Raw genomic sequence first — 107,855 nt, forward strand, 5'->3', positions numbered from 1 at the left:
CTGCTGTTGCTGCTGGGCGGCGCCGTGGACCCGGTGCCGGGGCTGCTGGCGCTGGGCGCCACGGTGGCCGGTGCGCTGACGGTGGCGCGCATCTGGCTCGGCAATCTGCGCAGCCTCGGCGCGGCGCTGCGCCAGGCGGTGGATGGAGAAGGCACGGTGCCGGAACTCGCCGGGCCGCTGCTGCTGCCGTCCGTGGAGGATGTGGCGGAAACCGCGCGCCGTGTCGCCCGCGCCCTGCAGGCCCGCACCGAACAGGTCTCCCGCCTGCGGCAATCGGACGCCGCGATCATCGAGATCCTGCCGGACCCGCTGGTGGTGCTGGATTCCGGCGGCGCCGCGCTGCGCGCCAATGCGGAGGCGCGGGCGCTGTTCGGTGCCGTGCCGGCCGGCGGCGGCGACCTGGCCGCGCTGCTGCGCCACCCTGCCCTGGCCGAGGCGGTCTCCGCCGCGCTGGGAACAGGCACCGCGCAGCGCGCCGACATCGCCCTGCCGGTGCCGGTGCAGCGCGAATTGCGCGTCCACGCCGTGCCGATGGACCCGCCACTGGCCGATGGCGGCCGCCTGCTGCTGCTGCTGTCCGACCGCACGCGGGACCGCGCGGTGGAACGGATGCGCGCCGATTTCGTCGCCAATGCCAGCCACGAGCTGCGCACCCCGCTCGCCAGCCTGATCGGCTTCATCGAGACGCTGCGTGGCCCGGCCGAGGATGACCGGGAGGCCAGCGCCCGCTTCCTCGGCATCATGGCGGAACAGGCGGACCGCATGCGGCGCCTGATCGACGACCTGCTCGGCCTGTCCCGCATCGAGATCACGGAGCACCAGCCGCCCACCGGCCGCGTCGACCTCGGCGCGCTGGTGGCGGCGGAGCTGGAGGCGCTGGAGCCGGTGCTGGCGGCACGCGGCGCCCGCGTCGCGGTGCAGGCGCCGGAGGGCCTGGTTGCCGCCCCCGCGGAGGCCGGGCAGCTCGCACAGGTGCTGCGCAACCTGCTGGAGAATGCGGCGCGCTACGGGCGGGAGGGTGGCACCATCCGGCTGACCCTGGCGCGGGCACAGGATGTGCCCGATTCGCGCTGGCCGGCGCGGCCCGGCGTGGTGCTGGCCGTCAGCGACGATGGCCCCGGCATCCCCCGCCAGCATCTGCCGCGGCTGACCGAGCGCTTCTACCGCGTCGATCGCGGGCGTGGCCGGAATGCGGGCGGCACCGGGCTCGGCCTCGCCATCGTCAAGCACATCGTCAACCGCCATCGCGGCCTGCTGCTGATCGAGAGCGAGGAGGGCGTCGGCTCGACCTTCCGGGTGTGGCTGCCCGCCGCCGAGTGAGGCCGGGGCCCGGCTGATTTTCGCGTTGCCGAGCGACCAACGGCGCCGGTCGGCGTTGGCTGGGCATCCCGCTGCACGACGGAGTCCCGCGTGATCACCCCCGCCCCCCTGTTCCAGTCCTTCTTCCTGGCCGGCTTCGAATGCTCGACCCATCGCAACATGTCGCGCCGGCGCCTCGACATGATCGCCTCCACCCGGCACGATCTGCTGGCGCTGGAGGATTACTGCCAGCTCGCCGAACACGGCATCCGCACCGCCCGCGACGGGCTGCGCTGGCACCTGATCGAGACCTCGCCGGGGCGCTACGACTGGAACTCGCTGCTGCCGATGCTGCGCGCGGCGGAAGCGACGCGGACGCAGGTGATGTGGGACCTCTGCCACTATGGCTGGCCGGACGACCTGGATGCGTTTTCGCCCGCCTTCGTCGACCGCTTCGCCCGCTTCTCCGCCGCCTTCGCCCGGCTGCATGTGGAGGAAACCGGGCGGGCGCCCTTCGCCTGCCCGATCAACGAGATGTCGTTCATCGCATTTTCGGGCGGCGACATGGCGCGGTCCTCGCCGCACGCGACCGGCCGGGGCATGGACCTCAAGCGCAACCTGATCCGCGCCGCGGCGGCGGCGACGCGGGCGGTGCGGGAGGTGGCGCCGGGCGCGCGCTTCGCGGCGATCGACCCGGTGATCCACATCGTCCCGCGCCACCCCGGCGAGGCCGCGGAGGTGCGCGCCCACAATGCCAGCCAGTGGCAGGCCTGGGACATGCTGGCGGGGCGGGAGGCGCCGGAGCTCGGCGGGGCGGAGGACCTGCTGGATGTGGTCGGCGTGAACTACTACTGGAACAACCAGTGGCTGAACCACGCCGAGCCGCTGAGCGTCTTCGACGCCGCCCGCTACCGCCCGTTCCGGGAATTGCTGGCCGAGACCGCCGCGCGCTACGCGCCGCGCCGCATCTTCGTGGCCGAGACCAGCATCGAGGGCGCGCCGCGCCCCACCTGGCTGCGCTACGTGACGGAGGAAGCCCTGGCGGCCTCCCAGCTCGGCGTGCAGGTCGAAGGGGTCTGCCTGTACCCGGTGATCTCCCACTTCGGCTGGGATGAGGACCGCTACTGCGAGAACGGGCTGTTCGAGCTGACCCCGTTGCATGGCCGCCGCCAGGTCTTCCGCCCGCTGGCCGAGGAATTGGCACGGCTGCAGGGCCAGGTGGCGGCCCGCGGCACCGGCGGCGGGCGGGCCGCCGCGGGCTGACGCGGCAGATGAATCGTGCCCTGCCACCCCGCCCACCCTTGACCCCGGGCCGCGACGTGGCATGTCGGGTCGGTGATGGACCTTGAAGCTCGAATCCCACCCGCCGCCCGCGCCGCCCCGAGCCGAAAGCGGCTTGCGGTCGTGCTGCTCAACCTGGGCGGGCCGGACGCGCCGGAGAGCATCCGCCCTTTCCTGGTCAATTTGTTCACCGACCCGGCGATCCTGCGGGTGCCGGGCTTCGTGCGGCCCTGGCTGGGCCGGCTGATCGCCTGGCGGCGCACCAAGCCGGCGACCGAGAACTACGCCATCCTCGGCGGCAAGTCGCCGCTGCTCGAGCTCACCATAGCCCAGGGCGAGGCGCTGGAGGCGGTGCTGAACGCGGAGGGCGAGGTGGAGGCGAAGTGCTTCACCGCCATGCGCTACTGGCACCCGATGAGCGAGGAGACCGCCGGCGCCGTGAAGGCCTGGGGCCCGGACGAGGTGCTGCTGCTGCCGCTGTATCCGCAATTCTCGACCACCACCACGGGCAGCAGCGCGCTGGCCTGGGACAAGGCGGCGAAGCGGGTGGGGCTGCGCGCGCCGACCACGACGCTGTGCTGCTTCCACTCCTTTCCGGACTTCTCCGCCGCCACCGCGGCACAGGTGCGCGGCGCCTGGGACAAGGCGCGGGCGGAACTCGACCCGGCCATTCCGCTGCGCATCCTGTTCAGCGCGCACGGCCTGCCGGAGACCATCGTCAAGGCCGGCGACCCCTACCAGTGGCAGGTCGAGCAGACGGTGGCGCGGGTGGTGGAGCGGCTGGACCTCCCCGGCCTCGACCATGTTGTCTGCTACCAGTCCCGCGTCACGCCCCAGAAGTGGATCAGCCCCTCCACCGAGGATGAGCTGGAGCGGGCCGGGCACGACAAGGTGGCGGTGCTGGTGGTGCCGATCGCCTTCACGTCGGAGCATTCGGAGACGCTGGTGGAGCTCGACGTGGAGTACCGGGAGGAGGCCGAGAAGCTCGGCGTGCCCGGCTATTTCCGGGCGCCGGCGCAGAATTCCGACCCCGGCTTCATCGCCGCCCTGGCCGGGCTGGTGCGGCATGCGCGCGGCACGGGCCGGCATTTGTGCTCCTTCGCCGGGCCGCGGCAATGTCCGCAGCAATTCGGCAACTGCTCCCATGTCATCCTGCGCGACGTGAATGCCGGCGCACGGGCCAAGGAGCCCGCGTGAAGCCGGTGATCCTCCGGCCCCGGGCCGTGCTGTTCGACTGCGACGGCGTGCTGGCGGACAGCGAGGCGCTGCACAACCGGATCATCGCGGAGGAAATCTCGGCCCTCGGCTGGCCCATGGACGCGGCGGAGGCGGAGCGCCGCTTCATCGGCCTGTCCTGGCGCAACATCGTGCCGCTGGTCGAGGCGCGGCTGGGGCCGGGCAGCGTGCCGGCGGATTTCGTGGAGGGCGTCATCGCCCGCGTGTTGCGCGCCCTGCATGAGCAGGTGGTGCCGGTGCCCGGCGCGCTGGACGCCGTGCGGGCGATCGTCGCGGCGGGCATCCCGGTGGCGGTGGCGAGCAATTCCTCCCGCCTCGAACTGACCACCAAGCTGCACGGCCTCGGGCTGACCGAGCTGTTCCGGGGCCGGACCTTCTCCTATGACGATGTCGCGGCGCCGAAGCCGGCGCCCGACATGTACCGCGCCGCCGCGGCGTCCTGCGGCGCCGACCCGGCGCGTTGCGTGGTGGTCGAGGACAGCGTCACCGGCAGCCGTGCGGGCGTGGCGGCAGGCTGCCGGGTGCTCGGCTTCGCCCATGCGACCGACCCGGCGACGCTGGCGGCGGTGGGCGCGCAGCCGTTCCACGACATGCGCGACCTGCCGGGGCTGCTCGGCCTGGCGGAGGTGGTGGCGTGACGGTGGAATTCCTGGCGCCGTTCTACCTGTGGACCAAGTCGCTGCACCTGATCTCGGTGATTGCCTGGATGGCGGGGCTGTTCTACCTGCCGCGGCTGTTCATCTACCACATGCAGGTGCCGGTGGCGGATGCGCGGTCCGAGCTGTTCAAGGTGATGGAACGGCGGCTGCTGAAGGCCATCATGAACCCGGCGATGATTGCCACCTGGGTGTTCGGCCTCCTGCTGGTGCTGACCCCGGGTGCGGTGGATTGGACCGCCGGGTGGTGGCACCTGAAGCTGACCGCGGTTCTGGTGATGAGCGGCTTCCACGGCATGCTGGGCGCCGCCCGCAAGCGCTTCGAGGCGGATGGGCGGCCGCGGACGGAGAAGGCCTGGCGCTGGCTGAACGAGGTGCCGACGCTGCTCATGATCGTGATCGTCGTGATGGTGATCGTGAAGCCGTTCTGACAGGGTTCGGCGCAAACCGGCTGGAAAGCGGGCGGACAACCGCCATATGACGATTGACGGCACCGACGCCTGCCCATAAAGTTGTGCGGTCGTTCCGACAGATGGCCAAGTGTCGCGTCCCGCGGCACGGTCGAAATCCTCCCTCAGTTCTCCTGGTCGCTGCAACCCAGCCCGTGCAACGGGATCGCGGCGCGGGACAGGCCATCGGGCCCGGTTGCCACTCTCACGGCAGCTTCCATGGCCGAGACCGAGACTCCAGGTCCGCCTGATCCCCTTCCTCGCGCACGACGGACGCGTCCGCACATGCATCTATCCGAACTCAAGGCCAAAGCCCCGGCCGACCTCCTCGCCTTCGCCGAATCGCTGCAGGTGGAAAACGCGTCGTCGCTGCGCAAGCAGGACATCATGTTCGCCATCCTGAAGACGTTGGCGGAGAACGAGCAGGCGATCTACGGCGACGGCACCCTCGAAATCCTGCCGGACGGCTTCGGCTTCCTGCGCAGCCCGCAGGCCAACTACCTGCCGGGTCCGGACGACATCTACGTCTCCCCGGCGCAGGTGCGGCGCTTCGGCCTGCGCACCGGCGACACGGTGGAAGGCCAGATCCGCGCGCCGAAGGATGGCGAGCGCTACTTCGCGCTGCTCAAGGTCGACACCATCAACTTCGAGCCGCCGGAGGCGCTCCGCCACCGGATCAACTTCGACAACCTGACCCCGCTGTATCCGACGCGGCGGCTGAAGATGGAAAACCCGGACGCCGAGGCGGTGGCGAAGGGTCCGACCAAGGACTACACGCACCGCATCATCGACCTGGTGGCCCCGATCGGCATGGGCCAGCGCGCCCTGGTCGTGGCGCCGCCGCGCACCGGCAAGACGGTGATGCTGCAGAACATCGCCAAGTCGATCACCGCCAACCACCCCGACGTCTTCCTGATCGTCCTGCTGATCGACGAACGGCCGGAAGAAGTCACCGACATGGCCCGCACCGTGCGCGGCGAGGTGGTTGCCTCCACCTTCGACGAGCCGGCGACGCGCCACGTGCAGGTGACGGAGATGGTGCTGGAGAAGGCCAAGCGCCTGGTCGAGCACAAGCGGGACGTGGTGATCCTGCTCGACAGCATCACGCGCCTGGGCCGCGCCTACAACTCCGTGGTGCCGTCCTCGGGCAAGGTGCTGACCGGCGGCGTGGACGCCAATGCCCTGCAGCGCCCGAAGCGCTTCTTCGGCGCGGCGCGCAACATCGAGGAAGGCGGCAGCCTGACCATCATCGCCACCGCGCTGATCGACACCGGCAGCCGCATGGACGAGGTGATCTTCGAGGAGTTCAAGGGCACCGGCAATTCCGAGCTCATCCTCGACCGCAAGCTGTCCGACAAGCGCACCTTCCCCGCGATCGACATCACCAAGTCCGGCACCCGCAAGGAGGAACTGCTGGTGGACCGCGCCACGCTGTCCAAGATGTGGGTCCTGCGGCGCATCCTGAACCCGATGGGGACGCAGGATTCCATGGAATTCCTGCTGGACAAGCTGAAGTACAGCAAGACCAACCAGGACTTCTTCGACGCCATGAATACCTGATCGCCACGGCGCGGGCGGCCAGGTGCCCCCGCGCCACCGGCCTTCGCGCCGGCCGGCTGGATCCCGCTGGATCGGACGGCCCGGGCGCACCCTGCCCCCCGACCCCCCGATCCGGACGCTGCCATGGATACCGAGACCTCCCCCTCCGCCCGCCTGATGCGCGCGGCGCTGTTCGCTGCCCGGGTGCATGCCGGGCATCGCCGCAAGGGCTCCGCCGCCGAGCCCTATGTGAACCATGTGCTGGAGGTGGCCGAGATCCTGGCGGCGCATGGCGCGCCGGAGGATGCAATCCTCGCCGGCCTGCTGCACGACACGGTCGAGGACAGCGACTCCGATCCGGAGCCGATCACGCACGCGCGGCTAGTGGCCGAATTTGGCGAGGCGGTGGCCGGGCTGGTGGCGGAGGCGACGGATGACAAGTCGCTGCCGAAGGAGGCGCGCAAGGCGCTTCAGGTGCGGCATGCACAGGGTAAGACCGCTGGCGCGAAGATGCTCAAGCTGGCCGACAAGATTTCGAACCTGCGCGCCATCTCGGCCAGCCCGCCGGCCAATTGGGACCATGCGCGGCGGGTGGAGTATGTCGGCTGGGCCGGGCGCGTGGCTTCCGGCTTGAAGGGCGCCAACCTGGCGCTGGATGCGTTGTTCGAGGCGACCTACCGCGAGGCGATGGCCCGGCTGGCGGCCGAGGCGTGAGCATGGCGCGCCCGGACATCCTGGCGGTGGAGCGCGCCACGCTGACCGCGGTGCCGGCGCCGGTGCTGGCCTTCGACGGCGGCTTCGTGGCGCGGCGGTTCCTGGGCGGCACCGGGCGCGCCAATGCGGCCTGCGGGCTGGACCCGCGACCGGACCCGGCGCTGGCGCAGCGGGTGGACCGGATCGAGGCCTTCTATGCCCGGGCGGGCCTTCCCTGCCGATTCCGATCCACCGCGCTGGACCCGGAGGGGCTGGAGGCGCTGCTGGCGGCAAGGGGCTACACGGCGCGGGACGAAAGCCAGGTGATCTGCGGGCGGCTGTCCGGCTTCGCCCGGCCTGACCCCGCGGCCGAAATGCTGGCGGGGCCGGAGCCACGCTGGCTCGCGGTGGTGGCGACCGCGGAGCATCAGTCCGAGGCGCGGCGGGCCGAGAAGGCGGGCATGGCCGGGCTGCTGGGCGTGCCGGCCGCCTGGGTCCTGCTGCATGAGGACGGGATGCCGGCCGCGAGCGCCTTCGTGACGGCGGATGGCAAGCTGGCCGGGCTGTTCGACCTGGCGGTGCGCCCGGAGTTCCGCCGGCGCGGCCTGGGCCAGCGGGTGATGGCGGCGGCCGGCGCCTGGGCGGCGGGCCAGGGTGCCCGCTGGGCCTATGCGCAGGTGTCCTGCACCAACCTGGCGTCGCTGGCGATGAATGCGCGGCTGGGGCTGACCGAACTGTATCGCTATCGCTACCTGATGCCGCGGTAGCAGGCGGCGCCGGTTGTCCCGGCGCCGTAGCGTGACCTCACGGGATCAGAACGGTGCTGCCTGTCGTCTTACGGGCTTCCAGGGCCGTGTGCGCCTCGGCCGCGTCCTTCAGCGCAAAGCTCTGGTTGACGCGGATCTTCACCGCGCCCTTGGCGACCACGTCGAACAACGCGGCGGCATGCGCTTCCAGATCCTCGCGCTTCGCGGTGTAGGTCGCGAGCGTAGGGCGCGTCAGGTACAGGGATCCCTTGGCGGCCAGGATGCCGATATCGGTGGTGACCGGGCCCGAGGCGTTGCCGTAGGACACCATCATCCCGTAGGGCGCCAGGCAATCGAGCGAGGTGGTGAAGCTGTCGCGGCCGACGCTGTCATAGACCACGGGCAGCATGGCGCCCCCGGTGATCTCCTTCACCCGTGCCGGCAGGGACTCCAGGCCGATGACGGTGTGGTCGGCGCCATGCGCCTTGGCCAGCGCCGCCTTTTCCTCCGTGCTGACGCAGCCGATGACGGTGCAGCCGAGGTGCTTGGCCCATTGCGTCATGATGAGGCCGACGCCGCCGGCCGCGGCATGCACCAGGATGGTCTGGCCGGGCTGGACCTTGTAGGTGCGGGTCAGCAGGAAGCCCGCCGTCATGCCCTGCAGCATCATGGCAGCCGCCTGTTCCGGGGCGATGGCATCCGGCACCTTCACCAGGCGGTCGGCCTTGATGGTGCGGGCCTCCGCATAGGCGCCGATCGGGGCGGTGGCGTAGGCGACGCGGTCGCCGGGGGCGACATGGGTGACACCCTCGCCCACGGCCTCCACCACGCCCGCGGCCTCCATCCCGATGGTCGCGGGCAGTGAGGGCGCCTTGTAGAGGCCGGTGCGGAAATAGACGTCGATGTAGTTCAGCCCGACGGCCTGGTGACGGACCAGGGCCTCGCCCGGTTTCGGCGATGGCAGCGGGATTTCCTCCCACACCATCTTCTCGGGGCCGCCATATTCGTGGACGCGGATGGCGTGGTTCATGGGGATGTGGTCCCTGGATCTTGGGGGAGGAAAAGGGCGGCGTGCCCGCGTTGCTCGATGCCGAGCAGGATGCGCTTTGTGCTGGCGCCGTCGCCACCGGAATAACCACCGATCCGGCCGCCGGAGGCGACGACCCGGTGGCAGGGAATGATGATAGGGATGGGGTTGCGACCATTGGCCTGCCCGATGGCACGAGCCGATGATTGGAGCAGCCGGGCCAGGTCGCCGTAGGAGCGGGTTTCCCCGGCCGGAATGTCACGCAACGCCGCCCAGACCCGCTGCTGGAAGGGCGAGCCGTGAGGGGCCAGCGGCAGGTCGAAGCCGGTGCGCAGGCCGTCGAAATAGTCCTGCAACTGCGTGGCCGCTTCCCGCAGCAGCGGCGTTTCCTCCTGGTCCCGGCCGCGACCCCAGTCGAGGGCCACGATCGCGCCGTCCTCGGCGGAGATGGTGAGGTCGCCAATCGGGGTGAGGCAGGAGAGTTGTGGCATGCGATCCGTCCGGGGGATCGCCATGCGCCACACTCTTCGGGGTGCCGTCAAGCCAGGTCTTGTCGGAGGGTGTCGCATCGGCCCTGGTCGGGGCCGGGATGCCTCGCTACATGCAGGGCAGTGCCTGGATGAGCGGAGGCTTGCTTGACCGATGCCGTAGCCGATCCGGCGGCTGATGCCGCCGATCCTCCGCCCTTTTTCCGGGCCCATGTCTTCGTCTGCTGCAACCGGCGGCCGGACGGGCACCGTCGCGGCTCCTGCGCCGCACGCGGCAGCGAGGCCTTGCGCGACTACATGAAGGCGCGGGCGAAGGAGCTTGGGCTGGCGGGCGTGCGCATCAACCAGGCCGGCTGCCTGGACCGTTGCGAGTTCGGGCCGGCCCTGGTGATCTACCCGGAGGGCGTCTGGTACAGCCCGAAGACGCGCGACGATGTGGACGAAATCCTCCGGGCGCATCTGGTCGATGGCGGCCGGGCGCGGCGCCTGATGCTGACGGAACGGGACGTGCCGCCGCCGAAGAGTTGAGGCGGACGTACTGTTTCACGTGAAACACCCGCGTCGCCAGGGCAGCCGATGTCATCCCTGATGGATACGGTCTTCGCGCGAGCATCCGGCGCAGGGCTGGCGGCCGTTGCGGTTCTAAGGCTCTCGGGACCGCGTACAGCCCAGGTGCTGACGCGGCTTGCGGGACGACTGCCGCAGCCGCGCTACGCCAGCCTGCGGCGCTTGCGCGCACCCGATGATGGGCAGGTGATGGACGAGGCGCTGGTGCTGTGGTTCCCGGGGCCCGGGAGCTACACCGGCGAGGATGCGGCGGAGCTTCACCTGCATGGCGGGCGGGCCGTGGTGGCCCGTGTCGAGGCGGCGCTGCTGGCGCTCGGGTGCAGGCCGGCGGAAGCGGGCGAGTTCACCCGGCGTGCCTTCCTGCATGGCCGCATTGACCTGACGCAGGCCGAGGCGGTGGCCGACCTGATCGAAGCCGAGACCGAAGCGCAGCGCCGCCAGGCCCTCCGCCAGGCGGGCGGCGCGTTGGCGAGTCTCTATGGCGGCTGGACCTCGCGACTGACCCGCATCCTGGCCCAGCAGGAAGCCGCCATCGAATTCGAGATGGACGACCTGCCCAGCGACCTGCCCGCCCGGGCGCGGGAGGCCGCGGAGCAGCTGCGGGCGGAGATCGCCGCGCATCTGGCTGATCAGGGGCGCGGTCAGCGCCTGCGGGACGGCGTTTCCATTGCCATCATCGGCGCGCCGAATGCCGGAAAATCCTCGCTGCTGAATGCGTTGGTCGAGCGGGATGCGGCCATCGTGTCGCCGACGCCCGGCACGACCCGCGACGTGGTGGAGTGCCGGCTGGAATTGGCAGGCGTCCCGGTCCTGCTGGCCGACACCGCCGGTCTTCGGACCACGCTTGACGCGGTCGAGCAGGAAGGGGTGCGGCGGGCGGCGCGACGCGCCGACGCGGCGGATATCGTGCTCGCGGCCTTTGCAGCCGATGCCGCGCCGGACGCGGAGACGCTCGCCCTGCTGGCGAACGCCGAGCACGCCGTGGTGGTGGGCACCAAGGCCGATCTGGCGCCGCCTCCCATCCTCCAGAACCACCTCGTCCTGCCAACCAGCGCCGTAACCGGTGCCGGGCTACAGGCGCTGCGCACGGCCCTTGAGGATCTGGTGCGTCGCCTGGCTTTCACAGCCGACGCACCGGCGCTGACCCGCGCCAGGCATCGCGCGGCGCTCGATCAGGCGCTGGCCCGACTGGATGAGGCGCGGGAGGCCGCGCTGCCGGAGGTTGTGGCGGAGGGCTATCGGGCAGCCCTCGCCGAGCTCGGGCGCCTCACCGGGCGTGTGGAGGTGGAACAGGTGCTGGATGCCGTGTTCCGGGACTTCTGCATCGGCAAGTAGAGGGCCTATACCGCACCCATGGCGATCAACGAGAGCTACGACGTGGTGGTGGTGGGCGGCGGCCACGCCGGGTGCGAGGCTGCGGCCGCCGCGGCCCGCTGCGGCGCGCGGACCCTGCTGCTGACCCATCGCCTCGACACGATCGGGGAGATGTCCTGCAACCCCGCCATCGGCGGCATCGGCAAGGGCCATCTGGTGCGGGAGGTCGACGCACTGGATGGGCTGATGGCACGCGCGGCCGATGCGGCGGCCATTCATGCCAAGGTGCTGAACCGCAGCAAGGGGCCCGCCGTGCGCGGGCCTCGCATCCAGGCGGACCGGCGTCTGTACCGCGAAGCCATGCAGGCCCTGCTGGCGGCGACACCCAACCTGACGCTGGCCGCGGAGTCGGCCGAGGATCTGGAGGTGGATGCGGCCGGCCGTGTCCGGGCTGTCCTCTGCGCCTCCGGCCGCCGCATCGCCTGTGGCGCCGTCGTGCTCACCACCGGCACCTTCCTGCGCGGCGAAATTCACCTGGGCGAGACCAGGCGTCCTGCCGGCCGCGCCGGAGAGGCGCCTTCGATTGGCCTCGCCCGCACGCTGGATCGCCTGGGCCTGCCGCTCGCCCGGCTGAAAACCGGGACGCCGCCCCGGTTGGACGGGCGCACCATCGACTGGGAGGCGCTCGAACCGCAGCCGGGTGACGACCCGCCGGAGCCGATGTCCTGGATGACGGAGCGCCTGGGCAACCCGCAGGTGCTGTGCCGCATCACCTGGACCACGCCGGCGACCCATGCGTTGATCCGCGCCAATCTCGACCGCACCGCGGTCTATGCCGGCCGAATCCAGGGTGTCGGTCCGCGCTATTGCCCGTCCATCGAGGACAAGGTCGTGCGCTTCGCGGACCGCGAACGCCACCAGGTGTTCCTGGAGCCGGAGGGGCTGGACGACGACACGGTCTATCCGAACGGCATCTCGACCAGCCTGCCGGAGGAGATTCAGGCGGCGCTGATCGCTTCCATCCCCGGTCTCGCCCGCGCGCGGATCCTGCGACCTGGCTATGCCATCGAGTATGACCATGTCGACCCGCGCGCCCTGCGCCGCACCCTGGAAGTCCGTGCGGCTCAGGGCTTGTTCCTGGCGGGCCAGATCAACGGCACGACGGGTTATGAGGAAGCGGCGGCACAAGGGCTGATGGCGGGGCTTAACGCAGCTCAGCGGGCCGGCGGCACTGAGCCCGACCGCGTGCCCGGACGCGGCGAGGCCTATATCGGCGTCATGCTCGACGACCTCGTAAGTCACGGGGTGACCGAGCCCTACCGCATGCTGACCGCACGCTCCGAACATCGGCTCAGTCTGCGGGCCGACAATGCGGGCCTCAGGCTGACGCAGCGCGGCCTTGCCTGGGGCTGCATCGGGTCGGCGCGCGCGGCACGGCAGGTGGACTTCGGCAACCAGGTTGCAGCCAGCCTCGCACGCGCCGCGACGGATGAGGCGACGCCCTACGCGCTGGCCGAGGCTGGCATCCCGATCCGCCAGGATGGGCGCCGGCGCACGGTGCTCGAAGTGCTGGCCCTGCCCGATGTCACGGCCAGCATGGCCGCCAAAGCGTTTCCATGGCTCGCTGACCTGGCACCGGCGGTGGCGACGCAGGTGGAGGCGGAAGCCTTCTACGCCCCGCACCTGCGGCGGCAGGATTCGGAGCGGCGGATGCTGGCGCGGGAGGATGGCGTCGCCGTGCCGGCGGATCTCGATTATCGTGGCGTTCCCGGGTTGTCCGCGGAGATGCAGCAACGGCTTGGCAGGGCGAACCCGGACAACCTCGGTAGCGCCAGCCGCGTGCCCGGCATAACGCCGGCTGCCGTGGCTGCCCTTGCCATCCACCTTCGACGCAGCCAGCCGGAGCCGGTATAGGTGTTTCACGTGAAACACCTCCCCCCCTCCACCGCCACAGCTTCGCCAGCGCGGCTCCAATTGGACGCGGCAGCCGAGGCGCGGCTGGAGGCCTATCTGGACCTGCTGCTGCGCTGGAACGGCCGGATCAACCTGGTCGCCAAGGCGCCTGTGGAGGTGCTGCGGCAGCGGCATGTCGCTGACTGCCTGCAACTTGCGCCGCTGCTGCCTGCCGAAGGCGTATTGGCCGATCTCGGATCAGGCGCGGGCCTGCCCGGCCTGGTCCTGGCGATGGTGACAGGGCTGGAGACGCATCTCGTCGAGGCCGATCGCCGCAAGGCGGCCTTCCTGGTCGAGGCCGTGGCGCGGCTGGCCCTGCCGAAAGTGAACGTACACGCCGAACGAATCGAGGATGTCCAACTGCCCCCCATCGACATCCTGACCGCGCGGGCCCTGGCGCCGCTGGCCAGCCTGCTGCCGCACGCGCAGCGCCTTCTGGCACCCGGCGGCACCGCCATATTCCCCAAGGGCCGCACTGCGGAGCAGGAATTGGCGGATGCCATGGCCAATTGGTCCTGCCGGGTCGAACGCTTTCCCAGCCAGACCGACCCTGCTTCCACCATCTTCCGCCTGTCCGGCATGCGTCATGTCCAGCCGCAAGCCTGACCGTCATCCCCGGGTGCTGGCCTTCGCCAACCAGAAGGGCGGCGTCGGCAAGACGACGACCGCCATCAACCTGGCGACCGCCCTCGCGACGGACCGCAAGGTGCTGCTGCTCGACCTGGACCCGCAGGGCAATGCCTCGACCGGGCTCGGCATCAGCCGGCAGGACCGCGCCGCCGGCAGCTATGCCCTGCTGGTGGAAGGTCGCCCGCTCGGCGAATTGCTGCGCCCCACGCAGATCCCCAACCTGTTCATCCTGCCCGCCGACCCGGACCTCGCCGGCGCCGAGATCGAACTGGTCGGACTCGAGGATCGCGAACGCCGTCTCACCCTTGCGCTGTCCGAGGCGCGGGAGGCCTTGGCCGATTTCGACTACGTCTTCTTCGACTGCCCCCCCTCGCTCGGCCTCATCACCCTCAATGCGCTGGTTGCGGCCGACGGCGTGCTGGTGCCCCTGCAGACCGAGTTTTTCGCGCTGGAGGGCATCAGCCAGATCACCCGCACCATCGAGCGGGTGCGGCGTTCGCTGAACCCCCGCCTGCGCCTGGACGGCATCGTGCTGACCATGATGGACCGCCGCAACAACCTCTCGGAACTCGTGGCCAGCGACGTCCGCGGCTTCTTCAAGGACAAGGTCTATGAAACCGCCATTCCCCGGAACGTCCGCGTGAGCGAGGCCCCCTCCCACGGCCTGCCCGTCCTGCTGTATGATTTCCGCTCGCCGGGCGCCCAGGCCTACGTCAAGCTGGCCGCCGAATTCCTGAAGCGGGAGCGTGCGCCGCAGCGCGCCACATGAGCAGCACCACCCGCAAACCCACCTCCCGCCTCGGCCGCGGCCTCTCGGCCCTGATCCCGGATGCGCCCGCCGCCAGCCTTTCGGAGGCGCTGCGCAGCCTGCCGATCGAGGCGCTGGAGCCCGGCCCGTTCCAGCCCCGCGGCGGCATGGATCGCACCGGCCTGGAGGAACTGGCCGCCTCGATCCGCGAGCACGGCATCCTGCAGCCGATCCTGGCCCGCCCGAAACAGGGCAGCCCTGGCAGCTACGAGATCATCGGCGGCGAGCGTCGCTGGCGTGCCGCCCAGGCCGCGCAACTGCATGAGGTGCCCGTCGTCATCCGCGACTTCGGCGACCGGGAGGCGATGGCCGCTGGCCTGGTCGAGAATCTCCAGCGCCAGGATTTGAACGCGCTGGAGGAAGCCGAGGGCTACAAGCGCCTGCTCGAGGAATTCGGCCTGACGCAGGAAAGCCTCGGCCAATCCGTCGGCAAAAGCCGCAGCCATGTCGCCAACACCCTCAGGCTGCTGGGCCTGCCCGCCCCGGTGCGGGACCTGCTGCGCGACGGCGCCCTCTCCGCCGGCCATGCCCGCGCCCTGATCGGCTCGCAGGATCCGGGCCGGCTCGCGGCCCAGGTCGTGGCGCGGGGGCTGAACGTGCGGCAGACGGAAGCGCTGGCCGCCGCCACGCCCAAGGCCTCCTCGCCTCCGCCCCGGCCGCAGGACCCGGAGACCCGCGCGCTGGAGCGGGACCTGACCGAGCGCCTCGGCCTCAAGGTCGCGGTGCGGCACCAGGCCCGGGGCGGCGAGGTCACGATCCGGTATCGCGATCTGGATCAACTGGATGGCCTGGTCCGGCTGCTGTCGGGCGGCGGCTGAAACCGGCTGGCGCGTCAGCGCCGGGCAAAGCCCGCGGCCTGCCGCGCCAGGGCAGCGATACTGGCCCGCGCCAGCGCCTCGTTCACGTCGCGGAACGCCGTCGTCTTGGTGCGGCGCTCGGCCTCCAGCAGCGCCGCCCCCTGCGCCTCCAGCGCCGGCAGCGGCCATAGCCGCAGGGCGCGGGAGAACGCCGACTGGTGCTTGAAGAACACCGGTGGCCGCAGCACCCCCGCATCGCCACCGGCGGCCGAGGCTTCCTGCAGGCGCTGCACATGCCGCAGCGCGGATCGTACCACCATCACGGCGTTGGCGCCCTCCGCGAAGGCTGCATCCAGCGCCTGGTCTGCCGCCGCCGCGTCGCCGGCCGTGGCCGCCATCAGCGCCACGTCCAGGTCCGCCGTCAGGCCCTCCGCCACGCAGGCGAGCGCCACCGCCTCGTCCACGCGCCCGCCCGGGCCGGCATGCAGCGCCAGCACCTCCACCGCCCGGCGCAGCAGCATCCGGTCCTCGCCAAGGCGCGCGGCCAGCCATTGCAGGACGGTCGGGTCCGCCTGCACGCCCTGTTCGCGCAGCAACCCGCCGATGGTCGCCGCCAGCGCCTCCGGCTTCTCCCGCCAGCAGGCGATGACCACGGCGGAAGGCGCCGCCTCGGCCAGGGCGCGCAGCTTGGAGCGGGCCGTGATCTCCCCCGCCTCCAGCACCACCAGGGCCTCGCTGTTGCTGGCCAGCACCTCCTGCAATGGCGCCGCATGCGCATCGGTCGCCTCGCGCAGCCGGACCACGCGGCGACCGCCGGTCATCGCCAGGGCCGCTGCCTCCCCGGCCAGGGCGCCACCGCGCGCGGCCTCATCGCGCGTCAGCTCCGCAAGCCTGAACGGGTCGGACAGGGCACCGCCCAGCACCGCACGCACCAGGGATTCCGCCCGTTCCCGCACCAGCCCCGGGTCATCCCCGTACAGAAGCACGGCGCGTGCGGAGCCCGGATTGCCCAGGAACGCCGCGACACGGGACGCTTCGAGCTTCGCCATTGCCGTTCCGCGGCACCGCTACCGGAAGCGCGTGCCGAGCCCCGGCGGCAGGCCGCGCGCCGCGGGGTCGACTGGCGTGAGATCGGCGCCAGGCAGAGGCACGACCGGCGGCGACGGGTCGGCCGGCGCCACCAGCCCCGTGTCGGGCTGCCGGAAGAAGATCGCCAGCCGCGTCACCGTCAGGTCCGCCAGCGTCTCCGCCAGGCGCTGCTCGGCGAATTCGCGGCTGCTGTCGGAGGCGAAGAACTGGCTCGGCGGGATGTTGTAGGCCTCGATGCTCCGCTCGACACCCGAGGCCAGCGTCACCGGCGGCGGCCCCGGCTGTGCCAGCAGCCAGTTCACCGTGCCGATGGTGCGGACGCGGGAGGACGTGCCGTCGCGCTGGATGCCAACGGCCTCCTGCTGCAGGACCGGCGCCACCCGCAACTGGTAGCGCACCTCGCCCGCACCCGGGCCGCCGACATCCTGGCCCATCCGCTGGTACAGGGCGCGGCGCAGCAACTGGCCGAAGCGCTCCTGCAGCACCTCCACCCGCACGCCCTGCAGCTGCGCCCGCACCGCCGGCGTTCCGGGCGGCGTGCCTCCGCTGCCATACAGCGGCCGGAAACCGCAGGCGCCAAGGCCCAAGGCTCCGGCCAGGAGGCCCGTCCGGGCGAGCAGCCCGCGACGCCCCAAAGGTTCAGACGACGAAATTGACCACCCGCCCCGGAACATGAATCCGCTTCTTCACCGGCTTGCCGCCCAGCGCACGCTGCACGTTCTCGTCGCCCTCGGCCAGGGCGAAGATGTCGGCCTCCGCCGCCTGCACCGGAACCTCGATGGTGGCGCGCAGCTTGCCGAGCACCTGCACCGCAAGCGTCATCGTCTCCGCCCGCACCAGGTCCGGCTCGGCCTCCGGCCAGGGCAGCTCCGCAACCAGTGCCGAGGCGCCCGGGTTGAGCAGCGCGTAAAGCTCCTCCGCCAGATGCGGCATCATGGGCGCGGACAGGCGCGCCAGCATCTCCAGCGCCTCCCGCCGCGCGGGGCCCATGCCCTCCGCGCCGGAAGCCGCCTCGGCCTCCCCGATCGCATTGGCGAATTCATGGATGCGCGCGACGGCGACGTTGAAGGCGAAGCTGTCCAGCGCTTCCGTCACCGCGACGATGCTGCGATGCGTCACCTGCCGCAGCTTCTTCGCCGCCCCCGTCGCCTGGCCCGGGGGTGCTCCGGCCGCGGGCAGCATCGGCAGCGCGTTCGCGGCCAGCCGGAAGACCCGCTGGGTGAAGCGGAAGGCGCCGGCGACGCCGGATTCCGTCCATTCCATGTCCCGCTCCGGCGGGTTGTCGGACAGGATGAACCAGCGCGCCGTATCCGCCCCATAGCGCCCGATGATCGCACCGGGATCGACGGTGTTGCGCTTCGACTTGGACATCGCCTCGACGCGCCCGATGGTCACCGGGGCGTTGCCGCCCTTCAGCGTGGCGCTGCGCGTGCCATCGGCGGCGAGTGAGAACTCCACCTCCTCAGGGTACAGCCAGCGGCCATCCGGGCCCTTGTAGCTTTCGTGCTGCACCATGCCCTGGGTGAACAGCCCGGCGAAGGGCTCAGCCACGGCCAGATGCCCGGTGGCCTGCATCGCGCGCGTGAAGAACCGGCTGTAGAGCAGGTGCAGGATCGCATGCTCGATGCCGCCGATATACTGGTCCACCGGCAGCCAGGCATTCACCGCGTCCTGCGTGACCGGCTCGGCCGCATGCGGTGAACAGAAGCGGGCAAAGTACCAGGAGCTGTCGACGAAGGTGTCGCAGGTATCGGTCTCCCGCCGCGCCGGCTTGCCGCAACTCGGGCAGGCCACGTGCTTCCAGGTCGGGTGGTGGTCCAGCGGGTTGCCGGGGCGGGAGAAGTCCACATCCTGCGGCAGTTCCACCGGAAGCTGGTCCGCCGGCACCGGCAGCGCGCCGCAATCGTCGCAATGGATGACCGGGATCGGGCAGCCCCAGTAGCGCTGGCGGGACACGCCCCAGTCGCGCAGGCGCCAGTTCACCACCCCGGTGCCCTGGCCGGCTTCCTCCAGCCGCGCGATCACCGCGCGCTTCGCCGCCGGCACTGGCAGCCCGTCCAGGAAGTCCGAGTTGAAGATGGTGCCGTCATCGGTATAGGCGGCATCACCCAGCGCGAAGCCGGCCGGGTCGGCCCCCGGCGGCAGCACCACCGGCTTGATGGTCAGCCCGTATTTGCGGGCGAATTCGAAATCCCGCTCGTCATGCCCGGGGCAGCCGAAGATCGCGCCGGTGCCGTATTCCATCAGCACGAAGTTGGCGATCCAGACCGGGAAGGTCTCGCCGGTGAAGGGATGCACCACGCGGAAGCCGGTGTCGAAGCCGCGCTTTTCCGCCTGTTCGATGGCGGCCTCGCTGGTGCCCATGCGGCGGCATTCGGCGACGAATTCGGCCGCGTCCGGGTTGGCGGCGGCTGCGGCGGCGGCCAGCGGGTGTTCCGCGGCAACCGCCAGGAAGCTCATGCCGAACAGCGTGTCCGGGCGGGTGGTAAACACCTTCGCCTCCACGATATCCGCCACTGGCTGCGCCATCCGGAAGCGCACCCGCGCGCCTTCGCTGCGGCCGATCCAGTTGGACTGCATCAGCTTCACGCGCTCGGGCCAGCGGTCCAGCCCACCCAGCGCCTCCAGCAGGTCCGGCGCGTATTTGGTGATGGCCAGGAACCACTGGGACAGCTTCTTCTTCTCGACCAGCGCGCCGGAGCGCCAGCCGCGGCCGTCGATCACCTGCTCGTTCGCCAGCACGGTCCCGTCCACCGGGTCCCAGTTCACCCAGCTTTCCTTGCGCTCGACCAGGCCGGCCTTCCAGAAATCCAGGAACAGCTTCTGCTGCTGGCCGTAGTAGCCCACGTCGCAGGTGGCGAATTCACGGGACCAGTCGAGCGACAGGCCCATGCGCTTCAGCTCGGTGCGCATGTTGGCGATGTTGTCGTAGGTCCATTGGCCGGGATGCACGCCACGCTCCCGCGCCGCATTCTCCGCCGGCAGGCCGAAGGCATCCCAGCCCATCGGGTGCAGCACCAGGTGGCCGCGGGCGCGCTTGTAGCGCGCCACCACGTCGCCCAGCGTGTAGTTGCGGACGTGCCCCATGTGGATCTTGCCGGAGGGGTAGGGAAACATCTCCAGCACGTAGTATTTCCGCGCCCCCGGCGGCGGCACGTCGGGCACGCTGAAGCAGCCGCGGCGGTCCCATTCGGCCTGCCAGCGTGGCTCGGCCGCGGCGAAGTCGTGCCGCGCCGGCTGGCTCTGGGCAGGGTCCTGGCCAGCGGGGTGGGCCGGGGAAATCTCGTTCATCGTGCTGCGGTGCATGGCCTGGGGTTGAGCCACAGGCATAATCCTCCCCGGCCCCCCTGGGAAGGGCGGCCCCTCAGCCGGAGGCGGCGCTTCAGCCGGAGGCGGCCCCTCAGCCGGAGGCGGCCCCTCAGCCGGAGGCGGCCACAGACTGCGCCCGCAGCTCCCGCGCCCGGTTCAGCACCTGGTCCTCGAGTTCCGCCGCGGTGCTGGCGGCGACCGGCACGTCGACCCAGGCATTGCCGCGCAGTTCCTGCCGGAACAGGGCGATGCGCACGCCGTCGGAGCGCAGCTGGCGGCCGAGCACATAGGCGGTGGCGCGGAAGCGCTCGCCCTGGCTGCCGGGCGGCGAATACCAGTCGGTGATCAGCACGCCGCCGAAGGGGTCGGCGGAGGACAGCGGCATGAAGGACAGCGTATCCAGCGACGCGCGCCACAGATAGGCATTGACGCCGATGCCGCCGCCATCCTGGCCGGCGCCGGGACGCTGCTGGCTTCGGTCCGTGCCGAAGATCAGGATGCCATCGGTGCCGCCGAGCCGCCCGCGCACCTGGTCGCGACGGCGGTCGGAGCTGTATTCATCGAGCCCCGGCGTCCGCACATTGTCGCCCAGCGAGCCGCAGCCGGCCAGCACGGTGCCCGTGAGGGCCACCATCATCCATTGCGTCAGGCGCATGCTCTCCATCCCGGCCCGGCGGGGCCCTTCCTGGCGCGATGTTTAGCGCCACGGCGCCGCCGCGCAAAGTGCGGGTCTGTAACGCGGGATAGCACCCTAAGAAAAAGGGGCGGCGGGTTTCCCCGCCGCCCCCTTCGTCGCGATGATCCTTGCGGGATCAGAAGGCCAGGCGCGTGCCCAGGATGAACACGTCGATGTCGCGGTTGCGGGTCACGATCGAGGTCGGGTTCTGGGCGTTGTTGGCGATGTTCTCGTCCGAGATGTTCGTGTAGTTCGCGAACGCCTCGAGGCCCGGCGCGATGGTGTAGACCGCACCGACGCCGATGGCGCGCTGCTCACGATCGGACAGGTTGTTGCCGTTGTCACGCTGGCCGAGCGAGTAGAAGGCGCCGACCGCGATCGCACCGGCGCGGTAGGTGGCGCCGAGCGTCCAGTTGGACGAGTTGCCCAGGCCATCGCGGATGCCGGCGCGGCCGAAGGAGGCGCCCGCGTACTTGCCCCACATGTAGTGGCCACCGACGGTGACGCCGAAGGCGGACAGGTTCAGGCCGGCCTGGTAGGCGTTCGGGTCCTGCAGCTGCACGGCAGCGCTGTGGCTGTCGGGCGCATTGCCGCGCATCGCGGAGAAGGCCGCGGCCACGCCGACGTTGCCGAAGCTGCCGCGGTAGCGGATGGCGCCGGACAGTTCGTTGCGGATCGAGCCGGCGTTCGGGTCGCGCTGCAGAACGGTGCTGGAACCGCCGACGAGGAAGTTCTCGCCCTCGTACTGGTTCGCCGCGTAGCTCACGCCGAAGTCGAAGCCGAAGAACTGCGGGGACAGGTAGATGATCTTGGTCGAGTCGCTGCCGTCGTTGATCGTCGACAGGATGTAGCGCGTGCCATCGGCGCCCGGCGCGATGAACTCGTCCCAGCCACCCGATTCGCCGAGGTTCGTGACGCCCGGGGCGGCGACCTTCAGCTGGTCGGCGGCGCTGTCCTGGTCACCGAACTGCAGGGTGCCGAGGGTCGGGGAGGAGATGAAGCCCCACATCTCGTCGGTGTCGATGGCGGTCGAGGACGTGTTGTTCGCGTCCATCTGCAGCTCGATCTCGGCGCCGTAGGACAGGCCATTGGCCGCCTTGCCGCGCACGATGATGCTGATTTCCATGTCGGAGCGGAAATCGAACTTGTCGCGGCTGACCGTCTCGTTCGGGCGGCCCGGGGCCGTCAGGGTGATGGCGCTGCTGTCGTTGTCGTCGTTGACGTAGCCGCCGGTGAACTCGAAGTAGCCGCCCACGCGAACCGTCGGAGCCGTCTGCGCCTGGGCGCCCGTCATGCCCAGCAGCGCGGCGCCAACCACCGCAGTGGTGCCCAGCAGAATCTTGCGCATATTCAAAAACCTCCTCCTGCACCGGGTGGCCCCCGGCATGCGACGACCCGCCTGCCCCCCTCGGCAGGACGCCGCTACCAGGTTCCCCCCTGGCAGCAGTCGAGCCCGGGCGGATAATGGTCCGGTGGTTACGCTCCGGGCAACCGGCCAAAGCCGAGCGTCGCGACTTCCTTGAGACAGTGTTGCGCGCGGGACACAACGCCGTGTGGGACGGGTCCCGGCTTGTGAGCCGCATGCGCGGGACGCGTATCAATTCTGAACCGGCCGTTCAGGCGCGCCGCGCCGCCCATTCAGGCGCGCCGCGCCGCCCATTCAGGCGCGCCGCGCCGCCCATTCAGGCGCGCCGCGCCGCCCATTCAGGCGCGCCGCGCCGCCCATTCAGGCGCGCCGCGCCGCCAGCCCGCCGATGGCGGCAAGACCCGCCGCCCGCCCGGCGCCACGCCATGTCAGGCGTCCCGCGGTGGCGGCCGTGACACCGCCGAGGGCCACGGCCGGCCGGCCCAGGCGCCGCGCCAGGGCCGACCAGCGCAGCGGGCCGAGGGCCGGCGCGCCCGGGTGGCTCGCCGTCGCGAAGGCCGGCGAGACGAAGCCGAGATCCGCCCGCAGCCGCCGCGCCCGCGCCACCGCCGCCCGCCCATGCACCGCCAGGGACAGCACGGCCCAGGGCGCGCCGCCCCGCCGCGCCGCCAGCCAGGCCAGCACCTGCGTCCCCACGGCCCGATCCGGCAGGTGCAGCCCGCAGCGCCAGCGCAGCGCCGCGCGCGCATCGCCGCCGACCAGCAGAAGCAGCCCGCGCCGCCGGGCCAGGGCCGCCAGCCGCGCCAGCACCGCGGGCGTGGCACCGCGCGCCAGCACGCCGGACCCGCGCGGCAGCCGGGCCGCCGCGGCGCAGGGGTCCGGCAGCCGCACCGGGTCCGAGACCAGCCACAGCCGCGCCCCGCGCGCCACCGGCCTCCGTTGCGGCAGCGGCACCGGCTTGAGCCGGCGGGACCATGCCTCTAGCGTCCGCGCCATGCCCCAGGATTTCCCCCATATCGCCAGCCAGCTCGGCCGCATCCGCGACAGGATCGCTGAGGCCTGCCTGCGCGCCAACCGCCCCCCCGAATCGGTCACCCTCGTCGCCGTGTCCAAGACCCATCCGGCGGAGGCCGTCCGGGCCGCGCTGGCCTGCGGCCAGGCCACCTTCGGCGAGAACCGGGTGCAGGAGGCCGAGCAGAAATTCACCGCCCTGCGCGCGGACCATCCGGACCTTCGCCTGCACCTGATCGGCGCCCTGCAGACCAACAAGGCGCGCGACGCCGTGCGGGTCGCCGACGTGATCGAGAGCCTGGACCGCCCGAAGCTGGCCACGGCGCTGCGCGATGCCATGGCCCGCGAGGGCCGCCAGCCCCGCCTGCTGGTCCAGGTCAATATCGGCGACGAGCCGCAGAAGGCCGGCGTCCCGACGGCGGAGGCCGATGCCTTCATCCGCCTCTGCCGCGAGGATCTTGGCCTGCCCATCGCCGGGCTGATGTGCATCCCGCCCGCCGAGGACGACCCGCGGCCGCATTTCGCCCGCCTGGCGGACCTCGCCGGCCGGCACGGCCTCGGCATCCTGTCCATGGGCATGAGCAACGACTTCGAGGCGGCGATCGCGGAAGGCGCAACGCACGTCCGCGTCGGCACCGCCATCTTCGGCGGCCGGCCCGCGCCGGCTTGACTGCCCCGATGGATGCCACGGTGGCCAGCAACCGCGCCAGCGGCACGGCGTTGATCACGCAGGCGGATGCGCCGAAACAACACCATATTCTGGACGAGTTGTTCGGCTTCACTGCCCTCGGCCCGGTTGCGCAGTTGTTGGCGCATCGGCCGCATGCAGCCGTGGCGGGAGAATCGATTTGGGCCGATACCTGGTGACCGGCGGGGCCGGCTACGTTGGCAGCCACACCGTGCTCGCCCTGCGTGATCGGGGCGAGGATGTCGTGGTGCTCGATGACCTCTCGAAGGGCCATCGCGCGGCGGTGCCGCAGGGCGTCGCGCTGGTGTCCGGGCGTTGCGACGACCGCGCCGTGCTGGCCGAGGCCTTCGCCCGCGGGCCCTTCGATGCCGTGCTGCATTTCGCCGCGCTGTCGCTGGTCGGCGACAGCATGCGCGAGCCGCTGCGCTACATGGCGGAGAACCTGAACACCCTGGCCGCCGTCGCCGATGCGACGGTGAAATCCGGCTGCCGGAAGCTGGTGATGTCCTCCACCGCCGCGCTGTTCGGCTTCCCCGAGCGCATCCCGATCGACGAGCAGCAGGGCCACGCGCCGGTCTCGCCCTACGGTGAAAGCAAGCTGATGTGCGAACAGGCGCTGGCCTGGGCCGAGCGCATCCACGGGCTACGCTACGCCTCGCTGCGCTACTTCAATGCCGCCGGCGCCGACCCCGAGGGCCGTGCCGGGGAGGATCACGACCCCGAGACCCACCTGCTGCCGCTGGCGATCGATGCCGCGCTGGGCAAGCGGCCGCCGCTGATGGTGTTCGGCACGGACTACCCGACGCCGGACGGCACCGGCGTGCGGGACTACGTGCATGTGACGGACCTGGCGGACGCCCATTTGCGCGTGCTGCCGCTGCTGGACACGCGGTCGGTGCGCTACAACCTCGGCAACGGCACCGGCTATTCGGTGCGGGAGGTCATGCAGGCGGTGGAGCGCGTCGGCGGTCGCCCGGTGCCGCATGAGCTGGGCCCGCGGCGCCAGGGCGACCCGGCCGTGCTGGTCGCCTCCTCCGCCCTGCTGCGCGCCGAGACCGGCTGGACGCCGCGCTTTCCAGCGCTGGACGACATCGTGCGCACCGCCTGGGACTGGCGGGTGGCGCATCCGCAGGGCTATGCCGGCGCGAAGGCGCTCGCGCCGGCATAGGCCGGCATTACGCCAGGTTCCCGGCCACCCAGTCCTTCAGCGCGCTGCGCGGCAGGGCGCCGACCTTGGTGTCCACCGGCTTGCCGTCCTTGAACAGGATCATCGTCGGGATGCCGCGCACCGCGTAGTCGTTCGGCGTCATCGGGTTGTCGTCGATGTTGACCTTGGCAATGGTCAGCTTGCCTTCGTATTCCTTGGCGATCTCGTCCAGGATCGGCGCGACCATCCGGCAGGGGCCACACCATTCCGCCCAGAAATCGACCAGGACGGGGCCGGAAGCCTCCAGCACATCCTGCTTGAAGCTGTCATCGGTGACAGCCTTGGTGAGTTCGCTCATCGCGGGTCTCCGGGCGCCGGCCGTGGGGGGCAGATGGAAGGGCCGGCGCAGTTGAAGGCAAGATCGTGGCGGTGCGGGTCCGGGTCAAGCAAGCCCTGTCTTCCGGTCCGTCATGCACGCGGCGCATGCAGGTCAAGAAGGTCTTCCGGAAGCGGCATGAGGCGCGCGCCGAAGGTCCAGACCAGGGCGCAGTCCACCCTCCGGCCCGGAAAGGCACCGGACAGCACGGCGCGGTAGGCCGCCATCTGCCGCAGATACAGCGCCGGCACGGCCGAGACCTCGGCCGGCGGCGGGCGGTTGGTCTTGTAGTCCAGCACCAGCACCCGGCCGGGCGTCACCAGCAGCCGGTCCACCTGGCCGCTGACCAGGCGGTCGCCAATGCGCCCGGCGATCGGCGCCTCCGCCAGGCTGCCCGGGCCGAAGGCGGCGGCGAAGGCCGGCGCGTCCAGCAGCGCCAGGATTTCCGCCAGCGTCTCCCGCTGTTCGTCCTCGGGCAGGTCATGCCCGCGCCGGGCGAGGAAGGCCCGCGCGGCGGCTTCCCGCGTGGCCGGCGGCCGGTCCGGCAGGTGTTGCAGCAGGGCGTGCACCAGCCGGCCGCGCCGGAAGCGGCGGCCGGTGGGATCGGACATGCCATGCGGGGCCGCGGCCGGCGCCTCGTTCTCGCCCGGCACGGCGGAGGGGGCGAGCGCATCCTCCGCGTGTTCCGCGGGCGCCGGGCGGCGCACCCAATCCGGCAGGTCCGCCGCGGCGGCGGGCGGCGAGTCGCGTCCATCGGGGCGCGGTGCGTCCTCCTGCGGCGTTTCCAGGCGGGCGAAGCTCGTGGTGGCGAAGCGGCAATCCGCCGGGGCGCCGAAGCCGCCGAATTCGCCTTCCTCGCAGCCGAGCCGGCCGAAGCCCTGGGCGATCAGGTCGTACCAGCAGGCCTCCGGCCAGTCCCGCGCCTTGGGACGCCTGCGCTGCCAGCCGCAGACCAGCAGGCGGTCCTCCGCGCGGGTCAGCGCGACATACAGCAGGCGATGTTCCTCGGCCGCCCGCGCCGCCTTCTCCTCGGCCAGCAGCGCGCTGTAGGCCGGGGCGTGGTGGTCCTTGTTCGGCGCCCAGAGCGGCAAGGGCGGGCCCTCCGCCGGCTGGTACCAGCGCACCTCCGCCCCGTCGCGGCCGGTGGCGACGGTGTCCGGCAGGATCACCACCGGCGCCTGCAACCCCTTGGCGCCGTGCACGGTCATGATGCGCACGGCGTCGCCGGCGCCTTCCTGGTCCCGCTTCACCTCCGCCCCGCCGCGGCGCAGCCAGGCGGTGAAGCCCTGCAGGCTGGGCGGGTGGCGGCGGCCATAGTCCAGCGCGGCGTTGAGGAACTCATCCACCGGGTCCGCCGCATCGGGCCCCAGCCGCGCCAGCAGTTTTTCCCGTCCCCTGTGTTCACCGAGGATTTCCGCGAACAGCGTGTGCGGCGGGGCGATGTCCGCGCGCGCCATCAGCCCGGCCAGCCAGTCCGCCGCGCGTCCTTCCTGCGTGTCCTGTCCGCGCGCCTCCGCCAGCCGGCCCCAGAGCGGCCCGCGGCGGTCGGCAGCCAGCGCCAGCAACTGGTCGTCATCCAGCCCGACCAGCGGCGATTTCAGCGCCGCCGCCAGTTGCAGGTCGTCCTCCGGCAGCAGTAGCGCGTCGGCCAGCGCCAGCAGGTCCTGCACCGCGATCTGTTCGACCAGGCGGATGCGGTCGGTGCCGCCCACCTTCACGCCGCGCGCCTTCAGCGCCCGCACCAGCCGCGGCAGCAGCCCGCCGGTGCGCTTGCGGACCAGCACCAGGATATCGCCCGCCCGCATCGGCCGGCCGCGCGCGGGCAGCATCTCCCCGTTGTCCAGCCAATGCGCGATGCGCGCCGCCAGCGCCTCCGCCAGCAGCGCATCGGCGCCGGTGGCGGCGGAGGGCGCCTCCGGCACCTCCCAGGGGGGCGGCGGCTCGGTCTCGGCGGCTTCCAGCATCGGCCACAGCTCGACGCAGCCCGCCTGCCCGACGCGGTCCGGCCGATGCCGCAGCACCTCACCCGGGCCCACCACGCCATCCCGCGCCGCCCCTTCGGCGAACACCGCATCGACCAGCGCCAGCACCGGCGCGGTGGAGCGGAAGGAGACCTGGAGCTGCACGTCGCGCAGCGTCTCCTCCAGCGCCGAGATGCGTTCGGCGAAATGCCCCTTCCAGCGGGTGAAGCCGGCGGCATCGGCGCCCTGGAAGCGGTAGATGGATTGCTTGACGTCGCCCACCGCGAAGATGGTGCGCGGCGCGGCGCCCTTCCGGTCGACGCCGGAGCCGGCGAAGAATTCCTCGGTCAGCGCGGCGGCGATGCCCCATTGCGCCGGGTTGCTGTCCTGCGCCTCGTCCAGCAGCACGTGGTCCAGGCCGCCATCCAGCTTGAACAGGACCCAGGCGCTGCCGGGGTCGCGCAGCACCTGCCGGGCGGACAGGATCAGGTCGTCATAGTCCAGCAGCCCGCGGGCGCGCTTGCGGGCGCGGTAGCCCTCCAGCACCGGGGCGCCCAGGCCGAGCAGGGCGCGGGTCGCAGCCAGCAGGCGGCTGGCGCGGCGGCTGCCTTCCACGCCGGCCACGCGCTCGCCCTCCTGCCGCAGGATCTCGGCGCATTCCGCCTGGCGCGGGCCGACATCCTTGGTCGCCATCCGCGCCCGTGGCGTGCCTTCCTGCGTCAGCAGGCAATCCGCCCATTCGCCCCAGCGCGCGGCGCGCTGCGCCGGCGCCAGTTCCAGCCAGGCCATCAGGCGGGCGCCGCGCGTCCGGTCATTGGCGTTGCGGCTGGCCTCCAGCAGCCGCGCCGCGACCACCGCCTGGTCATGCACGGAGTGCGCGCCGGCCAGCAGCAGCGAATCCTCCTGCGCGTCGTCCGGCAGATCGAGATGCCGGCCGATGGCCTGGCACAGCGCCGCCAGCGACCCGGTGCCGCGCAGCGCTTCCGACAGCCTTTCCCGGTCATGGTCCAGCGCGCGCACCAGCTTGGCGAAGGCATCCGGCGGCACCAGGCTGGCGAGCGCCTCCAGCGCCGTAGCCTGAGCCGGGCCGGACAGGACCGATTCGCGCGCCTCGGCCAGCAGCGCCACGGCATCGGCATCCTCGATGACCCCGAATTGCGGGGCGAGGCCGGCTTCCAGCGGGAAGGCGCGCAGCAGGGACTGGCAGAAGGCGTGGATGGTGCTGATCCGCATGCCCCCGGGATGGTCCAGCACCCGGCAGAACAGGTTTCGGGCCGCATCCAGGTCCCGCCTTTCCGGCACCCGCCCCAGCAGGGCCGAAAGCCGCGCCGCCAGCGCCGGTTCCGGCTCCACCGCCCAGCGGCCGAGGTCGCGCGCCAGCCGCGTCGCCATCTCGGCCGCCGCGGCCTTGGTGAAGGTCAGGCACAGGATGGAGCCCGGCCTTGTCCCGGGCGCCAGCAGCAGCCGCAGCACGCGGTCGGTCAGCACCTTGGTCTTGCCCGACCCGGCCGAGGCGCCGACCCAGGCGGAGGCCAGGGGGTCCGAGGCGCGGCCCTGCTCGTATTCCGCTTCCTGCCGCGGCGTGAGGATCAAGTTCATGCCTCATCCTCCTCCGCATCCGCCCATTCGGCGATGCGCGACAGGTGGTCGTAGTCGCTGCCCCGGGTCTTGCGGCCGGGATGCGGCCGGGCGGTGAAGGCGGCGTCGCCGAGCAGGAACCGGTCCACCAGCAGGCCGAGGCGATCCAGCGCCATCGAGGCCAGTTCGGAAACCTCCGCCGGCTCGGAGACCATGCCGCGCACCTCGCCCGCAGTCTCGCCGCCGGACAGCTTCCAGTAGGTCAGCGCCCGCACGGTCGCGGGCGGCACGCCGGCGAAGGCGCCGGCGGCGGCGATGGCGGCTTCCAGCGGCAATTGCGGGGCGCGGCCAACCCCCAGTTCGTCCGGGCGCGGCAGCGTGCCGGTCTTGTAGTCGAGGATCGCCAGCGTGCCGTCGCCCAGCCGGTCGATCCGGTCCGCCCGCGCCTTCAGCGTCACGGTCCCGCCCGGCCGCACCAGGTCGAGCCGGCCATCGGTTTCGGTGAAGCTCTGCGCGATCTGCCCGGTGGCCCGCATCTCGCCTTCCTGCGCCACCACGAAAGCACCGATGCGGGCGAGGCGTGGGCGCCAGAAGGCGGCCAGCGCGGGACGCGGCCCCTGTGCGGCCAGCGCCTCGGCGGCGGCCCGGCCCCAGGCCTCCAGCGCCGCGTCCTCCCCGGGCCAGCCGCCCGGAACGGCCGACAATTCGGCGATGAAGCCGGCCAGCGCGCCATGCACGATGATGCCGTAGTCCAGCGCCCCGACATCGGCATCCAGCGGGTCCAGGCGGCGCAGCTTCAGGATGCGCCTGGCGTGGAAGGCGTAGGGGTCGGCCAGCAGGTCGGCGACCTCGGTCACCGAGATCTCGCGCGGCCGCTGCGCGCGGGTCGGGCGCGGCGCCGGGCGGGCGACGGGCGTCACCCGGTCCGGCATGTCGAGCGCCGCCGCCATCCGCGCCGCGTCGCTGTCCGGCAGCGCCAGGCCCTGCCCGTTCAGGAAGGTCTCCAGCCGTGTCAGCCAGCGCGCCGGCACGGTGGGCGCTCCGCCCCGGCGGCTGGCGCGCGAGAATACGGCATCGGGGGCGGCGCACGCGAACAGGAAGAAGTCGGTGCAGACCCGGCCGATGCGCGCCTCGGGTTCCGGCAGGCCGAACTGTGCCCGCATCGGGCGGCTCATCCAGGGGCCGGGGTCGGTCGCCAGCGGCCACACCGTCTCGTCCAGCGCGCCGAGCACCACGCGGTCGAAGGACAGCAGCCGGGCTTCCAGCAGGCCGAGGATTTCGACCCGCGGATGCGCCGCCTCGTGCAGCCGCACCTGGCGCGTCACCACGCCGTCCAGGCTGGCCTCGAACAAGGCGGGCCAGGAGGCCGGGTCGATCGGCGGCATCAGGGCCATGGCCGGTGCGAGGTCCGCCATGTGGCTGGCCAGCACCTCGCCCTCGTCGGCCGCGTACAGCCGCAGGCCGCCGGGCTGGTCGGCGGTGGTGGCCAGCGCCTCGGCGGCGGCGAGATGCGCCGCCAGCAGGTCCGCCGGCGGGCAGGCGGCGCCGTGGCGGGTGCTGAAATCGCCGAGCGCCCCGGTCAGCGCCGAGGCCAGTGCCGCATGCAGGGCCAGCAGCACCGGCTTGCCCTCCGTCTCCGGCAGAGCCGCGATGGCGGCGGCGAGCCCGGCCAGCCCGCCCTGCGGCCGTGGCCCGCGCAGCACGCGGCGTTCCAGCAGCCGCACCGCCGCGAGAAACTCCGGCCGCGCCATGCCGGCCGCCGCCAGCGGATGCTTCGCCAGGGCCAGCAGCGGGACCGGCGCGAAATCCTCCGCCACGCAGCGCGCCAGCAGCCGCAGGAAGATGCCGGTGGGGGTCTGCGCCAGCGGCTGGCCGGCGCTGTCATCGGCCCGGATGCCATGCCGCACCAGCTCCGCCGAGACGCGGCGCGCCAGGTCGCGGTCCGGGGTGACGAGGGCGGCCCGCGCGCCGGGCTGTTCCAGCGCCTCCCGCAGCAGCAGCGCGATGGCCGCGGCTTCCGTCTGCGCATCCGGGGCGGCGAGCAGGCGCAGCCCTTCCAGCCCGGTCGCCCAGCGCGCGGCATCCGGCAGGGTCCACGGCGCCATGCCCTCCGGCGGCCGCAGCGACATTTCCAGCAATTCGGGTCGCGCCTTCGGCACGCCGCCGGGCGGCACGTGCTCGCAGCCGGGCCAGCGACCGACCTCGCGGAACTCCGCGCCCATGGCGTGCAGCAGGCGGCCCTGGCTGCAGAAGGGATGCGTCGGCGCGTCGCAGACCGCGGCCCAGATCTCCGCCAGCGCGGCGCGGTCCAGCCCGTGCAGCACCACCGCGCCCTGCGGCAGCCGCGCCACCACGCGCAGCAGTTCGACCGCCGCCGGGATGGTGCCACCGACGCCGATGCCGGCGGCCACCACCGGGTCCTCCGGCGGGTTGTCCTGCCAGGCCTTCGTCTGCTCCCGCAGCGCCAGCACCCGGCGCAGGCCGATATCGAGCATCCCCTGGTCTTCCAGCCAGCCGGCCCAGGCGGTGGCGACGCCGCGCAGGAAGGTGGTGGTGATCTGCCAGTGGGCGGCCTGCGATTCCGGCACCAGGGTTTCGAGCCGCCCGAGCCAGGTCTCCGCGAAATCCGCCGGCGAACCCGAAGCCAGCAGTTCCGTGTCCGGCTCCTCCAGCGCAATCTCGTCGAAGATCCGGGCGAGTTCGGCCGCCAGGCCCCAGGCCTGTTCCGGATTCGCCGGGCCGCCATGCCGCGGCGGCAGGCGCAGCACGAGGCTTGTCAGCACCGCCTGCCGGGTCAGCGCCGGCACCGCGGGCGGCAATTCCAGCAGCGTGGGCAGCGCCAGTTCGTCGGCATCCTCCGTCGACAGGCCGGCCAGCGCCCGCATCCGCGGCAGCAGCAGCGCGCGACCCTCCGCGGCGGTCAGGAAGGCGTCGCGCAGGCCGCGGGCGGAACGCCGCGTCGGCAGCAGGATGGTGGCGCGGGACAGGGCTTCCGGCGGCTGGTCGCGGAACTGCCGGAACACCCCGGATGCGAGGCATTCCAGGAAGGGAAGATGCGCCGGGATATCGTAGAGGTTCATGATGCGTTCGCAGGCTAGGGCGTGAGGGCGGCCTGGTCCAGGGCTCAGAACAGCGCCGTCAGCATCCCCGCCCGCAGCATGGTCTCCGCCCGGTCCAGGTCGCGCGGCGTGGACAGGTGGAACCACGCCCCGTCATGCACCAGGCCGTACAGCCGCCCGGCGGCAATGGCGCGGTCATAGACCAGGTTCAGGCTGAACGGTCCCTCGGGCGTGCCCTCGAAGAGCCCCGGCGCCAGCACCTGGACGCCGCCGAACAGATAGGGCGAGATCTCACGTTCCTTCAGCCGCCGCGCCCGGCCATGCGGGTCGAGCAGGAAGTCGCCGCGCCCGACCTCGCCATCCACCTGGCTGGTCCGCACCAGCAGCAGCAGGGCGTCCATCCGCGCCGGGTCGAAGGCGGCGGCCAGGCGTTGCAGCGCGGGCGTCGGGCCATCGAGCCAGAAGGCGTCGCCATTGACCACGGCGAAGGGGTCCTGGCCCAGATGCGGCAGCGCGGCCCTGACGCCGCCGCCTGTCTCCAGCAGCGTCTCCTCCCGCAGCACGACGCGCCCTGGCGCATCGTGCGCGGCCACCGCGGCCGCGACCTGGTCGGCGAACCAATGGGCGTTGATGACATGGTGCCGCACGCCGGCATCGCGCAGCCGGTCCAGCGCATGGTGCAACAGGGAACGCCCCTCCAGCGGCAGCAGCGGCTTCGGCGTCTCGTCCGTCAGCGGCCGCATCCGGGTGCCGAGGCCCGCGGCCAGCACCATGGCGTGGGTGAGCGGGATCATGGGGTCTCCGGGTTGCGGCGAAGGCTTGCCGGCACATGCGCATCGAGGAATTCGCGCAGCGGCGCCGTCGCCTCGTGCTCCAGCGCGCGGGCCAGCAGCGCCCAGCAGCGCGGGCCGTGTTGCAGGTAGTGCGGCTTGCCGTCCCGCCGCGCCAGCCGCACCCAGAGGCAGCCGACGCGCAGATGCCGCTGCGCCGCCATCGCCGCCATCGCGGCGCGATATGCCGCCGGGTCCAGCTCCGGCCGGAGGTCCAGGTAGCGCGCGATGCAGGCCTCCCGCACCGCCGGGTCCACGTCCCGCCGCGCATCCTCGACCAGCGAGACCAGGTCGTAGGCGGGGTGGCCGAGCGCCGCGTCCTGGAAATCCAGCAGCCCGACATCGGCCGGCGGCGCGCGGCCCGGCAGCGGCATCAGATTGGCCGGGAAGAAGTCGCGATGCACGAAGCCGGAGGCGGCGAAGGGCGCCAGCATGGCGTGGATCGCCTGGCCGAACCCGTCGCGCGCTGCCTCGGACGGCGGCTCGCCAAACGCGGCCGGCCACCACCACTCAAGAAAAGTCGCCGCCGCGGTATCGGCCATGCGGGCGGCACCCCAGGCGGGCAGGCCGGGCGGCGGCGGCACCGCATGCAGGCGCGCCAGCGCCGCGGTGGCGGCCAGGTAGTGCGGCGCCGGGTCCTCGCCGGCATCGAGTAGCTGCGCCGTGGTGCGCGCGCCGAAATCCTCGATGATCGCAAAGCCTTGGCGCGGGTCGGCGGCGAGGATCTCCGGTGCCGAAAGCCCCGCCGCGCGCAGATGCGCACCGATGCGGAGGAACGGCCCGAGATCCTCCTGCGGCGGCGGCGCATCCATCAGCAGCGCCGGGCGCGGCCCACCGACCAGCCGCGTGTAGCTGCGGAAGGAGGCATCGGCCGGCAGCGCCTGCCGCTCGGCGGTGGCGAAGCCGTGGTCGGCCAGGAAGGCCACCGCCTCCGCCCTCATGCCCCGAGTCCCTCCAGCCGTCCGGCCCAGCCGGTGAGGGTCGCGACGCGGGAGGTCTCCGTCGGGCCGGGGGCCAGCGCGAGGGTCAGCGCATCGGCCGGCCGCAACGTGCCGAGTCGGTCCGGCCATTCGACCAGCACGATGCCGTCCCGCGCCTCCTCCCACCCCAGCTCGTCCAGCCCCGCCGGGCCATCCAGGCGCCACAGGTCGAAGTGGAAGGCGGGGCCGGCGGGCAGGTCGTAGGACTGCACCAGGGTGAAGGTGGGCGACGGCACCTCCAGCGCCGGATCATGCGCGGCGGCGCGCAGGAAGGCGCGGCAGAAGCTGGACTTGCCGGCACCCAGCGGTCCCTCCAGCAGCAGCGCATCGCCGGGACGCGCGCGGGCGGCAAGGTGCGCGGCCAGCGCCGCCGTCGCGGCCTCGTCGGGCAAGGGGAGGATGAGGGTCATGCGCGGCGGCAATCTGCCCCCACGGTGCCGCATCGCACAAGCCGACCGCTTGATCCTGGCAGGCGCTTGGTCCAAGCAGCCGCCAACGGCGAAAGGACGCGGCATGTCGGCGGTTGTCGAGACGGATGTGGCGATCATCGGCGCGGGTCCGGTCGGGCTCTTCGCCGTGTTCGAATGCGGCATGCTGCGGATGAAGACCGTGGTGGTGGATGCGCTGGGCGAGATCGGCGGGCAGTGCAGCGCGCTGTATCCGGAAAAGCCGATCTTCGATATCCCGGCGCATCCCGAAATTGCCGGCGCCGACCTGATCTCCGCCCTGCACAAGCAGGCCGCCCCCTTCCACCCGCACCTGATGCTCGGCCGCCGCGTCGAGTCGCTGCGGCGGGAGGGCGAGAAGCTGGTGCTGGGCACCAGCGACGGCGACAGCATCACCTGCAAGGCCGTGATCCTGGCCGCCGGCGCCGGCGCCTTCGGCCCGAACCGCCCGCCGCTGGACCGCCTGCCGGAATTCGAGGCCAGCGGCGCCGTGCGCTACCTGGTCAGCCGGCGCGAGGAGTTTCGCGGCAAGCGCGTCGTCATCGCCGGTGGCGGCGACAGCGCCGTGGATTGGGCGCTCAGCCTGAAGCAGATCGCCGCCCATGTGACGGTGGTGCACCGCCGCGACAAGTTCCGCTGCGCCCCGGAAAGCGCCGCGCAGTTGAAGCGCGCCGCCGACCTTGGGGAACTGGAACTCGCCATCCCCTACCAGCTGCACGCGCTGGAAGGCACCGGTGGCGCGATGACCGGCGTGACCCTGGCGACGCTGAAGGGCGAGACGAAGACGGTGCCGGCGGACCACCTGCTGGCCTTCTTCGGCCTGTCGATGGAGTTGGGCCCGATCGCGGATTGGGGCCTGGGCCTGGACCGCAGCCACATCCAGGTGACGCCCGCCACCTGCGAGACCAACATCCCCGGCGTGCACGCCATCGGCGACATCGCGACCTATCCCGGCAAGCTGAAGCTGATCCTGCAGGGGTTTTCGGAGGCCGCGATGGCCGCGCATGCCATCCACCCGAGGGTCTTCCCGGGGGAGGCGCTGCACTTTGAATACTCCACCAGCAAGGGCCTGCCGGTTCCGGGCTGAACCCGGCAGCGCAACCGCAGGCCGCCACGCCGCGTTCCAGACCAGGGATCGGAACCGGATCGGGACAGGTGCATGCAGGCGGCGGCCCAGACGATCAGCCCCGAAGCACCGTCCCTGACCACCGGCGAGACGGCGACCCGCACCATCGAGGTCGGCTCCGCGATCATCCAGGACAAGATCGAGGCCTGGTCGGCGGGGTTCCAGTACCTGCTGCCCAACATCGGCGTTGCCCTGATCGTCGTCGCCATCTTCATCGGCCTCGCCTGGCTGGTCGCGAAGGGATTTGGCCGGTGGGCGCGTCGGCGCGACCGGGCAAACCTGGGCGAGGTGCTCGGCGCCTTCCTCAAATGGGTGGTCATCTTCATCGGCGTGCTGATCGGCCTGACGATCGTCATGCCGTCCCTGCGGCCGGGCGACCTGGTGGCGGGACTCGGCGTCGGCTCCGTCGCCATCGGCTTCGCCTTCAAGGATATCCTGCAGAACTGGCTGGCCGGGGTGCTGCTGCTGCTGCGCCAGCCCTTCCGCCCGGGCGACCAGATCATCGTCCGCGGCTACGAGGGCACGGTGCAGCGCATCGAGACCCGCGCCACGGTGATCCGCACCTATGATGGCCGCGACGCCATCATCCCGAATGCCGATGTCTATTCGAACCCGGTCATGGTCAACACGGCGCATGCGCGGCGGCGCGACGAATACGACCTTGGCATCGGCTACGGCGACGACATCGAGGCCGCCCGCACTGGCATCCTGGCCGCCATCCGGGACCTGCCGGAGATCGAGGCCGACCCGGCGCCGGAGGTGCTGGTCTGGGAACTCGCAGGCTCCAGCGTCAACCTCCGCATCCGCTGGTGGACGCATCCGCGCCGGATCGACGTGGTGCTGGCGCGCTCCGCCGTGTTGCAGGCGGTGAAGCAGGCCATGGACCGGGATGGGATCGACATGCCCTACCCGACCCAGGTCATGCTGTTCCACGACCAGACCGAGGAGCTGGACGGGCTGCGCGGCGCACAACGCGAAGGCTGGCCGAAGCGCCGGGGCGAGCGGCAACCACGCCCGGCGCGGGACCTGGCCCGCGGCGAAAGCGACTGATCCGGGCGGTCTGGAACGGCCGTGCGTTCAGGCCTTCTGCAGCATCGCCTCGATCCGCTTCGCATCGTCGCGCGGCACGCTGAGTCGCAGTTCCGCGCCGGACAGTTCGGTCGCGCTGCGGTCGAGCGGCACGCTGCGCACAAGGCTTTCCAGCGCCAGCTTGGCGGCTTCGTGGTCCTTGAAGTGCCGCGACAGCGACACGGCATCGGGCACCTGCTTCGAGGGATGATCCTCCCCCGCCGGCACGGCGCGCGGGCCCTTCGTGCCGGTATCGGACACCGGGTCGCTGGCCGGGAAGGTATCCATCACGGCGCGGTCCTGGTCGCTGACCGGCTTCTGGTGGTCGCTGTGGTTCTGCATGAGATGGCTCCCCTCGATGAGAAGCCGTAACGCCTGCGATCCGCGCGGGTTCGTCCCGCCCACGCGGCCGCAGGGCGCCTGGCGCCTCAGGCGAAGACGAAGTCCGCGTTGGACAGGGTCACGCTGCCGACGATGTGGCCGACCAGCTCGTCCGCGCTGGTGTAGCGCCCGTTGCGGTCGGTGTCGGCCAGGATGCTGACTCCGTTGAAGCCATCCACCTTGGCGCTGCGCAGGAAGTAGGTGCCGATGTCGTCGGAAAGCTGGATCCTGTCGCCGCGCTGGAAATCCATGATCCGCGCATAATCCGCCATGCCGGATTTCTTCGCGTTGCCGTCGTCGTAGAAGACGCCGCGCTTGTCGCCGAGCACGAAGATGTCGTTGCCGCCCAGGCCCTTCAGCACGTCGATGGTGCCGCGGCCCAGGAAGCTGCCGGATTGCGGCACGCCGCTCAGGATCTCGCCGCGCGAGGTTCCGGTGATCGTGTCGCTGGCCGTCGTGCCGTAGAAGTCCCTGACCACCGGAACGGGCGGCGGTGGTGGGGGCGGTGCCGGCGGCTTGTCGCCCGCGCCGCCCCCACCGCCCGCCGCCAGCATCGCATCGGCGTCGAGCCGTCCGCCGGTCGCCGTCTTGCCGGCCAGCGCCTTGGTCGTGGTGACGGAGCCGAGCAGCGCCGCGCGGATCTCGGCGGCGCTGTCATCCGGGTTGGCGGCCGCATACAGCGCGATCGCCCCGGTGACATGCGGCGCGGCCATCGAGGTGCCGCTCATCGTGCCGTAGCCGCCATTGGCGGTGGTCGACAGGATGGAGGCGCCGGGCGCCGCCAGGTCCACGGTGGTCGCCCCGTAGTTGGAGAAGGAGGCCAGCCCGCCGGAGCTGGTGAGGGCCGCGACCGAGACCACCGCCTCATGCCCGACACTGCCCAGCGTGCTGTAGTTGGAGGGGAAGTTGCCCGTGGTGTCGGTGTTCTGCCTGCTGTTGCCGGCGGCGGCGATGAACAGGTTGCCGGCCGCGGCGGTGCGGTCGATGGCGCCCTGCATGGCGGCGGAATAGCCGCCGCCGCCCCAGGAATTGTTGGTCGCGACGAAATCCTGCCCGACCGCAGCCTTTCCCGCGGCGGTGTAGTAGTCCAGCGCCTTCACCGCGTTGGAGATCGCGCCGCTGCCCCGGGCGTCGAGGAATTTCAGCGCCAGGATCTGCACCTCCCACGCCATGCCGGCGACGCCGATGCCGTTGCCTCCGACCGCGCCGATGGTGCCGCTGACATGCGTGCCGTGGCCGTTGTCGTCGAACGGGTCGTTGTCGTTGTTGACGAAGTCCCAGCCGAACAGGTCGTCCTTGTAGCCGTTGCCGTCCTGGTCGTTGCCGTTGGCCCAGCGCTTGTCCTTCAGCAGGTCGCCCGCATCGATCCGGCCGTTGCGGTTGATATCGGTGACGAAGCTTTTGTTGGCCGCCAGGTTCAGGTCGCGGAAGGTGATCAGGCCGTCGCCGTCGCCATCCGCCAGACTGCTGCGGAAGGTGACCGGGATCTCGTTCTGGTTGATCCAGACGTTCAGGTACAGATCGGCATGGGTGTAGTTGATGCCGCTGTCGAGCACGCCGACCACGACCTTGGTCGATCCGGTCTCGCCATCCGCCCAGACCTCCCCGGCCTGGCTGCCGAAGGCGTTCTTCCGCGCCGTCTCGTCGCCATACATCCCCCACAGGGAACCGTTGGCGTAGCTCGCATCATTGGCAACCGCCTCGACCGAGACCTGCCAATCCTGCTCCGCGAAGACCACCCCCGGCTGGGCGGAGAGCAGCGCCGTGGCCTCGGCGATGCCGAGCTCCGGCGGCAGCGTCAGCCGCAGCAGCAGCCCGTCATCCTGCCCGGGCAGGTCGCCGCGAATGGTCTCGATGGCCGTGGGTGCTATGCCGCCCAGGGCTTGGTCGAGCAGCGCCGGCGCGAGGCCCGGGCTGAACTGCACCAGGATGTCGGCGCCGTGGGTCGCGCCCTGCGGCCCGGCGGACCAGACGGTGGCGGCGTCAGGCGCTTCCACCTCCGGCTCGTCCGGCAGGCCGCGGCCCTGGATGCCAAACGTCTTCAGGATTGAGACAGACACGCGCCCTCCGGGATTTCGAAGCCAGAGGACGTGTTTTGCTGGACTCTCCTGAAGATCCCGTGAATCGCGGCGGCGCTACAGCCGCGCTTCCCGCCAGAGTCCCAGCTTCTGCTGCGCCGCCGCGTCGGAATAGCCGAACAGTACCAGCTCCGAAGCGGCGGTCAGCGTCAGGTCCGACCAGGACGGCACCACCAGCAAATCGCGCGGGACCAGGTCGTGGCGGATGCCCTCGATGGACGCGGTGCCGGTGCCCTCCACCACCACCAGCACCATCGCATCCGTCGCGCGGCGCGGCATCGTCGAGAAACCGGCGGGCAGCAGGCGGACATGGGCGGCGATGGTCGGCATCACCGGGCCGCCATCCGCGGGGTTCACGAATTCCAGCGCGTAGCCGAGATGCGGGTCCGGGTCGCCGCAGCGCGCCATGACAGCCAGGCTGTCGCGCCATTCCGCGTAGGGGTAGTGGAACAGCGGCAGGCGGTCCGGCCGCCGCGCCCCCAGGCTGCCGCCGAAGGGCCGCAGGTTGCGGCCGTAGCGCGCGGCGGTGTCGCCGGCCGGTGCGGTTTCGGGATGCGCCATGGCGCCATCCGGCAGGCGTTCGGCGAAGCTGGCGGCGAAGTGGCGCACCGTCGGGATGTCCAGCCCATCGAGCCAGATCATCGGCGCGTCGCTGGTATTGCCGTGGTCGTGCCACTGCCAGTTCGGCGTCAGCACCAGGTCGAAGGGCCGCATCACCGCCTTCTCGCCGTCCAATGCCGTGAAGGCGCCGTCGCCCTCCATCACGAAGCGCAGCGCGCATTGCGTGTGGCGGTGGCAGGGCGCGACCTCCCCCGGCAGGATCAACTGCAGGCCGGCATAGAGGCTGGTGGTGACGGAGGACGTGCCGGGCAGCCCCGGATTCTCCAGGATCAGCACGCGGCGTTCCGCCTGTTCCGCGGTGATCAGGTCGCCGGCGCGCAGCAGGTGGTCGCGCGCGGTGTCGTAGTGCCAGAGATGCGGCCGCACCGGGGAGGACGGGGTCGGCGTCACCAGCGCGTGCAGCACTTCCCACAGCGGGAACAGGTGCTGCGGCGCCATCTCGGCATACAGCGACTGCAACAGGGCTTTTGGATCGTTGATCCCGTCCATGGCGCGCTACCCCCTTCGCACAGCCTCCGCCAATTCCCGCACCTGGTCCAGCACGGTCGGCACCGTCGCCGGCGTCGCGCGGCCCTCGGCATCGAGGGTCGCCAGCATCCCGTCGAGCAGGGCGGAGGCGACCACCGCGGCATCGCCGATGCGCGCGGCCTCGCCGGCCTGTTTCGGCGTGCGCACGCCGAAGCCGATGGCGATCGGCAGGTCCGTATGTTTGCGGACGCGCGGGATGGCGGCGGCCAGGTCATCCGTGCTGGCGCTGCGCGTGCCGGTGATGCCGGTGATCGCGACGTAGTAGACGAAGCCGGTGGTGGCCGAGAGCACCTTCGGCAGGCGGTCTTCCGCCGTGGTCGGCGCCACCAGCCGGATCAGGTCCAGCCCATTCGCCGTCGCATCCGGCGCGATCTCGTCGGCTTCCTCCGGCGGCACGTCCACCACGATCAGCCCATCGACCCCGGCCGCCGCGGCGTCCACGCAGAAGCGGGGCACGCCGTAGGACAGGATGGGATTGAAGTAGCCCATCAGGATGACGGGCGTGTCCGCATCGCCCTCGCGGAACTCCGCCACCATGCCGAGTGTGCCGGCGAGGCTCGCACCGGCCTTCAGCCCGCGCTGGCCGGCCTTCTGCACGGTCGGGCCATCCGCCATCGGGTCGGTGAAGGGCATGCCGATCTCGATGAGGTCGGCGCCCGCCCCCGGCATGCCACGCAGGATCGCCATGGCGGTATCCCGGTCCGGATCGAACGCCTCCAGGAACGGGATCAGCGCACCGCGGCCCTCGGCCTTCAGCGCCGCGAATTTTTGGGCGATCCGCGACATGTCAGATGTTCTCGCCCAGGTGCTTCGCGACGGTGAAGATGTCCTTGTCGCCACGGCCGCACAGATTCATCAGTATGATTCTGTCCGCCGGCATCTTCGGCGCCATCTTCATCACCTCGGCCAGCGCATGCGCCGGCTCCAGCGCCGGGATGATGCCCTCCAGCTTCGAGCAGAGCTGGAACGCCTCCAGCGCCTCGTCATCCGTCACGCCGACATACTGCACGCGGCCCAACTCATGCAGCCAGGAATGCTCCGGCCCGACGCCGGGGTAATCGAGGCCTGCGGAAATCGAATGCGCCTCCGTGATCTGCCCGTCGCCATCCTGCAGCAGGTAGGTGCGGTTGCCGTGCAGCACGCCCGGGCGGCCGCGCGACAGCGCCGCGGCATGTTCGCCCGAATCGAGGCCGCGCCCGGCGGCTTCCACGCCGACCATCGCCACATCGGCATCGTCGAGGAACGGGAAGAACAGACCCATGGCGTTGCTGCCACCGCCCACCGCGGCCACCAGCACATCCGGCAGGCGGCCCTCGGCTTCCTGCATCTGCGCGCGCGCCTCGATGCCGATCACGGACTGGAAGTCGCGCACCATGGCGGGATAGGGGTGCGGGCCGGCGACGGTGCCGATGCAGTAGTACGTGTCGCTGACATTCGCGACCCAGTCCCGCAGCCCCTCGTTCATCGCATCCTTCAGCGTCGCGGCGCCGGAGGTCACCGGCACCACTTCCGCGCCCAGCAGCTTCATGCGGAACACGTTGGGCTGCTGCCGTTCGACGTCGGTGGCACCCATGTAGACCACGCAGGGCAGGTCCATCAGCGCGCAGGCGGTGGCGGTGGCGACGCCATGCTGGCCGGCGCCGGTCTCCGCGATGATGCGCGTCTTGCCCATCTTCTTCGCCAGCAGGATCTGCCCGAGCACGGCGTTGATCTTGTGCGCGCCAGTGTGGTTCAGCTCGTCCCGCTTGAAATACACCTTGGCGCCCATGCCCGGCGCTGCATCCTTGCGGAGATGCTGGGTGAAGCGCTCCGCGAACCACAAGGGCGAGGGCCGGCCGACATAGTGCGTCAGCAGCCGGCGCCATTCCGCCTGGAACGCCGCATCCGTCTTCGACGCCTCATAGGCCGCCTCGACCTCGAGGATCAGCGGCATCAGCGTCTCCGCCACGAAGCGGCCGCCGAAGGGGCCGAAGCGGCCGCGCGGGTCGGGGCCATTGCGGAAGGAGTTAGGCCGATCGGAGGAAGACAGGGGCTTGTTCACGGGCAAAATCCTGGACGTGGCGCCTTGATAGCGCAGCCGCGTCAGGTGGTCACGATGCGGAGGTCTGCCCAGACCCAGGCCGTCTCGGCGACGGCCACCTCGCCATGCCAGCCGACCTGCCGGGTGCCGGCCACCGCGCCCGTCGCGGCGTAGAAGCCCTGCGCGCGGGCATTGGAATCCAGCGCCCAGGCCCCGGCCGACCCATGCCCTGCCTGCCGCAGCAGCGCCGCCCCCGCCGCCAGAAGCGCCCGCCCGAGGCCTTGGCCCTGGGCCCGCCGCAGCAGGTACAGCCCGGCGACCTCGCCCGAGGCGCCGAGCGCCGCATCCCGCGCCGCGCAGACCGTGACGAAGCCGAGGAGGTCGCCGGCATCCTCGGCCATCAGCGTGCCGCCCGGCATCAGCGGCTGCGCCAGATTGTGCGCCCAGGCGGCGCGGCGGCGGGCCGCATCCGTCATCTCGGCAAACAGCGCCTCCGGCACCAGGCCGGGATAGGTCTCGGTCCAGGCCTGGGCGTGCAGGGTGCCGATCGCCGCCGCATCTTCCGGCGTCGCGGCGCGGATCACGCCGGCTTCGCGGCCGCCACGAAGGCAGCGATCCGGGAGGCATCCTTCACACCTCGGGAAACTTCGACGCCGGAGGAGACATCGACACCCGGCGCGCCACTCGCGGCGATGGCCTGCGCCACATTGCCGGGCGTCAGCCCCCCGGCCAGCAGCCAGGGGCGCGGGATGGCGCGGCCGGCGGTCAGCGTCCAGTCGAAGGGCGCGGCATTGCCGCCGGGCAGCGGCGCGCCGGGCGGGGCCTTGGCGTCCAGCAGGAAGTGGTCGACGACGGGCGCGTAGCGATCGACGGCGGCAAAATCCGCCGCCGAGGCGATGCCCAGCGCCTTCATCACCGGCCGACCGAATTTTTGCCGAACCTCGGCGCAGCGTTCCGGCGTCTCCTCGCCATGCAGTTGCAGGACATCCAGCGGCACGGCCGCCAGCACCGCCGCGATCAACTCATCCGAGGCATCGACGAACAGCCCGACCCGCCGTGGCCCGCCCAGCCCCGCGGCCGGCACCGTCGCCGAGACCGCGCCCGCCTGCGCCGGCGTCACCGCGCGGGGCGAGGGCGGGAAGAACACCAGCCCGACCATGTCCGCCCCGGCCTCCGCCGCCGCGCGCAGTCCGGCCGCGTCGCTGATGCCGCAGATCTTCACCAGCATGGCCTACAGCGCCTGGGCGATGGCGCGGGCCGCCGCGCCGGGGTCCGCGGCCTGGGTGATCGGGCGGCCGACCACGATCCAGTCAGCACCGTCCCGCGCCACCTGCTCCGGCGTCGCGGTGCGGGCCTGATCGCCCGCGGCGCTGCCCACCGGCCGCACCCCCGGCACCACCAGCACCGGCGCATCGCCGAGCTGGTCACGGATCGCGGTGACCTCCCGCGGCGAGCACACCAGCCCATCCGCCCCCGCCGCCATGGCAAGTCGCGCCAGTCGCAGCACCTGCTGCACCGGCCCGCCCGATACGCCTGTATCGGCCAGGGCCGAGGCATCCAGGCTGGTCAGCACCGTCACCGCCAGGATGCGCGGCCGCCCGGCGCCAAAGGCCTCCGCCGCCTCCCGCGCCGCTGCCACCATGGCCGCACCGCCGGCGGCGTGGAGGGTGATCCAGGCCGGGCCGAGCGGAGCCAGGGATCGGATGGCGCCCGCCACCGTGTTCGGAATGTCGTGCAGCTTCACGTCCAGGAACACCGGCCGGTGCGCCGCGATGCGCCGCACCGCGGCCCCGCCCTCCGCCGAGAACAGCTCCAGCCCCACCTTCAGCAGGCCGGCATGCGGCGCGACGGCGGCCGCCCAGGCCTCGGCCGTGCCAAGGTCCGGCGCATCCAGCGCCACGCACAGCCCGCAGCTTCGCACGAGGTCAGGCCTGGTGGGGCAGCGTGATGCGCGTCGGTGTCGGCGGCTCGCCTTCCTGGCGGCGGCGCAGCTCCTTCGCCTTCAGCGTGGCCAGTTCCGCCTCGACCAGCCTGGCCGCCTGTTCCACCTGCCGCGCATGGCGACGCGCCGGCAGGCCGGAGGCCCAGACCAGCACCGCGCCGATCACGAAGCCGAGGCCCGACAGCACCAGCACGGCGACACCGAGCGGGGCGGCCCAGCCGATGTCGAACGGCCACATGCGGAGCTGCACCTCCTGCATGTTGGACAGCGCGAACACGGCCAGGATGATGAGCAGCGGCAGGAACAACAGCCAGCGCATGGGAGCCTCTCCGATCGTCGTGCCTGTCCTACAAGCCCCGGGCGCCAGACGGAAGCTTCAAGCCGGAAGCTTCAAGCCGGAAGCTTCAAGCCGTAACCTTGGCGCGTGGTCGCCGCGGCGGGTCCTGCAGGGGGCCGCCATTCACCCGTTCGCGCAGTTCCTTGCCCGGCTTGAAATAGGGCACCGCCTTGCCGTCCACCGCCACCGCCGTGCCGGTGCGCGGGTTGCGCCCGGTGCGCGGGTCGCGCCGCTTGGTCGAGAAGGCGCCGAAGCCGCGCAACTCCACGCGATCCCCGCGCGCGAGCGCACCGATGATCTCGTCGAAGATGGTGGTCACGATCAGCTCGACATCGGGCTGGCGCAGATGCGGATTGGCCGCGGCAAGCTGCGCGATGAGTTCCGACCTGGTCATCCTGGTACGCCGCCCCGTTTTACCGGAGCGAAGGCTGCCAAAGCGCGCGCACGCGGTCAACGCCAACCCATTCATCGGCAAGGCTTTTTGCAAACATGCCGACGAATGAACCGAAGGTCCGTTCCGCCAGGCCCCGGATCTCGATGTCCCGCGCCGGCAGGCCGCCCGGCACGCCATGGGTTTCCGCCAGCCAGGCGCGCGCCTCGGCCTCTCCGCCGATGGCATCCACCAGGCCGAGTGCCAGCGCCTCCCGCCCCGTGAAGACGCGGCCATCGGCCAGGGCGCGGACCTGTTCGGGCGGCATGCGGCGGCCGGCCGCGACCATGGCGATGAACTGCTCGTGCAGGTCCTGCACCACGCGGGCCAGCTCCGCGCGGCCGTCCTCGCTCAGCGCCCGGAACGGGCTGGGCTGGTCCTTGAAGCGGCCGGAGGCGATCGTCTCCGGCGTCACGCCGAGCCATTCCAGCAGTTCGGAGGCATCGAAGCTCTGCAGGATGACGCCGATGGAGCCCGTGACGGTGGAGTTGCGGGCGAAGATCCGCTGCGCCGGCAGTGCCACCATGTAGCCGGCGGAGGCCGCGGTGCCGGACATTACCGCCACCACCGGCTTCACCGCGACCATGCGGGCCAGCGCGTTGTGCAGCGCCTCCCCGCCCGCGACGCTGCCGCCGGGGCTGTCGATGGCGACCAGCACCGCGCGGACGGTGGAATCGCGTCGCAGCCGGTCCAGGGTTTCCAGCAGCTTGCGGTCGTCGCCGATGAAGCCCTGCACGTTCAGCCGGGCGACATGCGCGCGGCCGAGGCCCGGCACGATCTCCCCGGCCCGGTCGTCGCGCAGTGCGAAGCCCAGTACGACGAGGGCGAGCGCCAGCACCGCCGCGCCACGCCAGAGGGAAAGCCGGCGCTTCAGGCGGCGGCGGTCGAGGAGGAGATCGGCATCGAGCGGCATGGTCCGGAGATAGGGTGCGGCGGGCCGGATGACCATGGCGCGGCTGACAGCGAAACGGCCGCCGGGATTGCTCCCGGCGGCCGTTTCTTGAACTCGGAAGGCGTGCTGGCCCCCCTCACCCAACCCTCCCCCCCAAAAAGGGGGGAGAGGGCTTCTACTATTCCTCGCCGGTCTGGGCGCGCCGGCGGATCGCCGCGCCCAGGATGTCGCCGAGCGAGGCGCCGCTGTCGGTGGTGCCGTATTCACGGACCGCCTCGCGCTCCTCCTCCACTTCCTTGCCCTTGATGGTCAGGGCCAGGCGGCGGCCGGCGCGGTCGACGGCGGTGATCTTCGCATCGACCTTCTCGCCCACGGCGAAGCGGTCGGGGCGCTGGTCGCCACGGTCACGGGCCAGCTCGGCGCGGCGGATGAAGCCGATCAGGACCTCGTCGACCTTCACCTCGATGCCGTTCGGCTCGATCTTCGTCACGGTGCAGGTGACGACATCGCCCTTCTTGATCCGGTCCAGCACTTCGGCGGCCGGGTCGGCCTCGAGCTGCTTGATGCCGAGGGAGATGCGCTCCTTCTCCACGTCGACGTCGAGCACCTTGGCCTTGACGTTGGTGCCCTTCTCGAAGTTGGCCATCGCCTGCTCGCCCGGGAGATCCCAGGAGAGGTCGGACATGTGGACCATGCCATCCAGGTCCGGACCCAGGCCGACGAACAGCCCGAATTCGGTGATGTTGCGGATCTCGCCCTCGATGACGGTGCCGGGCGGGTTGGCCTCCGCGAACAGCGCCCACGGATTGCCCTGCGCCTGCTTGAGGCCCAGGGAAATCCGGCGCTTGGGGCCGTCCACGTCCAGGATCAGCACGTCGACTTCCTGCGAAGTGGCGACGATCTTGCCCGGGTGGACGTTCTTCTTGGTCCAGGACATCTCGCTGACGTGCACGAGGCCCTCGACGCCCGGCTCCAGCTCCACGAAGGCGCCGTAGTCGGTGATGTTCGTCACGCGGCCGCTGAACTTGCCGTTCACCGGGTACTTGATGGCGACACCTTCCCAGGGGTCGGACATCAGCTGCTTCATGCCGAGGCTGATGCGCTGGGTTTCCGGGTTGAAGCGGATGACCTGCACCTTGACGGCCTGGCCGATGGTCAGCGCCTCGCTTGGGTGGTTGATCCGGCGCCAGGCGATGTCCGTCACGTGCAGCAGGCCGTCGACGCCGCCGAGGTCCACGAAGGCGCCGTAGTCGGTGATGTTCTTCACCACGCCGTCGAGCACCATGCCTTCCTTGAGGCCCTGGATCAGCTCGCTGCGCTGTTCGGCGCGCGTCTCCTCCAGCACCGCACGGCGGCTGACCACGATGTTGCCGCGGGCGCGGTCCATCTTGAGGATCTGGAAGGGCTGCGGGCTGCCCATCAGCGGGGTCACGTCGCGCACCGGGCGGATGTCCACCTGGCTGCCCGGCAGGAAGGCCACGGCGCCGCCGAGGTCGACGGTGAAGCCGCCCTTGACGCGCCCGAAGATCACGCCGTTGACGCGCTGCTGCGCGGTGAACGACTTCTCGAGGTTGGTCCAGGCCTCCTCGCGGCGGGCCTTCTCACGCGACAGGATGATCGCGCCGTCGCGGTCCTCGTAGCGTTCGACGAACAGCTCGATGATGTCGCCGACCTTGATTTCCGGCGTCTGCCCCTGCGGGGCGAATTCCTTGAGCGGGACGCGGCCTTCGGACTTCAGGCCGACGTCGACGACGGCGAAGTCGTCGTCGATGCGGATGACCTTGCCGGAGATGACGGAGCCGTGGAACGAGGTGTTCTCACCCAGCGTCGCGTCGAGCAGGGCGGCGAAATCCTCGCCGGGATCAGCAAAAGCGGTGGCGCTTGCCATGTAACGGTTGTTTCCCAATCGGATGCCCCGATCGCGGGGCATGTGGAATGCGCCCCCACGGCACGCGGCCATGGACACGGCGTGGCCGGAAATGCTGGCTGGCCGTCCCTTCGGGGATCGGCTGCGGAAGCGTATCCGGCCCAGGCTCAAGGTGCATGACGGAGCACCCAATCCGGCCCCGGCTTGACGGCGGCCTGCGGCAGGTGGCCGAAGCCAACCGTTCCGCCGCCATTCCCCCGGGCCAGGGCACCGCCGCCCTGGAGGGACATGCGGATCACGGGCAGCGCGTAGGCCCGTCAGCCCCGCGGAGTCAAGCGGATTCCCCTGCCTTGAGACGAAGCCGGATCAGCGCGAGGGCGGCGGCGAAGGCTTCCTCCGCATCCAGGCTGGTGGTGTCCAGCAGCGCGGCATCGGCGGCAGGCCGTAGCGGCGCCACGCTGCGGGCGCTGTCCTGCGCGTCGCGGGCGCGCATCTCGGCCTCCACCTGTTCGAGCGGCATGTCCTGGCCCCGGCCCTGCATTTCCGTCCAGCGGCGGCGCGCGCGTTCCTCCGGGCTGGCGCTGACGAACAGCTTCACCTGCGCGTCCGGGAACACGACGGTGCCGATATCACGGCCATCCAGCACGGCGCCGTGCCGGCGACCGAATTCCCGCTGCCAGTCCAGCAGCGCGGCACGCACGGCGGGAATCGCGGCGACTGCGCTGGCGGCGCTGTCGGCCTCCGGTCCACGCAGGTCGTCGCGGCTGAAATCGGCCGCCGTCAGCGCGCGGGCTTCCTGTTCGGCGAGGAAGGGGTCGCGCGGATCGCCGCCACGGTCCAGCACGCGGCGACCGACGGCGCGGTACAGCAGGCCGGTATCGAGGTAGGCGAGGCCGAATTCCTGTGCCAGCCGCCGCGCCAGCGTCCCCTTGCCGGCCGCCGCCGGGCCATCGACGGCAATCACCAGCCGCGTGCCGCTCATGCCGCCGAGATCGGCCCGGATCCCGGTCCGCCATTGCCGGCCAGCCCGTTGATCAGGTCGGCGAAGCCGGGGAAGGAGGTCTCGATGAAGCCGGCATCGTCCACCCGCACCGGGGCCCGCGCGGCCAGGCCCAGCACCAGCGCGGACATGGCGATGCGGTGGTCCATATGCGTCTCGACCAGCCCGCCGCCTTCCGGCGGCGCGCCGGTGCCGTGCACCAGCAGGTCGTCGCCCTCGATCTCCGCTCGGATGCCGTTGGCAGCCAGCAGCGCCGCGGTGGCGGCGAGGCGGTCGCTTTCCTTGACCCGCAATTCCTTCAGCCCGCGCATCCGCGTGGTGCCGCTGGCGCAGGCGGCGGCAACCGCCAGCACCGGATACTCGTCGATCATGGAAGGCGCCCGCGCCGCCGGCACGTCGATGCCACGCAACGCCGAGGCCCGCACGACCAGGTCGGACACGGGCTCGCCGCCCTCGGTGCGCGCATTCGCCTCCGTGATGTCGGCGCCCATCTCGCGCAGGGTCAGGAAGATGCCGGCGCGCAGCGGGTTCATCCCGACGCCGCGGATGGTCACCACGGACCCCGGCACCAGCAGCGCCGCGACGGCCGGGAAGGCGGCGGAGGACGGATCGCCCGGCACCACCACCGGGGCGGCGACCAGCTCCGGCTGGCCCACCAGCTCGATGATCCGGCCGTGGCCGTCGGCTTCCACCTGCACCACGGCGCCGAAATGCCGCAGCATGTTCTCCGTGTGGTCGCGCGTCGCCTCGGGCTCGATGACCCTTGTGGTGCCGCGGGCACACAGCCCGGCCAGCAGGCAGGCGGACTTCACCTGCGCGGAAGGCACCGGCACGCGGTAGTCCAGCGGCAGCGGGTCCGCCGCACCCTCCACGGACAAGGGCAGGCGGCCGCCGGCGCGCGTGGTGAAGCGGGCGCCGGTGGCGGACAGCGGGTCCGTGACCCGCAGCATCGGGCGGCGACGCAGCGAGGCATCGCCGGTCATCACGGCGAAGATCGGATGCCCGGCCAGCAGCCCGCACAGCAGCCGCGCCGCGGTGCCGGAATTGCCCATGTCCAGCACATCCGCCGGTTCCACCAGCCCGCCAAGCCCGCGCCCGGCCACCTGCCAGGACCCGCCGCCGAGATTGTCCACGGTCGCCCCCAGCGCCCGCATCGCGGCGGCGGTGCGCAGCACGTCCTCGCCTTCCAGCAGGCCGGAGATGGCGGTGGTGCCGGTGGCGAGGGCGCCGAACATCAGCGCGCGATGGCTGATGGACTTGTCGCCCGGCACCGAAACCGTGCCGGTCAGGGGCGACCTGGGGGCTGCGGCGCGCAGCGGCTTCTGGGCTGAATCTGGCTGGGCATGCATGGCGCTGCGTTTGACATGCAGCCCGGCAAGTGGCAATCGCGCGCACCCTTTACGCCCGTCGGCCCGCGGACTCCCTGCGCGCCGCCCGGGCCCGGCACGAGGCTCTTCTTCCCCATGGCGAAGCCTGAACTTGGACTGAAGCGCGTCTGCGTGTCCTGCGGCACGAAGTTCTACGACCTGGCGCGCGCCCCCGCCATCTGCCCGAAATGCGGCACCGAACAGCCGGCCGAGCAGCCGCGCCTGAAGCGCGCTGCGCCGCCGCCGGATGAGCGGGTGAAGAAGCGCGCCGCGGTGGCGGAGGTGGATGCCGAGGAAGGCGTCGAGGTCGACGCGGACGCCGATGACGAGACCATCGAGGACGCGGAGGAGTTGGAGGACGCGGACGAGGAACTCGGCGACGACCTGGTGGTCGAGTCGGACCGCGAGGAGGAAAGCTGAGCCTGCACGGGCTCAGCCCTTCGCACCGGGTGCCCGCGGTCCCGTTACCCGGAAGCTAAGGCAGGTGCTGCCCGCGGCGCTGGCGATTCGCCGGCGCCGGGTCAGATCCGCCCGCGCAGCCGCGCCCAGACCATCAGCGCCGCATCGTAGGGCACCGCCGGAACTTCGCGCAGCCGCCAGAACCATTGCCGCTTCTGCCCGGTCTCGGACGGCCCGGCCGGGGGCGGTACGGCGCGGGCGGGGATGCCCGCCAGGCGGAACAGCGCGAGCGCACGCGGCAGGTGGTAGCCATGCGTCGCGACGCGCACCTCCCCCGCATGGCCGCGCGCCCGCAGCAGGCGGATGCAGGCCAGCACGGAGGAGAAGGTGTCCGTGCCGGTGGGCTCCTGCAGGATGCGCGCCTCCGGCACCCCGGCCTGCATCAGCACGGCCGCCATGGCGACGCATTCGGCCGGTGGGTTCGTGCCGATGGCACCGGTCGGGACGTACAGCGCCGGCGGGGTCTGCCGCTCGCCCCAGGCGCGGGCGGCCTGCACGCGGGCGCGCAGCGCCGGGCTCGGCGTGCCGTCCGGGCGGACGGCGGCGCCTAGGATGACGACGGCCGCCGGCTGCACGGCTCAGCCCGGCGCCGCGAGCAGCAGCCGGTTCACCGGCTCCAGCGCGCGCACCAGCGCGGCGCGGTCGCGCGCGGCCTGCTCCGGGCTGGCACCGGCGGCGACCACGGCCTGCATGATGGCGCCCCAGGGCGTGGTGCCATCGATGCGGGACAGGAAGGCGGCGGCCAGCCGCGGCAGCGGCACCGGCACGCGCAGGTCGTCGAAGGCCACGGGCAGGATGCCGTCCGGGCGCAGGCCTCGGGCCAGCGCCGCGCCATCCAGCTCCCGCAGCACCGGGACACTTGCGTCATCCTCCCACGGAGGCGCCACCTCCGGCGCCTCGGCGCGGACGCAGTAGGCGATGTGGATGCCCATGTTGCCGCAGATCGCCTCCGCCAGCGCGGCGCGGGCGATGCGGTCGAGGCCGGCGGTGCGGGCGCGCAGCTTCGGGTCGGACAGGTAGCTGTCCGGGTCGTAGCGCAGCGGCTCCACCAGGCAGGCGATGCGCAGCCCGGCGCCGGCCACCAGCTCGGCCAGTTGCGGCACGGTGTAGGCGCGGTCGCGCGGGTTCAGCAGCAGGTCATACAGGCCGGCATCGCCGCCCTTGATGTGGTCGTCGATCCAGAGATTCTTCCGGAGCCAGGCGGTGTCCGGCGCCTGCTTCCACAGCCGCTTCGCGATCTCGACCCGCGCCGCCGGCGGCTGATCCGCGGGCGCCAGCAGGCGCAGCGCGTCCTGCATCATGTAGACGCCGGTGCGGCCATGCGGCGCATAGACCATGAGCCCGATGCCGCCCCCCGGCGCGAGGGCGGAAACCAGTGCCGCCAGCCCCGCCGCCGGGTCCGGCAGGTGGTGCAGCACGCCGCAGCAATCGATGTAGTCGAAGGGCCCGAGGTCCGACCCGGCGAGGTCGAGCAGCGAGCCTTCCTCCAACCGGATGTTGTCCAGCCCGCGCGCCGCGGCCCGCGCCTGCACCACGCGCTTCGCCGCGGCGGAACGGTCCAGCCAAGTCACCTGCCCGGGCCGCCCGAGCGTCGTCATCTGCTGCGCCAGCATGATGGTGCCGTCGCCCGACCCGCCCCCGGCCATCAGCGCCCTCAGGGGTTGCGACGCCGGGCGGCGGCCGCCGAAGATCCAGTGGTCGATCTCCCGCAGGTGGGAGGGGCTGCCGATGATCAGCCGCTTCGCCTCCTCCCGCGCATCGCGCGCCGGATAGGGGAAGGCTTCGTATTGCGCGGCGAGGTGCCCATCGGTCTGGTCGGTCATCGCCGGCCTGCATAGGTGACGCGCGCGAAGCCGGGAAGCGGCAAGCTGGCGGTTGCGGCCTTGGACGGAAGCGGCAACCTTGCGGTTGCCCCTGGCCGGGTAGCACCGTATCTAAAGATCATGCTCCGCATCGCCCTTCCCCTCCTCGCCGCGCTGGTCCTTCCCCTCACCGCGGAGGCGCAACGCGCGCAGCCGCAGCGCCTGGGCAACCACCAGAACTGGACCGCGGCAACGCACCAGGAAGGCGGCCAGAAGGTCTGCTACGCCTTCACCCGCGCCGCCAGCAGCGAAGCCGCGCCGCCCAATCGCCAGAACGTGACCCTGACGGTGACGCACCGGCCGGGCGGGCGCGACCAGGTTGCGGTCTCGGTCGGCTATGCCCTGCCACGCGGCGCCGAATCGGTGCTGACGGTCGGCAGCAACGAATTCCGCAGCTACGGCGTGGTGCAGTCCAGCGCCTTCTTCCAGAATGGCGATGGCCTGATCCGCGCCTTCCGCGCCGGTCGCGATGCCGTGGCGCGCACCCCCGGCCCGACCGGCCGCCCGCCGGTCAGCGACACCTTCTCCCTGGTCGGGTTCACCGCGGCCTACGAGGCGATCTCCCGGGAATGTCCGGCGCGGTGAGCCAGTCCACCCCCGCCGAGCTGACGGAGGCGGAGCGCGCCCGCATCCTGGCGAAGTCGGCCATCTTCGCGCCGCCGCCCGCCACCCTGCCCGATGGCCGCCGCGACCTGGTCGGCCTGACGCGGGAGGAGCTGGCGGCGGAGATGGTTGCGATCGGCGAGCAGCCGTTCCGCGCCAAGCAGCTCTGGCACTGGATCTACCACCAGGGCGTCACCGATTTCGCCGCGATGCCCTCCATCGCGAAGCCGATGCAGGCGAAGCTCGCCGAGCGCTTCGTGGTCGGGCGGCCGGAAGCGACGACGGTTCAGACCAGCCAGGACGGCACCCGGAAATGGCTGCTGCGCTACCGCGACGGCCAGCAGGTGGAGACCGTGTACATCCCTTCGATCGGGGAGGATCGCGGCGCGGTCTGCATCTCGACCCAGGTCGGCTGCACCCTGTCCTGCACCTTCTGCCACACCGGCACGCAGAAGCTGGTGCGCAACCTGGGCGCGGCGGAGATCGTCGGCCAGTTCATGGCGGCCCGCGACAGCTACGGCGAATGGCCGAGCCCGAAGGACGGCACGGCGCGGCATCTGTCCAACATCGTCGTGATGGGCATGGGCGAGCCGCTGTACAACTACGAGAACACCGCCAAGGCGCTGCGCATCGTCATGGACAATGAGGGCATCGCCCTGTCCCGCCGGCGCATCACCCTGTCCACCAGCGGCGTGGTGCCGATGATGGACAGGTGCGGGGCGGAGCTGAACGTCAACCTGGCCGTGTCCCTGCACGCGGTGACCAACGAGCTGCGCAACGAGATCGTGCCGCTGAACCGGAAATACCCGATCGAGGAGCTGATGGCCGCCTGCCGCCGCTATCCCGGCGCCAGCAACGCACGGCGGATCACCTTCGAATACGTCATGCTGCGCGGGGTGAACGACAGCCCGGCGGAGGCGCATGAGCTGGTGCGGCTGCTGAACGGCCTGCCGGCCAAGGTGAACCTGATCCCGTTCAACCCCTGGCCCGGCAGCCCCTACCAGACCAGCACCGGCGCCGCCGTGCGCGCCTTCGCCGACATCGTCGAGGCCGCCGGCTATTCCAGCCCGGTACGCCGCCCGCGCGGGCGCGACATCTCGGCGGCCTGCGGGCAGTTGAAGACGGATAGCGAGCGGGCGCGGCGGGTGAAAGCGGCGGCCGCGTGACCTGCCGGCCCGGCGGGTGAACCCGCCGATCTGGCTGATGGCGCTCGCGGCCTTCACCATCGGCTGCGGCATGCGGATGCTGGACCCGCTGCTGCCGATGCTGGCGCGGGAATTCGATACCGGACTTGGCGCCGTGGCGCCGCTGATCGGCGTGTTCGCGCTGTCCTACGGGCTGGCGCAGCTCGTCATCGGGCCGCTCGGCGACCGGCTGGGCAAGATGCGGGTGGTGGCGCTGTCGCTCGGCCTCTATGCCGCGACGCTGCTGGCCGCGGCCTTCGCCGGCGGGCTTTCGCCGCTGCTGGTCATCCGCATGCTGGCCGGGCTGGCCGCGGCGGCGGTGGTGCCGCTGCTGATGGCGCATATCGGCGACAGCGTGCCCTATGGCCAGCGCCAGGCGGTACTCGGGCGATTCCTCACCGGGATGGTCGCGGCGCAGATGCTGGCCGGGCCGCTCTCCGGCATCGTCGCGGATTTTGCCGGCTGGCGCGTCAGCTTTCTCGGCCTCGGGGTCATGGCGACGGCCATCACCGTGCTGTTCGTCGCCTGGCAGGGGCGGGCGCTGTGGCAGTTGCAGTCCAGCGAATCGCGCGGCATCGGTCTGTACGGCTTCCTCCGCATCCTGGAGAAGCCGGCCGGGCGGCGGCTGCTGCTGGCGGCGGCGCTGAACGGCATGCTGCTGTTCGGCGGCGCCTTCCCCTTCATCGCCTCCATGCTGATCGAACGTTTTCATCTGTCCGCCGCGGAGGCGGGCCTGGTGGTGGCGAGCTTCGGGCTCGGATCGCTGGTCTACACCCGCAGCGCCGGCTGGCTGATCGCCCGGCTCGGCGAGCGCGGCATGGTGCTGTGGGGCGGCGGCGGCGTCGCGCTGGCGCTGGCGGCCTTCGCGCTGGCGCCCAACTGGTGGGTGGTGGCGCTGGCGCAGGCGGTGGTGGGGCTGCTGTTCTTCATGCTGCACGGCGTCTTGCAGGCGCGCTCGACGGAGGCGCTGCCGGAAGCCCGCGGCACCGCCGTATCCGCCTTCGCCATGGCGCTGTTCCTCGGCCAGAGTCTCGGCGCCGTGCTGTTCGGCACGCTGATCGTGACCGCCGGCTTCACCGCCGCCCTGCTGGTCGCCGCCGCCGGCGTGCTGGGCTTGAGCCTGTGGTTCCGCGGTACGCTCAGCCGGGCGGCGTAAGCGCTTCCAGCTCCGCTGCCACCGGGCCCTCCATCGCCGCCTGCAGCCCGCGCAGCGCCGCCGCGCCATCGGCGCCGTCCATCACGCGATGGTCGAAGGACAGGAACAGGTCCACCCCGCCATCGGCCGCGATCGGCCCGTAGGACAGGAAGGATGGCAGCACGCTGACGCTGTCCACGATGGCGGCCTGCTGCGCGCCGAGCGAGGAGATCGCGAAAGTCCCGCCATAGCGGGCGAGCGGCGCGCCGGTGGCGAGCGCGAAGCGCAGCATCAGCCGGCGCAGCGGCCAGGGCAGCCGGGCGAAGCGCAGCAGGCGGTGCAGGTGGCGGGATTCGGAGGGCGGCGCCTCCTTCGCCTGGCGCAGCAGCGCGGCCAGGCGCGGGATCGGCGTGCTGTGCGGGTCCGTGAAGCGAGCGATGGCCAGGATGGCCTGGCCCTCATGCATGCGTTCCAGCACCACGCAGCCGGTGGCGTGCGGGGCCTCGAGCAGCCGCGGGGTTGGCAGGGTTGCGTGCAGGCGCCGCAGCGCCGGCTGCGCCTCGGCGGCCAGGGCGAAGGCCTTGGTGAACAGCACCGTCCAGGGTGGCCGCGGGCTGGGCAGCGCGGCGCGCGCCGCCAGCGCGCGCGGGATCGCCAGCCGCGCCGTCAGCGTGCAGCGCGGCACCCGCAGCGAGGCCCAGGACAGGTCGGCGATGGTCTGCCGGCCGGGGGAGGGCGTGACGCGCCGCAGGCTCATGCTGGAGCCCGGTGATCGTGACCGATCACCGCCTCAATCGCTGGCGCCGGCATCCGCCGGCTTGGCTACGCGCCAATTGGCGCGACGGCCATTCGGCCGTTTACCCGCCTGTGGCGGGTGCAGGTTCCACCCGGCGGGACCTGTCATCACGAGCCGGGCCCATCCTTCCAGGCCTGGAAGCGGCTGGCGCTTTCGGCGTTCACCGCGCCATCCGGCATCTCCCCCCGCGCCAGGGCAGCGACCTGGCGGACGGTGTCCATCGCCTGGTGCTCGGCGGCTTCCGGGGTCAGGCCGCCGATATGCGGCGTGGCGACGACATTGGGCCGCGCCGCCAGCGCCGGGTCCGGCCGCTGGTCCGGCGCGCTGCCGACATCCATGGCCGCCCCGGCCAGCCGCCCGGACTCGAGCGCTGCCGCCAGCGCCACCTCATCCACCAGTTCGCCGCGCGAAAGGTTCACCAGGAAGGCGCCCGGCTTCATGCGGGCGAAGGCGGCAGCATTCACCAGGTGATGCGTCTCCGGCGTCGACAGGGCGAGCGGGACGAGGAAATCCGCCTCCGCCAGCACGCGGTCCAGCGGGGCTGCCTCCACGCCCGTCGGCGGGTGGTAGGGATCATGCGCCAGCACCCGCATCCGGAAGGCCTGGGCCAGCGGCGCCAGGCGCTGCGCGATGCGGCCCCAGCCGATCAGCCCCAGCGTCTTGCCGGACAGTTGCGTGCCCATGCGTGAGCCCGGCGGCTGCCCGGCGTGATAGGCGCCGGCCAGTGGCGAGACGCCGCGCGCCAGGTCGATCATCATGCCGATGGCGAGTTCCGCCACGCTGTCCACAAAACCCGGCGTCGCCTGCGTCACCAGCACCCCGGCGGCGGAGGCGGCCTTCACATCGATGGTGGAGATATCGACGGCGACGCGCAGGAAGGCCAGCAGGTCCGGCGCATGCGCAAAGGTCTCGGGCGTGCCGGGGGTGGCGCGGTCCGCCACGATGCAGTGGCAGCCGGCGGCGGCCTCGGCCAGGGCGCGGCCGGACAGCGGAACATCGCCGGTGTGCAGCGTGACCTCCGCCACCTGGCGCAGAGCGGCGAGCGGGGCGTCGGCGTAGTAGCCGCCGCGCATCTCGGGGGTATGGGTGAGGAAAACCCGCAGCACGGTGTCTCGCTTCCTTGGGTGGTGCAGGCGTAATCTAGCTTCCATGCCCGACAACGCCACCATCCCCTTCTCCGCCGGCCTGGCGCCACCCCGCATGGCCGTGCCGGCCGGTGCGGTGGATTGCCACCACCATGTCTATGACGCCGCGGCGCCGGTTGCACCGGGCGCCCGGCCGCACGGCAGCGCGCGCCTCGCGGACCATGCCCGGCTGCTGGTGCGGCTGGGGGTGGACCGGCATGTGCTGGTGCAGCCTTCCACCTACGGCTTCGACAACGCGCTGCACCTGGCGGCGCTGCGGGAAGCCGGGCCGGACCGCGCGCGGATGGTGGCGGTGGTGCCGCCGGATGCGCCGCTGGCCGATCTGCGCGCCATGGCCGATTCCGGCGTGGTGGGCGCGCGGGCCAACCTCATCTCCAGCGCGCTGCTGCGCCCGGCGGATGTGGCGCCGCTGGCCCGGCGCATGGCCGAGCTCGGCTGGCATCTGCAGATTTTCGCGAGCGCCGACCTGATCGCCGAGTTGGCGGATGTGCTGCGCGCGGCGCCCTGCCCGGTGATGTTCGACCATTTCGCGCAGCTGCCCCTGGCTGACTGGTCAGCGCATCCGGCCTGGGCGGTGGTGATGGACCTGGTGCAGGCGGGGCGCGGCTGGGTGAAGCTGTCCTCGCCCTACAGCCTGGACCAGCGAAACCCCGCGGCGGCCGGCGACCTGGCCCGCGCGCTGGTGGCGGCGGCGCCGGAGCGCATGGTCTGGGGCACCAATTGGCCGCACCCGAACGCGACGACGATCCCGGACGATGCCGCGCTGCTCGACCTGCTGGCCGAATGGGCGCCGGACGGGGCGAGGCGGCGGGCGATCCGGGTGGACAACCCGGCGGCGCTGTATCGCTTCACCCGGTAGCCAGCCGCGCCAGCAGAAGCGCCGCCAGCCCCCCGAGCATCGCCGGCAGCAGCCTTCCGCGCGAGAGGCGCCACGCCAGTGCGCCGCCGGCCAGCCCGGCCAGGCGGGCTGGCAGCGGCACCGTCGCCAGCAGCCCGGCCGGGGCGGCGATGGCCAGCGTCACGAAGCAGGCCAGCGTGGCGACGGACACCGCCGAGGCCCAGGCGATGACCGGATGATCCGGCCGCAGCGCACCGCCGAGCCACAGCCCGGCGCCGCGCAGCAGCAACCCGACCAGCACGGTCAGCGCCAGCGCCCAGTCGGCCTGGCTCAACGCCGTCGCGTCCAGAGGAAGGCGAGCGTGCCGCCGACCAGCCCCGCCGCCGGCAGGCCCCAGGCGCCGCCGACCCACCAGGCCAGCGGCGCCGCCAGCACGCCGGCCAGCAGGGCGGGGGCTACTCCGGGCCGGGCCGAATCGGCGGCGAGCAGCAGGGCGAAGTAGAGCGGGTTGGCGAACAGCAGCGCGGCACGCAGCTCCACCGGCAGGTTCGGTGCCAGCCCGTGCCCGGCGGCGGTGGCCGCCATCGCGGCGCACCAGCTTGCCAGCGCGAAGCCGAGGAACCAGGGCAGCCGCGCGGATTCAGCCAGCCCCGGCAGGGCGCGCATGCCGGCGGCCCAGGGCGTGATGGCGATGAAGGGCAGCGCCAGCCAGCGCGGCGCGCGGCGGCCGAGCAGCGGCGCGATGGCGACCGCCATCGGCAGGAAGCGCGCATTGGCCGCGGTCGCCGCGATGGTGGCCGGCAAGGCGGCGCCGCCGGTCGCCGCGACCTGCAACAGCACGAGTTGCCCGGCCATGCCATAGACCGCGCCGGTGCATAGCAGGGCCCAGGGCAGCGAAAGCCCGGCCTCCGCGACGGCGGCGCCGAAGGCCAGGAAGGTGGCGCCCATCGCCAGCGCCGGCGCGCCGAGCGCCTGTCCGAACCCCTGCCATCCCGCACCACGTGCCATGGCGCCGAGACTGGCCGGTTCCGGCCGGGACGTCTAACCCATGAAGCGGGCGTCGCGCTGGGCGGCCAGCTCCTGGTAGGCCGCCTTCACCGCCACCGCGCCATGCAGCCGTTCCAGCCGCCGCACGGTGAAGTGGCCTTCTGCGACGCTGCGGAAGTGCTCGAGGAAGGCGATGTTCACCGCCGCCCCCGCCGCGGCGCCGACCACCGGCACCGCCTGTGCCGAGAGCTTCAGTGCCACCGGCCCGCCGAAGCGCGCCGCGATGGCGCCGACGAAGCCGGGCAGCAGCCCGCCCACCACCCCGCGCGTGGCGGCGCCCTTCAGCACCTCGGCCAGCGCGATACGGACGGCGAAGTAGCCGGCCTCCGCCCCGTCATCCCGCGTGTCGCGGCCGCCGATGGCGAAGACCTTCAGGCATTCGGCGCCGATCAGCGGGTCCGCCAGATCCTCCCCATTCGCCTCCGCCACCGCCGCGATCTGGCGCAGCAGCAGCGTGGTGGAGACCGGCAGTTCCATCAGAGTCCCGGGCAGGCCGAAGGCGCCGCCCGCCGCGCCGGTGGCGGCCGCCATGCCGCGGTGGAACCAGGCGGTGGAGAAGGGCGTCGGGTTGGCCGAGGGCTGCGCCCGCAGCGCCGCCTGCATCGCCTTGGACAGGGCACGCTTCACCGCGCCTTCCATCAGCGACTGCGCGCTGGCCGGCAGCCGGCTCTTCAGCGCCTCGATCGGCGTGCCGAGGGCGGAGGAGAAGCGTGCGGCGAGCGACACATCCTCCAGCTGCGCCACGGCGCGCGCCAGTTCGGCGCGGGCGGCTTCGGGAAGGGTGTCGGGCGGGGGCGGGGCGAGTGTGACGGACATGGACGATGATATGGGGTGTCAGGGGCGGGTTTTGGTATGGGCGCGCAGCCAATCCGCGAAGGCGGCCTCGGACATGTCATCGGCGGCGAGGTCCAGCACCGCCACCGTGACCATCGCCGGCGGTGCTGTCAGGTCCAGCCCGTTCGCCATCAGGAAGACGCCGGACGCCGCCAGCGCCGCCCGCTTGTTGCCGTCCACGAAGGGGTGGTTACGGACCAGGCCATGGGCATAGGCCGCCGCCAGGTTGCACAGGTCGGCATCGCCCTCATAGGCGAAGCGGTTGCGTGGGCGGGCCAGGGCGCTGTCCAGCAGGCCCTCGTCGCGCAACCCCTCCGCGCCCCCAAACTGCCGCAGGCTTTCGCGATGCAGGTAGAGCAGCGCGCGCCGGTCGAGCCAGCGTGGCTCGTCCACCTCACTTCGCCAGGGCAGCGAAGCTTTCGCGATAGCGCTTCATCATCTCGCGGCCGAGCTCGAGCTGCGCCTCGGTCTCCTGCGGCATGGTGGTCAGCAGCAGGCCGTCACCGCTTTCCACCACCTGCACCGTGTCGCCCTCGGCGAGGTTCATGCGCGCCAGCAGGTCCTTCGGCAGGACCATGCCGACGGAGTTGCCGATCGCGCGCAGCTTTAGGGTAGCCATGTTCCGCACTCCGTGGACACGCGGGTTATAACCCGCATCCGGTGCCCGTGTCCACAGCCGTGGCTACAGGATGAACTTCGACAGGTCCGCATTCCCCGCCAGCGGCGCCACCCGCGTCCGCACCAGCTCGGCATCCACCGAAATGCTCTCCCCGCCCCGGTCCGAGGCCGTGAACGAAATCTCGTCCAGCAGCCGCTCCATCACCGTCGCCAGCCGCCTTGCGCCGATGTTCTCCACCGTCGCGTTGATCTCCGCGGCGAGGTCGGCGATGGCGTCCGTCGCACCCTCGGTGATGTCGAGCGTGACACCCTCCGTCCCCAGCAGCGCGATGTACTGCTTGACCAGGGAATGCTCCGGCTCGGTCAGGATCCGCCGGAAATCCTCCCGCGTCAGGGCCGAAAGCTCCACGCGGATCGGCAGGCGGCCCTGCAGTTCGGGCAGCAGGTCGCTGGGCTTCGCCTGATGGAAGGCGCCGGAGGTGATGAACAGGATGTGGTCGGTCTTCACCGGGCCGTGCTTGGTGGTGACCGTCGTGCCCTCGATCAGCGGCAGCAGGTCGCGCTGCACGCCTTCGCGGGACACGTCGCCGCCGCGCACGCCGCCCTCGCCGGTGCGGGCGCAGACCTTGTCGATCTCGTCGATGAAGACGATGCCGTTGTTCTCGGCGTTGGAGATCGCCTCGCGCGTCAGGCTCTCCTGGTCCAGAAGCTTGTCGGCCTCGTCCTTGATGAGCAGGTCGCGGGCTTCGCCCACCGTGGTCTTGCGCGGCTTGGTGCGGCCGCCGAACATCTTGCCGAGCATGTCCTGCATGTTGCCCATCTGCGGCGGCATGCCGGGCATGTCCATCATGCCGACGGGCATGCCGCCGGAGGCATCGGTGACCTGCACCTCCACCTCACGGCCCTCCATGCTGCCTTCGCGCAGCATGCGGCGGAACTTCATGCGGGTCTCGCCGGAGGCGCCTTCGCCCACCAGCGCCGTCACCAGCCGTTCCTCGGCGGCGAGTTCCGCCTTGGCCTGCACCGCCTTGCGGGAATTCTCCCGCATCTGGGTGATGCTGACCTCGATGAGGTCCCGGATGATGCTCTCGACGTCGCGGCCGACATAGCCGACCTCGGTGAACTTCGTCGCCTCCACCTTCAGGAAGGGCGCGTTCGCCAGGCGGGCCAGGCGGCGGGCGATCTCGGTCTTGCCGCAGCCCGTCGGGCCGATCATCAGGATGTTCTTCGGCACCACCTCCTCGCGCAGTCCGGGCGCGAGCTGCTGGCGCCGCCAGCGGTTGCGCAAGGCGATGGCGACGGCGCGCTTGGCGTCGTTCTGGCCGACGATGTGGCGGTCCAGCTCCGAGACGATTTCCCGCGGGGAGAGGTTCACGGTCTCGGTCACTGCTCGATGGTCTCCAGGACGATGTTGCCATTGGTGTAGACGCAGATGCCGGCGGCGATGGCCATGGAGCGCCGCGCGATCTCATCCGCGGACAGCCCATCTACCGGCAGCAGCGCGCGGGCCGCGGCGAGCGCGAAGTTGCCGCCGGAGCCGATGCCGATGATGGCGTCCTCCGGTTCCAGCACGTCGCCCTGGCCGGTCAGCAGCAGGCTGCGCTTGCCGTCGGCGACGGCCAGCAGCGCCTCCAGCCGCCGCAGGTAGCGGTCCGTGCGCCAGTCCTTGGCGAGCTCGACGCAGGCGCGTTCGAGCTGGTCCGGAAAACGTTCGAGCTTCGCCTCCAGCCGCTCCAGCAGCGTGAAGGCATCCGCCGTGGCGCCGGCGAAACCTGCCAGGACGCGGCCCTGGGCGATGCGGCGCACCTTGCGGGCGTTGCCCTTGACGACGGTCTGGCCGAGCGAGACCTGCCCGTCGCCGGCCATGGCGACGCGTCCGTCCTTGCGGACGCAGAGGATGGTGGTGCCGTGCCACCCCAGGGGGTCGCGGCTGGGATCATTGGTCGGTGATGTCATGATGCTGGCGCATGTGGCGTCACGCGGTTGGCGTGGCAAGTCGTGCGCGGCGTGGACGGAACGAGCCGCGGCGGAACCCCTCGCCAACCGCGGCCCTGCGGCGTATTCAGCAGCCATGGACGGACAGCTCAACCAGGACGGGAACAGGCCGGCGGGGCGCAGCGCCACGCTGGCGCGCGCCACCTCGGAGACCGATATCCGCCTGACGCTCGCGCTGGATGGCACCGGCGTGGCGCAGGTGGCCACCGGCGTCGGCTTCTTCGACCACATGCTGACGGCGCTGGCCCGCCACGCGCTGATGGACCTGACGGTGGCCGCCCGCGGCGACCTGCACATCGACGATCACCACACGGTGGAGGATGTCGGCATCGTGCTCGGCCAGGCGCTGCGCCAGGCGCTCGGCGACAAGCGCGGCATCCGCCGCTTCGGCCAGTGCCTGCTGCCGATGGACGAGGCGCTGGCGGAGGCCGCGATCGACATTTCCGGCCGGCCCTTCCTCGCCTGGTCCGTGCCCTTCCAGCGCCCCAAGATCGGCACCTTCGACACGGAGCTGGTCGAGGAGTTCTTCCGCGCCTTTGCCTACAACGCCGGCATCACCCTGCACGTGACGTTGAAAACCGGTACCAACGCGCATCATGTATCGGAGGCCTGCTTCAAGGCCGTGGCGCGTGCGTTGCGCATGGCGGTGGAGCAGGACCCCCGGACCTCGGGGGTGATCCCGTCCACCAAGGGCAGCCTGGAGGGCTGAGATGCGGCTCTTCACCGTCCATGCCGAGCCACCGCCGCCGCCCGGGCCGGAAGGTTGGCCCGAGCCCAAGGCGCGCCCGCCCGTGCTGGTGCGTGAGGGGTTCTCGCTCGCCGCCGCCATCCTCGGCTTCCTCTGGTTCGCCTGGAACCGGCTGTGGTGGGAGGCGCTGGGGCTGCTGGCGCTGACGCTCGCCGCCGGCTGGCTGCTGCCCGACCCCTATGGTGGCGTCGCCGTGCTGGCGCTGCATGTGCTGGCCGGCTTCGAGGCGCGGGACCGGTTGCGCGCGCGGCTCGCCCGCCGCGGCCAGCCCCTGGCCGCCGTGGTGGCGGCGCCGGACCGCGAGATCGCTTGGTTCCGCCTGATGCAGCAGCGGCCCGACCTGGTGCGGACGGCGCCGTGAGCCCGCCCGATGGTCGTAGCGCCGAATGGCGCGGAGAGCTGAATCGGTCGGGGCAGATGATGAAGATCGCGGTCGTCGATCCCGGGTCCGGCAACCTCGCTTCCGTGCAGCGGGCGCTGGAGCGCGTGGTGGCGGAACAGGGCCTCGACGCCGAAATCCGCGTCACCACGCAGGCCGCCGATGTGCTGGCGGCGGACCGCATCGTGCTGCCCGGCCAGGGCGCCTTCGCCGCCTGCCGCCGCGGCCTGGATGCGCTGCCGGGCATGGTCGAGGCCCTGCAATCCCGTGTGATCGAGGATCGGAAACCTTTCCTCGGCATCTGCGTCGGCATGCAACTGATGGCCGAGCGCGGGCTGGAACATGGTGTGACGCCCGGACTCGGCTGGATCGAGGGCGAGATCGCGCCGATGGATCCGCGGGATGAGGCCGGCCACAAGCTGCCGCTGCCGCAGATGGGCTGGAACGCGCTGCACGCCGAACAGCCGGACCACCCGCTTCTGGCGGGCGTCGCGCCCGGCGCGCATGCCTATTTCGTGCATTCCTACGCGCTGTCGGGCGGCAAACCCGCAGAATTGCTGGCGAGCGCGCGCTACGGCGCGCCGGTGGCCGCCATCGTCGGGCGCGACAACCTGGCCGGCACGCAGTTCCATGTGGAGAAAAGCAGCCTGGTCGGGCTGCGCATCCTGGCGAACTTCCTGCGATGGACGCCGTGAACATCCCGATCGCGACGCCGCGTGGCGGGACGCATCACCTGGCGGTCGAGCAGGCGACGGAGCTGAGCCCGCACGACCTCGATGACCTGTGCGAGGCGACCAATGCCGCGATCATCGAGGGTGGCGGCTTCGGCTGGGTCAACAGCCAGGACCGCGCCGCTCTGGCGCGGCATTTCCGCGGCGTGCTGCTGGTGCCGGACCGCACGCTGTTCATCGCGCGACTGGACGGCACCGTGGTCGGCAGCGCGCAGCTGGTCCGCCCGCCGCGCAACAACGAGGCGCAGGCCTTCGCGGCGCAACTGGTCCACGCCTACATCGCGCCCTATGCTCGCGGCTTCGGCCTGGCACGGCAGCTGATGGAACGCGTCGAGGAACACGCCGCCAGCACGGGGCTGCGCGTGCTGAACCTCGACGTGCGGGAGACGCAGGTGCAGGCCATCGCGCTGTTCGAGGCGCTGGGCTACCTCCGCTGGGGCACCCACCCCTGCTATGCGCGGGTGGACGGGCGCACCGTCGCCGGTCATTTCTACCACAAGCTGCTGGAGCCCGGCCGCGGCCGGAAGACCGATAGCCTGATCGGCGCGCGCTAGAGCCTGTCAGGCGCTGACAGAAGCGCGGCGCATGACCGAGCCTTTGTTTTTTCGCGTGATTCACGCCTCCGGCGTTCCAGCCTTCGGCGATCGCGCTCTAAAGGATGTTCGCATGAGCTTGACGCTGTATCCCGCCATCGATTTGAAGGCGGGGCAGGTGGTGCGGCTGAAGCGCGGCGACATGGCGCAGGCCACCATCTACAACGAGGATCCTGGCGCGCAGGCCGCCGACTTCGCCCGTGCCGGCTTCGGCTGGGTGCATGTGGTGGACCTCGACGGCGCCTTCGCCGGCCGACCGGCCAATGCGGCGGCGGTGCGCGCCATCATCGCGGCGGTGCCGGGACTTTCGGTGCAACTCGGCGGCGGCATCCGGGACATGGCGACGGCGGAAGCCTGGCTCGCGGCCGGCGTCACGCGGATCATCCTGGGCTCGGCGGCGGTGAAGGACCCGGATTTCGCGCGCGCCGCCTGCCGCGCCTTCCCGGGGCGGGTGGCGCTCGGCATCGATGCGCGGGACGGCTTCGTGGCGACGGAGGGTTGGGCCGAGACCAGCGCCACGACGGCTACGGACCTGGCGCAGGGTTTCGCCGACAGCGGTGCCTGCGCGATCATCTACACGGATATCGCCCGGGACGGCATGCTGGCGGGCGTCAATGTGGCCGCCACCGCGGCCCTGGCGCGGGCGGTGGCGATTCCGGTCATCGCCTCGGGCGGCGTTGCCTCGGTACAGGATATCCGGGATCTGCGCGTAGCCGGCGCGGGGATCGAGGGCGCCATACTGGGCCGCGCGCTGTATGACGGCCGGGTGGACCCGGCCGAGGCGCTGGCGCTGGCGGCCTAGGCCCCCTCGCCCAACCCTCTCCCCCCAAGCGGGGGGAGAGGTCCTTGCTCAGACGCGGTCCTTGCCGTCGATGGCGTCGCGGGTGGCGTCCTTGGCCTTGCCGACGCCGCCCTGGACCTTGCCCTTGGCGGTGTCCAGGTGGCCCTCGGCTTCCATGCGCTCATTGCCGGTGGCCTCGCCGACGGTCTTCTTCACAGCGCCCTTGGCTTCGTTCAGGGCGCCCTTGATCCGATCCTTGTCCATCTGCGTCTCTCCTTCTCGTGCAGGCCCTGTGGCCCGCTCCGAGGTTCAAACGCGTTACGGAAGGATCGGTTCATTACGTAACCGGCAGTTCGGCGAGCGCGGCTTCGACGGCATCGCCGAAGCGGGCGACGATGGCCTCGATATCCGCCGCCGTCGCGATGTAGGGCGGCGCCAGCAGCACGTGGTCGCCGCGGCGGCCATCGAGGGTGCCGCCCATGGCGTAGCAGGCCAGGCCGCGGTCGTAGGCCGCGTGCTTGATGCGGTCGTTCAGCTTCAGCGCCGGGTCGAAGGGCGCGCGACTGGCGCGGTCGGTGACGAATTCGGCGCACCAGAACATGCCGCGGCCGCGGATGTCGCCGACATGCCGGTGGTTGCCGAGCCGTTCCACCAGGCGCTGTTCCAGCAGCGCGCCCATCGCCCGCACATTGTCCAGCAGCCCATCCTCCCGGATCACCCGCTGCACCGCCAGTGCCGCGGCGGCGGCCAGCGGATGCGCCTGGTAGGTGTGGCCGTGCATCAGCGTGCCGGTGCCATCGCGCAGCGCGTCCATGATCCGGCGGCCCGCAAGAATGCCGCCGATCGGCTGGTAGCCGCCGCCGAGGCCCTTCGCCACCACCTGGATATCCGGCGCCACGCCTTCCTGTTCCCAGGCGTGCAGGGTGCCGGTGCGGCCCATGCCGCACATCACCTCGTCCAGGATCAGCAGCGCACCATGCCGATCGCACACCGCCTTCATCGCCGGGAAGTAGCCCGGCAGCGCGGTGACGCAGCCGAGCGTGGCGCCGACCACGGGTTCCGCGATGAAGCCGATGACCTTCTGCGGGCCGAGGCGCTGGAATTCCGCCTCCAGCTCCGCGGCCAGCCGCGCGACGTAGTCGGAATCGGTCTCGCCATCCGCGCGCTCCCGGTACGCGTAGCAGGGCGCGACATGGCTGAAGGCGTCCGACAGGATCGGCTGGTAGATCGCCCGCCGCATGGCGTTGCCACCGGCCGCCAGCGCACCCAGCGTATTGCCGTGATAGCTCTGCCGCCGCGCGATGAACCTTTGCCTGTTCGGCTGGCCAATTTCACTAAAATACTGCCGCGCCAGCTTCAGCGCCGCCTCCATCGCCTCGGAGCCGGAGGAGCAGAGGTACATGTGCGTCAGGCCGCCCGGCTCGTCACCCAGCACCAGGTCGGCCAGCGCCTCCGCGCTCTCGTTCGAATAGAGCGAGGTATGGGCGTAGGTCAGCTTCCCGAGCTGCGCCCGCATGGCGTCGAGCACGCGCGGATGGCCGTGGCCGAGGCAGGCGACGGCGGCGCCGCCGGAGCCATCGATGATGCTGCGGCCGTTCGAATCATGCAGCAGCATCCCCTCCCCGCGCAGCGCGAGCGGCGGGTCTTTGCGGATTTCGCGGTGGATCAGGCGGGACATGCGGCTCAGCCTCCCGAAAGGGCGATGCAGGCGAAGGCGACGCGGGCTTCCGTCGGCACGCCGAAGCGGGCGGTGTGCCGCGCCGGCAGGCCGCCCGGGAAATGCTTCACGTATTCGGCGTTGCATTCGGCATAGTCGGCCGGGTCGGTGATCAGCATCGTCACCTGCACCGCACGGTCCAGGCTGCTGCCGGCCTCCCCCAGGATGCGCGCCACTTCCGCCAGCGCGTTCCGCACTTCCTCCGCCGCCGTCGCACCGCGCAGGATGCCGCGCGCCGGATCATGCGGCGCCGAATGTCCCGAGACGAAGACCAGCCCGCCGGCCCGCGTCGCCTGGCTGAAGGGCCGCGTGGAGCCGGGCTCCGGTGGACCGATGATGTCGAACATGCGGCCCGAACCTCCTCAGGGTGGTGTCAGCAGGCCGACAACCGCGCCGGTCATGCAGCAGGCAATGCTGGCCGAGACCAGCGCGGGCAGGCCGAGCTTCACGATGTCGGCGCGCCGTTCCGGGCACATCGCCACCATGCCGCCAAGCATGATGCCGACGGAGCCGAAATTCGTGAAGCCGCACAGCGCATAGGTCAGGATCAGCCGCGACCTTTCGCTCAACCCGAGCCCGCCGGATTGCGCCAGTTCCAGGAAGGCGACGAACTCGTTCACCACGACCTTGGTGCCGAGCGAGGCGGCGACAACGCCCGCACTCTCCGCCGGGATGCCCATGGCGAAGGCCAGCGGCCAGAACAGCAGCGCGGCGATGCGTTGCAGGGTCAGCCCCGTCAGCGGCTCCAGCGCCATGTTCGCCAGCGCGACCAGCGCCACGAAGACGATGAGGGTGGCCATGATGCCGAGCAGCAGCGCCAGCCCATCCCCGGTGCCGCGCACCAGCGCCTCCATCGTGCTGTCGTACAGGCGCGGCGCGGCGGTGGCCTCGGCGATCGGGTCCGGATCACCCGCCAGGCGCGGCCGCATCAGCAGCGCCACCAGCACGGCGGCCGGCGCCGAGATCAGGCTGGCGGTCAGCAACTGCCCCGCCGCATCCGGCACCACCGGCGCGATGAGGACCGCGTAGACCACCAGCATGTTGCCGGAGATGGTGGCGAGGCCCGCCGTCATCACCACGAACAACTCGCTGGTCGAAAGCCGCGCCAGCCAGGGGCGCACCAGCAGCGGCGCCTCCACCATGCCGACGAAGACATTGGCGGCGGTGGCGAAGCCGGCGGCGCCGCCGAGTCCGAAGGCGCGCGTCAGCAGTCGCGCCAGCGCCTGCACCACCACCGGCACCACGCGCCAATGGTACAGCACCGCGGCCAGCGCGCCGACCACCAGCACCAGCGGCAGGCCCTGGAAAAACAGGATGAAGGCGGCACCCGGAAACGGCTCCGCGAAGGGCAGCGGCGCGCCGCCGAGATAGCCGAAGACCAGCGAGGTGCCGGCCCGGGTCGCGGCGGCGAGCGCGTTCACCGCCGCGCCGAGTGCGGAAAAGGCCGCGCGCAACGGCGGGATGTGCAGCAGCGCCGCGGCCAGCACCACCTGCAAACCCAGCCCCGCGACCACCACCCGCCACCCGGTGCGGCGCGAGAAGCCGCCGAGGCCCCAGGCCAGCGCCGCCAGCGCCAGCAGGCCGAGCGCCGATTGGATCTGGAGGAAGGTCATTCGGCGGCCTTCCGGTCCTCGGGGATATCCAATGCGCGGATCGTCTCGCCACGCCGGACGATCTTCTCCGCCGTGATCTCGATGTCCCGCACATCCTGCTGCATGTTGGCGAAATGGCCGCGCAGCGCCGCGACGCGGCGTTCGAGGCGGGCGGTGTCCTCGGCCAGTGCCTCGACCTCGTGCCGGATGCGCCGTGCCTCGTCCTGCAGCCGCGCATCGCGCAGCAGGCCGCGCATGGTGTTCAGCACCGCCCAGAGGCTGGACGGCCCGACGATGTGCACGCCGCGCCGCGCCGCCTCCGCCACCAGGTCGCCATGCGCGGCATGCAGCGTGGCGTGCACCGCCTCCGACGGCAGGAACATCAGCGCGCCTTCCGCCGTCTCGCCGGGGATCAGGTACTTGCCCGAGATGTCGGCGACATGTTTGCGGATGTCCTGGGTGAAGCGGCGGGTGGCCAGGCTGCGCGCGGCCGGGTCCGGCGCGTCCTGCATCGCGGCCCAGGCTTCCAGGGGAAACTTGCTGTCCACTGCGATCGGGCCGGGCGGGAAGGGCAGGCGGATCAGGCAGTCGCAGCGCGTGCCGTTGGACAGGGTGTGCTGCCAGGCATAGCCCGAAGCCGGCAGCCGGTCGGCCACCAGGTCGCGCAACTGCACCTCCCCCAAAGCGCCGCGTGCCTGCTTGTTGCCGAGCACGGCGGCCAGCGACGTCACCTGCCCGCCCAGCGCCTCGATATTGGCGCGCGCGGCATCGATCACCGAAAGCCGCTGCTGGATCGCCAGGGCGGTGGCCTGGGTGCGGTCGGCGGCGGCATCCAGCCGCGTCGCCAGCGCGCGTTCCTGGTCCCGCATCCGGTCGTCGTGCAGGCTGGACAGGCGGTCCTGCGCCGCGGCCAGCGCCTCCACCATCGCGCCGATCCGCGCCAGCTGTTCCCCGCGCCGGCCGCGCAGCGCCAGGACCAGCAGCATCGCGCCGAAGGCGAGGGCGCCGGCGATCAGCGCGGGGGGCAGCCAGTCGGGCAGGCGAAAACCCTCCGCGAATCGGGTCCAGGATGCAGGATCATCGCATCCGCGTGAGGCCGGTGGCTATGCCCCGATGGCTATGCCCCGATGGCTATGCCTGGGCGAACGCGCCATCCGCGCCGAGCACCATCAGCCGCCCCGTCGCCACCGCGAAATGCGCGCCGTGCAGTTGCAGGCTTCCCGCCGCCTCGGCCTCCGCCACCCAGGGGAAGGTCCGCAGATTGGCGAGCGAAAGCCGCACCGCCTCCAGCTCGCAGGCCTCCTGTGCGAGCTCGACCGGCGTGCATTCCAGCACGCGGCGCCGCGCCTCGGCGGCGATGCGCATCCAGGCCGGCACGAAGTCGCGGGCTTCCGGCGGGGCGCCGTTCAGCAGCGCGGTGACGCCGCCGCACATGGCGTGGCCCATCACCAGGATCTGCGAGACCTGCAGGACCCGCACGCCGAATTCAAGCGCCGCGCTGGTGCCGTGATAGGCGCCGTCCGGGGCGAAGGGCGGCACCAGGTTGGCGACGTTGCGGATCACGAACAGCTCGCCCGGCCCGGCGCCGAAGATCACCGCCGGGTCCACCCGGCTGTCGGAACAGGCGATGACCAGGGTGTGCGGCCGCTGGCCGCTCGCCGCCAGTTCCTCGAACCGCGCGCGGGCTTCCGGCCAGGTCTCGGCGCGGAAGCGGCGGTAGCCCTCCAGCAGGCGGTTCATGCCAGGGTCCGGCTCAATGGCGGAAATGCCGCATGCCGGTGAAGACCATGGCGAGGCCCGCCTTGTCCGCCGCCGCGATCACCTCCGCATCCCGCATCGACCCGCCCGGCTGGATCACCGCCGTCGCACCGGCCGCCGCCGCCGTCTCCAGCCCGTCGGCGAAGGGGAAGAAGGCGTCGGATGCGACGACGGAGCCCTCCGCCAGCGGCCGGTCGAGGCCCGCCGCCTTGGCCGCCGCTTCCGACTTCCAGGCGGCGATGCGGGAGGATTCGACGCGGTTCATCTGCCCGGCGCCGATGCCGACCGTCGCCCGGTCGCGGGCGTAGACGATGGCGTTGGACTTCACATGCTTGCAGACCCGGAAGGCGAAGAGCAGGTCCGCCAATTCGCGGTCCGTCGGCGCCCGCTGCGTCACCACCTTGAGGTCCGGCAGCGTGATCCGCCCGGCATCGCGCGACTGCGCCAGGAACCCGCCGGCGACGGATTTCCAGACCATGCCCGGCGCCGCCGGGTCCGGCAGCGCCCCGGTCAGCAACAGGCGCAAATTCTTCTTGCGGGCGAAGATGGCGCGCGCGGCGTCGTCTGCATCCGGGGCCACGACGACCTCCGTGAAGATCGCCGTGATGCGTTCCGCCGCCGCCGCATCCAGCAGCCGGTTCGCGGCGACGATGCCGCCAAAGGCCGAGACCGGGTCGCAGCGCAACGCCAGGTCCCAGGCCTCCGCCAGGGTGGCCGCGGTGGCGACGCCGCAGGGGTTGGCGTGCTTGACGATGACGATGGCGGGTTCGTCGAATTCCGCGACGCATTCGAAGGCGGCGTCGGTGTCGTTCAGGTTGTTGTAGGACAGCTCCTTGCCCTGGATCTGTGCCGCCGTGGCGACGCCGGGGCGCTGGGTGCCATCCGAGTAGAAGCCGGCACGCTGGTGCGGGTTCTCACCGTAGCGCAGCGTCTGGCGCAGCAGGCCGGCGGTGGCCAGGCGCTGCGGGAAGGCCTCGCCGTTCTGGCCGGCGAACCAGGTGCTGATGGCGGCGTCATAGGCCGCCGTGCGCGCATAGGCGGCCTGGGCCATGCGCCGGCGCAGCGCCATGGAGGTGCCGCCGGCTGCGAGTTCCCCCTGCACCTCGATCAGCTGCGCCGGTTCCGTCACCACGACGACCGAGGCAAAATTCTTCGCGGCGCTGCGGATCATGGCGGGGCCGCCGATGTCGATGTTCTCGATGCAGTCGGCGAAGGCGCCGCCCTTCGCGACCGTCGCCTCGAACGGGTACAGATTGACCGCCACCAGGTCGATCGGCGTGATCGCGTGGCGTTCCATCTCCGCCAGGTGCTCCGGCAGGTCGCGCCGGCCGAGCAGGCCGCCATGCACCTGCGGCAGCAGCGTCTTCACGCGGCCATCGAGGATTTCCGGGAAGCCGGTGAATTCGGAGATGTCCTTCACCGGGATGCCGGCGTCGCGGATCGCCTGCGCGGTGCCGCCGGTGGACAGCACCTCCGCGCCGTGCGCCACCAGCATGCGGGCGAATTCGACGATGCCGGTCTTGTCGGAGACGGACAGCAGGGCGCGGCGCACCGGGATCATGTCGGGCATTTTCGAGGGGGCCTGGCAGCAATTTCGGGCCGGGTATGGACCCGCGCAAGCGCAGCATCAACGGGGTTTGCCGTGGGTGCCGCTTCGCGTTACGCGCATGCAGCACCAAGCGGAGACAGCCCCATGGACCAGCAGACGCCCGATTCCGTGCAGGCCCGCTACGGCGAAGGCGCCGGCCCCGACCAGGCGCTGGAGGCGACGAACCCGGTGCTCGAAACCCTGCTCGGCCACCGCTCCATCCGCGCCTTCACGGATGCGCCACTGGCGGAAGGCACGCTGGAGACGCTGGTGGCCGCCGCGCAATCCGCCCCCACCTCCTCCAACCTCCAGGCCTGGAGCGTCGTCGCGGTGCAGGACGCGGCGCGGCGCAACCGGCTGGCCGACCTTGCGGCCCGGCAGGGCTTCATCCGCCAGGCGCCGCTGTTCCTGTGCTGGATCGCCGACCTGTCCCGCCTGACCCGGCTGGGGGAGGCGCACCAGACGCGGATGGAGGGGCTGGACTACCTGGAATCCTTCATGGTGGCGCTGGTCGATGCGGCGCTGGCGGCGCAGAACGCGCTGGTGGCGGCGGAATCGCTCGGCCTCGGCACGGTCTATGTCGGCGCGCTGCGGCACCATCCGGAAAAGGTGGCGGCGGAGTTGGCCCTGCCGCCGGGCGCCTTCGCCGCCTTCGGCATGGCGGTCGGCCACCCCGCCGCGCAGGGCGCGGTGAAGCCGCGGCTGCCGCAGGCGCTGGTGCTGCACCGGGAACAGTACGGCGTGGCTGGCGAGACAGCGGGCATCGCGGGCTACGACGGCGCGCTCGGTGCGTTTTCCGAGGCGCAGGGCATGGGCCGGCAGGATTGGAGCCAGCGCATGATCTCGCGGGTCGGCACGGCGGCGGGTTTGAGCGGCCGGCACCGGATGCGGGAGGCGCTGACGGCGCTGGGGTTTCCGCTGAAGTAGGCGCCAAACATAAAGATATCCTTATGCTTCGCGCTTACAGCTTGGCCTGATGCCGCCACCCTGCTACACGGCGCCAGCCAAGTCAGACGCGACCGAAGGATTTCCCATGCCCGACGCCCACGGCCAGACCACCGACTTCATCGTCAAGGACATGTCCCTCGCCGGCTGGGGCCGGAAGGAGATCAGCATGGCCGAGGACGAGATGCCCGGCCTGATGGCCGTCCGCGCCGAATACGGCCCGACGCAGCCGCTGAAGGGCGCCCGCGTCGCCGGCTGCCTGCACATGACCATCCAGACCGCGGTGCTGATCGAGACGCTGAAGCATCTCGGCGCCGATGTCCGCTGGTCCTCCTGCAACATCTTCTCGACCCAGGACCACGCCGCGGCCGCCATCGCCGCCGCCGGCACGCCGGTCTTCGCCATCAAGGGCGAGACGCTGCCGGAATACTGGGACTATGTGCAGAAGACGCTGGAGTGGGGCGATGGCGGCACGCCGAACGTGCTGCTCGACGATGGCGGCGACATGACGCTGCTGGTGCATTACGGCCTGCGCGCCGAACAGGGCGACGTCGCCTTCCTCGAGAAGCCGACCAACGAGGAGGAGGAAGTCTTCTTCGCCCTCATCAAGAAGCTGGTGAAGACGAAGCCCGGCTGGTTCGCCGAACTGGCGAAGAACATCGTCGGCGTCTCCGAGGAGACCACCACCGGCGTCCACCGCCTGTACGTGATGGCCAAGGAAGGCAAGCTGCTGTTCCCGGCGATCAACGTGAACGACAGCGTCACCAAGTCGAAGTTCGACAACCTGTATGGCTGCCGTGAGTCGCTGGTGGACGCCATCCGCCGTGGCACCGACGTGATGATGGCCGGCAAGGTCGCGATGGTCGCGGGCTTCGGCGACGTGGGCAAGGGCTCCGCCGCCTCGCTGCGCAACGCCGGCTGCCGCGTGATGGTGTCCGAGGTCGACCCGATCTGCGCGCTGCAGGCGGCGATGGAGGGCTACCAGGTGGTGACGATGGAGGATGCCGCCCCGATGGCCGACATCTTCGTCACCGCCACGGGCAATGTGGACGTCATCACCGCCGACCACATGCGCGCCATGAAGCACCGCGCCATCGTCTGCAACATCGGCCACTTCGACAGCGAGATCCAGGTCGCGGCGCTGAAGAACTACAAGTGGGACAATGTGAAGCCGCAGGTCGACGAGATCGAGTTCCCGACCGGCAAGCGCATCATCCTGCTGTCCGAAGGCCGCCTGGTGAACCTGGGCAACGCCACCGGCCACCCCTCCTTCGTCATGTCCGCGTCCTTCACCAACCAGACGCTGGCGCAGATCGAGCTGTGGGCGAACCCGGGCAAGTACGAGAAGAAGGTCTACGTCCTGCCGAAGCACCTGGACGAGAAGGTGGCGGCGCTGCACCTCGCCAAGGTCGGCGCCAAGCTGACAACGCTCAGCCCGCAGCAGGCCGGCTACATCGGCGTGCCGGAGCAGGGCCCCTTCAAGGGCGAGCAGTACCGCTACTGAGGCCTTGCACACCCGGTTGCGCTTGCTGCAAAAGCGCGGCGTCCGCATGATGCGGCGCCGCGTTGGGGCGAGGGACGACTGGGATGTGGCTCTGGATTGCCATCACGCTGCTGTTCGTGTTCCTGGTGGGTCGCACCCTGCAGGAAAACGCGGACAGCACGCGTTCCTCCCTCGCCGCCATGGCGGGAACCTTCGCCGATGCCGTGGCGCTGGTCTGCCTCACGCTCGGCGTCTTCGGGTTCCTGGTGGCCCTGGTGCTGGGCGTCTTCGCCACCGCCGGGCCCAGCCTGGCCGGTGAGGCGCTGACCCACACCCTGCTTTGGAGCGCCGCGCTGATTGTCGGCGGCGTCCTGCTCATCCTGCTCAGCGTCGCCATCCGCCGCCTGGGCGGCAAGGGCGCACCGGCTCGCGCGGTGCGCGCCGGGCATTAGAATCCGGCCCCCGCCGAGCTGGCGGGGGCCGTCCCGCCTCAGACGTAGCGGCGGTTCGCCGACAGCAGGATGGTCTTGCGGGTGCCGACCTTGGCCCCGATCACCGCCGCCGCCGCACCCAGCAGCAAGGTGGCGAACAGCCAGTAGGCGCCGATCGCCGCACCGCGCGCCGCGGCATCCGCCGCCTCGCGGGCCTGCCGCTCCGTCTCGTTCGCCACGCGGGTCGCCTCGGCCTCAAGCTCCTGCACGCGCTGCTGCGCCTGTTCCGGCGCGATGCCGAATTCGGCCGCGGCCAGGTTGGCCAGCCGGTCGCGGGCGGGCTGCGCCAGCTCGCCGCTGGTCACCCGGTCGCCGACGATGCGCGCCATCTCGGCGCGGCGCTGGTCCGGGGTCATCTGCGCCGGCTCGCCGCCGCCCTGGAAGCTGGCCTGCAGGCGTTCCGTCAGCGCCTGCGGGTTCACCTCCGGCACCGCCTCGCTGGCGGCCGAACCCAGGCTGCCGGCGGCCGAGCCGAGGCCACTGGCCACGCTGTTGACGGCGGAGCCGACGCCGCGCGCCGTGCCGGCAACCACGTTGCCGAGCAGCACGCCGGAGACCAGGAAGGCGATCGCCCAGACCGACAGGCCATGCAGCACGCCGTCGGTATCATCCGCCGTGCCGGAAAGCCGCGCCGCGACATAGCCGCCGCAGGCCAGGCCGAGCAGGTTGGACAGCAGGAACCAGGCGGCGCCGGCGATGCCGAAGGTCGAGGCTTCCGGCGTCTCGCCCGGGATCGCGAGGTCGACCGTGCTGGCACCGATCGCAACGCCCAGGATGTTGAACATGGCGCCGACCACGACGGCAACGAGCGCACCCGACAGGATGGCGCCCCAGGAGACGCGGGAGGGAAGCTTGTCCGTCGCTGCGACGGTGGTGGTGGATTGCTGCATGACTCTCTACTCCGGACACGCGGCGCCCAACGTGTGGAACCGTCCGGAGTTCAGGCGCCCGTGCCGCCGGCCTCCAATAGATCCAGGGTGTTGCGCAGGACCCTCGCCTCGTCGAAACGCAGCAGGCCGCGCGCCCGCCCGGCCTGGCCCATGCGCTGGCGCAGCGCCGGGTCGGTGGCCAGGCGGGACAGCGCCGTGGCCAGCGGCGCCACCGTCATGGCGGGCACCAGCAGCCCGGTCTCCTCCGGCGCCACCTGTTCGCGCGGGCCGCGGATGTCGGTGGCGACCACGGGAAGGCCGGTCAGCATCGCCTCGATGATCGACATCGGCAGGCCCTCGAAATGCGAGGGCAGGCAGAATACATCGGCCGCCGCCATCAGCACCGGCACGTCGCGGCGGTAGCCGAGCCGGACCAGGCGCCGTCCGAGCACAGCCGCGGCACGCTCGAAATGCAGCTCCATGTCCTCGCCATGGTCGCTGGCCAGCCGCTGGCCCGCGACCCACAGCACGCAGTTCGGCGGCGTCGCGGCCATGGCCGCCAGCAATTCGGGAAAACCCTTGTGGCGCACCAGGCGGGACACGGCGAGCACCACGCAATCCGCCTCCCCCGCCCCGAGTTCCGCCCGGAGCCGCGCACGGGCCACCGGATCGGGCCGAAACTTCGTGGAATCGCGGCCGTTCAGGACGGCGACGGGGTTCGGGTGGATGCCGAGCCGCCGCGCATCCTCCGCCTCCTCGGCGCTGACCGTCATGTAGGTGTCGGTGATGCGGCCGGCGGCGCGTTCCAGGCCGAGCGCGAGGCGGCCGCGCCACCAGGGGCCGGGCTGGTTGAACAGGAAGCCGTGGCAGGTATAGGCGATGCGCGGCACGCCGGCGATGCGCGCGGCGGTGCGCGCCAGCAGGCCGCTGATCGGCATGTGGGCATGCACCAGGTCCGGCTTCTCCGCCCGGATCAGCGCCACCAGCGCGGCCAGCGCGCGGGCCTGCGGCACCGGGTTCAGGCTGCGGGCCAGCGGCACGGTGGCGATCCGGAAGCCCTCGGCGCGCGGGCCTTCCAGCAGCGGGCCCTCGGCGCAGCAGCCGACCACCTCATGCCCGCGCTCGCGCAGGGCGCGCATCAGCGGCAGCAGGAAATGCACCAGCGAGAAATCGACGTTGGTGACCTCGAGGATCTTCATGGCGCGCAGGTGCTGGAGGCGGCGCCCGTCCTATTCCGGCTGGGATTCGGGCGTGGTGGGGGCCGGCACGCCGACGCGGGCGAGCGACCATTGCAGCGCGGTGGTGCCGGCCTCCGCATGCAGGGCCACCTGGTTGCTGCGCCGGGCCTCGCCGCCCAGGTAGATGCTCTCCTCGATCGCGACGCGGATGCCGGGGCCGGTGCGCAGCCGCCAGCCGACGCCGGAGGACAGCCGCAGCAGCGCCCCCTGCTCATCCTGCTGCAGGCTGGCGGTGATGGAGGGATGCAGGTGGAAGCGCAGCACGAAGGCCGGCACGTTCACCTCCCGCACCGGCTCCAGCAGATCCTCGCCGATCAGCGTGTCGCCGGAATCCGACAGGAACAGGCGGCGCCGGTGGCGGACGCCGAACTGGCGCTGCCAGCCATCCTGCGTCGCATCCAGCCACAGCTTGCCGTCCTCCTCGAACCGGTCGGTGGTGACGGCATCGACGCGGCGGCCGAGACCCTCCGGCCTGAGTTCCGAGGAATTGGTATCCGCCAGCACCAGCGTGGAATGCGCCGCGGTGGCGCGCAGCGCGTCGCGCCATTCGCCTTCCGCCGCCGGGGCGGCCCCGCAATTGACGATCAGGCGTTCGCGCCCGACCGACATCTCGAAGGACAGGGTGCCGGCATGGGCGTTGCGGTCGGCGCCGCGCGGCAGGCCGCCGGGGGTGGCATCGCGCCGGGAGGGTGCGGGGGCACCGCAATCGATCAGCACCAGCGTGCGGCTGGCGGCCAGGCGGTGGAAGCCGGTATCCGGCAGGAAGGGCGGCGGCCGGCCGCGCGACTGGCCCTGGGTCAGCACCAGGTCGATGAAGGCGGCCTGTTCGTCCCGCGTGCCGTTGAACAGCGCCAGGCCGCCATCGGCGTGGCGCAGCATGCGCAGCGCCGGCGCGGCGCGGTCCAGCGTCGCGGCGAGCAGCGGCGGTGCTTCCACCCCCGCGCCATGCAGCAGGTTGCGGATCTCGATCAGGTCCTGCAGCGCGGCGAGCTGCATGGCCGGGCTGCGTTCCACATGGCCGCCATCCGGGCGGAACTGGCGTTCCAGCTCCTGCGGCAGGAAGCGGACGCAGCGGGCGAGCCAGGTTTCCTCGCCCAGGGCCACGGCGCCGGCCATGCCGCCCTTCAGCGCCACCAGCGCGCCGCGATGCGCGGCCTCCGCCGGCAGGCCGGCGACCACGCCGCGCGCATCCTGGGCGAGGCGCTGCATGAGTTGCTTGCGGAACTCGTCCTCCGCCGTCGCCGCCAGGAAGTCCCAGTGGCCAAGCCAGGCGGAGATGCGCGCACCGGCCACCTCCGGCGCCTCCGCCAGCGGGTCGTGGCTGCCGAAGGCGAGCCAATCGGCCGCCAGTATCCGCCCCCGCATCCGCGCGGCATCGGTGCCCAGCGCCCGCAGGTCGCGCAGCCAGGCGAAGCCATGCGCGGCGGCGTGCCAGGCGCTGGCCGTGGTCGCGCCGGAATTGGCGGCGATCCAGTCGGTGCTGCGCGGCTGGCCCTCATCCTCCTGCGGCCGCAGCGGGCGGGTCGTGCCGAAGGCCTCGAATTCGCCGCGCAGCAGCCGCGCCCCGCGCGCCGCATCGCCCGGCCACAGGTCGCGGAAGGATCGCGCCGGGCCGTCCGGCACCTTGATCGGCTTGAGGTTGGCGATGATGCGGCGCGCGCCGCGCAGGACCCCCCCGATCATGCGGCCTGTTCCCTGTTCATGGCCCTGAGCCCGGCGATGGCCGCGGTGTAGTCCGCGGTGCCGAACACCGCGGTGCCGGCGACCAGCACATCCGCCCCGGCGGCCAGGCAATCCGGCGCAGTCGCGGCGGTGACGCCGCCATCGACCTCGAGGGCGATGTCACGCCCGCTGGCCGCGATCATGGCCCGCAGCGTTGCGATGCGCGCCAACTGCGACCGGATGAAGGACTGCCCGCCGAAGCCGGGGTTCACCGACATCACCAGCACCAGGTCGCACAGGTCCAGCACCGGCGCCACGGCTTCGAGCGGCGTGCCGGGGTTCAGCACCACGCCGGCCTGCTTGCCGAGGCCGCGGATGGTCTGCAGCGACCGGTGCAGATGCGGCCCGGCCTCCGGGTGCAGGCTGATCAGGTCCGCGCCGGCCTCGGCGAAGGCGGCCAGGTAGGGATCGGCCGGGGCGATCATCAAATGGACGTCGAAGAACATCCCGGACCGCTTGCGGAGCGACTTCACCAGCCCCGGGCCGAAGGAGATGTTGGGCACGAAATGCCCATCCATGATGTCGAGGTGGAGCCAGTCGGCCCCGGCGGCCTCGATGGCGGCGACTTCCTCGCCCAGCCGGGTGAAGTCGGCGGCGAGCAGCGACGGGGCGATGCGGGGGGATCTGGACATGTCCCTGCGGTTCTAGCCGCCGCCGGAGCGGGGGGAAACCGCCCGTGGCGGCTGGAACCGCATTCCGAACGGGTCCGGCCCGATCACAATGCCATGGATCACAGGGGCAGGGCCGTGGTGCTTTTCACCCGTTCCATGGCGAAGCGCCCGGTCACCTTGCGCAGCGCGGGCACGGCGGCGACGAAGCGGCGGTAGAAGGAATCGTAGCCCGCCATGTCCGGCACCACCACGCGCAGCAGGTAGTCCACGTCGCCGCCGAGCCGCCAGCACTCGACGATCTCCGGCAGGCTGTCCACCGCGGCGGCGAAGCGGGCGATCCACTCCGCGGAGTGGTCGCCGGTCTCGACCGCGACGAAGACCGAGATCGGCAGCCCGACCTTGGCCGGGTCCACCAGCGCGACGCGCCCGGTGATGACCCCTGTCTCCTCCATCCGCCGGATGCGCTTCCAGCAGGGGGTGGGGGTGAGGCCGACCTCCTGCGCGATCTCGGCGAGGGAGCGGGAGGAATCCTGCATGATGAGGCGCAGGATCTCGCGGTCGATTCGGTCCAGTTCGGCAGCAGCCATTTTCGTCCAACACCCGGATTTCAGGTGTTGGTAGCACGGATTTCTCCGGAACCAATCAGGCGCCCAGTTCAGGCGCCCGGTTCAGGCGCCGGGTTCAGGCACGCCGGAAGCGTGCCGCGAAGAAGCCGTCCAGGCCGCCATGCTCGGCCCACATGTCGGGCCGCGTGTGCAGCGTGCCGCCGCGGATCAGCGCGGTGCGCAGGCCGGGCAGCTCGGTGGGTGCGAAGGGGTCGGCCACCAGGCCGAAGCGCTCGGCGCGGGCCAGATGCGCCTCGCCTTCCTCCGGCTGCAGGGAACAGGTGGCATAGACCAGCCGCCCGCCCGGCCGCAGCAGCCGCGCCGCCTGCGCCAGCAGCCGGGCCTGCGCCTCCACCAGGGCGGGCAGGTCCTTGGGGCGCTTCAGATGCGGGATGTCGGGGTGGCGGCGGATGATGCCGGTGGCGGAACAGGGCGCATCGAGCAGGATGGCGTCGAAGCCACCGGCTTCGCCAGCAAGGCGATTGGCTTCGTCGGGCATCCAGGTGGCGGCGTCGGCCTCCACCACCTCCACCTCGAAGTGCAACCGCGCGAGGTTTTCCCGCAGCCGCACCGCCCGCTTCGGGTCGCGCTCCACCGCGGTCACGCGCGCGCCGGCGGCGGCGAGCTGCGCCGTCTTGCCGCCGGGCGCGGCGCACAGGTCGGCCACGCGCTCGCCGGGCTGCACCGCCAGCAGCCGCGCGGGCAGGGCGGCTGCGGCGTCCTGCACCCAGAAATGGCCCGCCGCCAGGCCGGGCAGGTCCGTCACCCGGGTGCCCTCCGGCAGCCGCCAGCTTCCGGTCGGCAGTTGCACCGCGCCCTCCGGCGGCGGCGCGCCGGGTGCGAGGGTCAGGTCCAGCGCGGCGGGGAACTGGTGCGCGCGGGCGATGGCGCGCACTGCCGGGCCGTAGGCGGCGTGCCAGGCGGACCACAGCCAGGGCGGCGTATCCAGCCTTTCGGATTCCAGCGCGGCGAAGGCGGCCGGGCCTTCCGTCGCCACCTTGCGCAGCACGGCATTCACCAACCCGGCGAAGGGCCGCGGCACCACGGAGACGGTGGCGGCGACGGCGGCATGCGCCGGCGTGTTCAGCAGCAGCAATTCGGCCGCGCCCATGCGCAGGGCGGCGCGCACCACCGGCGGCGGCTCGCGCCGCAGGAACGGCTCCAGCACCGCATCCAGGCTGCCGGTGCGGCGCAGCACGGCGGCGGCCAGGCGGTGCGCGGCGGCGCGGTCGCGGGGCTCCACGGCGGCCGGAAGCTGGTCCAGCGCCTCCTCCAGCGGGCGGCGCCGCTCGAACACCGCGGCCAGCAGGTCCAGCGCGGCGCTGCGCGTGCCCGGGGGCGGGGCGGCTCGGGCGGCGCGGGAATTGGGCGGCTTCGCCGTCACGCGCCGGGTCGCGGCGGGGCGGTCGGGGTCATTTTCAGGGGGCATGTCGCGCGGTTTATGGCCCCCCGAACCGCGCCATGCTAGGGGCGCCGCCATGCAGGCGCTCCGCGAGTTTCTCGATCGGCTGCCGGAGACGCGGCGGCCGCTTCCCTGGCTCGCGCTGCTGTGCCTGCTGTTCTGGCTGCCCGGTTTCTTCACGCTGCCCGCCGGCGACCGCGACGAAAGCCGTTTCGCCCAGGCCAGCCGCCAGATGGTGGAGACCGGCGACTACGTCCGCATCCGCCTGGGCGAGGTCGAGCGCAACAAGAAGCCCGCCGGCATCCACTGGGCCCAGGCCGCCGCCGTCCACACGGTGGAGGCGCTGCGCGTCGGCACCCGCGCCGACATATGGGCCTACCGGCTTCCGTCGCTGATGGGCGCCATGCTGGCGGTGCTGGCCACCGCCTATTTCGGCCGGGCGCTGGTCGGCAGGCGCGCCGCCTTCCTCGGCGCGGCCCTGCTCGCCGGCTGCTTCGTCCTCGGCGTCGAGACGCATATTGCCAAGACCGATGCGGCGCTGCTGGGCACCATCGTCGTGGCGATGGGGCTGATGGGCCGCGCCTATGTCGCACCCAGCGGCTTCGGCGCCCGGCACGCGGCGGCGTTCTGGCTGGTGCTGGGCGCCTCGGTGCTGCTGAAGGGGCCGATCGGGCCGCTGGTGCCGCTGCTGGCCGGCATCACCCTGGCGATCGCGGACCGCAACGCGCCCTGGCTGCGGCTGCTGCGCCCGGCCTGGGGCGTGCCGCTGATGCTGCTGGCCGCCGCCCCCTGGTTCGTCGCCGTCACCATCGCCACCGAGGGCCGCTTCATCGCGGAGGCGCTGGGCGGCGACATGCTCGGCAAGGTCGGCGGCGCCGATGAGAACCACTGGGGCCCGCCCGGCTACTACCTGCTGAGCTTCGGCATCGCCGCCTTCCCCGCCGCCTTCCTGGTGCTGCGCGCGGCGCCCGGCGTGTGGTCCGACCGGCTGCGCCCGGCGACGCGCTTCCTGCTCGCCTGGGCGGTGCCGGTCTGGCTGATGTTCGAGGCGGTGACCACCAAGCTGCCGCACTACGCCCTGCCCGCCTACCCGGCGCTGATGCTGCTGGCCGCCGCCTGGGCGCTGGACCCGCTGCGGCGCGCGCCGCCGCGTTGGCTGGCAGGCCTTGCCACCTTCGGGGCCATCGCCACGGCGGTGGGCCTGGCGATTGCCTGCGCCGTGCTGCCGGTGCTGGCGGACCGGGAGGTTTCGCTGGTGGCCCTGCTCGGCATCCCCGCCGCCGCGCTGTTCGCCTGGGGCCTGCTGCGCATGTTGCGGGAGGGTGCGCCGGCGCGTGCCGCGCTGCTCGCCGTGCTGCTGGCGGTGCCGTTGCAGGCGGTGGCGCTGGGCGGCGTGCTGCCGCGGCTGACGGCGCCCTGGCTTTCGCCACGCATCGCGGAGGCGGTGCGGCAGGCGGCACCGGCGCTGCCGGCGGCCCAGTTCGGGATCGCGGGCTACCACGAACCCTCCCTGCTGTTCGCGATGGGGGGCGATATCGCCCTGCTCGCCAACGGGGCCGCCGCGGCCGAATTCCTGGCCGGCGAACCCGGACGGCTGGTCGCCGTCGCGGATCGGCAGGAGGGCGCCTTCCGCGCCGAAGCCGCCGCGCGCAACGTGCCGGTGCAGGAGCGTGGGCTGGTCACCGGCTTCAACTATTCCCGCGGCCGCCAGGTCGCCATCATGCTGTACGGGGTTGCCGAATGATCGAATGGGTCACGGGCGTGGTCGCCGCCGGCGGCTGGCCGGGCGTGCTGGCGCTGATGTTCCTGGAGAATTTGTTCCCGCCGATCCCGTCGGAGGTGATCATGCCGCTGGCCGGCTTCGCCGCGGCGCGCGGACAGATGTCCCTGGTCGCCGCGCTGATCGCCGGCGTGGTCGGCACGCTGCTCGGCAACGTATTCTGGTACGAATTGTCGCGCATGATCGGCGCCGACCGCATCCGGCCCCTGGTCGGCCGCTACGGCCGCTGGTTCGCGGTGGGTGAGGATGATCTGCGCAAGGCCGAGGCGACGCTGGCGAAATACGGCCCGGTCGCGCTGTCCTTCGGCCGGCTGCTGCCGGGCATCCGCACCGTGATCTCGATCCCGGCCGGGCTGATCCACATTCCGCGCCCGGTCTTCTACCTTTATACGGCGCTCGGCAGCACCGTCTGGATCACCTTCCTGGCCCTTGCCGGCTACTACATGGAAGACCAGTACGACCGGATCGAGGGCTGGCTGGAGCCGCTGGCCTACGTCGTCGTCGGCGGCTTCATCGCCACATATGCGTGGCACATCTGGTCCACCCGGGTGCGCCGGCGCGGCTGAGGCGGCGGCGCCTCCGAGCCCAGTTGCAGCGCGATGCCGAACTGCACGGCGCCACAGGTCAGGCCGAGGAACAGCCAGAGCAGCGCCAGCGGCACGGGGTGGCTGGCATCGCGCAGCAGCAGGCCGCCCACCCCGCCGGGGTCGGCCATCCACAGTACGGTCACCGCCACCGTGGCGATGCCGAAGCCGGCCAGCAGGTTGCGGGCCAGGATCCAAAGCGGGTTCGGCGACATGGCCGGAACTCCTTCTGCCCAGCCCCAGGAACGCCCGGTGCAAATCCGGGGTTCCCCCCGGCTGTCCCCGCGCCGCGTCGCGTGCTGATCTTTGGTCCCCTGGCGGAGGAACCCCGAGATGATCGACCCGGCCCTGCTGGCGCGGCTGAACGCGCCGCTGCTGTCGGACAGCCTGGACGCCTGCGGCGCCCGCCACCAGGCGCTGCCGCCGCGCATCCGGCCGCTGGACGAAGACCTGGTCATGGTCGGCCGCGCCCGCACCGGCCAGTACATGGAGGTCGCGGAGGTCCTGCCCGGCCACAATCCCTATGCGCTGGAGATGCAACTGGTCGATGACCTGCAACCCGGGGAGGTGGTGGTGCTGGCGGTCGGCGGGTCGCTGCGCATCGCGCCCTGGGGCGGGTTGCTGACCACCGCCGCCAAGGCACGCGGCGCCGCGGGTTGCCTGACCGATGGCTATGTCCGCGACGTGCGGCAGGTCCGCGCCCGGCAGTTCCCGGTGTTCCACGCCGGCATCGGCCCGCTGGACAGCCAGGGCCGCGGCGAGATCCGCGCCATCGACGTGCCCTGCACCGTGGCCGGCGCGCTGGTGGCGCCGGGCGACCTGGTGTTCGGCGACATCGACGGCGTCGTCGTCATCCCTCGCGCGCTGGAGGACGCCGTGCTGGCCGCCGCCGCCGAGAAACTGTCCCGCGAGGACAGCACGATGGCGGAGCTGGAGCGCGGCGCGAAGCTGGCCGAGGTGTTCGCCCGGTTCGGCGTGCTGTGATCCGGACGCTGCCGGTTAGTGCATTTTCAAGTCAGGCGGATATGCCTGACGACTCGGAAAATGCGCCAAACCGCCCGAGCGACCGGCGCGGCCGGATCTGCGAAGGGCGCCGGCCCGCCGATCGAACCCGGTCCCATCGGTCTGCAGACCGTCAGGAAGCACTGGGCGCGTAGAGGAGAGCGGATGTCATTGGTTTCGGAGGACAAATCCAGGGCGTTCATCAAGGTCACGCCGGCATTCCATGATTTCCTGGAAAGCAGGGACATCTTCCAGGACCGGACGGGGGCGAACAAGGCGAAATACACCGGGCCCTATGTCACGCGATGGAAGATCGGCACGATCGTGACGATCAACAAGGCGGCGGTGGTCGAGCGCTATACGACGATCGGAGCCGGCAAGGAGATCTACCACCTGGGCTCCTTCGGCTCCGTCATGTCCGCCTTCCCGTTCAACACCAAGATCGGCCGGTATTGCTCGATTGCCGGGGGCGGAAGGATGGTGGGCTTCCGCCATCCGGTGGAAGCCGTCTCGACCTCCTCCGCGGTCTTCAACCGGCACCGGGAATTCGTGGCGTCCTATCTGGAGGATGCCGAGGCCAGGGATGGTCAGGCGCCCGTCTTCAACCAGGTGCCGACGCCGCAGCCGCAGAGGCGCGAGATCATCATCGGCCATGACGTCTGGATCGGGTCGGACGTCATGATCTCGGGGGGTGTCTCGATCGGAGACGGGGCGATCGTCGCGTCGGGGTCGGTGGTCACGAAGAATGTGCCGGCCTATGCAATCTTCGGCGGCACACCCGCCAGGCTGATCCGGTTCAGGTTCAGCGAGGACCTGTGCAGGTCCCTGTCCGCGACCCGATGGTGGGACTACGAGCTTGCGGACCTGCATCGACTGCCGTTGCAGGATCCCGCACGGTTCGTCGAGGAATTCGACAAGGCGAAGGCAAGCCTTCGGCGCTACCTGCCTTCAACCACCCCACTGTGGGACGAAATCCGGGCCATCCTGTGAGAGTGCAGGACCGGTGCGCCGCAAGCCGCCGGTCCCCTCGCTATTCCAGCCGCGCCGCCTCGTCGAAGCTCAGCCGCGGGCTGCGCGGGAACAGGCCGGTGGGGTCGCCATAGCCGAGATTGACCAGGAAGTTGGACTTCCAGGTGGTGCCGGCGAAGAACAGGTTGTCGAGCTTCGCATTGTCGAAGCCGCTCATCGGTCCGGCATCGAGGCCGGCGGCGCGCGCGGCCAGGATCAGGTAGGCGCCCTGCAGGGTGCCGTTGCGGAAGGCGGTGGTCTCCGCCAGCGCCGGATTGCCGGCGAACCAGGACCGCGCATCGGCGTGCGGGAACAGGAAGGGCAGCTTGTCGTAGAAGGCCGTGTCGTGCGCCACGATGGCGATGACGGGCGCCGTCATCGTCTTCTCGACATTGCCCGGCGACAGCGCCTGCTTCACCCGCGCCTTGCCCTCATCCGTGCGCACGAAGACGAAGCGGGCCGGGGAGGAATTGGCCGAGGTCGGCGCGAACTTCAGGAGGTCGTAGACCTCCTCCAGCTTGCTGTCCGGCACCGGCCGGTCCTGCCACTTGTTCTGCGTCCGCGCCGTGCGGAACAGGGTGTCGAGCGCCGTGTCGCTTAAGGTCGTTGCGTCCAATGTATCAGTCATGTGCCGAAGGCTCCTTCGCTGGAAGCCGGCATATGAGGCCGCGGCGCCGCAGGCCAATACGGCGGCGAGATGATGATCATCATCCCCGCCGCCGATGGGGGCGGGTCAGGCTTCCACCTGCTCCACCCGGACCACTTCCGGTACGTAGTGGCGCAGCATGGTCTCGACGCCATGCTTGAGCGTGGCGCGGGAGGAGGGGCAGCCGGCGCAGGCGCCCTGCATGTGCAGCCGGACGACGCCTTCGCGGAAGCCGCGGAAGACGATGTCGCCGCCATCGGCCGCCACCGCCGGGCGCACCCGCGTGTCCAGCAATTCCTTGATCTGGTCGACGATTTCGCCGTGCTCCGGGTCGAAATCCTCGGCCTCCGCCTCGGCGTCGGCGCCTTCCATCACCGGCAGGCCGGCCAGGTAGTGCTCCATCACCGCGCCCAGCACGCGCGGGCGCAGCATCTGCCATTCGGCCTCGTCCGTCTTGGTGACGGTGACGAAATCCTGGCCGAGGAAGACGCGGGCGACATCACCCACGCCGAAGATGCGGGCGGCCAGCGGGCTGCGGCCGGTGGCGTCCTCGGCGGTGGTGAAATCCGCGGTGCCGCGGGCGGCCATGACGTCCCGGCCGGGCAGGAACTTCAGCGTGGCCGGATTCGGGGTGGCTTCCGTCTCGATGAACATGTTCTTCGCTTCCGCAGTGCTGGCGATACCCGACCTATGTGGTCCGTTTTAGGGCCTGCTGCAACCGGCAGGGCCGCCGCCCGAAGGCGTGGTTCAGGCGGCCCGCCGCTACGGCGGGCCGAGGCGCCGGATGGCGCCCGCGGCCTGTTCCGCGAGGCGAGCGTGCCGCGCGCGCGCCCGCCGCCCGAGGGTCTGGATCAGGTTACTCTCTCAAGCTCCGCGTCGCTGATGCCGCCGGGCACGATGGTCATCGGCACCGGCAGCTTGTTGGCATACCGCCCGGTCAGCGCCTGGATCAGCGGGCCGGGGCCGGACCCGCCGGTGGAACTGGCCAGCACCAGGATGGAAATCCGCGGATCCTCCGCCAGCAGCGCCAGAAGCTCGTCGCGCGCATCGCCCTCCCGGATCAGCAGCATGGGCAGCCCGCCGGTGATCTCGTTCACCTCCGCCGCCAGGCCGGACAGCAGGCGCTCGGCCTCCTCCCGCCGTTCCTCGGACAGCATGGCGCCGACGCCGGCCCATTCCACCTGGCCGGCCGGCTCGATCACCCGCAGCAGCGCCACCCTTCCGCCGGATTTGCGCACGCGCAGCGCCGCGTAGCGCAGCGCCAGGGTGCGCTCCGGGCTGTCATCCACCACGACCAGGAAGACCCGGTCCCGCCGCGCCTGCGCGGCCTCGGCCGTCTCGCCCATGTCCAAATCCCCCGGAATCCAGAGCGTGATCGCCGAAGGCTGGAACGGCCGGAGGCGTGAATCACGCGAACAAACAATGGGCCAGACCATGATCCGCGCTTCTGTCAGCGCGGATCATGGTCTAGCTGCGGCGAAACACCACGCTGCCGAACCAGCCGGCCAGCCCCGCCAGGATGATGCAGGCGATGCCATACAGCACCGGCTGGCCGCGCGCGATGTCCGCGATCCAGGCGGCGCTGCCGGTGCGCACCACGTCCAGCCGCAATTCCTGGCGCGCCACCACGCGGCGGTCGCGCACCAGCATCACCTGCACCAGGTAGGCGCCGTGCACCACGGTGGCCGGCAGCGGCAGCCGGGCATGGAACAGCCGGCCGCCGGAAACCTCGATCGGGCGGTCGCGGTCCACCCACAGGCCGGCGTCCTGCTGCAATTCCGCCAGCGCGGCGCGGAAGGCGGGGCCCTGCGCGCCGAGCTGCACCAGGGGAAGCTGGTCCAGCGCCAGGCGCAGGTCGCCGCGCTCCACCCGGTCCAGAAGCTGGGTCAGCGGGCGGGTGGAGGCCAGCGCCCAGTAGCTCGGCACCCGGTTGAAGCGGGCCGCGGCCCCGTTCACCCAGAAGCCCAGCACATTGACCTTCTGGCGCACCATCATCGAGGTCTCGGGCCCGGTGACCAGCACCAGCACCTCGTCGCCCTGCGGGCCGATCAGGCGCTCGGTCGCGCCGAAGACCAGGATCTCGGCACCGGAAAAGGCGGTGGTCACCTCGATCCGGCGCAGCGACAGGTCGGCGGCGAGGGAGGGCGGGGCGACCGGCACCACAACAGGCGGGGGCAGCGGTGGTGGCGGTGTCTGGGCCATCGCCGGTCCCCAGGCAATCAGGGCGAGCAGCAGGGCGAGGCAGACCGGCAGGCGCCTCGCCCTGTTCATGGCACCGGCCCGATGACGAACAGCGCATCCGGCACCCGCAGCAGGTCCCACAGCAGGGACAGCGCGACGGCCAGCACCAGCGCGCCGAGCAGCGCGCGCATCTCCTCCCCCCGCAGCTTGGTGCCCATGGCGGCGCCGAACTGGGCCCCCGAAACGCCGCCGGCCAGCAGCAGCAGGGTCAGCACGATATCGACGCTGCCGACCTGGATGGCCTGCAGGAAGGTGACGTTGGCGGTGACGAAGACCACCTGGAACAGCGACGTGCCGATGACGACCGCCGTCGGCATCCCGAGCAGGTAGATCATCGCCGGCACCAGCATGAAGCCGCCGCCGACGCCCATGATGGCGGACAGCACGCCGATCCCGAAGCCGATGCCGAGCGGCGGAATGACCGAGATGTACAGCCGCGACTTGCGGAACCGCATCTTGAACGGCAGCCCGTGCATCCAGAGGTGCTCATGCAGCCGGGCCGGGCGGGCGCGCTTGCGGCGCAGGATGGCGCCGAGGCTTTCGCGCACCATCAGCGCGCCGACGCTGCCCAGCACCACGACGTAGAAGATCGCCACCGCCAGGTCGACCTGGCCGGCGCGGCGCAGCCAGGCGAACAACTGCACGCCGGCCAGCGAGCCGAAGAAGCCGCCGATGATGAGCACGGTGCCCATCCGGAAATCCACGTTGCCGCGCCGCCACTGCGCGATCAGGCCGGAGACCGAGGCGCCGAGCGTCTGGTTGGCCCCCGAGCCGACCGCGACCGGCGCGGGAATGCCGATGAGGATCAGCAGCGGCGTCAGCAGGAAGCCGCCGCCGACGCCGAACAGCCCGGACAGCCAGCCCACGCCGAAGCCGATGCCCAGCAGCAGCAGGGCATCCACCGACATCTCGGCAATCGGCAGATAGACCTGCATTCCGCGTCCGGCACTCGATCTTGCGGGAAGTTCATCCCGTATCGACCCCCGTGACCGGCGCCGCAAGGCGGGCCGGGCGTGGTTTGCACTTCGTTTCGGTCAGATCATCGTGGGCGTGGCCGCGGGGACATGGATTTTGCGGGTGCCTCGCGAAGATCATGTGACGCAGGCGGTGCGATCCGCTATCCGGGCCGCCGTCCCGCGGGAGCCCAAGCCATGACCCTGCACCGCCGCCAGCTTCTGGCCTCCCTGCCGCTCGCGCTTCCGGCGCTGCGCCCGGCCCGGGCAGACGCGGCAAAGCATGTGGCGATCCTGCACCTGAACGATTTCCACAGCCGGCACGAGGGCGCCCAGGCCGGCGGCGCGTCCTGCCGTGCCGGCGCGCCCTGCGCCGGCGGCGCCGCGCGGCTGGTCGCCAGCTTCCGTGCCGCGCGGGCCGCCGCGGTGGCGGAGGGGCGGGCGGTGCTGGCGCTGGATGCCGGGGACCAGTTCCTCGGCAGCCTGTTCTACACGATGCATCGCGGGCTGGCCGAGGCCGCGGTACAGCGCCAATGGGGCGTGCATGCCATGGCGCCCGGCAACCACGACTTCAACGGCGGGCCCGAAACCCTGGCGCGCTACCTGCGGGCGCTGGGCGCGCCGCTGCTGGCCGCCAACATGGATATCTCGGCCGAACCGGCGCTGGCCGGGCTGGTGGCGCCGTCCGCCGTGTTCCTGGTGGGTGGCGCCCGCATCGGCGTCATCGGCCTGACCCTGCAAGGCATCCCGCAGATCTCCTCCCCCGGCCCCAACCTGCGTTTCACCGCGCCGGAGGACGCCGCGGCGCGGGAGGTGGCGCGCATCCGCGCCGGCGGCCCCGCCACCATCCTGGTGCTGTCGCATCACGGGCTGGAGGCTGATCGTGCGCTGGCGGCGGCCGTGCCGGGCCTCGACGTGATCGTCGGCGGCCATTCGCACAGCCTGCTGCAAGGCCCGCTGGTGGTGGACGGCGCCGACCGCCCGGTGCGCATCGTGCAGGCCGGCGCGCTCGGCCGCTGGCGCGGGCGGCTGGACCTGGACCTGGCGCCCGATGGGCGGGTGGCGGCGGCGCGGGGCGAGGCGGCGGAGGTCACCGCCGAGCTGCCGGAGGACCCCGCCACCGCCCGGCTGGTGGCGGAATTCGCCGCGCCGCTCGGGGAGGTGCGCGGCCGGCTGGTGGCGCAATCGGCCGGCGGGCTCGAGAACACCACCTGCCGGCTCGGCGAATGCGGCGTCGGCAACCTGCTGGCGGATGCGCTGCTGGCCGCGGTGCCGGGCGCCGATGTGGCGCTGACCAATGCCGGCGGCATCCGCACCGGGCTGCCATCCGGCACCATCACACTCGGCGACGTGCTGACCACCCTGCCCTTCGGCAACACGGTGGCGACGGTGCGGCTGCGCGGCGCGCATCTGCTGGCGGCGCTGGAGAACGGCGTATCCAGCCCCGGCAGCGGCCGCTTTCCGCAGGTGGCGGGTCTTGTCTTCACCTGGGATGCCGCAGCGCCCGCCGGCCAGCGCATCGCCCAGGCCCGCATCACCACCGGGCGCCGCGCCGGCCCGGTCCAGGCGGAGGCCGACTACCTGCTGGTGACCAACGACTTCCTGCGCCGCGGCGGCGACGGCTACGCGATGCTGCGCGACCATGCGCTGGAAGCCTATGATTCCGGCCCGCCGATGGAGGATGCCTTCGCCGCGCATCTGGCCGCGCTCGGCCAGGTGGCGCCGCGGCTGGAAGGCCGGATCGCCCCCCGATGACAGATGACCTGCGCCGCATCGCCCCCGCCGCCGCGCGCAACCGCGAGCCCATCCTGGCCGCGCTGCGCCACCTTCTGCCCGCCGCCGGCCTGGTGCTGGAAGTGGCCAGCGGCACCGGGGAACACTGCGCGCATTTCGCCCAGAACCTGCCCGGCCTGGTGTTCCAGCCGAGCGACCCGGACGCCGAATCCCGCGCCAGCATCGATGCCTGGTGCGCCGGCATCCGGAATATCCGCCCGGCCCTGGCGCTGGATGCGGTCGCCGCGGACTGGCCGCTGGACCGCGCCGAGGCCGTGCTCTGCATCAACATGATCCACATCGCCCCGTGGTCGGCGACGCCCGGCCTGCTGCGCGGCGCCGCCCGGCTGCTGCCACCAGGCGCGCCGCTGGCGCTGTACGGCCCCTACCGCCGCGAAGGGGTGACGACGGCGCCGAGCAACGAGGAGTTCGACGCCAGCCTGCGCGCCCGCAACCCGGCATGGGGCCTGCGCCGGCTGGAGGATGTGGCCGCGGCCGCCGCGGCCGAAAGGTTCGGGGCGCCGGAGATCCTGGAGATGCCCGCGAACAACCTGCTGGTCACGTTTCGGCGGTAGGCCCCGGCGCGGTTTCCCGAAGATCCGTCGGCCGGCCACGCTCCGCCACCGCGTCGCCGTCCGGGTCCGCCGGCCGCTCGGCCCACAGGTCCCCGCCCGCGTTGCGTCCGGTGGATGGGTTGTCGGCGCTGGCCGTCAAGGGCGCCAGCCAGGCGGCGAACAGGCCGGTGACGGCGGCGCGGCGGATGGTGCCCACGGGTGCTGTCTCCCTGCCTGTCCTGCGTTATCCGGACACTATGGCGTGTCGCTGCGGCGGCACGACAGCGGCAAGGTTGCGGCAGCGTTCACTGTGGCGCGAGAATCTTATCCGAGGCGCAACCTCAGCCGCGTTCGGTCACGCCGCTGGCGAAGCCATCCACCAGTTCACGGATGCGGGACGGGTCGGATTGCTCCATGACCCGGCGGGCGAATCGCGCGCAATCGCCGATATCCAGGCTGCGGACCGCCTGCTTCACCCGCGGCAGCGCGCTCGCGTTCATCGACAGGCTGCGGATGCCGAGGCCCAGCAGCAGCGGCACCAGCCGCGGATTGCCGCCCATCTCGCCGCAGACGGAGACCGGCATGCGCAGCCGCAGCGCGGCTTCCGTGGCGAACTGCATCAGGCGCAGCACGGCGGGGTGCAGCGGGTCGTACAGGTGGCTGACCTCGGCGTCGCTGCGGTCCACCGCCAGCGTGTACATCGCCAGGTCATTGGTGCCAATGGCGAAGAAATCCGCCTCCAGCGCGATGGCATCCGCGGCCAGGGCGGCGCCCGGGGTTTCCACCATGGCGCCCAGGTCCGGCAGCTTGTCCGGCAGCCTTTCGCCGCGCCGCCGCAGCCGCCGTGCCACACGTTCATAGATTTCGCGCGCCGCCTTCACCTCGGACGGGATGGTGACCATCGGCAGCAGCACGCGCACCACGCCGTCCGGCGCGCCGCCGGCCACCCGCAGGATGGCGGCGAACTGCGCCTCCAGCAGTTCCGGCCGCTTCAGCAGCATGCGGATGCCGCGCAGGCCGAGCGCCGGGTTGGGGCTGGAATGCGGCTCGATGCCGGCGGCCAGCGCCTCCATGTCCTTCTCGCCGCCCCAGTCGAGCACCCGGATGGTGACCGGGTCGCCGCCCATCGCCGCGACGATCGGCGCATAGGCCGCCACCTGGGCGTCCTCGTCCGGCAGGTCCTCGCGGTTCATGAACAGGAATTCGGTGCGCAGCAGGCCGATGCCCTGGGCGCCGGCCTGGGCGATCAGCGGCAGCTCCGCCGGGATCTCCATGTTCGCGAGCAACTCCACCGCCTCGCCATCCGTGGTCACCGCCGGCAGCCGGCGCAGCTTGGCCAGCCGCGTGCGTTCGCGGGCGTAGCCGGCGACCTGGTCCTTCGCCGCGGCCAGGGTGGCGGCGGTCGGGTGCAGCGCGATGGTGCCCGCCGCGCCATCCAGCACCGCCTGGTCGCCACGCCGCGCGGCTTCCGTCAGCCCATGCGCGCCGAGCACCGCCGGGATGCCCAGCGCCCGCAGCATGATGGCGGTGTGGCCATCGGCGCCGCCTTCCTCCGTCGCCACGCCCGCGATCCGGGCTGGGTCGAGCAGCGCGGCATCGGCGGGGGTGACTTCCTCCGCCACCAGGATGGCGCCTTCCGGCACGTCCTTGAAGCTGCGGAAGGGGTTCTGGGTCAGGTTGCGGGTCAGCCGTCGCGCGATTTCACGGACTTCCCCGGCGCGGCGGCGCAGCCCGGCCTTGTCGTCGTCCCGGGCGCCGAGGATCACTTCCGCGATCGCATCCGCCTCATCCGCCACGGCGGTCTCGGCGGCGAGCAGTTCGTGCTCGATGCGCTTGCGGGCGCCGCGGATCAGGCGACTGTCGCCCAGCATCATGGCGTAGGCGTCGAGCAGCGGCTCGAGTTCCTCCTGCGCCTCCTCCGGCAGCACGCCGAGGCGCATCTTCAGCTTGGCGACCTGCTTCCGCGATGCCGCCACGGCCGCGGCCAGGCGCTGCTTCTCCGAGTCGATGGCGGCTTCCAGGATGGCCCGGCGCGGCGCCTCGGCCGGTGGCTCGCTGGTATCGAAGACGGCGCCGATGGCAATGCCCTGGGAGACCGGGATGCCCTTGATCACCACTTCCCTGCCGCGGCGCGCGGCTTTCCGCGCCGCCTCGGGGCCCTTGGCGTCCGGCTTCTCAGCCTTCATGCGGAACCCCTGCTCCGCTAATCCTCATGAAAGCCGGCTTCCATCAGGCCGGTGATGGCCTCCAGCGCTTCCTTGGCGTCCCAACCCTCGGCTTCCACCACCACTTCGCTGCCCTGGCCGGCGCCCAGCATCATCAGCCCCATGATGGAGCAGGCCGGCACCGACTGCCCGTGGCGGGAGACGTTGACGCAGGCGGAGAAGCGTTCCGCCACCGTCACCAGCTTGGCGGCCGCGCGCGCGTGCAGCCCGCGGCTGTTCACGATTTTCACCGTCTTGCGCATCGCCAGGCCGCCGGACGGGTCGCAGCCGCAGGGCCCCTCGGCCTCCAGCGCGCCGACCGGCGCGGGGGCGGCCTTGGATTCCCCGGCTTCGTCGGGCCATTCGTTCATGTGGCGTCTCCGTTCCCGGCATCATGCCCATTCGGCGGCTTCTGGCCATCCGGCATGTCGCCCGCACTGGCAATGTATTTTCGGCCGGCGGCGGTCGCGTGGGCGACCGCCTCCGGCAGCGGCTCGGAGCCGCGGATCTTGGCCAGCTTGACCAGCAACGGCAGGTTGACGCCGGCGATCACTTCCACGGTGCGGTGGTCACACAGCTGGAAGGCCAGGTTGGACGGCGTGCCGCCCAGGATGTCGGTCAGCACCACCACCCCATCGCCCTGGTCGACGCGGGCGATGCAGTGGCGGATATCCTCCCGCCGCGCCTCCAGCTTGTCCTCGGGGTAGATGCACACGGTGGCGACCGCGCCTTGCGGCCCGACCACGTGTTCCATGGCAAGCCGCAATTCCTCGGCGAGGCGGCCGTGGGTGACGAGCACGAGACCTATCATGATGAGTGTGCCAGGGCCTCCCGCCCCGCAGATGCCCCCCCTGGTGCCGGGGGGCTGGGCATATCGCGGTGGATCAAGTCCACCCGCCAGCCTGAGTATGCGAGATGGGAAGCCAGGCGTTCGGCGACAAGGACCGAACGATGCCGCCCACCGGTGCAGCCGATGGCGACGGTGAGATACTTCTTCCCCTCTGCGGCGTAGCGGGGCAACAGCAGCTCGATCAACCCGGTCATGCGATCCCAGAATGGGGCGTAGGTGGGATCGGCCTCGACAAAATCGGCGATCAGCGCATCGCGCCCGGTCATCGGCCGCAGCACCGGGTCGTAGTGCGGGTTGCGCAGGAAGCGCACGTCCCAGACCATGTCGGCCTCCCGCGGCAGGCCCTTGGGGAAGCCGAAGGAGACGATGCCGATGGCAAGCCCGGTGGCGTTTTCGGGTCGGAAGCGGCGTTCGATCTGCCGGCGCAACTCGGGCAGCGGCATCTCGGATGTGTCCACCACCAGGTCCGCCGCCTCCCGCAGCGGGGCCAGCAGCGCGGCTTCCCGCGCGATGCCCTCCGTCACGCGGCTGCCGAGCTGGCCGCCGGGGGCCAGGGGGTGGCGGCGGCGGGTCTCGGAAAAGCGGCGCAGCAGCACCGGCTCCTCCGCCGTGGCGAAGATGAGGTTGGCGGCGATGCCGGGCGATTCACGAAGCCGGGCGACGGCGCGCAGCAACTCCGCGGCATCGAAGCCGCGCGACCGCGCATCGACGCCGATCGCCAGCGGCGCGCTGCCATCCGCCACCAGTTCCGGCAGGATCTGCAAGGGCGGATTGTCCACCGTCTCGAACCCCAGATCCTCCAGCGTCCGCAGGATGGAGGCCTTGCCGGCGCCGGACAGGCCGGTGACCAGCAGCACCGGGCGGCGCGTTTCGGGGCTGGCGGCGTTCAAGCGGGGGATGCCCCGTTGGGGGTGGATTCGGGCTGCAACGCCCCGGCCGGGCTGCGGGCATGGCCGCAGGCGGCGGCGAGGGCATAGCCGATCTTGTCCGGGGCGGAGGCCTCCAGCCCGCGCAGCGCCACCAGTGGCAGGGACAGGCCGAGCGCCTCGAACCGCGCCGGCTCCGGCATCCGGGGCTGCGCCGCCCCCGGCGGCAGCAACTGCACGGCGAGTCGCAGCGGGACGGATGCCAGGGTGGGGATGCCTTCGAACAGGCCGAGGCCGCGGATTTCCAGCAATCCGCGCAGCGCCTCCGGCGCCCCGGCATGCAGCGCTTCGCCGGACGCCGTCAGCTCCACCTGGTCGTCGGCGACCAGCGTCCAGCCGCGGCCCAGCAGCCGCAGGACGAGATCGGACTTCCCGCTGCCCGAAGGCCCCAGGATCAGAACACCCTCCTCATCCTGGGCCACGCAGGACCCGTGCAGAGACATGACAGATTGGTAACCTCAATCGTGTCGGCGGACCATGGCAGAAAGGTGGCGGGGGTTAAAGGGGCCACCCGCGCCTCCGCCCGGACCCTTGGGCCGGTTGCCAGGAGGCGGGGTGCCTGCCAGCTTCGGCGCATGATTGCGCCGACTCATTCCGATATCCAAGCGGCTTCCGCCCGCATCGCCCCGCATATTCGCCGTACGCCGCTGCTGCGCATGGCCGGCGCCGACCTCGGCCTCGGCATCCCGCTGATCCTGAAGCTGGAGCTGTTGCAGGCCACCGGGTCCTTCAAGCCGCGCGGCGCCTTCAACCGCATGCTGTCGGTGCCGGTGCCGGCGGCGGGCGTGGTCACGGCCTCCGGCGGCAACCACGGCGCCGCCGTCGCCTATGCCGCGCAGGCGCTGGGCCACATGGCGGAGGTGTTCTGCCCGGTGGCGACACCCTCGGCCAAGACCGACCGCATCGAGGCCTCCGGTGCCATCCTGCACCGCATCGGCGCCGCCTATGACGAGGCGCGCATCGCCAGCGAGGCGCATGCCGCCCGCACCGGTGCGCTGCTGGTGCATGCCTATGACCAGCCGGAGATCCTGGCCGGCCAGGGCACCGTCGGCCTGGAGCTGTGGCAGGACGCGCCGGAGGCGACGCATGTCCTCGTGGCGACCGGCGGCGGCGGCCTGATCGGCGGCATCGCGGCCTGGTACGCCCGCCGCGGAGCGGCCGGAAATCCGGATCGGGGGGTGGAGGTGATCAGCGTGGAGCCCGAGGGCTGCCCGGCGCTGCACGACGCGATGGCCGCCGGCCACCCGCTGCCCGCCCCGGTCGGTGGCCTGGCGGCGGACAGCCTGGGCGCGCGCCAGGTCGGCGCGCTGGGCTTCGCGGTGGCGCGGCGGCATGTGGCGCGGGCGGTACTGGTGCCGGATGCGGCCATCCTCGACGCGCAGCGCCGGCTGTGGTCCGCGCTGCGCCTGGTGGCGGAACCCGGCGGCGCCGCGGCGCTGGCGGCTCTGACCAGCGGCGCCTTCGTGCCGCCGCCCGGGGCGCGGGTGGCGGTGGTGGTCTGCGGGTCCAACACCGATCCGGCGAAGGTCGCTTCGGCCTAGGCTGCCTCGGGCCGATGCAACCAAACACCGTGTCGCGCGGTTCTTCCGGCACAAGATCGTAAGGAGGCGCGAAATGAAGCGTTCAGCCATGCTGTTCGGGCTGCTGCTCGGGGGGCCGCTGCTGCTGTCTCCATTGTCGGCCTCGGCCCAGGCGCCGCCGCCGCTGACCTACGCCCAGCCCCTGGGACCGGAGGCGGTGAACCGGGTGCAGGACCGGCTGCGGCAGGCCGGCGCCTATTCCGGCCGCGTCGATGGCATCTGGGGGCCGGACAGCCAGACCGCGCTGGAGCGCTACCAGCAGCGCAACGGCCTGCAGGTGACCGGCCAGCTCAACCAGGCGACGGCCACAGTGCTGGGCCTCAACCCGGCCGAGCTGGTCGGCGGCGCGCCCGCCCCGGCGGCCCCGGCCGAGACGCTCAGCGAGGCGGTGGTGCGCAACGTGCAGGGCCGGCTGCGCTCGCTCGGCTTCTACCGAGGCGGGGTGGACGGTATCTGGGGGCCGACCACGCAGGCGGCGATCGAGCAGTTCCAGCAGGGCCGTGGGCTGCAACCCAACGGCCAGCTGACCCCGGCGACGGCCGGCGCCATGGGCCTCGACCCGAACAACCTGGCCGCGCCGGCACGCTGAACTTAACCCGGCGGCGGCAGGTCCGGCAGGACCCGCGGCGCCGGGGCGCGCACCGGCGGGTCCTGCGCCTGCAGCAACGCCAGCAGGCCCTCCAGCAACTGGGATGGCGTGGGCGGGCAGCCGGGGATGAGCAGGTCCACCGGCAGCACGGGTGCGACGCCGCCTTCCACCGCGTAGCTGCCCTTGAAGACGCCGCCATCGACGGCGCAGTCGCCGGCGGCGATCACCCAGCAGGGCTCCGCGGCGCAGGCCCGCGTGCGCTCCAGCGCCTCCCGCATGTTGCGCGTCACCGGGCCGGTGACCAGCAGCACATCGGCATGGCGCGGCGAGGCGACGAAGCGCAGGCCGAGCCGTTCCAGGTCGTAGAGCACGCCGGACATGGCGTTGATCTCCAGCTCGCAGCCATTGCACGACCCGGCATCGACCTGGCGGATCGACAGGCTGCGGCCGAGCCGGGCGCGGGAGGTCGCCTCCAGCTTCGCCGCCAGGGCCTGCACCACCTCCTCCGGCGGGGCCTGCACCGGTTCGGTGAGGGGGCGGGAGAGCAGGCGCTTCGCCAGCTTCGGCCACAGCATGCGGTGCGGTTCCTTCAGGCTGTGCGGGCAACGCGGAACAGGTCGTTGCCCTCCGGGTCGCGCAGGATCATTTCCGTCCCCGGCGCGACGCGCTGGGCGAGCCAGCCGATCTCGTCCAGAGCATGGGCGCGGTCGTCATAGGCCCAGTGCTCCATCATGCCGCGATCCGGGCCGGGGCGGACCAGGGTGATGGTGAACAGCCCGGTGGCGCCCGCGGCGGCGCCGGCCTTGGTTGGATAGCGCCCGCTCATGGCAGTGCCCGATGTGCTCTGCCCATGCAGCCCCCCTCACCCGCTCCGGCTAGGCACTGCGTGCCAAGCCTGCGCAGCCCTCTCCCCCCGCTGGGGGGGGTTGGACGCATGCGTCCAACGGTGGGTGAGGGGGGCCGACGCAGGCTCAGGATTCCGGGCCTCACCGTCACAGATCCACCCCGCTGTAGGAACAGTTGAAGCTCTTGTTGCACAAGGGAAAATCCGCGACGATGTTGCCCTCCACCACCGCTTCCAGCAGCGGCCAGTTGAGCCACGACGGATCGCGCGGGAACACCGCGCGGATCAGCCCGCCATCGTCCAGCGCCACCCAGGTCAGGATTTCGCCCCGGAAGCTCTCGACGATGCCCAGGCCCTCGCCGCCACGCTGCGGCAGCGCGGTGTAGATTTCGCCGGGTGGCAGCGTCGCCAGGGTGCGGCGGACCAGGCGGATGCTTTCGGTCAACTCGGCGATGCGCACCCGCACGCGGGCATCCACGTCGCCCTCCTCCCGCACCATCAGCATCGGCGGCCCGCCGGCGAAGGGGCCGGAGGGGAAGGCCAGCCGCGCATCGAAGCGGCGGCCGGAGGCGCGGCCGACCACGCCGCCGGCGGCGAAGCGCGCGGCCAGCGCCGGCGCCAGGATGCCGGTGCCGACCACGCGGTCCTGCAGGCTGGCATGGCTTTCATAGATCGCGACCAGCGCCGGCATCTCGGCCTCCACCGCATCCAGCGCCGCGAGGATCGGGCCGGGCTCCGCGAGGTCCAGCGCCAGGCCGCCGGGGATGACGCGGTCCATCATCAGCCGATGGCCGAAGACCTGGGCATTGGCCCGCAGCACGCCTTCCCGCAGCACGCCGCAGCGCGCATGCGGCCAGGCGAAGGCGGCGTCGTTGCAGATGAAACCCCAGTCGCCCAGGTGGTTGGCGATCCGCTCCAGCTCCAGCATCGCCGCGCGCAGCCACAGGGCGCGGGGTGGCGGGGTGGTGGCGGTGGCGGCTTCCGCGGCCTCGGCGAAGGCGAGCGAATGCGCCACGGTGCTGTCGCCGGACAGGCGGGCGGCGAAGCGCGCGGCGGTGCGCGGCGACTTGCCGGACATCAGGCCGAGCGTGCCCTTGTGGGTGTAGCCGAGCCGCTGTTCCAGCCGCACCACCATCTCGCCCTGCACGGTGAAGCGGAAATGCCCGGGCTCGATGATGCCGGCATGCACCGGGCCCACCGGAATCTGGTGCCAGCCCTCGCCCTCGATCGGCAGGAAGGCCGGCTGTTCCGGGATGGCGCCGTTGCGCGCCGGGCGGGCCGCCATGGGTTCCGTCAGTGGCCAGCGTCCATGGTCGAGCCAGGGGCGGAGATCGACGCCGCCCGTCGCCTCCAGGCCCCAGAGGTCGCGGATCATGCGCTCGAGGCGCACGGCGCCGGGCCGTGCGGGCGACAGCGCCGGGTATTTCCGCTCGGTCGCCGGGCAGGAGGCGAGCAGCAGCTTTCCCGAGCTCTCCTCCAGGAAGGCGGCGTGGACCAGGGTGGGTTCCGCCCACATCGACAGCAGCGCCAGCATCGGCTGTTCCGCCAGGGCGGCGGCCATGCGGGCGAATTCGGTCGGCGTCAGCAGGAAGCGCTCATGCGGCTTGCAGCCCTGCCGCGCGCCGCGGCGGATCATCAGGCTGGCGCTCATCCCAGCAGCCTCGCGGCATCGGCCAGCAGGGCCAGCAGGAAGGCCGGCGCGGCGAAGCCGAGCAGCGCGGCCAGCCCCAGCAGCGACCAGACCGGCACGCTGGCCCAGAGCAAGCCGCCCGGCAGCGCGAAGGCTTCCGGGCGCATCGCATCCGGCGTCGGCGCCCCGAGACACAGGCGCTGCAAGGCCCGCACCAGCGCGGCCCCCGCCACCAGCAGCCCAAGGCCGAGCGGCAGCGCCAGCCAGGGCGCCCGCGCCGCCGTCTCCGTCACCAGCCGGAACTCCGAGACGAACAGCGCGAAGGGCGGCAGCCCGGCGAGGCCGGCGATGCCCAGCGCCAGCCCCCAGCCGAGCACCGGGTGGCTCGCCGCGAGGCCGCCGATATCGGCGATCTTCTGGCTGCCCTTGAGGTGAGCGGCGGCGCCGACCGCGAAGAACACCGCGCTTTTCACCAGCGAATGCCCCATCAGGTGCAGCATCCCGGCCAGGTTGGCGCCCAGCCCGAAGGCCAGCGTCGCCAGGCCCATATGCTCGATGCTGCTCCAGGCGAACAGCCGCCGCGCGTCGCGCCGCCGCCACAGCGCGAAGGCCGCCAGCAGCAGGGACGCCAGGCCGAAGCCGACCAGCAGCGGCCCGGGCGCCAGCGCGCCGGGGTTCAGGCCGACGATCGCCTTGGCGCGCAGGATGGCGACCAGCGCCGCGTTCAGCAGCAGGCCGGACAGCACGGCGGAAATCGGCAGCGGCCCCTCGGCTTCCGCATCCGGCAGCCAGGCATGCAGCGGCACCAGCCCGGCCTTGGTGCCGTAGCCCACCACCAGGAACACGAAGGCCAGCGACAGGATGCCCGCATCGCATTCCAGCGCCACCGCCCGCAGCGCGCCCCAGGAGAGGCCCGGATCGCCGCTGCCCACCACCGGCAGGGCGGCCAGATACAGCAGGATGGTACCGAACAGCGCCAGCGCGATGCCGACGCCGCACAGCACGAAGAACTTCCAGGCCGCCTCGATGGCGGCCGGCGTGCCGTGGATGGCGACGATCAGGATGGAGGCCAGCGTCGCGATCTCGATCGCCACCCACATCACACCGAGATTGTCGGACAGCAGCGCCAGGAACTGCGCGCCCATGAACACCTGGAAGACGGCGTGGTAGGCGCGGGCGCGCAGGTCGTCGAAGCGCTCGGCATCAACGGTCGCGGCGGAAAACCCGGCGGCGGCCAGGCCGATGATCCCGGCCAGCGCCACCAGCGGCAGGTTCACCGCATCGGTGCGCGTCCAGCCCTGCACCCCCTGCTCCAGCGCCAGCAGCGCCAGCGCCAGCAGCGCGGTGCCGGCGGAGACGCCGATGTTCACGAAGGCGGGCAGGCGGCCGCGCGGCGGGATCAACGCCAGCGCCACGGCGCCGATCCAGGGCAGGAAGACAATGATCCAGGCCAGCGGAAGCCATGGGACGGGCATCATGGCGGCTCCGCCTCGCCGCGCTGGCGGTGCAGGGTGCCGGTATCCAGCGTTGCCAGCCGGTCGCGCAGCAGGAACACCACGATGCCGGCGACCAGCGCCAGCATCAGCACCAGCGCCGCTGTCGAAAGCTCCACCACCAGCGGCATCACCTGCACGCCGATGGCGGCCAGGATCAGGCCGTTCTCCAGGCTCAGCAGGCCGATCACCTGGCTGATGGCGTTGCGGCGGGAGATCATCATCAGCATCCCCAGCAGCACCACGGACAGCGCCAGCGCCAGGTTCTCACGGCTCACCGCCTGCGCCTGGCCAGCGGTGACCGGCAGCACCACCAGGACCGAAAGGCCCACCAGCGCCACCGCCGCCAGCAGCGATGGCCCGACGCCGAGCGCCGTTTCCACCGTCCGGTGCAGCCCGAGCCGGCGCAGCAGCAGCCGCAGCGCAACCGGGATGAGCAGCGCCTTGGCGCCGAAGGCCAGTACCGCCGTCATGTACAGCTCCGGCTCGCCCTGCGCGTAGGCCTGCCACGCCGCCGCCGCCGCCAGCAGCCCGCCCTGGATGGCGAAGGCATTGATCACCGCCTCCAGCCGCCGCTGGTACAGCAGCACGAAGGACAGCAGCAGCACGCCGCCGCCGAGCAGATGCGCGATGTCGTAAGCCGGACTTGCGAAACTCATGGCCCTCTCCCCCCTCGGGGGGGTTGCACGCATGCGTGCAACGGTGGGTGAGGGGGGGCCGCGCGCCGAAACCCCATCACGCCAGCCTCGTCGACAGGAACAGCAGCAGCGCCGCCAGCAGGGCCAGCAGCAGCGCCGCGCCCAGGAATTCCGGCACGCGGAACACGCGCATCTTGGCGATCGCGCTCTCGAAGGCCGCCAGCGCCAGGCACAGCACCGCCATCTTCGCCACCCACGCCAGCAGCCCGACCACCCACCCGAGCGGCGCGAAGCCCGCCGGCGCCGTGCCGAAGGGGAAGAAGATCGCCGCCAGCAGCGCCAGCCACAGCGTCAGGCGCAGCGCGGAAGCCGCCTCCCACAGCGCCAGGTGGCGACCGGAGGCTTCGAGGATCATCGCCTCGTGCACCATGGTCAGCTCGAGGTGGGTGGCCGGGTTGTCGACCGGGATGCGGGCATTCTCCGCCACCGCCACCGCCAGCAGCGCCACCAGCGCCAGCCCGAGCGAGACGCGCAGGCCCAGGCTGCCATCCTGGAAGATGGCGCCGACCTGCTCCAGCCCCGTCGTTCCGGCCAGGATCGCCAGCACCAGCGCCACCAGCAGCAGCGCCGGTTCCGCCAGCGCCGCGAAGGACATCTCCCGGGCGGCGCCCAGTCCGCCGAAGGCCGTGCCGACATCGAGGCCGGCGAGCGCCATCGCCACCCGGCCGAGTGCCAGCAACCCCGCGATCAGCACGAGGTCCGCCATCGGGGCGAACGCCATGCCACGGGAAAAACTCGGCACCAAAGCCAGGGCGGCCAGCGCCGCGGTGGCGCCGGCATAGGGCGCGGCGCGGCTGATCCAGCTGGCGTTCTCCGCCAGCACCGGCCGCTTGCGCAGCAATTTCCGGAAATCCCACAGCGGCTGCAGCGGCGAGGCGCCGGTGCGGCCCATCATCCGCGCCTTCAGCCAGCGGATGCCGCCCACCACCAGCGGCGCCGCCGCCAGCACCAATGCCAGGTGCAGAAGCTGCGTCAGGATGCCGGTGACGATCCACATCACCGCGCCTCCAGCCAGGCGGACAGCGCCAGCAGCGCCACCAGCGTGCCGAAGGGCAGCATCAGGAAGCGCGTCAGCGACAGGTCGCGCAGCCGTTCCGCCCGGGTCGCCAGGGCATCGCGCAGCCGGGTCATGGGTGCCAGCAGCCAGGTGTCGGAGGGATCCGTGAACCCCGATTCCAGCCGCGCGGGCCCGGGATCACCCGGTGCCGGCATCGCCACCGATTCCCGCGCCGCCAGCAGCGATGTTCCCAGCATCCGCCGCAGCGGCTGGCCGAGGCCGGCGGCCGAGGGCTGCGTCACCGGGTCGCCGAAGGGCAAATGCTGCGGCGGCGCCATGAAGCCGCAATCCCAGGCCGGGCTCCGCGCCACGCCGGCCGGGCTGCGGCCGCGCAGCCCCCACCAGATGGCACCCGCCACCGCCGCCAGCAGCAGCGCGAGGCCGAGCGGCCAGTAGCGCGCGCCGCCATCGCCGACGCGGACCAGCAGGGCGCTGCCGCGTTCCACCATGCCATGCGGCACCAGCACCTGCACGGCCGGCTCCGCCAGCGCCAGCATCGGCCCGGGCAGCAGCCCGAACAGGATGGTGAGCCCCGCCGGCAGCAGCAGCGCCAGCCGCGCCAGCCTCGGGCCGTCCACCGCGCCTGCGGCGCGCGGCGTGCGCGGCCGGCCGAGGAACACCATCCCGAACAGCCGCACCATCGCCGCCGCCGCCAGCGCCACTGCCAGCGCGACCGCCGCCACCACCGCGACGGCCAGGACCTGGAACGCCAGGTCGCCGACGCGCCAGGCCGCCAGCAGCGCCTGCAGCAGCAGCCATTCGCTGGCGAAGCCGGACAGCGGCGGCAGGCTGGCCGCGGCGCCGCCGCCCACCAGCACCGCGCCCGCCGTCCAAGGCATGGCGTGGATCAACCCGCCCAGGCGATCCAGCCGGCGGGAGGCGGCGCCATGCAGCACCTCCCCCAGCCCGAGGAACAGCAGCGACTTGAACAGCGCGTGGTTCAGCGCGTGCAGCAGCGCTGCCCCCGCCGCCAGCCCGGCCAGCACGCCGAGATCGGCCGCGCGGAAACAGGCGGCGAGGCCGAGGCCGAGGGCGATCAGCCCGACATTCTCGATGGTGGAACAGGCCAGCAGGGTCTTGCCATCCTCCTCCAGGTTGGCGCGCAGCGCGCCGAACACGGCAGAGGCCGCGCCCAGCACCAGCAGCGGCACGCCCCACCACAGCGGCTGCGCCGGCCCGGACAGGTCCAGCAGCAGCCGGGCCAGGACGTAGATCGCCACCTTGGTCATGGCGGCGGACATCAGGGCGGAGACATGACTCGGCGCCGCCGGATGGGCGAGCGGAAGCCAGCCATGCAGCGGCACCAGCCCGGCCTTGGCCCCGGCACCGGCCACGACCAGCGCCAGCACCGCCGCCGCCTGCCACCCGGCGGGAGGGTTTTCGCGGATGGCGGCGAAGGACAGGTCGCCGCCCACGCCAAGCAGGCCGATGGCCGGGATCAGGCAGGCGCCGCTAAAGATGGCGAAGCCGAGATACAGCCGCGCCGCGCGGCGGTTCTCCCGCGCCTGATGGTCCGCTGCGACCAGGACCCAGGAGGCGAGCGACATCGCCTCGAACCCCAGCAGCAGTGAAAAACCGTCGGCCGCGACCAGGGCCAGCGCCATGCCGGCCAGGAACAGCGGATAGGCCGCCAGCAGCCGGGGCGGACCCTGCGCGCCATGCGCCAGCGCGAACAGGGCCGAGCAGGCACCGGCCAGGCCGAGCAGCAGCAGGAACCAGGCCGAGAGCGCATCCAGCGCCACCAGCGCCGGCAGGCCGGGCACCGAAAGCGGCAGCGCCTGGGCCGGCAGCGGCCCGGTGAACAGCACGGCGAGCCCGATGCCGGCAAACCCGACGCAGGCCGCCAGCGATCCGCCGTGCACCGCGGATGCCACCCATTTCGCCCCCTGGGGCAGCCGCGCCAGCGGCACGGCCGCCAGCGCCAGCAGCCCGAGGCCCGCCAGCATCAGAAGGAAAGCCGTCAGCACGGCAGGGGCGCGAAGCGGATCACTGCGGCGGAGGATAGACACGCCTCACCCGCGGCATAAGGGGGCGCGGTGGGCAAGGCGATCAAGTCTGCCGGGACGACGTGCATTTCCGCGGAGCCGCCGCCGCCTTGCAGCTTTCCAACCGTGCGGGGCGGCGCTAGATGGCCCGTCCCGGCTTTGCAGCGCGGGCACTCGGACCATCACCGGGCGGTCGGCCCGCAACTCAGGACTCAGGGGGCGTTTCGTTGGGCCCGTTGCTCGCCTTCAGCCGCGGCGTCGATGCCCTGAACGCCGCGTTCGGGCGCATCGCCGACTGGCTGGTGCTGATCGCCTGCGCCGTCAGCGCCGGCAACGCCTTCGCCCGCTACGGCTTCTCCTCCGGCTCCAACGCCTTCCTCGAGGCGCAGTGGTATGCCTTCGCCGGCATGGTGATGCTCGGCGCCAGCTACACGCTGTTCCGCAACGAGCATGTCCGGGTCGACCTGGTCTATGGCGCGCTCGGGCAGCGGGCGCGGATCTGGGTGGATGTGCTGGGCATCACTTTCTTCCTGATGCCGGCCATGGCGCTGCTGGCCTGGATGACCTGGCCGTTCTTCGTCGAATCCTGGATGCGGGCGGAGGTTTCGCCGGCGCCCGGCGGCCTGCTGCGCTGGCCGGTGAAGCTGCTGCTGCCGCTCGGCTTCCTGCTGATGTCGTTGCAGGGGCTGTCCGAGCTGGTGAAGCGCATCGCCATGCTGCGCGGCATCGAGCTGCCGCCCGGCCGCCTGCACGCCTCCTACGCCCGGCCCGACCAGTGAGGGTCATGCAGGTTTCGGGAAAGCCCTCTCCCCCTGAGCCAACCTTCGACGCAACGCGCCGAACCCCCAAGGGGGAGAGGGCTTTTCCCGGGGTCGGCAGATGAGCGAGTTTTTCAACGTGGATACCATGCCGCCGCTGATGTTCGGCGGGCTGGTGGTGTTCCTGCTGATCGGCTTCCCGGCCGCCTTCTCGCTGGCCGCGGTCGGGCTGTTCTTCGGCTTCCTGGCGATCGAACTGGGCCTGTTCCCCGAGGCCTGGATGTTCAACCTGCCGCTGCGGGTCTTCGCCATCCTGTCGAACGACCTGCTGCTGGCCATCCCGTTCTTCACCCTGATGGGCGCGGTGCTGGAGCGCTGCGGCCTGGCGGAGGATCTGCTGGAGGGCACCGGGCAGCTGTTCGGCAAGGTGCCGGGCGGCCTCGCCTATGCCGTCATCATCGTCGGCGCGATCCTGGGCGCGATCACCGGCACCGTCGCCGCCAGCGTCATCTCCATGGGCATGATCAGCCTGCCGATCATGATGCGCTACGGCTACGACATGCGGATCGCGACCGGCGTCATCGCGGCGTCGGGCACCATCACCCAGATCATCCCGCCCTCCCTCGTGCTGATCGTGCTGTCGGACCAGCTCGGGCAATCGGTGGGGGAGATGTATGCCGGGGCGATCGGGCCCTCGCTGATGCAGATCGCGCTGTTCCTGCTGTTCATCTGGGGCGTGTCGATCTTCCAGCCGCACAAGGTGCCGCCGCTGCCACCCGAAGCGCTGGCGCCGCGCGACTGGCGGCTGTGGTGGCGGGTGCTGAAGGGCATGGTGCCGTCCATGGGCCTGATCTTCATGGTTCTCGGCACCATCTTCATGGGCCTCGCGACGCCGACCGAGGCCGGTGCCATGGGCGTGGTCGGCGCGGTGGTGCTGGCGGCGCTGAACCGGCGGCTGACCTGGCCACTGATCCGCCAGGCGATGGGCAACACCATGCGCATCACCAGCATGGTCATCTTCATCCTGATCGGCGCCACCGTGTTCACCCTGGTGTTCCAGGGCGTCGATGGCGGCATCTGGATCGAGCACCTGCTGGCGATGCTGCCGGGCGGGCAGACCGGCTTCCTGATCTTCGTCAACGTCTTCATCTTCTTCCTGGCGTTCTTCCTCGACTTTTTCGAGATCGCCTTCATCGTCATCCCGCTGCTGGCCCCGGCGGCGAAGTCGCTCGGCATCGACCTGGTGTGGTTCGGGGTGCTGATCTGCATCAACAT

Annotated in this window: 113 protein-coding genes (2 of these 113 only partly in view); 42 read left to right on the top strand and 71 right to left on the bottom strand. The window is 71.8% G+C overall.

From position 1 onward, the window contains the following. From ACFHPP_RS06780 to ACFHPP_RS06815, 8 genes are all read left to right on the top strand, one after another. A protein-coding gene (locus ACFHPP_RS06780) for an ATP-binding protein (RefSeq protein ID WP_437162507.1) crosses the window boundary here: on the top strand, window positions 1-1,320 show its 3' portion. Its footprint begins 78 nt before the window's first position; only the last 1,320 of its 1,398 coding nucleotides appear in the window; the start codon falls outside the window, past its left edge; its stop codon occupies window positions 1,318-1,320. Between the two features lie 90 nt (window positions 1,321-1,410). Continuing rightward, entirely contained in the window at window positions 1,411-2,562 is a 1,152-nt protein-coding gene (locus ACFHPP_RS06785) for a hypothetical protein (protein ID WP_437162508.1), read from the top strand. Between the two features lie 75 nt (window positions 2,563-2,637). Then, a complete protein-coding gene (hemH, locus tag ACFHPP_RS06790) occupies window positions 2,638-3,777 on the top strand; it encodes a ferrochelatase (RefSeq protein WP_437162509.1) in 1,140 nt (379 codons plus the stop codon). After that, a complete protein-coding gene (locus ACFHPP_RS06795; RefSeq protein WP_437162510.1) occupies window positions 3,774-4,454 on the top strand; it encodes an HAD family hydrolase in 681 nt (226 codons plus the stop codon). Before hemH ends, ACFHPP_RS06795 begins: the two co-directional genes overlap by 4 nt. Then, window positions 4,451-4,903, top strand: a complete 453-nt coding sequence (hemJ, locus tag ACFHPP_RS06800; RefSeq protein WP_437162511.1) for a protoporphyrinogen oxidase HemJ — start codon at window positions 4,451-4,453, stop codon at window positions 4,901-4,903. The genes ACFHPP_RS06795 and hemJ overlap by 4 nt, the downstream gene beginning before the upstream one ends. A 303-nt stretch (window positions 4,904-5,206) precedes the next feature. After that, window positions 5,207-6,481: a transcription termination factor Rho gene (gene rho / locus ACFHPP_RS06805; protein ID WP_430668561.1), complete on the top strand. Its 1,275-nt coding sequence runs from the start codon at window positions 5,207-5,209 to the stop codon at window positions 6,479-6,481. Between the two features lie 123 nt (window positions 6,482-6,604). Beyond that, on the top strand, window positions 6,605-7,174 hold the full coding sequence (locus ACFHPP_RS06810; RefSeq protein ID WP_437162512.1) for an HD domain-containing protein: 570 nt from the start codon (window positions 6,605-6,607) through the stop codon (window positions 7,172-7,174). A 2-nt stretch (window positions 7,175-7,176) separates the two neighbouring features. Further along, a complete protein-coding gene (locus ACFHPP_RS06815; RefSeq protein ID WP_437162513.1) occupies window positions 7,177-7,920 on the top strand; it encodes a GNAT family N-acetyltransferase in 744 nt (247 codons plus the stop codon). A 37-nt stretch (window positions 7,921-7,957) separates the two neighbouring features. Here ACFHPP_RS06815 and ACFHPP_RS06820 read toward each other — a convergent pair whose 3' ends face one another. Continuing rightward, window positions 7,958-8,929: a quinone oxidoreductase family protein gene (locus ACFHPP_RS06820; protein ID WP_437162514.1), complete on the bottom strand. Its 972-nt coding sequence runs from the start codon at window positions 8,927-8,929 to the stop codon at window positions 7,958-7,960. Then, window positions 8,926-9,417: a methylated-DNA--[protein]-cysteine S-methyltransferase gene (locus ACFHPP_RS06825; RefSeq protein WP_437162734.1), complete on the bottom strand. Its 492-nt coding sequence runs from the start codon at window positions 9,415-9,417 to the stop codon at window positions 8,926-8,928. Before ACFHPP_RS06825 ends, ACFHPP_RS06820 begins: the two co-directional genes overlap by 4 nt. Window positions 9,418-9,561: 144 nt before the next feature. Here ACFHPP_RS06825 and ACFHPP_RS06830 point away from each other — a divergent pair, with 144 nt between their 5' ends. The 6 genes from ACFHPP_RS06830 to ACFHPP_RS06855 are packed head-to-tail and all read left to right on the top strand — an operon-like array spanning window position 9,562 to window position 15,504. Further along, window positions 9,562-9,942: a (2Fe-2S) ferredoxin domain-containing protein gene (locus ACFHPP_RS06830; protein WP_437162515.1), complete on the top strand. Its 381-nt coding sequence runs from the start codon at window positions 9,562-9,564 to the stop codon at window positions 9,940-9,942. Between the two features lie 60 nt (window positions 9,943-10,002). After that, complete coding sequence (gene mnmE, locus ACFHPP_RS06835; RefSeq protein WP_437162516.1) at window positions 10,003-11,316, top strand: tRNA uridine-5-carboxymethylaminomethyl(34) synthesis GTPase MnmE; 1,314 nt, start codon at window positions 10,003-10,005, stop codon at window positions 11,314-11,316. Between the two features lie 18 nt (window positions 11,317-11,334). Continuing rightward, window positions 11,335-13,209 carry a tRNA uridine-5-carboxymethylaminomethyl(34) synthesis enzyme MnmG gene (gene mnmG / locus ACFHPP_RS06840; protein ID WP_437162517.1) on the top strand — a complete coding sequence of 625 codons (1,875 nt, stop codon included), beginning with the start codon at window positions 11,335-11,337 and terminating at the stop codon, window positions 13,207-13,209. Between the two features lie 9 nt (window positions 13,210-13,218). After that, entirely contained in the window at window positions 13,219-13,854 is a 636-nt protein-coding gene (gene rsmG, locus ACFHPP_RS06845) for a 16S rRNA (guanine(527)-N(7))-methyltransferase RsmG (protein ID WP_437162518.1), read from the top strand. Next, window positions 13,835-14,647 (top strand): ParA family protein, encoded by an 813-nt coding sequence (locus ACFHPP_RS06850; protein WP_437162519.1) that lies wholly within the window; start codon window positions 13,835-13,837, stop codon window positions 14,645-14,647. The genes rsmG and ACFHPP_RS06850 overlap by 20 nt, the downstream gene beginning before the upstream one ends. Continuing rightward, entirely contained in the window at window positions 14,644-15,504 is an 861-nt protein-coding gene (locus ACFHPP_RS06855) for a ParB/RepB/Spo0J family partition protein (protein WP_437162520.1), read from the top strand. Before ACFHPP_RS06850 ends, ACFHPP_RS06855 begins: the two co-directional genes overlap by 4 nt. A 14-nt stretch (window positions 15,505-15,518) precedes the next feature. Here ACFHPP_RS06855 and holA read toward each other — a convergent pair whose 3' ends face one another. The 6 genes from holA to ACFHPP_RS06885 form a co-directional block, all read right to left on the bottom strand. Continuing rightward, a complete protein-coding gene (holA, locus tag ACFHPP_RS06860) occupies window positions 15,519-16,532 on the bottom strand; it encodes a DNA polymerase III subunit delta (RefSeq protein WP_437162521.1) in 1,014 nt (337 codons plus the stop codon). Between the two features lie 18 nt (window positions 16,533-16,550). Further along, a complete protein-coding gene (gene lptE, locus ACFHPP_RS06865) occupies window positions 16,551-17,090 on the bottom strand; it encodes an LPS assembly lipoprotein LptE (RefSeq protein ID WP_437162522.1) in 540 nt (179 codons plus the stop codon). Between the two features lie 121 nt (window positions 17,091-17,211). After that, window positions 17,212-19,863, bottom strand: a complete 2,652-nt coding sequence (gene leuS, locus ACFHPP_RS06870; protein ID WP_437162735.1) for a leucine--tRNA ligase — start codon at window positions 19,861-19,863, stop codon at window positions 17,212-17,214. A 127-nt stretch (window positions 19,864-19,990) separates the two neighbouring features. Continuing rightward, complete coding sequence (locus ACFHPP_RS06875; protein WP_437162523.1) at window positions 19,991-20,536, bottom strand: DUF3576 domain-containing protein; 546 nt, start codon at window positions 20,534-20,536, stop codon at window positions 19,991-19,993. 157 nt (window positions 20,537-20,693) lie between these two features. Then, a complete protein-coding gene (locus ACFHPP_RS06880; protein WP_437162524.1) occupies window positions 20,694-21,905 on the bottom strand; it encodes a porin in 1,212 nt (403 codons plus the stop codon). A gap of 378 nt (window positions 21,906-22,283) precedes the next feature. Continuing rightward, window positions 22,284-22,919: a thiamine phosphate synthase gene (locus ACFHPP_RS06885; protein ID WP_437162525.1), complete on the bottom strand. Its 636-nt coding sequence runs from the start codon at window positions 22,917-22,919 to the stop codon at window positions 22,284-22,286. On the opposite strand from ACFHPP_RS06885, the gene ACFHPP_RS06890 reads away from it, so the two are divergent. From ACFHPP_RS06890 to galE, 3 genes are read left to right on the top strand one after another with little or no spacing between them, the layout of a single operon-like run. After that, window positions 22,918-23,604 carry a YggS family pyridoxal phosphate-dependent enzyme gene (locus ACFHPP_RS06890; RefSeq protein ID WP_437162526.1) on the top strand — a complete coding sequence of 229 codons (687 nt, stop codon included), beginning with the start codon at window positions 22,918-22,920 and terminating at the stop codon, window positions 23,602-23,604. The two genes, ACFHPP_RS06885 and ACFHPP_RS06890, sit on opposite strands and share 2 nt — an antisense overlap. Window positions 23,605-23,612: 8 nt before the next feature. Further along, complete coding sequence (locus tag ACFHPP_RS06895) at window positions 23,613-23,801, top strand: hypothetical protein (RefSeq protein ID WP_437162527.1); 189 nt, start codon at window positions 23,613-23,615, stop codon at window positions 23,799-23,801. Continuing rightward, window positions 23,783-24,790 carry a UDP-glucose 4-epimerase GalE gene (gene galE, locus ACFHPP_RS06900; RefSeq protein WP_437162528.1) on the top strand — a complete coding sequence of 336 codons (1,008 nt, stop codon included), beginning with the start codon at window positions 23,783-23,785 and terminating at the stop codon, window positions 24,788-24,790. The genes ACFHPP_RS06895 and galE overlap by 19 nt, the downstream gene beginning before the upstream one ends. A gap of 7 nt (window positions 24,791-24,797) precedes the next feature. Here the strand turns inward: galE and trxA are convergent, their stop codons facing one another. The 6 genes from trxA to tsaE form a co-directional block, all read right to left on the bottom strand. Then, entirely contained in the window at window positions 24,798-25,127 is a 330-nt protein-coding gene (trxA, locus tag ACFHPP_RS06905; RefSeq protein ID WP_437162529.1) for a thioredoxin TrxA, read from the bottom strand. A gap of 110 nt (window positions 25,128-25,237) precedes the next feature. After that, complete coding sequence (gene addA / locus ACFHPP_RS06910; protein ID WP_437162530.1) at window positions 25,238-28,705, bottom strand: double-strand break repair helicase AddA; 3,468 nt, start codon at window positions 28,703-28,705, stop codon at window positions 25,238-25,240. Further along, window positions 28,702-31,764, bottom strand: a complete 3,063-nt coding sequence (gene addB, locus ACFHPP_RS06915; RefSeq protein ID WP_437162531.1) for a double-strand break repair protein AddB — start codon at window positions 31,762-31,764, stop codon at window positions 28,702-28,704. The genes addA and addB overlap by 4 nt, the downstream gene beginning before the upstream one ends. A 44-nt stretch (window positions 31,765-31,808) precedes the next feature. Further along, entirely contained in the window at window positions 31,809-32,537 is a 729-nt protein-coding gene (locus ACFHPP_RS06920; RefSeq protein WP_437162532.1) for a nucleotidyltransferase family protein, read from the bottom strand. Continuing rightward, window positions 32,534-33,514 (bottom strand): aminoglycoside phosphotransferase family protein, encoded by a 981-nt coding sequence (locus tag ACFHPP_RS06925; RefSeq protein ID WP_437162533.1) that lies wholly within the window; start codon window positions 33,512-33,514, stop codon window positions 32,534-32,536. Before ACFHPP_RS06925 ends, ACFHPP_RS06920 begins: the two co-directional genes overlap by 4 nt. Then, a complete protein-coding gene (gene tsaE / locus ACFHPP_RS06930; RefSeq protein WP_437162534.1) occupies window positions 33,511-33,963 on the bottom strand; it encodes a tRNA (adenosine(37)-N6)-threonylcarbamoyltransferase complex ATPase subunit type 1 TsaE in 453 nt (150 codons plus the stop codon). The genes ACFHPP_RS06925 and tsaE overlap by 4 nt, the downstream gene beginning before the upstream one ends. A gap of 103 nt (window positions 33,964-34,066) precedes the next feature. Here tsaE and ACFHPP_RS06935 point away from each other — a divergent pair, with 103 nt between their 5' ends. Both ACFHPP_RS06935 and ACFHPP_RS06940 read left to right on the top strand, forming a co-directional pair. Continuing rightward, window positions 34,067-35,086, top strand: coding sequence for an NAD(P)/FAD-dependent oxidoreductase (locus ACFHPP_RS06935; RefSeq protein ID WP_437162535.1), 1,020 nt, complete (start codon window positions 34,067-34,069; stop codon window positions 35,084-35,086). Between the two features lie 72 nt (window positions 35,087-35,158). After that, the gene (locus ACFHPP_RS06940) at window positions 35,159-36,175 is read left to right on the top strand and encodes a mechanosensitive ion channel family protein (RefSeq protein ID WP_437162536.1); all 1,017 of its coding nucleotides are present in this window, start codon (window positions 35,159-35,161) and stop codon (window positions 36,173-36,175) included. Between the two features lie 27 nt (window positions 36,176-36,202). Here the strand turns inward: ACFHPP_RS06940 and ACFHPP_RS06945 are convergent, their stop codons facing one another. The 14 genes from ACFHPP_RS06945 to aroA form a co-directional block, all read right to left on the bottom strand. Further along, window positions 36,203-36,535, bottom strand: a complete 333-nt coding sequence (locus ACFHPP_RS06945) for a hypothetical protein (protein ID WP_437162537.1) — start codon at window positions 36,533-36,535, stop codon at window positions 36,203-36,205. 86 nt (window positions 36,536-36,621) lie between these two features. Beyond that, the gene (locus tag ACFHPP_RS06950; RefSeq protein ID WP_437162538.1) at window positions 36,622-38,634 is read right to left on the bottom strand and encodes a S8 family peptidase; all 2,013 of its coding nucleotides are present in this window, start codon (window positions 38,632-38,634) and stop codon (window positions 36,622-36,624) included. Between the two features lie 75 nt (window positions 38,635-38,709). Continuing rightward, entirely contained in the window at window positions 38,710-39,762 is a 1,053-nt protein-coding gene (gene gtdA, locus ACFHPP_RS06955) for a gentisate 1,2-dioxygenase (protein ID WP_437162539.1), read from the bottom strand. Window positions 39,763-39,768: 6 nt separating this feature from the next. Continuing rightward, on the bottom strand, window positions 39,769-40,587 hold the full coding sequence (gene trpA / locus ACFHPP_RS06960; protein WP_437162540.1) for a tryptophan synthase subunit alpha: 819 nt from the start codon (window positions 40,585-40,587) through the stop codon (window positions 39,769-39,771). Between the two features lies 1 nt (window position 40,588). Further along, window positions 40,589-41,830, bottom strand: coding sequence for a tryptophan synthase subunit beta (trpB, locus tag ACFHPP_RS06965; protein ID WP_437162736.1), 1,242 nt, complete (start codon window positions 41,828-41,830; stop codon window positions 40,589-40,591). Between the two features lie 53 nt (window positions 41,831-41,883). Continuing rightward, complete coding sequence (locus tag ACFHPP_RS06970; RefSeq protein ID WP_437162541.1) at window positions 41,884-42,405, bottom strand: N-acetyltransferase family protein; 522 nt, start codon at window positions 42,403-42,405, stop codon at window positions 41,884-41,886. Then, a complete protein-coding gene (locus ACFHPP_RS06975) occupies window positions 42,402-43,049 on the bottom strand; it encodes a phosphoribosylanthranilate isomerase (RefSeq protein WP_437162542.1) in 648 nt (215 codons plus the stop codon). The genes ACFHPP_RS06970 and ACFHPP_RS06975 overlap by 4 nt, the downstream gene beginning before the upstream one ends. Window positions 43,050-43,052: 3 nt before the next feature. After that, on the bottom strand, window positions 43,053-43,742 hold the full coding sequence (pyrF, locus tag ACFHPP_RS06980; RefSeq protein WP_437162543.1) for an orotidine-5'-phosphate decarboxylase: 690 nt from the start codon (window positions 43,740-43,742) through the stop codon (window positions 43,053-43,055). A gap of 4 nt (window positions 43,743-43,746) precedes the next feature. Next, the gene (locus tag ACFHPP_RS06985) at window positions 43,747-44,082 is read right to left on the bottom strand and encodes a LapA family protein (protein ID WP_437162544.1); all 336 of its coding nucleotides are present in this window, start codon (window positions 44,080-44,082) and stop codon (window positions 43,747-43,749) included. An 85-nt stretch (window positions 44,083-44,167) separates the two neighbouring features. Beyond that, window positions 44,168-44,494 (bottom strand): integration host factor subunit beta, encoded by a 327-nt coding sequence (gene ihfB, locus ACFHPP_RS06990; RefSeq protein WP_437162545.1) that lies wholly within the window; start codon window positions 44,492-44,494, stop codon window positions 44,168-44,170. A gap of 19 nt (window positions 44,495-44,513) precedes the next feature. Next, window positions 44,514-45,479, bottom strand: coding sequence for a signal peptide peptidase SppA (gene sppA / locus ACFHPP_RS06995; RefSeq protein ID WP_437162546.1), 966 nt, complete (start codon window positions 45,477-45,479; stop codon window positions 44,514-44,516). A gap of 121 nt (window positions 45,480-45,600) precedes the next feature. Continuing rightward, on the bottom strand, window positions 45,601-47,310 hold the full coding sequence (gene rpsA, locus ACFHPP_RS07000; protein ID WP_437162547.1) for a 30S ribosomal protein S1: 1,710 nt from the start codon (window positions 47,308-47,310) through the stop codon (window positions 45,601-45,603). A gap of 310 nt (window positions 47,311-47,620) precedes the next feature. Further along, window positions 47,621-48,271 carry a (d)CMP kinase gene (gene cmk, locus ACFHPP_RS07005; RefSeq protein WP_437162548.1) on the bottom strand — a complete coding sequence of 217 codons (651 nt, stop codon included), beginning with the start codon at window positions 48,269-48,271 and terminating at the stop codon, window positions 47,621-47,623. Then, a complete protein-coding gene (gene aroA / locus ACFHPP_RS07010; protein ID WP_437162549.1) occupies window positions 48,268-49,638 on the bottom strand; it encodes a 3-phosphoshikimate 1-carboxyvinyltransferase in 1,371 nt (456 codons plus the stop codon). The genes cmk and aroA overlap by 4 nt, the downstream gene beginning before the upstream one ends. Before the next feature lie 114 nt (window positions 49,639-49,752). On the opposite strand from aroA, the gene ACFHPP_RS07015 reads away from it, so the two are divergent. Then, on the top strand, window positions 49,753-50,076 hold the full coding sequence (locus ACFHPP_RS07015; RefSeq protein WP_437162550.1) for a TIGR02300 family protein: 324 nt from the start codon (window positions 49,753-49,755) through the stop codon (window positions 50,074-50,076). A gap of 101 nt (window positions 50,077-50,177) precedes the next feature. Here the strand turns inward: ACFHPP_RS07015 and ACFHPP_RS07020 are convergent, their stop codons facing one another. After that, window positions 50,178-50,690 carry a YdcF family protein gene (locus tag ACFHPP_RS07020; RefSeq protein ID WP_437162551.1) on the bottom strand — a complete coding sequence of 171 codons (513 nt, stop codon included), beginning with the start codon at window positions 50,688-50,690 and terminating at the stop codon, window positions 50,178-50,180. Window positions 50,691-50,693: 3 nt separating this feature from the next. Continuing rightward, the gene (locus tag ACFHPP_RS07025) at window positions 50,694-51,938 is read right to left on the bottom strand and encodes a class I SAM-dependent methyltransferase (RefSeq protein WP_437162552.1); all 1,245 of its coding nucleotides are present in this window, start codon (window positions 51,936-51,938) and stop codon (window positions 50,694-50,696) included. Between the two features lie 120 nt (window positions 51,939-52,058). Between ACFHPP_RS07025 and ACFHPP_RS07030 the strand changes: the two genes are divergently transcribed. The 3 genes from ACFHPP_RS07030 to ACFHPP_RS07040 are packed head-to-tail and all read left to right on the top strand — an operon-like array spanning window position 52,059 to window position 54,920. Then, window positions 52,059-52,562 carry an invasion associated locus B family protein gene (locus ACFHPP_RS07030; RefSeq protein WP_437162553.1) on the top strand — a complete coding sequence of 168 codons (504 nt, stop codon included), beginning with the start codon at window positions 52,059-52,061 and terminating at the stop codon, window positions 52,560-52,562. Then, entirely contained in the window at window positions 52,547-53,746 is a 1,200-nt protein-coding gene (gene rlmN / locus ACFHPP_RS07035) for a 23S rRNA (adenine(2503)-C(2))-methyltransferase RlmN (protein WP_437162554.1), read from the top strand. Before ACFHPP_RS07030 ends, rlmN begins: the two co-directional genes overlap by 16 nt. 16 nt (window positions 53,747-53,762) lie before the next feature. Beyond that, entirely contained in the window at window positions 53,763-54,920 is a 1,158-nt protein-coding gene (locus ACFHPP_RS07040; RefSeq protein WP_437162555.1) for an MFS transporter, read from the top strand. On the opposite strand, the gene ACFHPP_RS07045 is transcribed toward ACFHPP_RS07040, so the two are convergent. Both ACFHPP_RS07045 and ACFHPP_RS07050 read right to left on the bottom strand, forming a co-directional pair. Beyond that, complete coding sequence (locus tag ACFHPP_RS07045) at window positions 54,904-55,656, bottom strand: 2-oxo acid dehydrogenase subunit E2 (protein WP_437162556.1); 753 nt, start codon at window positions 55,654-55,656, stop codon at window positions 54,904-54,906. The genes ACFHPP_RS07040 and ACFHPP_RS07045 overlap by 17 nt on opposite strands. A gap of 146 nt (window positions 55,657-55,802) precedes the next feature. Beyond that, window positions 55,803-56,801 carry an NAD(P)-dependent oxidoreductase gene (locus tag ACFHPP_RS07050; RefSeq protein ID WP_437162557.1) on the bottom strand — a complete coding sequence of 333 codons (999 nt, stop codon included), beginning with the start codon at window positions 56,799-56,801 and terminating at the stop codon, window positions 55,803-55,805. Between the two features lie 43 nt (window positions 56,802-56,844). Between ACFHPP_RS07050 and ACFHPP_RS07055 the strand changes: the two genes are divergently transcribed. Further along, window positions 56,845-57,699, top strand: coding sequence for an amidohydrolase family protein (locus ACFHPP_RS07055; protein ID WP_437162558.1), 855 nt, complete (start codon window positions 56,845-56,847; stop codon window positions 57,697-57,699). On the opposite strand, the gene ACFHPP_RS07060 is transcribed toward ACFHPP_RS07055, so the two are convergent. The 7 genes from ACFHPP_RS07060 to hslV form a co-directional block, all read right to left on the bottom strand. Further along, complete coding sequence (locus ACFHPP_RS07060; protein WP_437162559.1) at window positions 57,689-58,012, bottom strand: hypothetical protein; 324 nt, start codon at window positions 58,010-58,012, stop codon at window positions 57,689-57,691. The genes ACFHPP_RS07055 and ACFHPP_RS07060 overlap by 11 nt on opposite strands. Continuing rightward, window positions 58,009-58,686, bottom strand: a complete 678-nt coding sequence (locus ACFHPP_RS07065) for an AzlC family ABC transporter permease (protein ID WP_437162560.1) — start codon at window positions 58,684-58,686, stop codon at window positions 58,009-58,011. Before ACFHPP_RS07065 ends, ACFHPP_RS07060 begins: the two co-directional genes overlap by 4 nt. Before the next feature lie 33 nt (window positions 58,687-58,719). Then, window positions 58,720-59,541 (bottom strand): EcsC family protein, encoded by an 822-nt coding sequence (locus tag ACFHPP_RS07070; RefSeq protein ID WP_437162561.1) that lies wholly within the window; start codon window positions 59,539-59,541, stop codon window positions 58,720-58,722. 18 nt (window positions 59,542-59,559) lie between these two features. After that, window positions 59,560-59,952 (bottom strand): type II toxin-antitoxin system death-on-curing family toxin, encoded by a 393-nt coding sequence (locus ACFHPP_RS07075; protein WP_437162562.1) that lies wholly within the window; start codon window positions 59,950-59,952, stop codon window positions 59,560-59,562. Window position 59,953: 1 nt separating this feature from the next. Further along, a complete protein-coding gene (locus ACFHPP_RS07080; RefSeq protein ID WP_437162563.1) occupies window positions 59,954-60,178 on the bottom strand; it encodes an AbrB/MazE/SpoVT family DNA-binding domain-containing protein in 225 nt (74 codons plus the stop codon). A 63-nt stretch (window positions 60,179-60,241) separates the two neighbouring features. Further along, entirely contained in the window at window positions 60,242-61,564 is a 1,323-nt protein-coding gene (gene hslU / locus ACFHPP_RS07085) for an ATP-dependent protease ATPase subunit HslU (protein ID WP_437162564.1), read from the bottom strand. Then, window positions 61,561-62,133, bottom strand: a complete 573-nt coding sequence (gene hslV, locus ACFHPP_RS07090; RefSeq protein WP_437162565.1) for an ATP-dependent protease subunit HslV — start codon at window positions 62,131-62,133, stop codon at window positions 61,561-61,563. Before hslV ends, hslU begins: the two co-directional genes overlap by 4 nt. A gap of 115 nt (window positions 62,134-62,248) precedes the next feature. Between hslV and hisB the strand changes: the two genes are divergently transcribed. From hisB to hisA, 5 genes are all read left to right on the top strand, one after another. Continuing rightward, complete coding sequence (hisB, locus tag ACFHPP_RS07095; RefSeq protein ID WP_437162566.1) at window positions 62,249-62,881, top strand: imidazoleglycerol-phosphate dehydratase HisB; 633 nt, start codon at window positions 62,249-62,251, stop codon at window positions 62,879-62,881. 1 nt (window position 62,882) lies between these two features. Then, window positions 62,883-63,281 carry a DUF2628 domain-containing protein gene (locus ACFHPP_RS07100; protein WP_437162567.1) on the top strand — a complete coding sequence of 133 codons (399 nt, stop codon included), beginning with the start codon at window positions 62,883-62,885 and terminating at the stop codon, window positions 63,279-63,281. Between the two features lie 59 nt (window positions 63,282-63,340). After that, the gene (gene hisH, locus ACFHPP_RS07105; protein WP_437162737.1) at window positions 63,341-63,994 is read left to right on the top strand and encodes an imidazole glycerol phosphate synthase subunit HisH; all 654 of its coding nucleotides are present in this window, start codon (window positions 63,341-63,343) and stop codon (window positions 63,992-63,994) included. After that, window positions 63,982-64,584, top strand: coding sequence for an N-acetyltransferase family protein (locus tag ACFHPP_RS07110; RefSeq protein WP_437162568.1), 603 nt, complete (start codon window positions 63,982-63,984; stop codon window positions 64,582-64,584). Before hisH ends, ACFHPP_RS07110 begins: the two co-directional genes overlap by 13 nt. 112 nt (window positions 64,585-64,696) lie before the next feature. Then, window positions 64,697-65,425 carry a 1-(5-phosphoribosyl)-5-[(5-phosphoribosylamino)methylideneamino]imidazole-4-carboxamide isomerase gene (gene hisA, locus ACFHPP_RS07115; protein WP_437162569.1) on the top strand — a complete coding sequence of 243 codons (729 nt, stop codon included), beginning with the start codon at window positions 64,697-64,699 and terminating at the stop codon, window positions 65,423-65,425. A 48-nt stretch (window positions 65,426-65,473) separates the two neighbouring features. Here hisA and ACFHPP_RS07120 read toward each other — a convergent pair whose 3' ends face one another. The 7 genes from ACFHPP_RS07120 to purH form a co-directional block, all read right to left on the bottom strand. After that, window positions 65,474-65,668, bottom strand: a complete 195-nt coding sequence (locus tag ACFHPP_RS07120) for a CsbD family protein (RefSeq protein ID WP_437162570.1) — start codon at window positions 65,666-65,668, stop codon at window positions 65,474-65,476. Window positions 65,669-65,741: 73 nt separating this feature from the next. After that, window positions 65,742-67,082, bottom strand: a complete 1,341-nt coding sequence (locus tag ACFHPP_RS07125) for an aspartate aminotransferase family protein (RefSeq protein WP_437162571.1) — start codon at window positions 67,080-67,082, stop codon at window positions 65,742-65,744. A 5-nt stretch (window positions 67,083-67,087) separates the two neighbouring features. After that, on the bottom strand, window positions 67,088-67,468 hold the full coding sequence (locus ACFHPP_RS07130; protein ID WP_437162572.1) for a RidA family protein: 381 nt from the start codon (window positions 67,466-67,468) through the stop codon (window positions 67,088-67,090). A 15-nt stretch (window positions 67,469-67,483) separates the two neighbouring features. Then, window positions 67,484-68,734 (bottom strand): NupC/NupG family nucleoside CNT transporter, encoded by a 1,251-nt coding sequence (locus tag ACFHPP_RS07135; RefSeq protein WP_437162573.1) that lies wholly within the window; start codon window positions 68,732-68,734, stop codon window positions 67,484-67,486. Continuing rightward, on the bottom strand, window positions 68,731-69,699 hold the full coding sequence (locus ACFHPP_RS07140) for a DNA recombination protein RmuC (protein ID WP_437162574.1): 969 nt from the start codon (window positions 69,697-69,699) through the stop codon (window positions 68,731-68,733). Before ACFHPP_RS07140 ends, ACFHPP_RS07135 begins: the two co-directional genes overlap by 4 nt. Before the next feature lie 145 nt (window positions 69,700-69,844). Then, a complete protein-coding gene (locus ACFHPP_RS07145; protein WP_437162575.1) occupies window positions 69,845-70,453 on the bottom strand; it encodes a carbonic anhydrase in 609 nt (202 codons plus the stop codon). Window positions 70,454-70,466: 13 nt separating this feature from the next. Beyond that, window positions 70,467-72,041, bottom strand: coding sequence for a bifunctional phosphoribosylaminoimidazolecarboxamide formyltransferase/IMP cyclohydrolase (purH, locus tag ACFHPP_RS07150; RefSeq protein ID WP_437162576.1), 1,575 nt, complete (start codon window positions 72,039-72,041; stop codon window positions 70,467-70,469). A 123-nt stretch (window positions 72,042-72,164) separates the two neighbouring features. On the opposite strand from purH, the gene ACFHPP_RS07155 reads away from it, so the two are divergent. The 3 genes from ACFHPP_RS07155 to ACFHPP_RS07165 all read left to right on the top strand — a co-directional run bounded on the left by ACFHPP_RS07155 (window position 72,165) and on the right by ACFHPP_RS07165 (window position 74,939). Beyond that, on the top strand, window positions 72,165-72,986 hold the full coding sequence (locus ACFHPP_RS07155; RefSeq protein ID WP_437162577.1) for an NADPH-dependent oxidoreductase: 822 nt from the start codon (window positions 72,165-72,167) through the stop codon (window positions 72,984-72,986). Between the two features lie 106 nt (window positions 72,987-73,092). Then, window positions 73,093-74,508: an adenosylhomocysteinase gene (ahcY, locus tag ACFHPP_RS07160; RefSeq protein WP_437162578.1), complete on the top strand. Its 1,416-nt coding sequence runs from the start codon at window positions 73,093-73,095 to the stop codon at window positions 74,506-74,508. A gap of 83 nt (window positions 74,509-74,591) precedes the next feature. Then, the gene (locus tag ACFHPP_RS07165) at window positions 74,592-74,939 is read left to right on the top strand and encodes a hypothetical protein (RefSeq protein WP_437162579.1); all 348 of its coding nucleotides are present in this window, start codon (window positions 74,592-74,594) and stop codon (window positions 74,937-74,939) included. A 38-nt stretch (window positions 74,940-74,977) separates the two neighbouring features. Here ACFHPP_RS07165 and ACFHPP_RS07170 read toward each other — a convergent pair whose 3' ends face one another. The 6 genes from ACFHPP_RS07170 to ACFHPP_RS07195 form a co-directional block, all read right to left on the bottom strand. Continuing rightward, window positions 74,978-75,868 (bottom strand): hypothetical protein, encoded by an 891-nt coding sequence (locus tag ACFHPP_RS07170; protein ID WP_437162580.1) that lies wholly within the window; start codon window positions 75,866-75,868, stop codon window positions 74,978-74,980. Between the two features lie 50 nt (window positions 75,869-75,918). Beyond that, window positions 75,919-77,046: a glycosyltransferase family 4 protein gene (locus ACFHPP_RS07175; RefSeq protein ID WP_437162581.1), complete on the bottom strand. Its 1,128-nt coding sequence runs from the start codon at window positions 77,044-77,046 to the stop codon at window positions 75,919-75,921. 30 nt (window positions 77,047-77,076) lie between these two features. Further along, on the bottom strand, window positions 77,077-78,768 hold the full coding sequence (locus ACFHPP_RS07180; RefSeq protein WP_437162582.1) for a heparinase II/III family protein: 1,692 nt from the start codon (window positions 78,766-78,768) through the stop codon (window positions 77,077-77,079). Further along, window positions 78,765-79,439, bottom strand: a complete 675-nt coding sequence (gene rpe, locus ACFHPP_RS07185) for a ribulose-phosphate 3-epimerase (RefSeq protein ID WP_437162583.1) — start codon at window positions 79,437-79,439, stop codon at window positions 78,765-78,767. The genes ACFHPP_RS07180 and rpe overlap by 4 nt, the downstream gene beginning before the upstream one ends. A 98-nt stretch (window positions 79,440-79,537) precedes the next feature. Continuing rightward, entirely contained in the window at window positions 79,538-80,005 is a 468-nt protein-coding gene (locus ACFHPP_RS07190; protein ID WP_430668489.1) for an Lrp/AsnC family transcriptional regulator, read from the bottom strand. A gap of 94 nt (window positions 80,006-80,099) precedes the next feature. Continuing rightward, the gene (locus ACFHPP_RS07195; RefSeq protein ID WP_437162584.1) at window positions 80,100-81,452 is read right to left on the bottom strand and encodes an RsmB/NOP family class I SAM-dependent RNA methyltransferase; all 1,353 of its coding nucleotides are present in this window, start codon (window positions 81,450-81,452) and stop codon (window positions 80,100-80,102) included. Window positions 81,453-81,501: 49 nt separating this feature from the next. On the opposite strand from ACFHPP_RS07195, the gene ACFHPP_RS07200 reads away from it, so the two are divergent. Continuing rightward, window positions 81,502-83,169 carry an ArnT family glycosyltransferase gene (locus tag ACFHPP_RS07200; RefSeq protein ID WP_437162585.1) on the top strand — a complete coding sequence of 556 codons (1,668 nt, stop codon included), beginning with the start codon at window positions 81,502-81,504 and terminating at the stop codon, window positions 83,167-83,169. Next, entirely contained in the window at window positions 83,166-83,771 is a 606-nt protein-coding gene (locus tag ACFHPP_RS07205) for a DedA family protein (RefSeq protein ID WP_437162586.1), read from the top strand. Before ACFHPP_RS07200 ends, ACFHPP_RS07205 begins: the two co-directional genes overlap by 4 nt. Here ACFHPP_RS07205 and ACFHPP_RS07210 read toward each other — a convergent pair. Beyond that, a complete protein-coding gene (locus ACFHPP_RS07210) occupies window positions 83,696-84,004 on the bottom strand; it encodes a hypothetical protein (protein ID WP_437162587.1) in 309 nt (102 codons plus the stop codon). The two genes, ACFHPP_RS07205 and ACFHPP_RS07210, sit on opposite strands and share 76 nt — an antisense overlap. A 118-nt stretch (window positions 84,005-84,122) precedes the next feature. On the opposite strand from ACFHPP_RS07210, the gene ACFHPP_RS07215 reads away from it, so the two are divergent. Together ACFHPP_RS07215 and ACFHPP_RS07220 are read left to right on the top strand one after the other, a co-directional pair. Beyond that, on the top strand, window positions 84,123-84,773 hold the full coding sequence (locus tag ACFHPP_RS07215; protein ID WP_437162588.1) for an RraA family protein: 651 nt from the start codon (window positions 84,123-84,125) through the stop codon (window positions 84,771-84,773). A gap of 60 nt (window positions 84,774-84,833) precedes the next feature. Continuing rightward, window positions 84,834-85,781: a CatB-related O-acetyltransferase gene (locus ACFHPP_RS07220; protein WP_437162589.1), complete on the top strand. Its 948-nt coding sequence runs from the start codon at window positions 84,834-84,836 to the stop codon at window positions 85,779-85,781. A gap of 40 nt (window positions 85,782-85,821) precedes the next feature. Here the strand turns inward: ACFHPP_RS07220 and ACFHPP_RS07225 are convergent, their stop codons facing one another. The 5 genes from ACFHPP_RS07225 to ACFHPP_RS07245 all read right to left on the bottom strand — a co-directional run bounded on the left by ACFHPP_RS07225 (window position 85,822) and on the right by ACFHPP_RS07245 (window position 89,621). After that, window positions 85,822-86,427 (bottom strand): malonic semialdehyde reductase, encoded by a 606-nt coding sequence (locus tag ACFHPP_RS07225; RefSeq protein WP_437162590.1) that lies wholly within the window; start codon window positions 86,425-86,427, stop codon window positions 85,822-85,824. Window positions 86,428-86,532: 105 nt separating this feature from the next. Then, window positions 86,533-87,099: a NifU family protein gene (locus ACFHPP_RS07230; protein WP_437162591.1), complete on the bottom strand. Its 567-nt coding sequence runs from the start codon at window positions 87,097-87,099 to the stop codon at window positions 86,533-86,535. A gap of 197 nt (window positions 87,100-87,296) precedes the next feature. Next, the gene (locus ACFHPP_RS07235; protein ID WP_430668480.1) at window positions 87,297-87,791 is read right to left on the bottom strand and encodes a universal stress protein; all 495 of its coding nucleotides are present in this window, start codon (window positions 87,789-87,791) and stop codon (window positions 87,297-87,299) included. Window positions 87,792-87,912: 121 nt separating this feature from the next. Next, window positions 87,913-88,716 (bottom strand): TIGR02186 family protein, encoded by an 804-nt coding sequence (locus tag ACFHPP_RS07240; protein WP_437162592.1) that lies wholly within the window; start codon window positions 88,714-88,716, stop codon window positions 87,913-87,915. Beyond that, window positions 88,713-89,621, bottom strand: a complete 909-nt coding sequence (locus ACFHPP_RS07245) for a sulfite exporter TauE/SafE family protein (protein ID WP_437162593.1) — start codon at window positions 89,619-89,621, stop codon at window positions 88,713-88,715. The genes ACFHPP_RS07240 and ACFHPP_RS07245 overlap by 4 nt, the downstream gene beginning before the upstream one ends. Before the next feature lie 216 nt (window positions 89,622-89,837). On the opposite strand from ACFHPP_RS07245, the gene ACFHPP_RS07250 reads away from it, so the two are divergent. Both ACFHPP_RS07250 and ACFHPP_RS07255 read left to right on the top strand, forming a co-directional pair. After that, a complete protein-coding gene (locus tag ACFHPP_RS07250; RefSeq protein WP_437162594.1) occupies window positions 89,838-91,394 on the top strand; it encodes a bifunctional metallophosphatase/5'-nucleotidase in 1,557 nt (518 codons plus the stop codon). Further along, window positions 91,391-91,987: a DUF938 domain-containing protein gene (locus tag ACFHPP_RS07255; protein WP_437162595.1), complete on the top strand. Its 597-nt coding sequence runs from the start codon at window positions 91,391-91,393 to the stop codon at window positions 91,985-91,987. The genes ACFHPP_RS07250 and ACFHPP_RS07255 overlap by 4 nt, the downstream gene beginning before the upstream one ends. Here ACFHPP_RS07255 and ACFHPP_RS07260 read toward each other — a convergent pair. The 6 genes from ACFHPP_RS07260 to ACFHPP_RS07285 all read right to left on the bottom strand — a co-directional run bounded on the left by ACFHPP_RS07260 (window position 91,971) and on the right by ACFHPP_RS07285 (window position 96,389). Beyond that, the gene (locus tag ACFHPP_RS07260; protein WP_437162596.1) at window positions 91,971-92,183 is read right to left on the bottom strand and encodes a hypothetical protein; all 213 of its coding nucleotides are present in this window, start codon (window positions 92,181-92,183) and stop codon (window positions 91,971-91,973) included. The two genes, ACFHPP_RS07255 and ACFHPP_RS07260, sit on opposite strands and share 17 nt — an antisense overlap. Before the next feature lie 124 nt (window positions 92,184-92,307). Then, window positions 92,308-94,152, bottom strand: coding sequence for a phosphoenolpyruvate--protein phosphotransferase (gene ptsP / locus ACFHPP_RS07265; protein ID WP_437162597.1), 1,845 nt, complete (start codon window positions 94,150-94,152; stop codon window positions 92,308-92,310). 17 nt (window positions 94,153-94,169) lie between these two features. Further along, a complete protein-coding gene (locus tag ACFHPP_RS07270) occupies window positions 94,170-94,433 on the bottom strand; it encodes an HPr family phosphocarrier protein (protein WP_168049409.1) in 264 nt (87 codons plus the stop codon). Between the two features lie 104 nt (window positions 94,434-94,537). Then, complete coding sequence (locus ACFHPP_RS07275) at window positions 94,538-94,981, bottom strand: PTS sugar transporter subunit IIA (RefSeq protein ID WP_437162598.1); 444 nt, start codon at window positions 94,979-94,981, stop codon at window positions 94,538-94,540. Continuing rightward, window positions 94,978-95,910, bottom strand: a complete 933-nt coding sequence (gene rapZ, locus ACFHPP_RS07280) for an RNase adapter RapZ (protein WP_437162599.1) — start codon at window positions 95,908-95,910, stop codon at window positions 94,978-94,980. The genes ACFHPP_RS07275 and rapZ overlap by 4 nt, the downstream gene beginning before the upstream one ends. Then, window positions 95,907-96,389, bottom strand: a complete 483-nt coding sequence (locus ACFHPP_RS07285; RefSeq protein ID WP_437162600.1) for an HPr kinase/phosphorylase — start codon at window positions 96,387-96,389, stop codon at window positions 95,907-95,909. The genes rapZ and ACFHPP_RS07285 overlap by 4 nt, the downstream gene beginning before the upstream one ends. Window positions 96,390-96,521: 132 nt before the next feature. Here ACFHPP_RS07285 and ACFHPP_RS07290 point away from each other — a divergent pair, with 132 nt between their 5' ends. Together ACFHPP_RS07290 and ACFHPP_RS07295 are read left to right on the top strand one after the other, a co-directional pair. Beyond that, a complete protein-coding gene (locus tag ACFHPP_RS07290) occupies window positions 96,522-97,487 on the top strand; it encodes a threonine/serine dehydratase (RefSeq protein WP_437162601.1) in 966 nt (321 codons plus the stop codon). A gap of 73 nt (window positions 97,488-97,560) precedes the next feature. Continuing rightward, window positions 97,561-98,115 carry a peptidoglycan-binding domain-containing protein gene (locus tag ACFHPP_RS07295; protein WP_437162602.1) on the top strand — a complete coding sequence of 185 codons (555 nt, stop codon included), beginning with the start codon at window positions 97,561-97,563 and terminating at the stop codon, window positions 98,113-98,115. A 2-nt stretch (window positions 98,116-98,117) separates the two neighbouring features. On the opposite strand, the gene ACFHPP_RS07300 is transcribed toward ACFHPP_RS07295, so the two are convergent. From ACFHPP_RS07300 to ACFHPP_RS07330, 7 genes are all read right to left on the bottom strand, one after another. Then, the gene (locus ACFHPP_RS07300) at window positions 98,118-98,690 is read right to left on the bottom strand and encodes an NADH-quinone oxidoreductase subunit B family protein (protein WP_437162603.1); all 573 of its coding nucleotides are present in this window, start codon (window positions 98,688-98,690) and stop codon (window positions 98,118-98,120) included. 14 nt (window positions 98,691-98,704) lie between these two features. Then, on the bottom strand, window positions 98,705-98,941 hold the full coding sequence (locus ACFHPP_RS07305; protein WP_430668465.1) for a hypothetical protein: 237 nt from the start codon (window positions 98,939-98,941) through the stop codon (window positions 98,705-98,707). Window positions 98,942-99,107: 166 nt separating this feature from the next. After that, the gene (locus tag ACFHPP_RS07310; protein ID WP_437162604.1) at window positions 99,108-100,610 is read right to left on the bottom strand and encodes a hydrogenase expression protein HypE; all 1,503 of its coding nucleotides are present in this window, start codon (window positions 100,608-100,610) and stop codon (window positions 99,108-99,110) included. After that, window positions 100,607-102,067, bottom strand: a complete 1,461-nt coding sequence (locus ACFHPP_RS07315; RefSeq protein ID WP_437162605.1) for a proton-conducting transporter transmembrane domain-containing protein — start codon at window positions 102,065-102,067, stop codon at window positions 100,607-100,609. Before ACFHPP_RS07315 ends, ACFHPP_RS07310 begins: the two co-directional genes overlap by 4 nt. Next, window positions 102,064-102,741, bottom strand: a complete 678-nt coding sequence (locus tag ACFHPP_RS07320; protein WP_437162606.1) for a hydrogenase-4 component E — start codon at window positions 102,739-102,741, stop codon at window positions 102,064-102,066. Before ACFHPP_RS07320 ends, ACFHPP_RS07315 begins: the two co-directional genes overlap by 4 nt. Before the next feature lie 76 nt (window positions 102,742-102,817). Further along, complete coding sequence (locus ACFHPP_RS07325) at window positions 102,818-103,777, bottom strand: respiratory chain complex I subunit 1 family protein (RefSeq protein ID WP_437162607.1); 960 nt, start codon at window positions 103,775-103,777, stop codon at window positions 102,818-102,820. Further along, window positions 103,777-105,783 (bottom strand): proton-conducting transporter transmembrane domain-containing protein, encoded by a 2,007-nt coding sequence (locus tag ACFHPP_RS07330; protein ID WP_437162608.1) that lies wholly within the window; start codon window positions 105,781-105,783, stop codon window positions 103,777-103,779. Before ACFHPP_RS07330 ends, ACFHPP_RS07325 begins: the two co-directional genes overlap by 1 nt. A 266-nt stretch (window positions 105,784-106,049) precedes the next feature. On the opposite strand from ACFHPP_RS07330, the gene ACFHPP_RS07335 reads away from it, so the two are divergent. Then, window positions 106,050-106,601 carry a TRAP transporter small permease subunit gene (locus ACFHPP_RS07335; protein ID WP_437162609.1) on the top strand — a complete coding sequence of 184 codons (552 nt, stop codon included), beginning with the start codon at window positions 106,050-106,052 and terminating at the stop codon, window positions 106,599-106,601. Window positions 106,602-106,701: 100 nt separating this feature from the next. Further along, window positions 106,702-107,855, top strand: the 5' portion of a protein-coding gene (locus tag ACFHPP_RS07340) for a TRAP transporter large permease (RefSeq protein ID WP_437162610.1). 271 nt of this gene lie beyond the right edge of the window; the window shows 1,154 of its 1,425 coding nt (coding positions 1-1,154); its start codon is at window positions 106,702-106,704; its stop codon lies off the right edge, out of view.

Origin of the sequence: Falsiroseomonas sp. E2-1-a20 (genome assembly GCF_051433195.1) — a bacterium.
Lineage (GTDB): Bacteria > Pseudomonadota > Alphaproteobacteria > Acetobacterales > Acetobacteraceae > Falsiroseomonas.

What these genes read in the sequence shown, in the direction of transcription:
- hemH (WP_437162509.1), top strand. Translation starts at nt 2,638, where the DNA reads ATGGACCTTGAAGCTCGAATCCCACCCGCCGCCCGCGCCGCCCCGAGC.
- rho (WP_430668561.1), top strand. Translation starts at nt 5,207, where the DNA reads ATGCATCTATCCGAACTCAAGGCCAAAGCCCCGGCCGACCTCCTCGCC.
- ACFHPP_RS06810 (WP_437162512.1), top strand. Translation starts at nt 6,605, where the DNA reads ATGGATACCGAGACCTCCCCCTCCGCCCGCCTGATGCGCGCGGCGCTG.
- ACFHPP_RS06815 (WP_437162513.1), top strand. Translation starts at nt 7,177, where the DNA reads ATGGCGCGCCCGGACATCCTGGCGGTGGAGCGCGCCACGCTGACCGCG.
- ACFHPP_RS06820 (WP_437162514.1), bottom strand. Translation starts at nt 8,929, where the DNA reads ATGAACCACGCCATCCGCGTCCACGAATATGGCGGCCCCGAGAAGATG.
- ACFHPP_RS06825 (WP_437162734.1), bottom strand. Translation starts at nt 9,417, where the DNA reads ATGCCACAACTCTCCTGCCTCACCCCGATTGGCGACCTCACCATCTCC.
- mnmE (WP_437162516.1), top strand. Translation starts at nt 10,003, where the DNA reads ATGGATACGGTCTTCGCGCGAGCATCCGGCGCAGGGCTGGCGGCCGTT.
- mnmG (WP_437162517.1), top strand. Translation starts at nt 11,335, where the DNA reads ATGGCGATCAACGAGAGCTACGACGTGGTGGTGGTGGGCGGCGGCCAC.
- ACFHPP_RS06850 (WP_437162519.1), top strand. Translation starts at nt 13,835, where the DNA reads ATGTCCAGCCGCAAGCCTGACCGTCATCCCCGGGTGCTGGCCTTCGCC.
- ACFHPP_RS06855 (WP_437162520.1), top strand. Translation starts at nt 14,644, where the DNA reads ATGAGCAGCACCACCCGCAAACCCACCTCCCGCCTCGGCCGCGGCCTC.
- holA (WP_437162521.1), bottom strand. Translation starts at nt 16,532, where the DNA reads ATGGCGAAGCTCGAAGCGTCCCGTGTCGCGGCGTTCCTGGGCAATCCG.
- leuS (WP_437162735.1), bottom strand. Translation starts at nt 19,863, where the DNA reads ATGAACGAGATTTCCCCGGCCCACCCCGCTGGCCAGGACCCTGCCCAG.
- ACFHPP_RS06875 (WP_437162523.1), bottom strand. Translation starts at nt 20,536, where the DNA reads ATGCGCCTGACGCAATGGATGATGGTGGCCCTCACGGGCACCGTGCTG.
- ACFHPP_RS06880 (WP_437162524.1), bottom strand. Translation starts at nt 21,905, where the DNA reads ATGCGCAAGATTCTGCTGGGCACCACTGCGGTGGTTGGCGCCGCGCTG.
- ACFHPP_RS06890 (WP_437162526.1), top strand. Translation starts at nt 22,918, where the DNA reads ATGCCCCAGGATTTCCCCCATATCGCCAGCCAGCTCGGCCGCATCCGC.
- ACFHPP_RS06885 (WP_437162525.1), bottom strand. Translation starts at nt 22,919, where the DNA reads ATGGCGCGGACGCTAGAGGCATGGTCCCGCCGGCTCAAGCCGGTGCCG.
- ACFHPP_RS06895 (WP_437162527.1), top strand. Translation starts at nt 23,613, where the DNA reads ATGGATGCCACGGTGGCCAGCAACCGCGCCAGCGGCACGGCGTTGATC.
- trxA (WP_437162529.1), bottom strand. Translation starts at nt 25,127, where the DNA reads ATGAGCGAACTCACCAAGGCTGTCACCGATGACAGCTTCAAGCAGGAT.
- addA (WP_437162530.1), bottom strand. Translation starts at nt 28,705, where the DNA reads ATGAACTTGATCCTCACGCCGCGGCAGGAAGCGGAATACGAGCAGGGC.
- addB (WP_437162531.1), bottom strand. Translation starts at nt 31,764, where the DNA reads ATGAACCTCTACGATATCCCGGCGCATCTTCCCTTCCTGGAATGCCTC.
- ACFHPP_RS06920 (WP_437162532.1), bottom strand. Translation starts at nt 32,537, where the DNA reads ATGATCCCGCTCACCCACGCCATGGTGCTGGCCGCGGGCCTCGGCACC.
- ACFHPP_RS06925 (WP_437162533.1), bottom strand. Translation starts at nt 33,514, where the DNA reads ATGAGGGCGGAGGCGGTGGCCTTCCTGGCCGACCACGGCTTCGCCACC.
- tsaE (WP_437162534.1), bottom strand. Translation starts at nt 33,963, where the DNA reads ATGACCCTCATCCTCCCCTTGCCCGACGAGGCCGCGACGGCGGCGCTG.
- ACFHPP_RS06935 (WP_437162535.1), top strand. Translation starts at nt 34,067, where the DNA reads ATGTCGGCGGTTGTCGAGACGGATGTGGCGATCATCGGCGCGGGTCCG.
- ACFHPP_RS06940 (WP_437162536.1), top strand. Translation starts at nt 35,159, where the DNA reads ATGCAGGCGGCGGCCCAGACGATCAGCCCCGAAGCACCGTCCCTGACC.
- ACFHPP_RS06945 (WP_437162537.1), bottom strand. Translation starts at nt 36,535, where the DNA reads ATGCAGAACCACAGCGACCACCAGAAGCCGGTCAGCGACCAGGACCGC.
- gtdA (WP_437162539.1), bottom strand. Translation starts at nt 39,762, where the DNA reads ATGGACGGGATCAACGATCCAAAAGCCCTGTTGCAGTCGCTGTATGCC.
- trpA (WP_437162540.1), bottom strand. Translation starts at nt 40,587, where the DNA reads ATGTCGCGGATCGCCCAAAAATTCGCGGCGCTGAAGGCCGAGGGCCGC.
- ACFHPP_RS06975 (WP_437162542.1), bottom strand. Translation starts at nt 43,049, where the DNA reads ATGCTGGTGAAGATCTGCGGCATCAGCGACGCGGCCGGACTGCGCGCG.
- ACFHPP_RS06985 (WP_437162544.1), bottom strand. Translation starts at nt 44,082, where the DNA reads ATGCGCTGGCTGTTGTTCCTGCCGCTGCTCATCATCCTGGCCGTGTTC.
- ihfB (WP_437162545.1), bottom strand. Translation starts at nt 44,494, where the DNA reads ATGACCAGGTCGGAACTCATCGCGCAGCTTGCCGCGGCCAATCCGCAT.
- sppA (WP_437162546.1), bottom strand. Translation starts at nt 45,479, where the DNA reads ATGGTCATCCGGCCCGCCGCACCCTATCTCCGGACCATGCCGCTCGAT.
- rpsA (WP_437162547.1), bottom strand. Translation starts at nt 47,310, where the DNA reads ATGGCAAGCGCCACCGCTTTTGCTGATCCCGGCGAGGATTTCGCCGCC.
- cmk (WP_437162548.1), bottom strand. Translation starts at nt 48,271, where the DNA reads ATGAGCGGCACGCGGCTGGTGATTGCCGTCGATGGCCCGGCGGCGGCC.
- aroA (WP_437162549.1), bottom strand. Translation starts at nt 49,638, where the DNA reads ATGCATGCCCAGCCAGATTCAGCCCAGAAGCCGCTGCGCGCCGCAGCC.
- ACFHPP_RS07015 (WP_437162550.1), top strand. Translation starts at nt 49,753, where the DNA reads ATGGCGAAGCCTGAACTTGGACTGAAGCGCGTCTGCGTGTCCTGCGGC.
- ACFHPP_RS07025 (WP_437162552.1), bottom strand. Translation starts at nt 51,938, where the DNA reads ATGACCGACCAGACCGATGGGCACCTCGCCGCGCAATACGAAGCCTTC.
- ACFHPP_RS07030 (WP_437162553.1), top strand. Translation starts at nt 52,059, where the DNA reads ATGCTCCGCATCGCCCTTCCCCTCCTCGCCGCGCTGGTCCTTCCCCTC.
- rlmN (WP_437162554.1), top strand. Translation starts at nt 52,547, where the DNA reads ATGTCCGGCGCGGTGAGCCAGTCCACCCCCGCCGAGCTGACGGAGGCG.
- ACFHPP_RS07045 (WP_437162556.1), bottom strand. Translation starts at nt 55,656, where the DNA reads ATGAGCCTGCGGCGCGTCACGCCCTCCCCCGGCCGGCAGACCATCGCC.
- ACFHPP_RS07055 (WP_437162558.1), top strand. Translation starts at nt 56,845, where the DNA reads ATGCCCGACAACGCCACCATCCCCTTCTCCGCCGGCCTGGCGCCACCC.
- ACFHPP_RS07065 (WP_437162560.1), bottom strand. Translation starts at nt 58,686, where the DNA reads ATGGCACGTGGTGCGGGATGGCAGGGGTTCGGACAGGCGCTCGGCGCG.
- ACFHPP_RS07070 (WP_437162561.1), bottom strand. Translation starts at nt 59,541, where the DNA reads ATGTCCGTCACACTCGCCCCGCCCCCGCCCGACACCCTTCCCGAAGCC.
- ACFHPP_RS07080 (WP_437162563.1), bottom strand. Translation starts at nt 60,178, where the DNA reads ATGGCTACCCTAAAGCTGCGCGCGATCGGCAACTCCGTCGGCATGGTC.
- hslV (WP_437162565.1), bottom strand. Translation starts at nt 62,133, where the DNA reads ATGACATCACCGACCAATGATCCCAGCCGCGACCCCCTGGGGTGGCAC.
- hisB (WP_437162566.1), top strand. Translation starts at nt 62,249, where the DNA reads ATGGACGGACAGCTCAACCAGGACGGGAACAGGCCGGCGGGGCGCAGC.
- ACFHPP_RS07100 (WP_437162567.1), top strand. Translation starts at nt 62,883, where the DNA reads ATGCGGCTCTTCACCGTCCATGCCGAGCCACCGCCGCCGCCCGGGCCG.
- hisH (WP_437162737.1), top strand. Translation starts at nt 63,341, where the DNA reads ATGAAGATCGCGGTCGTCGATCCCGGGTCCGGCAACCTCGCTTCCGTG.
- ACFHPP_RS07110 (WP_437162568.1), top strand. Translation starts at nt 63,982, where the DNA reads ATGGACGCCGTGAACATCCCGATCGCGACGCCGCGTGGCGGGACGCAT.
- hisA (WP_437162569.1), top strand. Translation starts at nt 64,697, where the DNA reads ATGAGCTTGACGCTGTATCCCGCCATCGATTTGAAGGCGGGGCAGGTG.
- ACFHPP_RS07120 (WP_437162570.1), bottom strand. Translation starts at nt 65,668, where the DNA reads ATGGACAAGGATCGGATCAAGGGCGCCCTGAACGAAGCCAAGGGCGCT.
- ACFHPP_RS07125 (WP_437162571.1), bottom strand. Translation starts at nt 67,082, where the DNA reads ATGTCCCGCCTGATCCACCGCGAAATCCGCAAAGACCCGCCGCTCGCG.
- ACFHPP_RS07130 (WP_437162572.1), bottom strand. Translation starts at nt 67,468, where the DNA reads ATGTTCGACATCATCGGTCCACCGGAGCCCGGCTCCACGCGGCCCTTC.
- ACFHPP_RS07135 (WP_437162573.1), bottom strand. Translation starts at nt 68,734, where the DNA reads ATGACCTTCCTCCAGATCCAATCGGCGCTCGGCCTGCTGGCGCTGGCG.
- ACFHPP_RS07140 (WP_437162574.1), bottom strand. Translation starts at nt 69,699, where the DNA reads ATGCTGCTGGTCCTGGCGCTGCGCGGCCGGCGCGGGGAACAGCTGGCG.
- ACFHPP_RS07145 (WP_437162575.1), bottom strand. Translation starts at nt 70,453, where the DNA reads ATGAACCGCCTGCTGGAGGGCTACCGCCGCTTCCGCGCCGAGACCTGG.
- purH (WP_437162576.1), bottom strand. Translation starts at nt 72,041, where the DNA reads ATGCCCGACATGATCCCGGTGCGCCGCGCCCTGCTGTCCGTCTCCGAC.
- ACFHPP_RS07155 (WP_437162577.1), top strand. Translation starts at nt 72,165, where the DNA reads ATGGACCAGCAGACGCCCGATTCCGTGCAGGCCCGCTACGGCGAAGGC.
- ahcY (WP_437162578.1), top strand. Translation starts at nt 73,093, where the DNA reads ATGCCCGACGCCCACGGCCAGACCACCGACTTCATCGTCAAGGACATG.
- ACFHPP_RS07165 (WP_437162579.1), top strand. Translation starts at nt 74,592, where the DNA reads ATGTGGCTCTGGATTGCCATCACGCTGCTGTTCGTGTTCCTGGTGGGT.
- ACFHPP_RS07170 (WP_437162580.1), bottom strand. Translation starts at nt 75,868, where the DNA reads ATGCAGCAATCCACCACCACCGTCGCAGCGACGGACAAGCTTCCCTCC.
- ACFHPP_RS07175 (WP_437162581.1), bottom strand. Translation starts at nt 77,046, where the DNA reads ATGAAGATCCTCGAGGTCACCAACGTCGATTTCTCGCTGGTGCATTTC.
- ACFHPP_RS07180 (WP_437162582.1), bottom strand. Translation starts at nt 78,768, where the DNA reads ATGATCGGGGGGGTCCTGCGCGGCGCGCGCCGCATCATCGCCAACCTC.
- rpe (WP_437162583.1), bottom strand. Translation starts at nt 79,439, where the DNA reads ATGTCCAGATCCCCCCGCATCGCCCCGTCGCTGCTCGCCGCCGACTTC.
- ACFHPP_RS07190 (WP_430668489.1), bottom strand. Translation starts at nt 80,005, where the DNA reads ATGGCTGCTGCCGAACTGGACCGAATCGACCGCGAGATCCTGCGCCTC.
- ACFHPP_RS07195 (WP_437162584.1), bottom strand. Translation starts at nt 81,452, where the DNA reads ATGCCCCCTGAAAATGACCCCGACCGCCCCGCCGCGACCCGGCGCGTG.
- ACFHPP_RS07200 (WP_437162585.1), top strand. Translation starts at nt 81,502, where the DNA reads ATGCAGGCGCTCCGCGAGTTTCTCGATCGGCTGCCGGAGACGCGGCGG.
- ACFHPP_RS07205 (WP_437162586.1), top strand. Translation starts at nt 83,166, where the DNA reads ATGATCGAATGGGTCACGGGCGTGGTCGCCGCCGGCGGCTGGCCGGGC.
- ACFHPP_RS07210 (WP_437162587.1), bottom strand. Translation starts at nt 84,004, where the DNA reads ATGTCGCCGAACCCGCTTTGGATCCTGGCCCGCAACCTGCTGGCCGGC.
- ACFHPP_RS07215 (WP_437162588.1), top strand. Translation starts at nt 84,123, where the DNA reads ATGATCGACCCGGCCCTGCTGGCGCGGCTGAACGCGCCGCTGCTGTCG.
- ACFHPP_RS07220 (WP_437162589.1), top strand. Translation starts at nt 84,834, where the DNA reads ATGCGCCAAACCGCCCGAGCGACCGGCGCGGCCGGATCTGCGAAGGGC.
- ACFHPP_RS07225 (WP_437162590.1), bottom strand. Translation starts at nt 86,427, where the DNA reads ATGACTGATACATTGGACGCAACGACCTTAAGCGACACGGCGCTCGAC.
- ACFHPP_RS07230 (WP_437162591.1), bottom strand. Translation starts at nt 87,099, where the DNA reads ATGTTCATCGAGACGGAAGCCACCCCGAATCCGGCCACGCTGAAGTTC.
- ACFHPP_RS07235 (WP_430668480.1), bottom strand. Translation starts at nt 87,791, where the DNA reads ATGGGCGAGACGGCCGAGGCCGCGCAGGCGCGGCGGGACCGGGTCTTC.
- ACFHPP_RS07240 (WP_437162592.1), bottom strand. Translation starts at nt 88,716, where the DNA reads ATGAACAGGGCGAGGCGCCTGCCGGTCTGCCTCGCCCTGCTGCTCGCC.
- ACFHPP_RS07245 (WP_437162593.1), bottom strand. Translation starts at nt 89,621, where the DNA reads ATGCAGGTCTATCTGCCGATTGCCGAGATGTCGGTGGATGCCCTGCTG.
- ACFHPP_RS07250 (WP_437162594.1), top strand. Translation starts at nt 89,838, where the DNA reads ATGACCCTGCACCGCCGCCAGCTTCTGGCCTCCCTGCCGCTCGCGCTT.
- ACFHPP_RS07255 (WP_437162595.1), top strand. Translation starts at nt 91,391, where the DNA reads ATGACAGATGACCTGCGCCGCATCGCCCCCGCCGCCGCGCGCAACCGC.
- ptsP (WP_437162597.1), bottom strand. Translation starts at nt 94,152, where the DNA reads ATGAAGGCTGAGAAGCCGGACGCCAAGGGCCCCGAGGCGGCGCGGAAA.
- ACFHPP_RS07270 (WP_168049409.1), bottom strand. Translation starts at nt 94,433, where the DNA reads ATGCGCAAGACGGTGAAAATCGTGAACAGCCGCGGGCTGCACGCGCGC.
- ACFHPP_RS07275 (WP_437162598.1), bottom strand. Translation starts at nt 94,981, where the DNA reads ATGATAGGTCTCGTGCTCGTCACCCACGGCCGCCTCGCCGAGGAATTG.
- ACFHPP_RS07285 (WP_437162600.1), bottom strand. Translation starts at nt 96,389, where the DNA reads ATGTCTCTGCACGGGTCCTGCGTGGCCCAGGATGAGGAGGGTGTTCTG.
- ACFHPP_RS07290 (WP_437162601.1), top strand. Translation starts at nt 96,522, where the DNA reads ATGATTGCGCCGACTCATTCCGATATCCAAGCGGCTTCCGCCCGCATC.
- ACFHPP_RS07295 (WP_437162602.1), top strand. Translation starts at nt 97,561, where the DNA reads ATGAAGCGTTCAGCCATGCTGTTCGGGCTGCTGCTCGGGGGGCCGCTG.
- ACFHPP_RS07300 (WP_437162603.1), bottom strand. Translation starts at nt 98,690, where the DNA reads ATGCTGTGGCCGAAGCTGGCGAAGCGCCTGCTCTCCCGCCCCCTCACC.
- ACFHPP_RS07305 (WP_430668465.1), bottom strand. Translation starts at nt 98,941, where the DNA reads ATGAGCGGGCGCTATCCAACCAAGGCCGGCGCCGCCGCGGGCGCCACC.
- ACFHPP_RS07310 (WP_437162604.1), bottom strand. Translation starts at nt 100,610, where the DNA reads ATGAGCGCCAGCCTGATGATCCGCCGCGGCGCGCGGCAGGGCTGCAAG.
- ACFHPP_RS07315 (WP_437162605.1), bottom strand. Translation starts at nt 102,067, where the DNA reads ATGATGCCCGTCCCATGGCTTCCGCTGGCCTGGATCATTGTCTTCCTG.
- ACFHPP_RS07320 (WP_437162606.1), bottom strand. Translation starts at nt 102,741, where the DNA reads ATGAGTTTCGCAAGTCCGGCTTACGACATCGCGCATCTGCTCGGCGGC.
- ACFHPP_RS07325 (WP_437162607.1), bottom strand. Translation starts at nt 103,777, where the DNA reads ATGTGGATCGTCACCGGCATCCTGACGCAGCTTCTGCACCTGGCATTG.
- ACFHPP_RS07330 (WP_437162608.1), bottom strand. Translation starts at nt 105,783, where the DNA reads ATGCTGGCGGGCCTCGGGCTGCTGGCGCTGGCGGCCGTGCCGCTGGCG.